The sequence below is a fragment of the Variovorax sp. V93 genome (assembly GCF_041154485.1).
Classification (GTDB): Bacteria; Pseudomonadota; Gammaproteobacteria; order Burkholderiales; family Burkholderiaceae_C; genus Variovorax; species Variovorax beijingensis_A.
On the sequence record NZ_AP028669.1, the window covers coordinates 445189 to 557952 of the forward strand.

At 68.4% G+C, this 112764-nt stretch carries 99 protein-coding genes (2 of these 99 cut by a window edge); 53 read left to right on the forward strand and 46 right to left on the reverse strand.

The annotated features are described in order from the left end of the window. The 11 genes from ACAM54_RS02010 to ACAM54_RS02060 form a co-directional block, all read left to right on the forward strand. Positions 1 to 998, forward strand: the 3' portion of a protein-coding gene (locus tag ACAM54_RS02010) for an ABC transporter substrate-binding protein (RefSeq protein WP_145742734.1). The gene continues 217 nt to the left of window position 1, outside the view; the window shows 998 of its 1215 coding nt (coding positions 218–1215); its start codon lies beyond the left edge, outside the window; its stop codon occupies positions 996 to 998. Between the two features lie 16 nt (positions 999 to 1014). Next, positions 1015 to 1917, forward strand: a complete 903-nt coding sequence (locus tag ACAM54_RS02015) for a branched-chain amino acid ABC transporter permease (RefSeq protein ID WP_192323442.1) — start codon at positions 1015 to 1017, stop codon at positions 1915 to 1917. Continuing rightward, positions 1914 to 2897: a branched-chain amino acid ABC transporter permease gene (locus ACAM54_RS02020; RefSeq protein ID WP_369649661.1), complete on the forward strand. Its 984-nt coding sequence runs from the start codon at positions 1914 to 1916 to the stop codon at positions 2895 to 2897. The genes ACAM54_RS02015 and ACAM54_RS02020 overlap by 4 nt, the downstream gene beginning before the upstream one ends. Further along, on the forward strand, positions 2894 to 3670 hold the full coding sequence (locus tag ACAM54_RS02025) for an ABC transporter ATP-binding protein (protein WP_192323444.1): 777 nt from the start codon (positions 2894 to 2896) through the stop codon (positions 3668 to 3670). Before ACAM54_RS02020 ends, ACAM54_RS02025 begins: the two co-directional genes overlap by 4 nt. Beyond that, on the forward strand, positions 3663 to 4382 hold the full coding sequence (locus ACAM54_RS02030) for an ABC transporter ATP-binding protein (protein ID WP_369649662.1): 720 nt from the start codon (positions 3663 to 3665) through the stop codon (positions 4380 to 4382). The genes ACAM54_RS02025 and ACAM54_RS02030 overlap by 8 nt, the downstream gene beginning before the upstream one ends. A 26-nt stretch (positions 4383 to 4408) precedes the next feature. Further along, positions 4409 to 5158: an SDR family NAD(P)-dependent oxidoreductase gene (locus tag ACAM54_RS02035; RefSeq protein WP_369649663.1), complete on the forward strand. Its 750-nt coding sequence runs from the start codon at positions 4409 to 4411 to the stop codon at positions 5156 to 5158. Between the two features lie 24 nt (positions 5159 to 5182). Then, entirely contained in the window at positions 5183 to 5926 is a 744-nt protein-coding gene (locus tag ACAM54_RS02040; protein ID WP_369649664.1) for an SDR family NAD(P)-dependent oxidoreductase, read from the forward strand. Further along, positions 5926 to 7644, forward strand: a complete 1719-nt coding sequence (locus tag ACAM54_RS02045) for an FAD-dependent oxidoreductase (RefSeq protein ID WP_369649665.1) — start codon at positions 5926 to 5928, stop codon at positions 7642 to 7644. The genes ACAM54_RS02040 and ACAM54_RS02045 overlap by 1 nt, the downstream gene beginning before the upstream one ends. A gap of 27 nt (positions 7645 to 7671) precedes the next feature. After that, complete coding sequence (locus ACAM54_RS02050; protein WP_369649666.1) at positions 7672 to 8280, forward strand: glutathione S-transferase; 609 nt, start codon at positions 7672 to 7674, stop codon at positions 8278 to 8280. Positions 8281 to 8427: 147 nt separating this feature from the next. Beyond that, entirely contained in the window at positions 8428 to 9141 is a 714-nt protein-coding gene (locus ACAM54_RS02055; RefSeq protein WP_369649667.1) for an SDR family oxidoreductase, read from the forward strand. Positions 9142 to 9272: 131 nt separating this feature from the next. Then, positions 9273 to 9881 (forward strand): methyltransferase, encoded by a 609-nt coding sequence (locus ACAM54_RS02060; protein ID WP_369649668.1) that lies wholly within the window; start codon positions 9273 to 9275, stop codon positions 9879 to 9881. Positions 9882 to 9893: 12 nt separating this feature from the next. Here the strand turns inward: ACAM54_RS02060 and ACAM54_RS02065 are convergent, their stop codons facing one another. The 12 genes from ACAM54_RS02065 to ACAM54_RS02120 form a co-directional block, all read right to left on the reverse strand. Beyond that, positions 9894 to 10613, reverse strand: coding sequence for an ABC transporter ATP-binding protein (locus ACAM54_RS02065; protein ID WP_369649669.1), 720 nt, complete (start codon positions 10611 to 10613; stop codon positions 9894 to 9896). Further along, the gene (locus ACAM54_RS02070) at positions 10610 to 11365 is read right to left on the reverse strand and encodes an ABC transporter ATP-binding protein (protein ID WP_369649670.1); all 756 of its coding nucleotides are present in this window, start codon (positions 11363 to 11365) and stop codon (positions 10610 to 10612) included. Before ACAM54_RS02070 ends, ACAM54_RS02065 begins: the two co-directional genes overlap by 4 nt. Further along, positions 11362 to 12342, reverse strand: coding sequence for a branched-chain amino acid ABC transporter permease (locus ACAM54_RS02075; protein ID WP_369649671.1), 981 nt, complete (start codon positions 12340 to 12342; stop codon positions 11362 to 11364). The genes ACAM54_RS02070 and ACAM54_RS02075 overlap by 4 nt, the downstream gene beginning before the upstream one ends. Beyond that, a complete protein-coding gene (locus ACAM54_RS02080; RefSeq protein WP_145742707.1) occupies positions 12339 to 13259 on the reverse strand; it encodes a branched-chain amino acid ABC transporter permease in 921 nt (306 codons plus the stop codon). The genes ACAM54_RS02075 and ACAM54_RS02080 overlap by 4 nt, the downstream gene beginning before the upstream one ends. Before the next feature lie 127 nt (positions 13260 to 13386). Next, a complete protein-coding gene (locus tag ACAM54_RS02085; RefSeq protein WP_145742705.1) occupies positions 13387 to 14595 on the reverse strand; it encodes an ABC transporter substrate-binding protein in 1209 nt (402 codons plus the stop codon). Between the two features lie 193 nt (positions 14596 to 14788). Further along, the gene (gene atpE / locus ACAM54_RS02090; RefSeq protein ID WP_012745530.1) at positions 14789 to 15028 is read right to left on the reverse strand and encodes a F0F1 ATP synthase subunit C; all 240 of its coding nucleotides are present in this window, start codon (positions 15026 to 15028) and stop codon (positions 14789 to 14791) included. A 139-nt stretch (positions 15029 to 15167) separates the two neighbouring features. Then, positions 15168 to 19877, reverse strand: a complete 4710-nt coding sequence (locus tag ACAM54_RS02095; RefSeq protein WP_369649672.1) for an RICIN domain-containing protein — start codon at positions 19875 to 19877, stop codon at positions 15168 to 15170. A gap of 150 nt (positions 19878 to 20027) precedes the next feature. Continuing rightward, positions 20028 to 20879, reverse strand: a complete 852-nt coding sequence (locus ACAM54_RS02100) for a class I fructose-bisphosphate aldolase (RefSeq protein WP_369649673.1) — start codon at positions 20877 to 20879, stop codon at positions 20028 to 20030. A 44-nt stretch (positions 20880 to 20923) separates the two neighbouring features. Further along, entirely contained in the window at positions 20924 to 21916 is a 993-nt protein-coding gene (locus ACAM54_RS02105) for an aldo/keto reductase (RefSeq protein WP_369649674.1), read from the reverse strand. Further along, positions 21913 to 22929, reverse strand: a complete 1017-nt coding sequence (locus ACAM54_RS02110; RefSeq protein ID WP_369649675.1) for an ABC transporter permease — start codon at positions 22927 to 22929, stop codon at positions 21913 to 21915. Before ACAM54_RS02110 ends, ACAM54_RS02105 begins: the two co-directional genes overlap by 4 nt. Then, positions 22926 to 24437 (reverse strand): sugar ABC transporter ATP-binding protein, encoded by a 1512-nt coding sequence (locus tag ACAM54_RS02115; RefSeq protein WP_369649676.1) that lies wholly within the window; start codon positions 24435 to 24437, stop codon positions 22926 to 22928. The genes ACAM54_RS02110 and ACAM54_RS02115 overlap by 4 nt, the downstream gene beginning before the upstream one ends. Further along, a complete protein-coding gene (locus ACAM54_RS02120) occupies positions 24434 to 25474 on the reverse strand; it encodes a substrate-binding domain-containing protein (protein WP_047784193.1) in 1041 nt (346 codons plus the stop codon). The genes ACAM54_RS02115 and ACAM54_RS02120 overlap by 4 nt, the downstream gene beginning before the upstream one ends. Before the next feature lie 180 nt (positions 25475 to 25654). On the opposite strand from ACAM54_RS02120, the gene ACAM54_RS02125 reads away from it, so the two are divergent. The 3 genes from ACAM54_RS02125 to ACAM54_RS02135 are packed head-to-tail and all read left to right on the forward strand — an operon-like array spanning position 25655 to position 29660. Continuing rightward, on the forward strand, positions 25655 to 27142 hold the full coding sequence (locus ACAM54_RS02125; protein WP_369649677.1) for an FGGY family carbohydrate kinase: 1488 nt from the start codon (positions 25655 to 25657) through the stop codon (positions 27140 to 27142). Beyond that, entirely contained in the window at positions 27139 to 28902 is a 1764-nt protein-coding gene (locus ACAM54_RS02130) for a glycerol-3-phosphate dehydrogenase/oxidase (protein WP_369649678.1), read from the forward strand. The genes ACAM54_RS02125 and ACAM54_RS02130 overlap by 4 nt, the downstream gene beginning before the upstream one ends. A gap of 2 nt (positions 28903 to 28904) precedes the next feature. Continuing rightward, complete coding sequence (locus ACAM54_RS02135) at positions 28905 to 29660, forward strand: GntR family transcriptional regulator (protein ID WP_369649679.1); 756 nt, start codon at positions 28905 to 28907, stop codon at positions 29658 to 29660. A gap of 6 nt (positions 29661 to 29666) precedes the next feature. Here the strand turns inward: ACAM54_RS02135 and ACAM54_RS02140 are convergent, their stop codons facing one another. The 3 genes from ACAM54_RS02140 to ACAM54_RS02150 are packed head-to-tail and all read right to left on the reverse strand — an operon-like array spanning position 29667 to position 35135. Next, the gene (locus ACAM54_RS02140; protein WP_369649680.1) at positions 29667 to 30560 is read right to left on the reverse strand and encodes a DMT family transporter; all 894 of its coding nucleotides are present in this window, start codon (positions 30558 to 30560) and stop codon (positions 29667 to 29669) included. Between the two features lie 48 nt (positions 30561 to 30608). Then, a complete protein-coding gene (uvrA, locus tag ACAM54_RS02145; RefSeq protein ID WP_369649681.1) occupies positions 30609 to 33725 on the reverse strand; it encodes an excinuclease ABC subunit UvrA in 3117 nt (1038 codons plus the stop codon). A gap of 18 nt (positions 33726 to 33743) precedes the next feature. After that, entirely contained in the window at positions 33744 to 35135 is a 1392-nt protein-coding gene (locus tag ACAM54_RS02150; protein ID WP_369649682.1) for a chloride channel protein, read from the reverse strand. A 108-nt stretch (positions 35136 to 35243) separates the two neighbouring features. On the opposite strand from ACAM54_RS02150, the gene ssb reads away from it, so the two are divergent. Then, on the forward strand, positions 35244 to 35786 hold the full coding sequence (ssb, locus tag ACAM54_RS02155; RefSeq protein ID WP_145742684.1) for a single-stranded DNA-binding protein: 543 nt from the start codon (positions 35244 to 35246) through the stop codon (positions 35784 to 35786). 119 nt (positions 35787 to 35905) lie between these two features. After that, entirely contained in the window at positions 35906 to 37882 is a 1977-nt protein-coding gene (locus ACAM54_RS02160) for a sensor histidine kinase (protein ID WP_369649683.1), read from the forward strand. A 12-nt stretch (positions 37883 to 37894) separates the two neighbouring features. Here ACAM54_RS02160 and ACAM54_RS02165 read toward each other — a convergent pair whose 3' ends face one another. Together ACAM54_RS02165 and ACAM54_RS02170 are read right to left on the reverse strand one after the other, a co-directional pair. Then, on the reverse strand, positions 37895 to 38335 hold the full coding sequence (locus ACAM54_RS02165; protein ID WP_369649684.1) for a GFA family protein: 441 nt from the start codon (positions 38333 to 38335) through the stop codon (positions 37895 to 37897). A gap of 18 nt (positions 38336 to 38353) precedes the next feature. Then, positions 38354 to 39067, reverse strand: coding sequence for a YebC/PmpR family DNA-binding transcriptional regulator (locus tag ACAM54_RS02170; protein WP_369649685.1), 714 nt, complete (start codon positions 39065 to 39067; stop codon positions 38354 to 38356). A 358-nt stretch (positions 39068 to 39425) separates the two neighbouring features. Between ACAM54_RS02170 and ACAM54_RS02175 the strand changes: the two genes are divergently transcribed. The 4 genes from ACAM54_RS02175 to mnmA all read left to right on the forward strand — a co-directional run bounded on the left by ACAM54_RS02175 (position 39426) and on the right by mnmA (position 42994). After that, positions 39426 to 39806 (forward strand): helicase SNF2, encoded by a 381-nt coding sequence (locus ACAM54_RS02175; protein WP_369649686.1) that lies wholly within the window; start codon positions 39426 to 39428, stop codon positions 39804 to 39806. Positions 39807 to 40168: 362 nt separating this feature from the next. Beyond that, on the forward strand, positions 40169 to 40768 hold the full coding sequence (locus tag ACAM54_RS02180; protein ID WP_369649687.1) for a hypothetical protein: 600 nt from the start codon (positions 40169 to 40171) through the stop codon (positions 40766 to 40768). A gap of 79 nt (positions 40769 to 40847) precedes the next feature. Beyond that, positions 40848 to 41834 carry an LLM class flavin-dependent oxidoreductase gene (locus tag ACAM54_RS02185; protein WP_369649688.1) on the forward strand — a complete coding sequence of 329 codons (987 nt, stop codon included), beginning with the start codon at positions 40848 to 40850 and terminating at the stop codon, positions 41832 to 41834. A 50-nt stretch (positions 41835 to 41884) separates the two neighbouring features. Further along, entirely contained in the window at positions 41885 to 42994 is a 1110-nt protein-coding gene (gene mnmA, locus ACAM54_RS02190; RefSeq protein WP_369649689.1) for a tRNA 2-thiouridine(34) synthase MnmA, read from the forward strand. Between the two features lie 27 nt (positions 42995 to 43021). Here mnmA and ACAM54_RS02195 read toward each other — a convergent pair whose 3' ends face one another. The 3 genes from ACAM54_RS02195 to ACAM54_RS02205 form a co-directional block, all read right to left on the reverse strand. Next, on the reverse strand, positions 43022 to 43501 hold the full coding sequence (locus ACAM54_RS02195) for an NUDIX hydrolase (RefSeq protein WP_145742672.1): 480 nt from the start codon (positions 43499 to 43501) through the stop codon (positions 43022 to 43024). A gap of 17 nt (positions 43502 to 43518) precedes the next feature. Then, positions 43519 to 43953, reverse strand: a complete 435-nt coding sequence (locus ACAM54_RS02200; protein ID WP_369649690.1) for a DUF4019 domain-containing protein — start codon at positions 43951 to 43953, stop codon at positions 43519 to 43521. 83 nt (positions 43954 to 44036) lie between these two features. Then, positions 44037 to 44750, reverse strand: coding sequence for a response regulator transcription factor (locus ACAM54_RS02205; protein ID WP_145742668.1), 714 nt, complete (start codon positions 44748 to 44750; stop codon positions 44037 to 44039). A 417-nt stretch (positions 44751 to 45167) separates the two neighbouring features. Here ACAM54_RS02205 and ACAM54_RS02210 point away from each other — a divergent pair, with 417 nt between their 5' ends. The 10 genes from ACAM54_RS02210 (at position 45168) to ACAM54_RS02255 (ending at position 56469) form a co-directional block, all read left to right on the forward strand. Continuing rightward, entirely contained in the window at positions 45168 to 46298 is a 1131-nt protein-coding gene (locus ACAM54_RS02210) for a Re/Si-specific NAD(P)(+) transhydrogenase subunit alpha (RefSeq protein WP_369649691.1), read from the forward strand. A 24-nt stretch (positions 46299 to 46322) separates the two neighbouring features. Beyond that, on the forward strand, positions 46323 to 46652 hold the full coding sequence (locus tag ACAM54_RS02215; RefSeq protein WP_145742664.1) for an NAD(P) transhydrogenase subunit alpha: 330 nt from the start codon (positions 46323 to 46325) through the stop codon (positions 46650 to 46652). Then, a complete protein-coding gene (locus tag ACAM54_RS02220) occupies positions 46649 to 48076 on the forward strand; it encodes an NAD(P)(+) transhydrogenase (Re/Si-specific) subunit beta (RefSeq protein ID WP_145742662.1) in 1428 nt (475 codons plus the stop codon). Before ACAM54_RS02215 ends, ACAM54_RS02220 begins: the two co-directional genes overlap by 4 nt. Before the next feature lie 100 nt (positions 48077 to 48176). Beyond that, positions 48177 to 49856 carry a long-chain-fatty-acid--CoA ligase gene (locus ACAM54_RS02225; RefSeq protein ID WP_209500604.1) on the forward strand — a complete coding sequence of 560 codons (1680 nt, stop codon included), beginning with the start codon at positions 48177 to 48179 and terminating at the stop codon, positions 49854 to 49856. Positions 49857 to 49906: 50 nt separating this feature from the next. Continuing rightward, complete coding sequence (locus tag ACAM54_RS02230; RefSeq protein ID WP_369649692.1) at positions 49907 to 50911, forward strand: ABC transporter permease subunit; 1005 nt, start codon at positions 49907 to 49909, stop codon at positions 50909 to 50911. 2 nt (positions 50912 to 50913) lie between these two features. Further along, positions 50914 to 51819 carry an ABC transporter permease subunit gene (locus ACAM54_RS02235; protein ID WP_369649693.1) on the forward strand — a complete coding sequence of 302 codons (906 nt, stop codon included), beginning with the start codon at positions 50914 to 50916 and terminating at the stop codon, positions 51817 to 51819. Next, the gene (locus ACAM54_RS02240; RefSeq protein ID WP_369649694.1) at positions 51816 to 52853 is read left to right on the forward strand and encodes an ABC transporter ATP-binding protein; all 1038 of its coding nucleotides are present in this window, start codon (positions 51816 to 51818) and stop codon (positions 52851 to 52853) included. The genes ACAM54_RS02235 and ACAM54_RS02240 overlap by 4 nt, the downstream gene beginning before the upstream one ends. Beyond that, entirely contained in the window at positions 52850 to 53896 is a 1047-nt protein-coding gene (locus ACAM54_RS02245; RefSeq protein WP_369649695.1) for a peptide ABC transporter ATP-binding protein, read from the forward strand. The genes ACAM54_RS02240 and ACAM54_RS02245 overlap by 4 nt, the downstream gene beginning before the upstream one ends. 29 nt (positions 53897 to 53925) lie before the next feature. After that, positions 53926 to 55566: an ABC transporter substrate-binding protein gene (locus ACAM54_RS02250; RefSeq protein WP_369649696.1), complete on the forward strand. Its 1641-nt coding sequence runs from the start codon at positions 53926 to 53928 to the stop codon at positions 55564 to 55566. A 105-nt stretch (positions 55567 to 55671) separates the two neighbouring features. Next, entirely contained in the window at positions 55672 to 56469 is a 798-nt protein-coding gene (locus tag ACAM54_RS02255) for a 5'-methylthioadenosine/adenosylhomocysteine nucleosidase (RefSeq protein ID WP_369649697.1), read from the forward strand. On the opposite strand, the gene corA is transcribed toward ACAM54_RS02255, so the two are convergent. Next, positions 56462 to 57448 (reverse strand): magnesium/cobalt transporter CorA, encoded by a 987-nt coding sequence (gene corA / locus ACAM54_RS02260; RefSeq protein WP_012745564.1) that lies wholly within the window; start codon positions 57446 to 57448, stop codon positions 56462 to 56464. The genes ACAM54_RS02255 and corA overlap by 8 nt on opposite strands. Before the next feature lie 229 nt (positions 57449 to 57677). Here corA and ACAM54_RS02265 point away from each other — a divergent pair, with 229 nt between their 5' ends. The 4 genes from ACAM54_RS02265 to hprK all read left to right on the forward strand — a co-directional run bounded on the left by ACAM54_RS02265 (position 57678) and on the right by hprK (position 62144). Further along, positions 57678 to 59795 carry an ATP-dependent helicase gene (locus ACAM54_RS02265; RefSeq protein ID WP_369649698.1) on the forward strand — a complete coding sequence of 706 codons (2118 nt, stop codon included), beginning with the start codon at positions 57678 to 57680 and terminating at the stop codon, positions 59793 to 59795. 313 nt (positions 59796 to 60108) lie between these two features. After that, a complete protein-coding gene (gene raiA, locus ACAM54_RS02270) occupies positions 60109 to 60438 on the forward strand; it encodes a ribosome-associated translation inhibitor RaiA (RefSeq protein ID WP_012745566.1) in 330 nt (109 codons plus the stop codon). Positions 60439 to 60622: 184 nt separating this feature from the next. Then, on the forward strand, positions 60623 to 61090 hold the full coding sequence (locus ACAM54_RS02275) for a PTS sugar transporter subunit IIA (RefSeq protein ID WP_012745567.1): 468 nt from the start codon (positions 60623 to 60625) through the stop codon (positions 61088 to 61090). A gap of 94 nt (positions 61091 to 61184) precedes the next feature. Beyond that, the gene (gene hprK, locus ACAM54_RS02280; protein WP_012745568.1) at positions 61185 to 62144 is read left to right on the forward strand and encodes an HPr(Ser) kinase/phosphatase; all 960 of its coding nucleotides are present in this window, start codon (positions 61185 to 61187) and stop codon (positions 62142 to 62144) included. A 119-nt stretch (positions 62145 to 62263) separates the two neighbouring features. Here the strand turns inward: hprK and fur are convergent, their stop codons facing one another. Continuing rightward, positions 62264 to 62683 (reverse strand): ferric iron uptake transcriptional regulator, encoded by a 420-nt coding sequence (gene fur, locus ACAM54_RS02285; RefSeq protein ID WP_055800769.1) that lies wholly within the window; start codon positions 62681 to 62683, stop codon positions 62264 to 62266. A gap of 92 nt (positions 62684 to 62775) precedes the next feature. Here fur and ACAM54_RS02290 point away from each other — a divergent pair, with 92 nt between their 5' ends. From ACAM54_RS02290 to ACAM54_RS02305, 4 genes are all read left to right on the forward strand, one after another. Then, positions 62776 to 63336, forward strand: a complete 561-nt coding sequence (locus ACAM54_RS02290; RefSeq protein WP_145742647.1) for an outer membrane protein assembly factor BamE — start codon at positions 62776 to 62778, stop codon at positions 63334 to 63336. A 181-nt stretch (positions 63337 to 63517) separates the two neighbouring features. Next, positions 63518 to 64282 (forward strand): 4-hydroxy-tetrahydrodipicolinate reductase, encoded by a 765-nt coding sequence (gene dapB / locus ACAM54_RS02295; RefSeq protein WP_369650936.1) that lies wholly within the window; start codon positions 63518 to 63520, stop codon positions 64280 to 64282. Positions 64283 to 64289: 7 nt separating this feature from the next. Next, complete coding sequence (locus ACAM54_RS02300) at positions 64290 to 64997, forward strand: MotA/TolQ/ExbB proton channel family protein (protein WP_369649699.1); 708 nt, start codon at positions 64290 to 64292, stop codon at positions 64995 to 64997. A gap of 20 nt (positions 64998 to 65017) precedes the next feature. After that, a complete protein-coding gene (locus ACAM54_RS02305; RefSeq protein WP_369649700.1) occupies positions 65018 to 65497 on the forward strand; it encodes an ExbD/TolR family protein in 480 nt (159 codons plus the stop codon). A 34-nt stretch (positions 65498 to 65531) separates the two neighbouring features. Here ACAM54_RS02305 and ACAM54_RS02310 read toward each other — a convergent pair whose 3' ends face one another. Continuing rightward, positions 65532 to 66434, reverse strand: coding sequence for a DMT family transporter (locus tag ACAM54_RS02310; RefSeq protein WP_145742640.1), 903 nt, complete (start codon positions 66432 to 66434; stop codon positions 65532 to 65534). Positions 66435 to 66565: 131 nt separating this feature from the next. On the opposite strand from ACAM54_RS02310, the gene ACAM54_RS02315 reads away from it, so the two are divergent. Next, positions 66566 to 67009, forward strand: a complete 444-nt coding sequence (locus ACAM54_RS02315; RefSeq protein ID WP_145742638.1) for an Lrp/AsnC family transcriptional regulator — start codon at positions 66566 to 66568, stop codon at positions 67007 to 67009. 18 nt (positions 67010 to 67027) lie between these two features. On the opposite strand, the gene ACAM54_RS02320 is transcribed toward ACAM54_RS02315, so the two are convergent. The 6 genes from ACAM54_RS02320 to ACAM54_RS02345 all read right to left on the reverse strand — a co-directional run bounded on the left by ACAM54_RS02320 (position 67028) and on the right by ACAM54_RS02345 (position 78473). Further along, positions 67028 to 69511 carry a glycogen/starch/alpha-glucan phosphorylase gene (locus ACAM54_RS02320; protein ID WP_369649701.1) on the reverse strand — a complete coding sequence of 828 codons (2484 nt, stop codon included), beginning with the start codon at positions 69509 to 69511 and terminating at the stop codon, positions 67028 to 67030. 45 nt (positions 69512 to 69556) lie between these two features. Beyond that, entirely contained in the window at positions 69557 to 71044 is a 1488-nt protein-coding gene (gene glgA, locus ACAM54_RS02325) for a glycogen synthase GlgA (RefSeq protein ID WP_369649702.1), read from the reverse strand. An 18-nt stretch (positions 71045 to 71062) separates the two neighbouring features. Further along, complete coding sequence (glgC, locus tag ACAM54_RS02330; protein ID WP_369649703.1) at positions 71063 to 72376, reverse strand: glucose-1-phosphate adenylyltransferase; 1314 nt, start codon at positions 72374 to 72376, stop codon at positions 71063 to 71065. A gap of 85 nt (positions 72377 to 72461) precedes the next feature. Then, positions 72462 to 74543 carry a glycogen debranching protein GlgX gene (glgX, locus tag ACAM54_RS02335; RefSeq protein WP_369649704.1) on the reverse strand — a complete coding sequence of 694 codons (2082 nt, stop codon included), beginning with the start codon at positions 74541 to 74543 and terminating at the stop codon, positions 72462 to 72464. A gap of 79 nt (positions 74544 to 74622) precedes the next feature. After that, positions 74623 to 76794: a 1,4-alpha-glucan branching protein GlgB gene (gene glgB / locus ACAM54_RS02340; RefSeq protein ID WP_369649705.1), complete on the reverse strand. Its 2172-nt coding sequence runs from the start codon at positions 76792 to 76794 to the stop codon at positions 74623 to 74625. Positions 76795 to 76802: 8 nt separating this feature from the next. After that, positions 76803 to 78473, reverse strand: coding sequence for an alpha-amylase family glycosyl hydrolase (locus ACAM54_RS02345; protein ID WP_369649706.1), 1671 nt, complete (start codon positions 78471 to 78473; stop codon positions 76803 to 76805). Positions 78474 to 78614: 141 nt separating this feature from the next. Here ACAM54_RS02345 and ACAM54_RS02350 point away from each other — a divergent pair, with 141 nt between their 5' ends. The 3 genes from ACAM54_RS02350 to ACAM54_RS02360 are packed head-to-tail and all read left to right on the forward strand — an operon-like array spanning position 78615 to position 81242. Continuing rightward, positions 78615 to 80090, forward strand: coding sequence for an FAD-dependent oxidoreductase (locus ACAM54_RS02350; protein ID WP_369649707.1), 1476 nt, complete (start codon positions 78615 to 78617; stop codon positions 80088 to 80090). 25 nt (positions 80091 to 80115) lie between these two features. Next, positions 80116 to 80637: a CMD domain protein gene (locus ACAM54_RS02355; RefSeq protein WP_209503098.1), complete on the forward strand. Its 522-nt coding sequence runs from the start codon at positions 80116 to 80118 to the stop codon at positions 80635 to 80637. Continuing rightward, the gene (locus ACAM54_RS02360; protein WP_369649708.1) at positions 80634 to 81242 is read left to right on the forward strand and encodes a peroxidase-related enzyme; all 609 of its coding nucleotides are present in this window, start codon (positions 80634 to 80636) and stop codon (positions 81240 to 81242) included. The genes ACAM54_RS02355 and ACAM54_RS02360 overlap by 4 nt, the downstream gene beginning before the upstream one ends. Here the strand turns inward: ACAM54_RS02360 and ACAM54_RS02365 are convergent. After that, the gene (locus ACAM54_RS02365; protein WP_369649709.1) at positions 81237 to 82316 is read right to left on the reverse strand and encodes an NAD/NADP octopine/nopaline dehydrogenase family protein; all 1080 of its coding nucleotides are present in this window, start codon (positions 82314 to 82316) and stop codon (positions 81237 to 81239) included. The genes ACAM54_RS02360 and ACAM54_RS02365 overlap by 6 nt on opposite strands. Beyond that, positions 82309 to 83286: a Bug family tripartite tricarboxylate transporter substrate binding protein gene (locus tag ACAM54_RS02370; RefSeq protein WP_369649710.1), complete on the reverse strand. Its 978-nt coding sequence runs from the start codon at positions 83284 to 83286 to the stop codon at positions 82309 to 82311. Before ACAM54_RS02370 ends, ACAM54_RS02365 begins: the two co-directional genes overlap by 8 nt. A 160-nt stretch (positions 83287 to 83446) precedes the next feature. Here ACAM54_RS02370 and leuS point away from each other — a divergent pair, with 160 nt between their 5' ends. The 6 genes from leuS to ACAM54_RS02400 all read left to right on the forward strand — a co-directional run bounded on the left by leuS (position 83447) and on the right by ACAM54_RS02400 (position 92543). Then, entirely contained in the window at positions 83447 to 86077 is a 2631-nt protein-coding gene (gene leuS / locus ACAM54_RS02375; RefSeq protein ID WP_369649711.1) for a leucine--tRNA ligase, read from the forward strand. Positions 86078 to 86097: 20 nt separating this feature from the next. Then, a complete protein-coding gene (lptE, locus tag ACAM54_RS02380; RefSeq protein WP_145742613.1) occupies positions 86098 to 86619 on the forward strand; it encodes an LPS assembly lipoprotein LptE in 522 nt (173 codons plus the stop codon). Positions 86620 to 86625: 6 nt separating this feature from the next. Further along, a complete protein-coding gene (holA, locus tag ACAM54_RS02385; RefSeq protein ID WP_369649712.1) occupies positions 86626 to 87699 on the forward strand; it encodes a DNA polymerase III subunit delta in 1074 nt (357 codons plus the stop codon). Between the two features lie 67 nt (positions 87700 to 87766). Then, a complete protein-coding gene (locus ACAM54_RS02390; protein ID WP_369649713.1) occupies positions 87767 to 89062 on the forward strand; it encodes a glutamate-5-semialdehyde dehydrogenase in 1296 nt (431 codons plus the stop codon). Between the two features lie 121 nt (positions 89063 to 89183). Beyond that, entirely contained in the window at positions 89184 to 90497 is a 1314-nt protein-coding gene (gshA, locus tag ACAM54_RS02395) for a glutamate--cysteine ligase (protein WP_369649714.1), read from the forward strand. Between the two features lie 174 nt (positions 90498 to 90671). Continuing rightward, the gene (locus ACAM54_RS02400; RefSeq protein ID WP_209503100.1) at positions 90672 to 92543 is read left to right on the forward strand and encodes a potassium transporter Kup; all 1872 of its coding nucleotides are present in this window, start codon (positions 90672 to 90674) and stop codon (positions 92541 to 92543) included. Positions 92544 to 92582: 39 nt separating this feature from the next. Here ACAM54_RS02400 and ACAM54_RS02405 read toward each other — a convergent pair whose 3' ends face one another. From ACAM54_RS02405 to ACAM54_RS02415, 3 genes are all read right to left on the reverse strand, one after another. Next, on the reverse strand, positions 92583 to 93353 hold the full coding sequence (locus tag ACAM54_RS02405) for a GntR family transcriptional regulator (protein ID WP_369649715.1): 771 nt from the start codon (positions 93351 to 93353) through the stop codon (positions 92583 to 92585). A 62-nt stretch (positions 93354 to 93415) separates the two neighbouring features. After that, positions 93416 to 94339: a polysaccharide deacetylase family protein gene (locus ACAM54_RS02410; RefSeq protein ID WP_369649716.1), complete on the reverse strand. Its 924-nt coding sequence runs from the start codon at positions 94337 to 94339 to the stop codon at positions 93416 to 93418. 10 nt (positions 94340 to 94349) lie between these two features. After that, positions 94350 to 94790 carry a nuclear transport factor 2 family protein gene (locus tag ACAM54_RS02415; protein ID WP_192323481.1) on the reverse strand — a complete coding sequence of 147 codons (441 nt, stop codon included), beginning with the start codon at positions 94788 to 94790 and terminating at the stop codon, positions 94350 to 94352. 172 nt (positions 94791 to 94962) lie between these two features. On the opposite strand from ACAM54_RS02415, the gene ACAM54_RS02420 reads away from it, so the two are divergent. Then, entirely contained in the window at positions 94963 to 96228 is a 1266-nt protein-coding gene (locus ACAM54_RS02420) for a benzoate/H(+) symporter BenE family transporter (RefSeq protein WP_369649717.1), read from the forward strand. Continuing rightward, positions 96225 to 97181 carry a glutathione synthase gene (gene gshB / locus ACAM54_RS02425; protein ID WP_145742595.1) on the forward strand — a complete coding sequence of 319 codons (957 nt, stop codon included), beginning with the start codon at positions 96225 to 96227 and terminating at the stop codon, positions 97179 to 97181. Before ACAM54_RS02420 ends, gshB begins: the two co-directional genes overlap by 4 nt. Here the strand turns inward: gshB and ACAM54_RS02430 are convergent. The 5 genes from ACAM54_RS02430 to ACAM54_RS02450 all read right to left on the reverse strand — a co-directional run bounded on the left by ACAM54_RS02430 (position 97141) and on the right by ACAM54_RS02450 (position 104355). Next, on the reverse strand, positions 97141 to 98439 hold the full coding sequence (locus ACAM54_RS02430; protein WP_145742593.1) for a PepSY domain-containing protein: 1299 nt from the start codon (positions 98437 to 98439) through the stop codon (positions 97141 to 97143). The genes gshB and ACAM54_RS02430 overlap by 41 nt on opposite strands. Next, positions 98439 to 100706, reverse strand: a complete 2268-nt coding sequence (locus tag ACAM54_RS02435; protein WP_369649718.1) for a TonB-dependent receptor — start codon at positions 100704 to 100706, stop codon at positions 98439 to 98441. The genes ACAM54_RS02430 and ACAM54_RS02435 overlap by 1 nt, the downstream gene beginning before the upstream one ends. Positions 100707 to 100840: 134 nt before the next feature. Beyond that, positions 100841 to 101608 carry a class II glutamine amidotransferase gene (locus tag ACAM54_RS02440; protein WP_319428989.1) on the reverse strand — a complete coding sequence of 256 codons (768 nt, stop codon included), beginning with the start codon at positions 101606 to 101608 and terminating at the stop codon, positions 100841 to 100843. A gap of 50 nt (positions 101609 to 101658) precedes the next feature. After that, on the reverse strand, positions 101659 to 102798 hold the full coding sequence (locus tag ACAM54_RS02445) for an ABC transporter substrate-binding protein (RefSeq protein ID WP_369649719.1): 1140 nt from the start codon (positions 102796 to 102798) through the stop codon (positions 101659 to 101661). 72 nt (positions 102799 to 102870) lie between these two features. Next, on the reverse strand, positions 102871 to 104355 hold the full coding sequence (locus ACAM54_RS02450; protein ID WP_369649720.1) for a DHA2 family efflux MFS transporter permease subunit: 1485 nt from the start codon (positions 104353 to 104355) through the stop codon (positions 102871 to 102873). A gap of 131 nt (positions 104356 to 104486) precedes the next feature. On the opposite strand from ACAM54_RS02450, the gene ACAM54_RS02455 reads away from it, so the two are divergent. Continuing rightward, the gene (locus ACAM54_RS02455; protein WP_369649721.1) at positions 104487 to 105827 is read left to right on the forward strand and encodes a putative zinc-binding metallopeptidase; all 1341 of its coding nucleotides are present in this window, start codon (positions 104487 to 104489) and stop codon (positions 105825 to 105827) included. Here the strand turns inward: ACAM54_RS02455 and ACAM54_RS02460 are convergent. From ACAM54_RS02460 to ACAM54_RS02485, 6 genes are all read right to left on the reverse strand, one after another. Continuing rightward, a complete protein-coding gene (locus ACAM54_RS02460; protein ID WP_145742581.1) occupies positions 105818 to 106048 on the reverse strand; it encodes a cysteine-rich CWC family protein in 231 nt (76 codons plus the stop codon). The genes ACAM54_RS02455 and ACAM54_RS02460 overlap by 10 nt on opposite strands. Before the next feature lie 4 nt (positions 106049 to 106052). After that, a complete protein-coding gene (locus tag ACAM54_RS02465) occupies positions 106053 to 107309 on the reverse strand; it encodes a 6-phosphofructokinase (protein ID WP_369649722.1) in 1257 nt (418 codons plus the stop codon). 46 nt (positions 107310 to 107355) lie between these two features. Continuing rightward, the gene (locus tag ACAM54_RS02470) at positions 107356 to 108519 is read right to left on the reverse strand and encodes an acyl-CoA dehydrogenase family protein (RefSeq protein ID WP_369649723.1); all 1164 of its coding nucleotides are present in this window, start codon (positions 108517 to 108519) and stop codon (positions 107356 to 107358) included. Positions 108520 to 108523: 4 nt separating this feature from the next. Beyond that, the gene (locus tag ACAM54_RS02475; RefSeq protein WP_369649724.1) at positions 108524 to 109330 is read right to left on the reverse strand and encodes an enoyl-CoA hydratase-related protein; all 807 of its coding nucleotides are present in this window, start codon (positions 109328 to 109330) and stop codon (positions 108524 to 108526) included. Continuing rightward, on the reverse strand, positions 109330 to 110508 hold the full coding sequence (locus tag ACAM54_RS02480) for an acetyl-CoA C-acetyltransferase (protein ID WP_369649725.1): 1179 nt from the start codon (positions 110506 to 110508) through the stop codon (positions 109330 to 109332). Before ACAM54_RS02480 ends, ACAM54_RS02475 begins: the two co-directional genes overlap by 1 nt. 133 nt (positions 110509 to 110641) lie before the next feature. Continuing rightward, positions 110642 to 110962 (reverse strand): DUF2917 domain-containing protein, encoded by a 321-nt coding sequence (locus ACAM54_RS02485; RefSeq protein ID WP_145742571.1) that lies wholly within the window; start codon positions 110960 to 110962, stop codon positions 110642 to 110644. Positions 110963 to 111044: 82 nt separating this feature from the next. Here ACAM54_RS02485 and ACAM54_RS02490 point away from each other — a divergent pair, with 82 nt between their 5' ends. Both ACAM54_RS02490 and ACAM54_RS02495 read left to right on the forward strand, forming a co-directional pair. After that, entirely contained in the window at positions 111045 to 111971 is a 927-nt protein-coding gene (locus ACAM54_RS02490) for a LysR substrate-binding domain-containing protein (RefSeq protein WP_369649726.1), read from the forward strand. Then, the gene (locus ACAM54_RS02495) at positions 111932 to 112486 is read left to right on the forward strand and encodes a hypothetical protein (protein ID WP_369649727.1); all 555 of its coding nucleotides are present in this window, start codon (positions 111932 to 111934) and stop codon (positions 112484 to 112486) included. Before ACAM54_RS02490 ends, ACAM54_RS02495 begins: the two co-directional genes overlap by 40 nt. A gap of 18 nt (positions 112487 to 112504) precedes the next feature. Here the strand turns inward: ACAM54_RS02495 and ACAM54_RS02500 are convergent, their stop codons facing one another. After that, a protein-coding gene (locus ACAM54_RS02500) for a nitrate/nitrite transporter (RefSeq protein WP_369649728.1) crosses the window boundary here: on the reverse strand, positions 112505 to 112764 show its final stretch. Its footprint extends 979 nt past the window's final position; only the last 260 of its 1239 coding nucleotides appear in the window; its start codon lies beyond the right edge, outside the window; the stop codon is at positions 112505 to 112507.

A 112764-nucleotide genomic window follows, 5' to 3' on the forward strand; every position in this document is an offset into this window, starting at 1 on the left:
GCCGCAAGATCGAGCTTGTGGTGGAGGACGACCGCTGCAATGCCAACGACCTGCTGGCCGCGGTGAAGAAGCTCACCGAGCAGGACCAGGTGTTCCTGCTCAACGGCGGGTCCTGCTCGGCCGCCGTGGTGGGCGCGCGCGAGTATGTGGAGCGCGCAAAGATCCCGCTCGTGATGCTCAACGCCTCGGGCGACGGGGCGCTGTATCCGCCGTCGAAATACATCTACGGCGCGTTCTCCATCTCGCAGCATGCGGTGGGCGGCTCGATGGTGCAGTTCGCGAGCGAGCAGCTCAAGGCGAAGAAGATCGGCTACATCAACCACGACGACGCCTACGGCGGCTGGAACCTCGAGTCGGCCCAGGCGCAGGCGAAGGCGCTCGGCGGCGTCGACCTGCAGGTGCAGTCGGTCAACCCCAACATCACCGACGTCACGGCGCCCATGCTGAAGATCAAGGCCGCCAACCCCGACGTGCTGCTGCTCACCACCTACGCGCGGCCCGTGAGCCTGATCGTCAAGCGCGCCTTCGAGCTGGGCTTCAACAAGCCCATCGTGCTGGCCGTGAATTCCACCGCCGACCTGAAGCAGCTGGTGGAGAACGTGGGCAACAAGGACGCCTTCAAGAACGTCTACATCCAGGAAGTGCTGGCCGATCTTCCCGGGGGGCCCAAGCTCAAGTGGGTGTACGACATGTACAGGGCCGCCTACCCCGACCTGGCCTCGAAACCCGGCTATCCGCAGACCTACATGCCCTATGGCATTCCCTCGGCGATGGCGGTGGTCAACGCGCTGAAGGCCGCGGGCCCGAACCCCACGCGCGAGAAGGTGCTGGCGGCGCTCTCGACGATGAAGTTCGACTCCGGCGTGATGGCCGGCCCCATCGAGTTCGGCCCGGACGACCGCGCGGCGCAGGAGGCGGCGATCTACATCAAGTTCGACGGCAGCAGCATGGCGCTGGTGCCGGGCAGCTACAAGAGCGTATGGAAGTACAAGCCCTGAGGGCGGCGGGCATGACATGAGCCTTTCGGACATCTGGCTTTTCGTGCAGCAGGGCGTGCTGTCCGGCGTCGTCACGGGCAGCGTCTATGCGCTGCTCGCGGTGGCGATCGTGATGGTCTTCAAGACCACCGACGTGCCGAACTTCTCGCAGGGCGAGATCTTCATGGCCGGCGGCTACGCGGCGCTCTTTCCCATGGTGGTGTGGGGCTGGCCCTATTGGGGCGCAGTGCTTGCGAGCATCGCCGTCACCGCGCTGCTGGCCGCACTGTTCCAGCGCGTCGTGATGCAGCGCGTGACCGCCTCGCGCGGGGTGGGCGTGCAGTTGGTCATCGCCACGCTGGGCTTCGCCTACCTGCTCAAGGGCTTGGTGCGCAAGACGGGGCTGGGCGACACGCCGCGCTCGCTGCCTTCGCTGGTGCCGCAGGACCCGGTCATGATCGGGCAGGCCTCGCTCACGCTGCTCGACCTGGCCATCCTCGGTTCGGCCGTGGTCGTGATGGTGCTGCTCTACCTGATGTTCACGCGTACCCGCACCGGGCAGGCCATGCGCGCGGTGGGCATGAACCCGCGCGGCGCACAGATCGTGGGCGTGAAGCTCGGCACCATCCGCATGAAGATCTGGGCGCTCACGGGCGTCATCTCGGCCATCTCGGCGCTGCTCATCACCCCCAAGATCCTCATCACGCCCGACATCGGGCACATCGCGATCCTGGCCTATGCGGCCGCCATCGTCGGCGGCTTCACCAGCCTGCCGGGCGCGGTGGTCGGTGGCTTCATCATCGGTATCGTCGAGAACCTGGTGGGGCTGTTCATCTCGTCCAACGCCATCGTGGTCGCGCCCTTCGTGGCGATCATGGTGGTGCTGCTGGTGCGTCCGCAGGGGCTGCTCGGCGGCAAGCCGCAGGTGAAGAAGGTATGAGTACCTCTTCGATTTCTTCGCCCTGGTGGGATCGCACGGTGCTGCTCGCCATGGCGGTGGTGCTCGCGGTGCTGCCCTTCGCCACCAGCGGCTATGTGCTGTACGTGGTCAACCTGCTGATGGTGTTCACCGTGCTCGCGCTCGGCATGCATCTGGTCATCGGCGAGACGGGGCAGTTCGCGCTGTCCCATGCGGCCTTCTTCGGCATCGGCATCTACACGGCCGGGCTCATCAACAACCAGTGGCAGCCGCCGTTCTTCGTGTCGATCCTCGCGGGTGCCGTGCTTTCGGCCGCACTGGGCTGGGTCATCGGCCTGCTGGCCCTGCGCATGCGCGACATCTACCTGGCGCTCGCGACCTTCGCCTTCGGCGAGGCGATGCAGTGGGTGTTCCTGAACTGGGAGCAGGTGACCAACGGTTCCAACGGCCTGCAGATGAAGCCGGCCTCCCTTGGCGGCTACCAGCTGATGAACGACCTGCAGGCCTACCCCTTCGTGGTGGCCATCGCGGCGCTGATGCTGTGGCTCACGGTGGCGCTGTCGCGCTCGCGGCTGGGCTCGTCGTTTCGCGCGGTGCGCGAGAGTGACGTGGCGGCCATTGCCATGGGTGTGAACACGCGCGCGGTCAAGGTCACGGCTTTCGTGCTGTCGGCGGCCTTCGCGGGCGTGGCGGGCGGCATGTATACGCTGTTCACCTCGTTCATCCATCCCGAGAGCCTGGGCTTTCAGACCACCATCCTGATCCTCACGATGGTGGTGGTGGGCGGCCTCGGATCGGTGCGCGGCGCGGTGGCCGGCGCCATGGTGTTCGGCCTGGTGTCTGAGCTGCTGCGGCAGGCCCCTTCGTACCAGGAAATCATCTACGGCGGCATCCTCATGCTCTTCATGATGTTCCTGCCCAAGGGCATGGCATCGCTCTTCGCGGTGCGCCGCAGTGAGCAGCGCACCGCATCGGTGGCCGTGATGGAGAAGCAGGCATGAGCGCGACCGCATTCCTCGACGTGCGCGACGTCAGCGTGGTGTTCGGCGGCCTCAAGGCGGTGAACGGGCTGTCGTTCCAGGTGGAGCAGGGGCGCATCCATGCGCTGATCGGGCCGAACGGCGCGGGCAAGTCGACCACCTTCAACTGCATCTCGCGCTTCTACACGCCCAGCAGCGGCAGCGTGGTCTTCGAAGGCCAGGAGCTCACGCGCGTGTCGCCGCACCGCATGGCGTCGCTCGGCATCGCGCGCACCTTCCAGAACCTGGAGCTGTTCGCCGAACTATCGGTTCTGGAGAACGTGCTGCTCGGTACCCACGCGCGCGGGGCGAACACGCTCGGGCGGCTGCTGCGCCGCCCCGACCGCGAGACCGAGGACTTCGCGCTGCACCTGCTGGAGCGCGTAGGCCTGGCCGGCGAGCGGCATCAGCCGGCGCGCGATCTGGACTTCGGCCGCCAGAAGCTGCTCGAACTCGCACGCGCGCTCGCCATCAGGCCCAAGCTGCTGCTGCTCGACGAGCCCGCGGCCGGCCTGCGCAACCGCGAGATCGAAAGCCTCGACCGCCTGCTGAAGGAGCTTGTCGCGCGCGACGGCATCACCGTACTGCTGGTCGAGCACGTGATGCAGCTCGTGATGTCGATCTCGGACCGCATCACCGTGATGGCTTTCGGAGAAAAGATCGCGGAAGGCACGCCTGCGGAGATCGGCCGCAACGCCCGCGTCATCGAAGCCTACCTGGGAAAAGGAAATGGGAAAGGGGCCGCACATGGCTGAAGCCCTGTTGTCGCTGCGTTCGATCTCGGCCGCGTATGGCCGCATCCAGGCGCTGTGCAACGTGTCGGTCGACGTGCCCGAAGGCGAGATCGTCGCGCTGCTCGGCAGCAACGGCGCGGGCAAGACGACCACGCTCAACTGCATCTCGAACATCGTCGAGTGCACGCATGGCGAGGTGCGACTGGCCGGCGAGCGCATCGACCGCCTCGGCTCCGGCGCGCTCGTGAAGCGCGGCATCGTGCAGGTGCCCGAGGGTCGGCAGGTGTTCCGCGACATGAGCGTGCGCGAAAACCTCGACCTCGGTGCCTACCTGCGGCGCGACCGCGCGGGCATTCGAAGCGACCTCGACGCGGTGTACGAAATGTTCCCGCGCCTCAAGGAGAGACAGGGCCAGATGGCTGCCACGCTCTCGGGCGGCGAGCAGCAGATGCTGGCCATCGGCCGTGCCGTGATGGCACGTCCGCGCGTGATGCTGTTCGACGAGCCGTCGATGGGCCTGTCGCCGCTGCTGGTGGAGCAGATGTTCGGGATCATCGAGCAGCTGCACCGCGAACAGAAGATCACCATCCTGCTGGTCGAACAGAACGTGCAGCTCGCGCTGGCGGTGTCGAGCTACGGCTACATCCTGGAGAACGGCGAAATCTCGCTGCACGGGCCGGCCGACCGGCTTGCCAACGACGAGGCCGTGCGCCGCGCCTACCTCGGCGTCTGACGGCGCCTGCGCAAAAGGAAATCTCGATGCTTCTCGAAGACAAACTCGCACTCGTGACTGGCGCCGCGCGCGGCCTGGGCGAGGCCATCGCGCGCCGCATGGCTGCCGAAGGCGCGCATGTGCTGGTGGTGGACCGCGATCTCGAAATCGCGCAACGGGTGGCCGAATCGATCCGCGCGGCGGGCGGCCGCGCCGATGCCGACAGCGTCGACGTGAGCGACGCGGCGGCGGTCGATGCGCTGGCCGCGCGCATTGCGGCCTCTCGCGGGGACATCGACATCCTCGTGAACAACGCCGGCATCTCGGCGCGCTCGAAGTTCGACGAGCCCGGCGCGCGCGAGGCCTGGGACCGCGTGATGTCGGTCAACCTGCAGGGCGTCTTCAATGTCACCCAATCGTTCGTGCCGGCGCTCAAGCGTACACAGGGCAGCATCGTGAACCTCTCGTCCATCGTGGCCTTCGGCGCGGGCATCTCCTCTGCCGGCTACGTGGTGGCCAAGGGCGGTGTGCGATCGCTCACGCAGGTGCTGGCGCGCGACCTCGCGCCCTATGGCGTGCGCGTGAACGCGGTGGCACCGGGCCTGATGGTCACCGACATGACAGCCGGCCAGCGCGAGACCGAGCACGGCACCGACTGGTACCTGAGCCGCGTGCCCGTCAAGCGCCACGGCGAGGCCGACGAAATCGCCGGGCCGGTTGTCTTTCTGGCTTCCTCGATGGCGAGCTACGTCAATGGCGTGGTGCTGCCGGTCGACGGGGGCTACCTGGCGGTCTGAAGGCTGCATTCCAACGGAACAAGCATGAACAACAGCAGTGAAGACAAGCCGCTCATCCTCGTGACCGGCGGCGCCAGCGGCATGGGCCGCGCCATTGTCGAGCGCATGGCGCGCGACGGCTGGCGCGTGGTGATGGCCGACCACAACGGCGAGCTCGCCGAGCGCGAGACGCAGGCGCTGCGCGCTGCGGGACTCGACGTGGAATGCCGCGCCATCGACCTCACCGACGAACCGGCGGTGCGCGCGATGGTGCAGGCGCTGTCGCCGCTCACCGCGCTGGTCAACAATGCGGGCATCTTCGACGAGCGCAAGTTCATGGACGTGAGCTCGGCCGACTTCCGCCGCATGTACGAAGTCAACCTGCTGGCCGTGGCCACGCTCACGCAGGAGGCCGCGCGCAAGATGGCGGACGGCGCGCGCATCGTCAACATCGCGTCGCGCGCCTACCTGGGTGCGAAGAATCACCCGCACTACGTGGCCTCGAAGGCCGCGCTGGTGGGTTACACGCGCGCCAGCGCGATGGAGCTGGCGCCGCGCGGCATCATGGTCAACGCCATCGCGCCGGGGCTCATCGACACGCCGCTGCTGCGCGCGCTCACGCCCGAGCGGCTGGCCGCGCAGCTCGCGCTGCAGCCCACGGGTGCCGCCGGCCGGCCCGAGGACATCGCCAACGCCGTGGCCTTCTTCGCATCGCCATCGACCGGCTTCGTGACGGGGCAGGTGCTTTTCGTCGATGGCGGCAAGTCGCTCGGCGGCTCGGGGGCCTGATGGCGCGGCAGCAGGATGAGAAGACCACGTGCGACGTCGTGGTGATCGGCAGCGGCGCGGGCGGACTCTCGGCCGCGCTCACCGCGAAGCTCGAAGGGCTCGACGTGCTTGTGGTCGAGAAGACCGACCGCATCGGCGGCTCGACCGCGATCTCCGGCGGTGCGGTGTGGGTGCCGCTCAATGACCAGGCGGAGGCGGCCGGCCACCCGGACACGCGCGAGAAGGCCCTGTCCTATCTGCAGAACACCGTCGGCAGCGCCGGCGACGAGGCGCTGCGCCATGCTTTCCTCGATGCCGGTCCGCGCGCGCTGCGCTACCTGCGCGAGCGCACCGACGTGCAGCTGGCCGCGCGCACCTACTCGCCCGACTACTACCCCGACCGCGAAGGCGCGGCCATGGGCGGGCGTTCGCTCGATCCCATCGAGTTCGACGGCCGGCTGCTGGGCCCGCACTTCAAGACCCTGCGCGACCCGCTGCCGGAGTTCTGCGTGCTCGGCGGGATGATGGTCAACATGACGGACGTGAAGCACCTGCTCGGCGTCTGGCGTTCGTTCACCTCATGGAAGCACGGCGTGAAGCTGGTGCTGCGGTACTTCGGCGACAGGTTGCGCGGCCATCACCGGGGCACGCGCGTGCTGCTGGGCAACGCGCTGGCGGCGCGGCTCTTCCACAGCGCCCTGAAGCAGGGCATTCCGTTCTGGACCGGCACGCCGGCGCTGGGCCTGGAGCAGGACGCTGGCGGCAAGGTCACCGGCGTGAAGCTGCGCCGCAATGGCAAGGAGATCACGGTGCATGCGCGTCGCGGCGTCGTCGTCGCCACCGGCGGCTTTCCGTGGAATGCCGCGATGCGCGGCAAGCACTATCCGGCGCCCACGGGGCCGTATTCGATGTCCCCGCAGGAAAACGCGGGCGAGGGCATCGCGATGGCGCGCGAGGCCGGCGGCACGCTGGGTACTGGCCACGCGGGGCCGGCGCTGTGGGCGCCGGTGTCGCTGCTGACGCGGTCCGACGGCAGCGTGCTGCGCTATCCGCATCTGGTGTGGGACCGCGCCAAGCCCGGCCTCATCGCGGTCGATGCGCGCGGCGAGCGCTTCGTCAACGAATCCACCTCGTACCACGAGTTCGTGCGCGGCATGTACCGCGCGAACGATAAGGCACCCGCCATTCCCGCGCTGCTGGTGTGCGACAGCGACTTCATCGAGAAATGGGGCCTGGGCCTCGCCCTGCCCGGCGGGCGCCCGCGCGAGCACCTCGTGCGCGCGGGATATCTCTTTCGCGCCGACACGCTGGAAGCGCTGGCGAAGCTGGCGGGCGTGGACCCCGCCGGCCTCGCGCGCACGGTTGCCGCCTACAACCCGCCCGCCGCGCAGGGACAGGACCCGGCCTTCGGCAAGGGCGGCGACGCCTACAACCGCTATCTTGGCGACCCGGATCACCAGCCCAATGCCTGCCTCGCTCCGCTGCGGAAGGCGCCGTTCTACGCGGTGAAGGTGTACCCAGGCGACATCGGCACCGCGCTTGGCATCCGTGCTGACGGCAACGCCCGCGTGCTCGACGCGCAGGGCGCGCCCATCGCCGGCCTCTACGTCGCCGGCAACGACATGCACTCGGTGATGGGCGGCGAGTACCCCGCGCCCGGCATCACCCTCGGCCCCGCGCTAACCTTCGGCTGGGTCGCCGGCATGCATCTGGCCCACGGTTCCGAGGCATGCGCCTGAACGAACACAACCCGCTTCCACCCCATCATGAAAATCTTCTTCTCCCCCGCTTCCCCCTTTGTGCGCAAGTGCATGGTCGTGGCGCACGAACTCGGCGTTGCCGACCGCATCGAGAAGCTGCCCAGCGCGGCCGGCCCGGTGAAGCGCGACGCCACCATCATCCCGAAGAACCCGCTCGGCCAGGTGCCCACCTTCATCACCGACGATGGCCAGGTGCTGTTCGACAGCCGCGTGATCTGCGAATACCTGGACGCCACGCAGTCGGGCAGGCTCTTCCCCGCCGACGGCAAGGAGCGCTGGGCCCGCCTCACCGAACTGGCACTCGCCGATGGCATGACCGGCGCCGCGCTGCTCGCGCGCTACGAGACCGTGCTGCGCCCCGAGGAACTGCGCTGGTCCGACTGGACCGACGGCCAGCTCGCCAAGGTGCACACCGGCCTCGAATGGCTGGAGACCGCCGCGCCTTCCTTCGGCGACCGCGTCGACATCGGCACCATCGCCTTCGGCTGCGCGCTGGGCTACATGGACTTCCGCTTCCCCTCGGTGGACTGGCGTGCCGAGGCGCCGAACAGCGCGAAGTGGTTCGAGGTGTTCAATCGACGGGCTTCAATGCAGGCGACCCTGCCTGCTGCCTGATTTGCGTTCGATTCCGTGCGGGGCGCGATCACGCCGGCAGGGCACCATTCGCACACTCCCGAACGCAGGTGCAAATCCTCGCCTGGCAGGGGAAACAATTCCTTGGCTAAATGCGGGGTTCCGCATGAACGAACCAAGGAACCAAGCATGTCTTCCGAAGAAAACAAGAAAGTAGCCATCGTCACCGCCGGCGGCAGCGGCATGGGTGCCGCCGCGGCGCGCAAGCTTGCGGACGACGGTTTTCGCGTCGCCATCCTCTCGTCGTCGGGCAAGGGCGAGGCGCTCGCCGCCGAGCTCGGCGGTATCGGCGTGACCGGCTCCAACCAGTCGAACGACGACCTCAAGCGGCTCGTCGACAAGGTGGCCGAGACATGGGGCCGCGTCGACGTGCTGGTCAACAGCGCCGGCCATGGTCCGCGCGCGCCGATCCTCGACATCAGCGACGAAGACTGGCACCGCGGCATGGACGTCTACCTGCTGAGCGCGGTGCGCCCTGCGCGGCTGGTCGCGCCGCTCATGGTCAAGCAGGGCGGCGGCGCGATCATCAACATCTCGACCTTCGCCGCCTTCGAGCCCGACCCGGTGTTCCCGACCTCGGGCGTGTTCCGCGCTGGCCTCGCGGCGTTCACCAAGCTGTTCGCCGACAAGTACGCGGCGCACAACGTGCGCATGAACAACGTGCTGCCCGGCTTCATCGACAGCCTGCCCGAGAAGGCCGAGTTCCGTGGCCGCATCCCGATGGGCCGCTACGGCAAGACGAGCGAGATCGCGGCCGTCATCGGCTTCCTCGCATCGGAAGGCGCGGGCTACATCACCGGCCAGAACCTGCGCGTGGACGGCGGCATCACGCGGTCTGTGTGAGGCTGCGGCCCGCGCATCGCGTGCCCGGTGTCATGCATGGGTCATAGGTAATTTTCCCCATGAACCGGATGGTGCCTTGGACATAGCCTTTGCGGTTCCCGTCGGATGTCCGATGGACCGGAAAGGCTTCCATGGAAATTCCCGCCTCGGTGCTGAAGAACATGCGCCGCACCATCCAGTCCTACGAAGGGTCCGCCCGCGACTACAACGCGATCGTGGCGGGCCACCGGCCGCCCGAGATCGAGGAGGCGCTGCGCCGGATGATGCAGCCCGTGCCCCCCGGCGGCAGCGTGCTCGAGATCGGTTCCGGATCGGGGCAGGACGCGGACTTCGTCGAGGCCCTGGGCGCGGCCGTGAGGCGCACCGATGCGGTCCAGGCCTTTATCGACCTGCAGGCGGAGCGCGGCAAGAAGGGCGAGCTGCTCAACGTTGTCACGGATGCGCTGGGCGGGCCCTACAACGCGGTCCTCGCGATGTGCGTGCTGATCCATGTCGATCGCGCGCAGATCGCCCCGGTCCTGCGCAAGGTGTTCGATGCGCTCGAGCCCGGCGGGGTCTTCCTGGCGGCCATGCGCATCGGCGAAGGCGAGACGACCGGCGACTACCAGACCGTCTACTGGGCGAAGGACCGCTTCGCCGAGCAGCTCGAGGCGGCGGGCCTGCGCATGCACTGGAGCAGCCAGTGGATCGGCCGCGACAACGTGACGTGGGCCAACTTCCTCGCAGTCCGTCCGCTGTAGCGAACCGCAGGTCTACACGCCCAGGTAGCGCGTCCACAGCGACCGGTCGGCGTCGAGCGCGGCCGAATCGCCCTGCCACACCACGCGCCCGCGCTCGAGGATCACATGGCGGTCGGCCAGCGGCAGCAGGCGCTGCACGTACTTGTCGACCACCAGGATCGCTTCGCCCTCGGCCTTGAGCGTGGCGATGCAGTGCCAGATCTCCTCGCGGATCACGGGGGCCAGGCCCTCGGTGGCCTCGTCGAGGATCAGGAGGCGCGGATGCGTCGACAGCGCGCGCGCGATCGCCAGCATCTGCTGCTCACCGCCCGAGAGCTGGTTGCCCGCATTGGCCTTGCGCTCCGCGAGGCGCGGGAACAGGCCGTACAGCGCCTCGACCGTCCAGCGCGGCGCGCTGCCGGGGCGGGGCCGCGCGAAGGCGCGCAGGTGCTCGTCGACGCTGAGGTTCGGAAACACGTGCCGCCCCTCGGGCACGATGGCCACGCCGCGCCGCGCGATGGCATCGGGCTTGTGGCCGCCGATGGCGGCGCCGCCAAAATGCACGCTGCCGCGCATCGGCGACAGCGTGCCGGTCAGCACCTTCAGCAGCGTGCTCTTGCCCATGCCGTTGCGGCCCAGCAGCGCGAGCACCTCGCCCGCGCCGATCTTCAGGTCGATGCCGAACAGCACCTGGCTGGCGCCGTAGCCGGCCTCGACGGATTTCGCGTCGAGCAATGTGGTGGCCGTGTTCATGCGTGTCCCTCCGCTTCCGTACCGAGGTACACCGCCTGCACGTCGGGATGCCCGCGCACTTCGTCGGCCGTGCCGCTCATCAGCACGCGCCCCTGCACCAGCACCGTGAGCCGGTCGGCCAGGCGGAACACCGCGTCCATGTCGTGCTCGATCAAGAGGATGGCCATCGACTCGCGCAGCGATTCGATCAGCTCCACCATGCGCGCCGACTCATCCGGGCCCATGCCGGCCATCGGCTCGTCCAGCAGCAGCAGCTTGGGTTCGGCCGCGAGCGCCAGCGCCACGTCGAGCGCGCGCTGCGCGCCGTGCGGCAAGGTGCCTGCGATGCGCTGGCGTTCGCTGCCGAGGCCCACGCGGTCGGCCAGCGCCACGGCGCGTTCCACCAGGCCGCGTTCCGCCGCGCGCGGCGCCATGAAGCGCAGGCTGCTGCCCGCATGGGCCTGCGCCGCGAGCATGAGGTTGTCGTGCACCGTTTCCTTGGCGAACACGCGCGTCACCTGGAAGCAGCGCGACATGCCGGCCGCCACGCGCTGGTGGTCCTTGTAGCCGGTGATGTCCTTCTCGTCGAGCAGGATGCGCCCGGCATCGGCCTTGAGCAGCCCGGTGATCAGGTTCACGAGCGTGGTCTTGCCCGCGCCGTTCGGCCCGATCAGCGCATGCACTTTGCCGCGCTCCACCGTGAGGTTCACATGGTCGGTTGCGAGCAAGCCGCCGAAGCGCTTGACCAACCCTTCGATTCTGAAAAGGCTCATGCTTTGCTCCCTCGCCCCTCTGGGGAGAGGGTTGGGGTGAGGGGCAAGCGGCGCTTGTACAAAGCTGCGAGTCCTTTGGGCGCCCACAGTGCAACAGCAATCAACAACAACCCGAGCGGCATGTGCCAATGCTCGGTGTGCTGCTTCAAGGCCTCTTCGAGCACCAGCCAGACCACGGCGCCGACAGGCCCGCCCCAGCTGCGCCCGAGCCCGCCGATGACGACCATCACCAGCAGCGTGGCCGACTGCGTCCAGTGCATCGTCGCCGGGCTCACGAAGCCATTGCCGCCCGCGAGCAGCGCGCCCGCCAGTCCCGCGATGCCGCCGGCGATCGCAAAGGCCACGAGCTGCAGCTTGAACACCGGATAGCCCAGGGCCCGCATGCGCGTCTCGTTGTCGCGGATGCCCATCAGCGCATGGCCGAAGCGCGATTGCGTTGCGCGCTGCAGCCACCAGAGCGCGAGCGCCACGATGGCCAGCACGACCCAGTAGAAGTTCGATTCGTTGCCGAGGTCGAGCCCCGGCAGCAGCGCGGGCCGGCTCATCAGCGTGTAGCCGTCGTCGCCGCCATAGCGCCGCAGCGACACCACCGCGAAGTACAGCATCTGCGCAAAGGCCAGCGTGGTCATGATGAAGTACACGCCGCGCGTGCGCAGCGCCACCGTGCCGATCAGCGCCGCGACGAGGCCGGCGACGAGCACGGCCGCAGGCCACACCACCCAGGCCGACACCACGCCCGCATCGCTGAGCGCCACCACCGTGTAGGCGCCCATGCCGATGAAGCCCGCATGCCCGAGCGCCACCATGCCGCCGAAGCCCAGGATGAAGTTGAGGCTGGCCGCAGCCAGCGCCACCACGAGCACGCGCCGCACGAAGCCGATGTAGAACTCGAGCCCGAACAGCGGCGCGACCAGTGGAAAAGCCGCGAGCAGCAAGAGGAGCAGCCCGAGGCCGAGAGAGCGTGGGGAAGGCTTCATGATCGGGCCGAGAAGAGACCCGAAGGCCGGAAGATCAGGACAACCACCATCAGCGCGTACATCGCGACTTCGGCGAACAGCGGTCCCAGGTCGGCCGCGGTGGCGGGCGGCAGCGTGGCGCGCAGCAGCATCGGCACGAAGGCGCGCCCGACCGTGTCGACCACGCCCACCATCAGTGCGGCCACGAAGGCGCCGCGCACCGAACCGATGCCACCGATCACCAGCACCACCAGTGCCGGGATCAGGATGGCCTCGCCCATGCCCACCTGCACCGCGACGATCGGCCCCATCAGCGCGCCGGCCAGCGCGGCCAGCGCCGCGCCGAGCAGGAACACGCCGTTGAAGATGCGCCCCACGCGCACGCCCATCAGTTCGGCCATCGGCCGGTCGGATGCGCCCGCCCGCACCCGCATGCCGATGCGCGTGTGGTTGACCAGGAGGTAGAGCGCGAGCGCCACCAGCAGGCCGCCGGCGAGGATCACGAGGCGGTAGGAGGGGTAGGGCAGGCCGTCCACCAGCTCGATCGGTCCCGACAGTGCGGCCGGCGTCGGTGCCATCACCGGCGACGGGCCCCAGGCCATCTTGACGATGTCGTCGGCCACCAGGATCACGCCGAAGGTGGCCAGCACCTGCGCGAGGTGGTCGCGCGTGTAGAGGCGGCGCATCAGCAGCACTTCGAGCAGCAGCGCCACCACCACCGTGACCGCCACCGCGATGACGATGGCCGCCGTGAACGAGCCGGTGCGCGTGTGCGCCTCGGCCGCCAGGTACGCGCCCGACATGAAGAGCGAGCCATGCGCGAGGTTCAGCACGTCCATGATGCCGAACACCAGCGTGAGCCCCGCTGCCAGCAGGAACAGCATCAGCCCGTAGCCGAGGCCGTTGAGCAGCTGCTCGAGAACAAGAATTCCACTCATAGGATCCAATGAATTGCCCGCATCTCATTCGGGAAACACCGAGGAACCGGCTCCGCCGGGCCTCTGGTGTTGCCCCCGGTAGGGGGAGGGAGGAGCGACACGAAGTGCGCGCAGCCTGGGGGCGAGCCTATTTCAGCGGGCACTTGTCTGCGTAGCTGTCGCCGTAGTTGGTCAGTACGGTATTGATCAGCTTGTTCGTGACCTTGCCCTGCGCATCCTTGCCGATCACGCGCAGGTAGAAGTTCTCGACCGGATAGTGGTTGTTCGCGTACTTGAAGCTGCCGCGCGTCGAGGCGTAGTTGGCCTTCTTGAGCGCGGCGACCACGGCCTCGCGGTTCTGCGCGTTGCCACCGGCCTGCTTCACGGCCGCGTCCATCGCGAGGATCGCGTCATAGGCCTGCGCCGCATACACCGACGGATAGCGGCCGTTGTATTCCTTGCGGAACGCGGCCACGAAGGCCTTGTTGGCGGCGTTGTCGAGGTCGTGCGCCCAGTGCGAGGTGTTGAACAGGCCGAGCATCGGCTCGCCCACCGCGCCGATCACGTCCTCGTCGGCCGAGAAGCCGCTGGTCACGAGCGTGATGTCCTTCGACAGGCCCGCGCCCACGAACTGCTTGATGAAGTTGATGCCCATCGCGCCGGGCAGGAAGAAGTAGATCGAGTCGGGCTTGGCAGCGCGCAGCTGCGCGAGTTCGGCCGCGTAGTCGATCTGGCCGAGCTTGGTGTAGAGCTCGTCGGCCACCTGGCCCTTGAACTGGCGCTTGAAGCCGCCCAGCGCGTCCTTGCCGGCCGGATAGTTGGGCGCGATCAGCACGGTCTTCTTGAAGCCGCGGTCCTGCGCGAACTTGCCGGCGGCCTCGTGGAACTGGTCGTTCTGGTAGGCCGTGCCGAAGAAGTAGGCATTGCACTGGGCACCCGCGAACTGGCTCGGGCCGGCATTGGCCGAGAGGTACGGCACCTTGGCGTTGAACAGCGTCGGGCCCACGGCCAGCGCCACATTGGAGCCGATCGGGCCGCTGAAGAGGTCGATCTTGTCGCGCTGGATCATGCGGTCGACCAGCTGCTTGGCCTGGTCGGGGCTGCCTGCCATGTCGGCCTGCACGAACTCCACGTCCTGTCCGCCGAGCTTGCCGCCCAGCTGCTTGATGCCGAGCGCGAAACCGTCGCGCGCCTCGGCGCCCAAGGCCGCGAACGGGCCCGAGATGTCGAGCGCGAGGCCCACCTTCACGGGTGCGGCCATGGCCGATGCCGCGCCGCCAAGGGCTGCACCGCAGAGCAGCAGCGAAAGCAGGGTGCGCGGCAGCAGCGCGGGCGACTTCGGGGACGGGTGGCTCATGGATTCTCCGGCAGAGGAAGGGTGAAACGACGCCCCGGCGCTGCGCCATGCAGCACCGAAGACACCGAACCGTTGATAGCTAAATACTTTAACCATAAACAATTCGCTGTCAACGGTGCTAGCACGAATGGTGCCAATGGTCCGTGCCGCTTCCTGGTGCGCGGGCTCCGTTTTCCGGGGCCTTTCGCCGGCTTCAGCCGAAGGGATTGGCCGTTGCGAACCACAGGCCGATACCGGTGGCGATGATGAACGCGCCGTCGGTTACGCCCGCCACCAGGAAGAACTTGGTCTGCAACGTGTCGACCAGTTCGGGCTGGCGCGCGGTGCTTTCGAGAAACTTCTGGCCGACCAGCCCGATGCCCAGGCAGGAGCCGAGCGCGGCCACGCCGATGAGCAGGGCGACTGCGAGAGGAAGGATGTTGAAGCCGGTCATGGTGTTTTTCTCCTGTGGTTGATCGATGGAGGTACTTTCCCAGAGCGGGTGCGTGCGGTCCATGACGTGGGAGGTCATGGGTGGGACGAAAAAAAGCCGGCCGCGGGAGGCGGCCGGCTTTCAGCGGAGCGCCGTTGCGTCAGGGCAATTGCGTCCAGTTCTGGTTGTTGCCGCCGTTGCAGGTCCACGTGATCAGCGCCGTGTCCTGTGCCGTCGAGCCGTTGGGCACGTCGAGACACGAACCCGAGGCGCGGTTGCGCAGCGTGCCGCCGACCAGGCTCCACTGCGCCGTGTTGCCCACCGTGCACGCCAGCTGCACCACCGGCGCATTGGTCGTCGCGGTGCCGTTCTGCGCCAGGCACAGGCCGCTGTGCTCGGCCACCAGCTGCACGTAGCCGCCCGTGATCGAAGTCACCGTGAACCTCTCGTTGCTCGCAGTGCCGCAGGGCCACTGCACCGCCACCGTGCCGCTCGCGGTCGACCCGCCCTTGATGTTCACGCACATGGTCGGGTTGAGGTCCGAGCGCAGGCGCGTGACCACCGCCGGGGACGTGTCCAGCGAGCGCACGTACTCGCGCAGCGCTACCACGTCCGTTGGCGGCAAACTCGATGCGTTGCCATGGCCGCTGTTCAGCACGTCCTGCAAGGTGGCCGCCTGCCCGTTGTGGAAGAAGGCCGTCGTGTTCCAGGTGCCCGAGAGCGTCGGCGTGTCGAAGCCCAAGCCCGCCAGCGGCTGGTTCATGCCCTTGCCCGACGAGAGCTGGATCGTGCCCACGTCGTGCCGCAGCCCGTCGCGGAAGGTGCCGCCGGTGTGGCAGGTGGCGCACTGCGCGGTGTTGAACACCGTCTGGCCGCGCGCCGCCTCCACGCTCAGGCTGCCGTCGCTGGCACGCGCCGGGCTGCGCATGTACTTGTTCAGCGAACTCAGGTAGGCCGCGAGATCGTCGAGTTGCGCACTCTTGCCGGCCTTGGGCGCACCCAGGGGGTCGGCCGTGGCGGCGAAGTCGGCATTGGTGAGGAAGCCGGTGCCGCCGAACTCGTTGCGGATGTCGTTCTCGAAGTCCTGCACCTCGTCGAAGTTGGCGGTCCAGTGCATCTTGCCGTGGCCCGCGCCGCGCCGGCCCTGCAGGCTGATGGTGCGCCGCAGCCCCTCGCCGCGCTGCGTGAAGTCCCACACCATGCCGTCGTCGCCGCCGTCCGCATGGCAGCTCGCGCAGGAGATGTAGTTGTCCTTGCTCATGCGCCGGTCGGAGGCGTTGTAGAACACCTGCTTGCCGCGCAGGGCCGCGGCCGCCATCGGCTCCTGCGCCACCGTCGCCACGTTCTGCAGGAAGGTCGCCGCCGCCGATTCCGACGACAGCACCAGGGCGACGTCGTGCACCGACACCGAGCGCGCCAGGAAGTTGTTGACGAACAGCCGCTTGCGCGCCGCGTCCAGGTACAGGCCGTGGGGCGCACTGCTCGCGTTGATCTCGCCGCGCACCGTTCGGCTGTACGGGTCGACGATGGCGACGCGGTTGCCTTCCATCTGCGCCACGAAGAGGTAGTCACCGGGCGGAGAGAACAGCGCCGCGCGCGCCGGTGCGCGGTCGTCGAAGTCGATCTGCTCGTCGAACACTTCCGCGGCCGCCTGCAGGTCGACCTGCGAGAGGATGGAGCGCACGCTCTGGTCGTGCGTCAGGTCCACGCCGTCGCGGAAGCGGCCGCGCACGATGTTGTCCTTCTTCGAAGGCAGCACCGCGCGCCTGCCGTCGGGCGAGATCACCACCTGGCTCAGGTAGTTGGCCACGCCGCGCGCGCGGCTCTCGGTGTCCACCGTGGTGGTGTCCACTGGCAGCGCGATCGCGGGCATCGCGCTCATGCTCTGGAGGTTCACCTTGTGCAGCTGGCCGCCCGTCATCTTCGACTTGAAGCGCGTGACGTAGGCCACCTGCGCATCGGAGCTCACGGCGATGCCGCGCAGGTTGCCTTCGAGGGCGACCGCGCCGGTGGTGGCGCCGTTGCTCGGGTCGAAACTCATCAGCACCGACTTGCTCTCCAGCGTCAAGAGGCCCTTCGCGCCGTCAGGCGTGAAGGCCACGCCGTAGGGGCCGCTGCCGTAGGCCAGCGGCACGGTGGCCGAGAGGCTGCCATCGGCCGCGCTGAGCGCCACCAGCTTGTCCTCGCCCTGCACAGTGACCCAGATGCGCCCGTCGGGGCCCACGGCCAGCGTCTTCGGCTCGTCGCCCACGCGCACTTCCCAGCGCTTGGCCAGGGTCTGCGCGTCGATGGCGGCGACCGTGCCGCTGTCGGGGTTGAGTGAATAGACCGAATTCGCATCGCCCGCGATGTTGGTGGTGTGCGTGGGCGCCCGCGCGGTGACCGGCATGATCACCGTGAGGTTGTAGGTGTAGAAGGTCTCGCGGCCGCTCGCGTCCTTTACCGTCAGCGTCACCGTGTAGTGGCCGGGGCGGGTATAGGTGTATGTGTAGTTCGGCTGGGTCGAATAGGCAGTCTGCGTGCCGTCGCCGAAGTTCCAGCGGAACTGCGCGCCGCTGCTGCCGAGCGTGGCCGGGTTGAACACCAGCTGGCCGTTGACGATCTTCGGTCCGCCGCCGATGCCCGGGTCACCGATGATGGCCTGGCCGCGCAGCGTGTTCACCTCGGTGTCGCTCAGCACGCGGCTGTACACGCGCACTTCCGCCAGCGTGCCCTTGAACAGGTCGGCGTTGCCCTGGATCTGGCCCAGCACCTGGAACTTGTTCGCGAGGCCCTTGGTACCCGTGAGCCCGGTGGAGGTGGTCTTCACGCCGTCGACGTAGACCGCCTGCGCGCCGGAGGCCGCGTCGCGCGTCAACACCACGTGGTGCCAGTTGCCGTCGTTCACCGCCGCGCCGGAGGCGGTGCCGGCGTCATTGCCGACCGACAGCTTGATGCGCCCGTTGCCGTCGAGCCAGCCCCAGAACACGTCGTCGGCGCCGCCGGCCTGGTCGCGCCCGAAGATGCCGGGTGCGGTCCATGAGTTCGCGCCGCCCGCCTGCGTGGTCTTCATGTAGAAGCTCAGCGAGGCGGTGCCGCCGAGCACGGTGGCCACGGAGTCGTTCTTCAGCGGCACGCCGGCGGTGCGGTTCGCGAAGTTCATGCCGATGCTCTCGAACGCGTCGCCCGACACCGGCGTGCCGTTGTTGCTGCCGATCTGGTCCGAGAGGTTGCCCGCCAGCGTCCAGTAGTGCTGCAGGTTGATGTCGGTCGCATTGCCGGTGTTGAAGGTCGACTTGTAGTCCGCGCCGATGGCGTTGCCCGCATAGTCCTTGACGCCGTTGGCCGGCAGGAACACTTCATAGCTCGTGCCCGGCGACAGCGGCTGCTCGGGATGGAAGTTGATGATGCCCAGCTGCACGCTGTAGGTGCCCGCGAGCGTGTTGCCGCCCACCGGGCGCACGATGAAGGTGTTGGCGTTGACGCTCTCGGGCCGGATGTTGTCGGTCATGCCCAGGCCGATGCGCGAGGTCAGGGCCTGCTGCTTCGCGCCGTTGGCCGGCGAGACCTGTTTCACTTCGGGCCGGGTGGTGTCGGGGTCCACCGCATGCACGACGAAGCCGCTGCCCGAGCCGTGGTCGTTGCCCACGAAGACGAGGTTGCCGAACATCGCGACCTGGCCGTTGTCCGAATGCGAGAAGTTCGGATCGTCCTCGCGCAGGATGCTGCCGCGGCCCACCTCCACGTGGTTGAGCGGATTGCTCACGTCGACCTTGTGGATGCGCGTTTGCGCGCCCTGGATCACGTAGTTGTCCTGCGTGGCGCAGTACAGCTGCTCGTCGATGACCAGCCGGTTGTCCTCGGCCACGAAGCGCGAGCGGTCGCCCAGGTCATAGCTGTACATTTTGGCGCCGCTGCCGCGCGTCGAGACGTGCAGGTTCCTGCCGTCGAAGCAGGTGGCGTAGTAGAACGGCGTGGTGCCCACGATGGAATCGAGCACCTTGGGGTTGAGCGGGTCGGAGATGTCCAGGCTCGCGAATCCGCCGTTGCTTTCCATCGCGGTCAGCACCATGTGGTTGCCCATGGTGAAGATCGGACCGATCCGGAAGTTGCCGAGTTCGCCCGTGGGCACCGGGTTGGGCTTGCCGGCGCCGCGGTTCGCAACCACGGCGTTCGCGGGGTCCCTGGCATCGACGATGAAGATGCCGCGGCCCGCCGAGGCCACGTACAGGTAGGGTGCCTGCCACCAGAGCTGCCAGGCCACGTTCTCGTAGTCGCCGGCGTTGACGCCGGGCAGCGCCAGCTTCTTCACCTGCTGGATGTCGTTGATGTCGGTGAAGTCCCAGAATTCGACGCCGTTGATGCTGGGCAGAACCACGTAGGTCTTGCCGCCGATCTTCGCGGTGCCGAAGGAGTGCGTCTCGCGGAACTCCTTGGTGCGGCCCTCGGGTTCGTAGATCTTCTTGACCAGCTGGATCTGGCGCGGGTTCGACACGTCGTACAGCAGGAAGCCGCCCGGGCCCAGGCCGCTGTCCGGCGCGAAGGAGGTCAGGAAGTAGCCGTTGATCATGATGCCCGCGTTCATGCCGTAGTCCTTGCGGCCCGGGTAGGTGGCGGGCACCTCGCGCGACTCGTAGGCGTCGCTGTGCGCCGGGTCGAGCGGATGCGCCGCGCTCGTGATCATCGACACCGGCTTGAACAGCTCCGCCGATGTGTATGTGAGGTTGCCCAGGCCCGGCCCCTGCAGCGGGAGCGGGTCGGCGACGGCTTCGGAAACCGCTGCCGCCATGTTGCCAAGGGTGGTCATCGGGCTGACCCCGGTGATGGCCGCATGCGTCAGCAATGTGACGAGCGGGGCCAGGAACGCCATCAGGAAATACCGGATCTTCATCGTCGCCTCCAGGTTGTTGGAAATTCGCAGGGCAACCCATTTGCTCGATCCCTCTCCAGTGCGCGCGCAGGACGCACCCCGGCTGGCGACGGGTGCATCGCCTGCCGTGCTGATTTCTTCTTGGTTCTGCGCCGGCGCTCGTTCTTTGTCTTACGTCGCGCCGCCCGATTCGTAGAGCGCCCAGGCCGCCTCGGCGCTCGCGCCGCGGTGGATCATGGCCATCAGCGCACTCACCACCGCGGAAGGGTTGGCATGCTGGTAGACATTGCGTCCGTACACCATGCCGACGGCACCCTGGTCCAGCAGCACGCGAGAGCGCGCGAACACCTGCTGCAGGTCCTCGCGCCCGCCGCCGCGCACGAGCACGGGGCAGCGCGCGGCCTGCACCACTCGGTGGAAGTCCTTCGGGTCGCCGGTCGGGTCGGCCTTGACGATGTCGGCGCCCATTTCGCGCGCCAGGCGCACCAGCGTGACGATCTTCTCTGCGTCGCCGTCGACCTGGTAGCGGCTGCCGGGCGTGGGCGACTGCATCACCAGCGGCTCGATCATCAGCGGCATGCCATAGCGGTCGCAGTCGGCGCGCACGCGCGCGATGTTCTGTACGCACTGGCGGAACAGGTCGGGCTCGTTGGGCAGCATGAAGAGGTTGACCACCACGCAGGCCGCGTCGCGCTGTACGGCGGGCAGCACCGGGTCGTGCTCGTTCTGGAGCTGGGCCCACATCACGCGATGCAGTGTGGCGTTGTAGGGATTGCCCATGTCGATGCGCATCACCAGCGCGGGCTTGTTGCGGCCCGGGCGGTCCTGCAGCAGGTCGGACTGGCCGTAGTTGAGCTGGATCGCATCGGGGCCGGCGGCCAGGAGCTTGTCCATGACCTGGGGCATGTCTTCCAGGCCATCGAGGAAGGAAGGTTCGTTGCACACGCCGTGGTCCAGCGCGATGTCCAGGCAGCGGCCGTTGGTGAGCAAGCGGTTGAGCCGCGCTGTCTTGTCTTTCGACATGGGAAAGAACTCCTTGTTGGGGATGGAAAAAAGGGGAAGTGAGCTCAGGCGAGCGCGCCCAGGTGGCGCTTGGCCGCGCCGTCGATCAGCCGCAGCGCGTCGTCGCCCAGTTCGACCGCGCCGGCGCCCGCGTTCTCGATGGCCTGCTGGCGCACGCGTGCGCCGCACAGCGCGACAGCCACGGTGCCGCGCGCGATGGTCCACGCGATCATCATCTGGCCGAACGAACAGCCCAGCTGTTCGCGCAGTGGATCGAGCGCCTCGAAGAAGGCCTTGAGCTTCGCGCGGTTGGCTTCGCTGAAGCGCGGGTTGCTCGCGCGCTGGTCGTCGCCCTTGAACTCGCGTGCCGGATCAATGGGCCCCGCGAGCAGCCCGAGCGCCAGCGACGAATAGCCCAGCACCGCGACGTTGTGCTCGCTGCACAGGGGCGCGAGCGTCTGCTCGATCTCGCGGTCGATCAGGCTGTAGCGCTCCTGCGCCGCATCGACCGGGCCGTGGCGCAGGTATTCGGCCAGCGTCTCGGGGCTCACGTTGCTCACGCCGATGGCGCGGATCTTTCCCTGCTTCTTGAGCGCCAGCAGCGCGTCCATGGTCTCGGCCACGGGCGTGGTGCCGTCCTGCCAGTGCGTGATGTAGAGGTCGATGTAGTCGGTCTGCAGGCGCTTCAGGCTCTCTTCGCATTCATGGAAGATCGACTCGCGGCCGAGGTAGCGGTACACCGGATGCCCGTCTTCCTCGAAGAAGTGCGTGCCCTTTTGCGTGTGCCACACCAGTCCGCACTTGGTCGCGATCACGGCCTCTTGGCGGCGGCCCTTGAGGGCGGTGCCCACGATGCTTTCGGAACGCCCCAGGCCGTAGGCCGGCGCGGTGTCGATCAGGTTCACGCCCGCATCCAGCGAGGCCTGGATCGCCACCACGGCCGCCGCGTTGTCGCCGCCGCCCCACATCCATCCGCCCATCGCCCAGGTGCCCAGGCCGATGGCCGAGCATTCGATGCCCGACGGGCCCAGCGTCGTCTTCTTCATCATCGTCTTCATCGCGTCGTCTTTCTCGTGTTCAGCAGGTGGTCGATGGTCACGGCCGCGAGCAGGATCAGGCCCTTGATCACGTCCTGCCAGTAGGGCGAGACGTCGAGCAGGATCAGCGAGCTGGTCACCACCGACAGCAGCGCGAGGCCCAGCACCGCGCCCAGCACGGTGCCGGAGCCGCCCTTGAGGCTCGCGCCGCCGATCACCGCGGCGGCAATCACGTTGAGCTCCATGCCCACGCCGAAGGTGGGCGTGGCGGCGCCGAAGCGGGCCGTGTAGATCACGCCGGCCAGGCCCGCCGATGCGGAGCACAGCACCGTGACCCAGAACTTCACCCGGCCCACGCGGATGCCCGAGTAGAGCGCGGCCTTCTCGTTGCTGCCGGTGTAGAACACGCGCCGCAGCAGGGTCGAGCGGCGCAGCACGAAGTCGCTCACGACCACGATCGCCACGAAGATCAGGATCACGGCCGGAATGCCGAACAGCGTGCCCTGCCCGATGAACTTGAACTCGGCCGGCAGCGAGAACAGCGACTGCGGCGTGCCCTGCGTGAGCGCCAGGCACAGCCCGCGCACGATCACCATGAAGGCCAGCGAGGCGATGAAATGGTTCAGCCCGATGCGCGTGACGCAGCCGCCGATCATGGCGCCGACGAGCCCGCTCGCGCCGATGGCCACCAGGCTCGCGATCCAGGGGTCCACGCCCATCAGGAACAGCTTGCCCGTGACCACCATCGCAAAGCACACCACCGAGCCCACCGACAGGTCGATGCCGCCGACGATCAAAAGGATCGTCATGCCCACCACCACGATGCCTTCGATCGAGAAGGACAGGAGCATGGCGCGCACGTTGTCCCAGGTGAGGAAGTAGGGCGACGCGAAGCTCATCGCCACGCACATCACCGCAATGATCAGCAGCAGGCCCATCTCGCGCATGCTCGTGAACTTGTTGGCGGGCTTCACGGGGCCGCCTCCCGATGGGCGCGGTGCCAGGCCCGCATCGAGTTGTGCCGGGTAGTTCATGCCATCTCCTGTTCGCTGAGTCCGGAGGCCAGCCGCAGCAGGGCTTCCTCCGTCATTTCGTTGGAATTCAATTCGCCGGCCAGCCGGCCGTCGCGGATCACCAGTGCCCGGTCGCACAGGCCGATGATCTCGGGCAGCTCCGAAGAAATCACGATCACGCCCACACCCTGGTTCGCGAGCTCGCGCAGGATGTGGTGGATCTCCGACTTGGCGCCCACGTCCACACCGCGCGTGGGCTCGTCCATCAGCAGCACCGACGGATTGGTGGCCAGCAGCTTGGCAATGGCCACCTTCTGCTGGTTGCCGCCCGACAGGCTGGACACCTCGATGGCCACGCCGTCCGACTTGAGCTTGAGCCTGGCGCCCAGTTCCCGGGCCAGGCGGTGTTCGGCCGAGCGCTGCAAGAGGCCCCAGCCGGAGCTCACGCGCCGCAGCGCCATCGACGAGATGTTCTGCGCGATCGGCAGGTCGAGAAAAACACCCGCCGCCTTGCGGTCTTCGCTGAGGTAGGCAATGCCTTCGCGCAGCGCATCGCTGTACTTGCGGATGGAAAGCGTCTTGCCGTTCAGGCGCACCGTGCCTTGCGTGGCGGCGCGCAGGCCGCACAGCGTTTCGGCCAGTTCGCTGCGTCCGGCACCCATGAGGCCGGCAATGCCGAGGATCTCGCCGCGCTGGAGCGCGAACGAGATGCCGTGCACGCGCTCGCCGTCGGCGATGTCCACCGCCTCGAGCACAGGCTCGGACGATCCGGTGGTCTCTTGCTTGGGCGGGTAGTAGTTGCCGAGGTCGCGCCCCACCATGCGGCGCACCAGCTCGTCCGCGCTCAGGCCGGACAGCGGCCCGCAATGCACGTTGCGCCCGTCGCGCAGCACGGTGACGCGGTCGCAGTGCGTGAATATTTCCGCCATGCGGTGGCTGATGTAGATGATGCCGATGCCCTGGGTCTTCAGGTCGTGCAGCACGCGAAAGAGGGCGGCCGACTCGTTGTCGGTGAGCGCGGCGGTGGGCTCGTCGAGGATCAGCACCTTGCAGTCCAGCGTGAGCGCCTTGGCGATCTCCACCAGCTGCTGGCTGGAAATGCTCAGTTCGCTCACGAGGGCGGCGGGGTCGATCTCCTGCCCGAGCCGCGCCAGCACCCGGGCGGCGCGCGCGTTCAGGCTGGCGTAGTTCATCCAGGCCTGCCGGCCGGCGTTGATCTCCGGCATGAAGATGTTCTCGGCCACCGTGGCGTCGGCGCACAGCGCGATCTCCTGGTGCACCAGGCCGATGCCCAGGCGCATTGCATGCGCCGGGCCGTCGATCACCACCTTCTCGCCATTGAGCAGGATGTCGCCTTCGTCGGGACGGTGGATGCCGTCGATGATGTTCATCAGCGTCGACTTGCCCGCGCCGTTCTCGCCGCACAGGGCGTGGATCTCGCCCGCCTGCAGCGAGAAGTCCACGCCCGAAAGCGCGCGCGAAGCGCCGAAGCGCTTGCTGATGCCGCGCAGTTCGAGCAACGTGCTCACTCGCCGATTCCCTTGGTGCCGCGGCGCGCGAGGTACTTGTCCCAGTAGAAGTCGTCGGCGTTGGCCTTGCTGACCACCGACAGGCCGTTGTCCAGGAACGGCACCGACATGGGGTTGGTGCCGTTGCGCTTGGCGTCGTTCATCGGATCGATGAGCTGCGGGTTCCTGGCCAGGAACAGCATCATCATGCCCATGTAGCCCTGCATGCCCTGGTTGGGGTTGATGGCGCCGAACACGTCGCCGGCCTTGATCATGTCCAGGATCTTGGCGTTCACGTCGCAGCACATCACGCGGATGTTCTTCTTCGATTCGATCTTGGCCTGCGCGGCGCCCAGGGCCGAGTTGGCCTCGGGCATGAACAGCGCACCCAGGTTCGGGTTGGCCTGCGCCAGGCTCAGCACCGCCTGGTAGGCCTTGCTCGGGTCCTGGTTGCTGGCGGCGCGGCCGACCAGCTTCATGCCCGCATGCTTGGTCTTCATGCGGTTGACGAAGGCCGCGATGCGGCGGTCGTGGTTGTCCTGGCCGGGGTTCTCGAGCACCGCGTATTCGCCCTTGCCGCCCAGCGCCGCGGCAATCGCGTCGGCTGCCTGCGTGCCCTCGCGGTCGTTGTCCGAAGTGACGAAGGAGGCGCGCTTGGAGTTGGGCGAATCGGCCGCAAAGGTCACGACCGGGATGCCCATGGCCACCGCGCGGTTGATCGGCTCGATGAACGGATCGGGGTTCATCGGGTGCAGCAGGATGCCTGCGGGCTTGCGCGCCAGCTCCTGCTCGAACGAGGCCAGCTGCTTGTTCACGTCGTACTCCGGCGTGCCGGTGTAGCGCGTGCGCACGCCCAGCGTGCGGCCGAGCTGCTTCATCATTTCGTACACCGGAAACCAGTATTCGACGCCCGACACCATCACGTTCATCACGTAGACGTCGCTCGCGTTGCCGCGCAATCCGGTGGCCGCGGCCGTGGGGGTGGACTGCGCAAATGCGCTGGTGCCGGCCAGGCCGATACCGGCGGCCGCAGCGGACTTCAGGAAATTTCGCCTCATTCTTTGTCTCCTCGCGTTGACTGGCAGAGCTTGCGACCTGCCTTGGGGGAGCAGATCTTCGGGACCTCATTGTCACGACAGTTGTTATGACAGGTAGAATGTAATCGCGGGTCGTTCGCCGCGATAACTAGGGGAAACGCTACTGGCAAGTGGCATTCAACTCGCCGAAGCTGTTATGACATGAAGCCAAATATACTGATCGGCGTCGACATGGGCTCGAGCAGCCTGAAGGCGCTGGCCCTCGAAGCCGCGAGCGGCCGCACCGTCGCCTTGTCCCGCATGTCCCTGCCGCACGACCGGCTGCCCGGCGGAGGCTGCGAGGTGGGCGCGCCCGCGATCCGCGCCGCGCTGACCCACGTGCTGCGCGATGTCGCCCTCCAGCTCGGTCCGCGCGCGGCCGAGGTCCGTGCCCTGGCCTGCACCGGCCACGGCGCCGGCCTCTACGCGCTCGATGCCGGCAACCAGCTCGTGGGTGGACGCGCCGTCGCCTCCACCGACCAGCGCGCCGATGCCCGGGCGCGCGCCCTGGCCGCAAGCCGCGGCGCGCAGTTGTTCGAGGACGTGGGCTGCAGCCCCTGGCCCGGGCAGCCCACGGTGATCGCGGCCGAGCTGCTGGGCGCGGATGCGGTGCAGCGCGGCGAACTGCACCGCCTGCTGTTCGCCAAGGACTACCTCGGCTTTCTGCTGACCGGCCAGATCGCCACCGACGCCAGCGATGCGAGCACCGCCGGCCTGGTGTCGCTTGCCACCGGCAGCTGGTCGCGCGCGGCTTTCGAGGCCTCGGGCATCGCGGAGCTCGGTGCGCGCGCCTTCGGCCCGATCGTGCCGAGCGGCACCATGATCGGAAAGCTCCTGCCCGCCGAAGCCGCGCTGTGCGGCCTGCCCGCGGGCATTCCGGTGGCGATGGGCGCCATCGACCTGCTCGCCTCGATGACCGCGATCCGTGCGGAAGGGCGCGGCCGCGCCGTATCGGTGCTCGGCACCTGGTGCGTGAATGCGGTCGTCGGGCCGGTGATGGCGCCCAAGCCCGCCGTTGCCGCCATCGTGAACTTCGGCCGCGGCAATGCGCGGCTCTACATGGAGAACAGCCCGTCTTCGATGGCCAACATCGCCTGGCTGGCCGGCGTGCTCGCGCTGCCCGATGCGCGCGCGGTGGTCGACCTGGCCATGACGGTGCCGCTGGGCGCCAGCGGCCTGCGCTTCCTGCCCTTCGTCAATGGCGGCGCCAGCCTGACGGCCGGCTTCGTGGGACTCAAGAGCCATCACACGCGCGCCGACATGGCGCGCGCCGTGGTCGATGCCGTGGCGGCGCTGCATGCGCGGCACACGGCGCGCCTGGCCGCGGCCGGCCTCGCGGTGAGCCAGACGACGGTGCTCGGCGGCGGCGCGGGCGATGCCCGCCTCGTGCGGCTGCTGGCGGCCTTCCTGGGGCGCCCGGTCGAACGTTGCGCCGACGACGAGACCGGCGCACGCGGCGCCGCGATCTACGCCGCCATGTCGCAGGGCCTGGACGACGCGTCGCAGGGCAGCCCACTGCTCGCGCCCTGCGAGCTCATCGAGCCCGATGCGCGCGAGGCCCGCGCCCATGCGGATTTCAACGCCGGTTTCAACGAACTGATCGACAGCATGTCACCTGTATTCACCCACCTCGCGGGCGGTGCCGAATGAGCGCCTGGCAACTTCCCTTCGTGCGCTCGGCCTCGCTGGCAGGCCGCCATTTCTCCACCGTGATCGTGGGCGCCGGCATCAACGGCGTGGGCGTGTTCCGCGACCTTTCGCTGCAGCGCGTCGACTGCCTGATCGTCGACAAGGGCGACTTCGGCGCCGGCGCCAGCAGTGCGCCTTCGCGCATGATCCACGGCGGCCTGCGCTACCTGGAGAACGGCAGCTTCTCGCTGGTGGCCGAAGCCACGCGCGAGCGCAACCTGCTGCTGCGCAATGCGCCGCACCTGGTGCGGCCGCTCAAGACGGTGGTGCCGCTCGCGAGCTTCTTCGGCGGGCTGATGAGCAGCGCGCTCAAGTTCTTCGGCCGCACGCCGCCGCAGCGCACGCGCGGCCTGCTGGCCGTGGCGCTGGGCCTGCGGCTCTACGACCTTTTGGGACGCCGCCAGCGCGTGATGCCGGGGCATCGCATCAGCCGCGTGCCGCCGGCCGACCGCGGCCTGTTCCGCGCGGCCATCCGCTGGACCGCGACCTTCTTCGATGCCTGGATCAGCCATCCCGAATGGCTCATCCTCGAACTCATAGCCGATGCCTGCCGCGACCAGCCGCGCTCCGCGGCCGCCAACTACTGCCGCGTGATGGGCTGCGCGGGCAACATCCTCACCTTGCGCGACGAGATCACCGGCGCACTCGTGCGCGTGACCGCCGACACGGTGGTGAACGCCACCGGCGCCTGGCTCGACCGCAGCGCGGCCGTGCTCGGCGGTGCCGGCCCGCGCGTGATGGGCACCAAGGGCTCGCACCTCGTGCTCGACCATCCCGCGCTGCGCGACGCGCTCGACGGCCGCATGGCCTACTTCGAGGCGGTCGACGGGCGCGTGTGCATCGTCTATCCCTTCCTCGACCGGGTGCTGGTGGGCTCCACCGACATCCCGGTCGAGGACCCGGACCAGATCGTCACCGAGCCGGCCGAGGTCGACTACCTGATCGAGGTGCTGCGCGAGGTCTTCCCGAACATGGCCTTCGGGCGCGGCGACGTGGTCTACACCTATGTCGGCGTGCGGCCGCTCGCGCGCTCCGAGGCCGACAAGCCGGGGCAGATCTCGCGCGACCATTCGGTGGTGGTGGATCCGCCGAACGCGACGCGCGACATCGCCATCGTCGGCCTGGTCGGCGGCAAGTGGACCACCTTCCGCTCGCTGGCCGAGGAGGCCACCGACGAAGTGCTGCAGCTGCTCGGCCGCTCGCGCACCGCGTCGACCGAGCTGCTGCCCATCGGCGGTGGTGCGGACCTGCCGGCCGATGCGCCGGCGGCCGAGCGCTTCGTCGAGAAGATGGTGGCCGCCTGCGGCATGGACCGCATGCGTGCACTGACCCTGCTCGGCCGCTATGGCTCGAAGGCGCTGCCGCTCGCGCAGCGCCTGGCGGCCTCGGGCGACCTGCCGCTGCAGCATGCACCGGACTACTCGGCCGCGGAGCTCTCCTACCTGTGCCTGGAGACTGGTGTGGTGCATCTCGACGACCTCGTCATTCGCCGCACGCTGCTGGCCATTCGCGGCCTCGTCACCGATGCCGCGCTCGCCGAGATCGCGGGCGTGGCGGCCGAGGCGCTGGGCTGGGACCCCACCCACGCCCACAACGAGCTGTGCGCCTGCGCCACCGCGCTGCGCGAGCGGCACAACGTGCGCCTGCATGCCGAGGCCGTCGGCGAGGCGCCTTCTTTCGATGCATCATTGATGGCCAGCTCAGTCCTCGGCCCAGCCTAAAAGTGAACAGTCCCAACGACATGTCGACCGTGCTCGACCGCAATTCCGAATCGCCGCTGTGGGCGCAGTTCCGCGACGCCATCCGCTTGCAGATCCTGCAGGGCGTGCTGCCCATCGGCGCCAAGCTGCCTTCGGAGGCGGAGCTCGGCGACCAGTTCGGCATCTCGCGCATCGTGGTGCGCGAGGCCTTGGCCGACCTCGTGCGCAACAACCTCATCTACAAGATCAAGGGCCGCGGCGCCTTCGTGTCGGCGCGCGAGCGCGACGAGGATTTCGTCTCCACCGTGCTCGGCTTCTCCGACGAGATGGAGCGCAAGGGCCGCTCGGTGCGCACGCAGATCCTCGCGCAGGAATTGCGCGCACCCACCGAGCACGAGGCTGCATCGCTGGGCCTGGCCGACGACACCCAGGTGGTGGCCCTCAAGCGCCTGCGCAGCGTGGACGGCGAGCTGCGCCTCCTGGTCGAGACCGCGGTGCCGGCGGACCTGGCGCCCGGCCTGCACCGCGCGCGGCTGGAAGACCGCTCGCTCTACGACGTGCTGCGCCGGCAGTACGGGCTGCGCCTGGTGCGCGCCGAGCGCTGGATCGATGCGGTGCTGCCCGACGCCGAAACCTGCAGGCTGCTCGACCTGCCGCAGCCCGAGCCGCTGCTGCGCATCGAGTCGATCGCCTACGGCGCCAACGGCCGGCCGCTGGAGCACTACCGTGCGCTGCACCGCTGCAAGACGAGCCGCCTGCACGTGCAGACGACGACCTGAATTTTTTCAGGCCTTGGCGGTGCTGCTGCGCGAGGGCCAGAGCACCGAGGCGATGGCCACCATCATCAGCGCTACCGCCACCCAGTCCTGCCAGTGCACGACCTCGCCGAGCCACACCGCGCCGCTGAACACGCCCAGCACCGGAATGAACATCACGCTCAAGGTCGAGGCCACTGGCGGCAGGCCGCGTGCCAGGTAGAACCAGGCCGCGTGCGCGAAGCCGAAGATCAGCACCGCGTTGTAGGCGATCGAGCCCCAGGTCACGGGGCCGGGCCAGCGCCATGGGCCGCGCTCGAACAGCAGCGACAGCACCGTCATCACCACGGCCGTCATGGCCGTCATCCAGAACGACAGCGTGAGCGTCGCCAGCCCGATGCGCGAGTGGCGCAGCAGCTGCGTGCCCAGCGCCCAGGTCGCGGCCGCCACCAGTGCGAGCGCAACGTAGCCGGGCCGGCCCGCGAGGTCGGTGAGCTCGTGCCACAGCAGGAGCCCCACGCCGATCGCGCAGGCGCCCACGCCGAGCCATGAGCGCCGCGTGAGCACGGCCGAGAACAGCAGCGCGCCGATCACCGCGGAGAACACCGGCATCGTGTAGCCCAGGATGGCAGCGCGCCCGCCCGACAGCGCCTTCACCGCCAGGATGATGCAGGCGTGCCAGATGAACATGTTGGTGGCGCCCAGCCACAACAGCTCGGGCCAGGCGCTGCGCGGCACGCGGAACGGCACCTTCATCCACACCAGCGCGAGCCCCAGCACCGGTACGCCGAGCCAGATCGATATCGCGCGGAAGGCCAGCGGCGGATAGTCCGCCACGCCGAGCTTCATCACGGGCCAGTTGAGGCCCCACGCAAGCGTGAGGAGAACGAGCAGGACGAACTGGCGCGGCGTGAAGGAAGGCATGGGCCGCGATTGTGGCGCGGCCCGCGCATCCGTGCCGGGGCAGGGCCGCTACAGCAGCCGCTTGAGGTAGCGCCCCGTGTGGCTCGCCTCGTTGGCCGCGATGTCTTCGGGCGTGCCCTCGCCCACCACCGTGCCGCCGCCGGCGCCGCCCTCGGGGCCCATGTCGATCAGCCAGTCGGCCGTCTTGATGACGTCCAGGTTGTGCTCGATCACCACGATGGTGTTGCCCGCGTCGCGCAGCTGGTGCAGCACCTTGAGCAGCAGCTCGATGTCGGCGAAGTGCAGGCCGGTGGTCGGCTCGTCGAGGATGTAGAGCGTGCGGCCGGTGTCGCGCTTGCTGAGCTCCAGCGCGAGCTTCACGCGCTGCGCCTCGCCGCCCGACAGCGTGGTGGCCGACTGGCCGAGCTGGATGTAGGACAGGCCCACGTCCAGCAGCGTGCGCAGCTTGCGCTCGATGGTGGGCACGGCCTTCAGGAACTCGTGCGCGGTCTCCACCGTCATCTCGAGGATCTGCGCGATGTTCTTGCCCTTGTAGAGCACCTCGAGCGTCTCGCGGTTGTAGCGCTGGCCGTGGCAGACCTCGCAGGGCACGTACACGTCGGGCAGGAAGTGCATCTCGACCTTCACCACGCCGTCGCCCTGGCAGGCCTCGCAGCGCCCGCCCGCCACGTTGAAGCTGAAGCGGCCCGGGCCGTAGCCGCGTTCGCGCGCGGTGTTGGTCTCGGCCATCAGCTCGCGGATCGGCGTGAACAGGCCCGTGTAGGTGGCCGGGTTGCTGCGCGGCGTGCGGCCGATGGGACTCTGGTCGACGTTGATGACCTTGTCGAAATACTCGATGCCCTCGACCGACTCGTGCGCGGCCGGCTCTTCGTGCGCGCGGTAGAGCGTGCGCGCCACGGCGGTGTAGAGCGTGTCGTTCACGAGCGTGGACTTGCCCGAGCCCGAGACGCCCGTCACGCAGGTCAGGAGGCCGACCGGGAAGGCGACGCTCACGTTCTTCAGGTTGTTGCCGGTGGCGCCGACCACGCGGATTTCCTGCAGGTCGGTCTGCGAGGCCAGGTGCGCCGCTTCGCGCGCGGCGCGCCGCTCGGCCGCAGGGCTGGGCGGAAAGCGCGAGGCCTTCCTGCCTTCGTTGAAGGCCGGCTTCTTCACGACCGGCAGCCAGGCGGTGCGGCGCTTGGGCACCTCGATCTTCTTCGTGCCCGAAAGGTACTGGCCGGTCAGCGAATCGGGGTTGGCCGCCACCTGGGCGTAACTGCCCTGCGCCATCACGCGTCCGCCATGCACGCCCGCGCCCGGGCCCATGTCGATCACGTGGTCGGCCGCGTGGATCATGTCCTCGTCATGCTCGACCACGATCACGCTGTTGCCGATGTCGCGCAGGTGCTTCAGCGTGCCGATGAGCCGGTCGTTGTCGCGCTGGTGCAGGCCGATGCTGGGCTCGTCGAGCACGTACATCACGCCCGTCAGGCCCGAACCGATCTGCGAGGCCAGCCGGATGCGCTGCGCCTCGCCGCCCGAAAGCGTCTCGGCGCTGCGGTCCAGGCTCAGGTAGTTGAGGCCCACGTCGTTCAGGAACTTCAGCCGCAGGCCGATCTCGCGCACCACCTTGTCGGCGATGTCGGCCTTGGCGCCGCGCAGCTTGAGCTTCTGGAACCAGGCGAGCGAATCGCGCAGCGTGAGGTGGCTCAGTTCGAAGATCGCCATGCGCGGAGGCTCGCCGCCATCGGCCGGACGCGCCGACTCATCGACCAGGAACACGTTGCGCGCCTCGGGCCGCAGCCGCGAGCCGCCGCAGTCGGGACACGGCTGCAGGTTGCGAAAGCGCGCGAGGTCTTCGCGCACCATCACCGAATCGGTCTCGCGGTAGCGCCGCGACATGTTCGGGATGATCCCCTCGAAGGGATGCTTCTTCGTGAGCTTCTTGCCCGCGAAGTTGCCCGACTCCATGGTGTAGTTGAACTTGATCTCCTCGGCCGCCGAGCCGTGCAGCAGCACCTGCTGCACCGAGGCCGGCAAGGATTCGAAGGGCGCGTCGACGTCGAACTTGTAGTGCTTCGCGACGCTCTCGATCATGCTGAAGTAGTAGCCGTTGCGGCGGTCCCAGCCCTTGATGGCGCCGCTTGCGAGCGAGAGCGAGGGAAAGGCCACCACGCGCGCCGGGTCGAACACCTCGCGGTGGCCGAGGCCGTCGCAGCTCGGGCAGGCACCCACCGGCGAGTTGAACGAAAAGAGGCGCGGCTCCAGCTCCGACAGCGAGTAGTGGCAGATCGGGCAGGCGAACTTGGCGTTGAACAGGTGCTCCTTGTCGGGCGCCCCCTCGGTGCCCAGCTCCAGCGCGATGGCGCGGCCTTCGGCCAGCCGCAGCGCGGCTTCGAAACTCTCGGCCAGGCGCTGCTGCATGTCGGGGCGCGCGCGCAGCCGGTCGATCACCACGTCGATGTCGTGCTTCTCGGTCTTCTTGAGCTTGGGCAGGTCGTTGTATTCGCAGGTTTGCCCGTCGACGCGGAAGCGCACGTAGCCCGCGGCCTGCATCTCGGCGAAGAGTTCGAGGAATTCGCCTTTCTTCTCTCTTGCCACCGGTGCGAGGATCATCAGCCGCGGCTCGTCGGGAATGGCCAGCGTGGCATCGACCATCTGCGAGACGGTCTGCGCCTGCAGCGGCAGGTGGTGGTCGGGGCAGTAGGGCGTGCCGGCGCGCGCATAGAGCAGGCGCAGGTAGTCGTGGATCTCGGTCACCGTGCCCACGGTGGAGCGCGGGTTGTGGCTGGTGGCCTTCTGCTCGATGCTGATGGCGGGCGACAGGCCCTCGATCACGTCGACGTCGGGCTTGTCCATGAGCTGCAGGAACTGCCGCGCATAGGCCGAGAGGCTTTCCACGTAGCGCCGCTGGCCTTCGGCATACAGCGTGTCGAAGGCCAGGCTCGACTTGCCCGAGCCCGACAGGCCGGTGATCACCACCAGCTTGTTGCGCGGGATGTCGAGGTCGACGTTCTTCAGGTTGTGGGTGCGCGCACCGCGGATGCTGATGCGCTGCTGCGCGAGCACCGCGCCGAGGTAGGTGTCGCGTTCGAGTTCCGCGTCGCGTGCGCGCTGCGCGTCGTCGTCGGCGTATTCAATGGCTTTGGAATTCAAGGGGGCGATCGTCCGAGGGCAACCGGACATGATAGACCGCCGACGATTTCATGGCGAGGGAGAGGGAACCGGCGGTTCGGACTTCGGGGTCTCTGCCGGCGCCGGGTGCACCGCTTCGGTGCCGCCTCCGCTGCTGATCGCGCGGCCCACCATGTACTCGGCCAGCGTGTCGTACAGCGGACGGCTGATCATCCGGGAGACCAGGCTGGCCAGCATCGCGGCGGCCATCAGGCTCAGCACCATCGAATGGCCGTCGACCATTTCCATCACGATGATGAAGGCGGTGAGCGGCGCCTGTGTCACTGCGGCCAGGAAGCCCGCCATGCCCATGGCGATGAGCGCCGGGCCCAGGTCGCTGCTGGCGAGGCGGGCCACCGCGTCGCCGATGCCCGCACCGATCGACAGCGACGGCGCGAAGATGCCGCCCGGCACGCCGCACCAGGCCGTGAGCCAGGTGGCGACGAACTTGAGCACCGTGTAGAGCGGCGTCAGTTCGTCATGGCCCTGCAGCATCTGCTTGACCGCCTCCGAGCCCGCGCCGAAGGTGACGCCACCCGTCGCCAGCCCGATGAGCGCCACGGCCAATCCGCCGGCGGCCGCGAAGCGCACCGGAAAACGTGCGCGCCAGCGGTTCAGGCGCCCGGGCGCGCCGGTCAGCGAAGCGGTCAGCAGCCGCGCGAACAGCCCGCCGGCCGCGCCGCTCAGCAAGGTGGCCAGCAGGCCCGGGCCGAGGGCATCCCAGCCGAGCCGGGGCACGCGGATCACGCCGAAATAGCTGGTATTGCCGAAGGCCGACACCGCCACCAGGCCCGCCAGCACGATGGCCGTGATGATGAGTCCGCTCGAGCGTGCCTCCAGCCGGCCCGAGAGTTCCTCGATGGCGAAAACCACGCCTGCCAGCGGCGCATTGAAGGCCGCCGCGATGCCGGCCGCCCCGCCGGCCACCAGCAGCGCGCGCCCGTCGATGGCGGTGTTGGGCGAGAGCCAGCGCCGCGCGTGCTGCATCACGCCGGCCGCGACCTGCACCGAGGGCCCTTCGCGGCCGATCGACAGGCCGGCCGCGAAGCCCGCGGCGCCCAACCCGATCTTCGCCACCGTCAGCCGCAGCGACGCGAAGGCGGAGCGCCGCTCCTCGGGAAGCGCAGGATGCAGCGCCGCCTTGATCTGCGGAATGCCCGAGCCGCCCGCGCCGGGGAAGAAGCGCAGCGTGAACCACACGATGCCCGCCGTGACGAGCGGGGTCGCCAGCAGCACCGCCCAGGGGTGGGCCGCATAGAGGCGATGGAAGCGGCCGAAGGCCCAGTCGCTCGCGTATGTGAAACCCACGACGAAGAGCCCTGCCGCAATCGCATAGCCGAGCACGATCGCCCGGTCGAGCCAGACACGGCCGCCCCGCAGCTCGGTGCGCAGATGCTCGAAGAAGTCTGGTTCTCTGTTCATGCCGAAGACGCATTCTGGCATCGGCCGGGGCTGCGGCCGGCCGCCTTGGGGCACAATCGAGGGTTCCTTTCAACCTTCTCCTTCATCCACTTATCAGGGGCAGTGCATATGGCATCGGTCAACAAAGTCATCGTCGTCGGCAACCTGGGGCGCGACCCCGAAATGCGTACCTTCCCGAGCGGCGACCAGGTCGCAAATGTCACCGTGGCCACCACCGATCGCTGGAAAGACAAGCAAAGCGGCGAAATGCGCGAAGCCACTGAATGGCACCGCATCGTCTTCAACGGCCGCCTGGCCGAAATTGCCGGCCAGTACCTGCGCAAGGGCTCGCAGGTGTACGTCGAAGGCAGCCTGCGCACGCGCAAGTGGACCGACAAGGACGGCATCGAAAAATACACCACCGAAATCCGCGCCGACCAGATGCAGATGCTCGGCAGCCGCCAGGGCCAGGGCGGCCCCTCGGGCGGTCCCGAGGACGACGGCGGCTATTCGCAGGGCGGCGGCTACTCGCAAGGCGGCGGTGGTGGTGGCGGCGGCTACGCCCCCCGTGCACCGGCCGCGGCACCGCGCGCTCCGGCGCCGGCACCGCGCCAGGCTCCGGCCAAGTCGTCGTCGGGCTTCGACGACATGGACGACGACATTCCGTTCTGAGCTGAATCGCAGCACCGTGGCTGAAGCCGTTCCATCGCTGCTTCAGCCGCGCGGCTTGCCGGGAACGCATCTGTTCCCGGCTGTTTTTTCCTGAACCGGAGCGGCCAGGCCGCACGCCGATGAGCCTCGGATCTGCGCGGCGGCTGCTCGAACACTTCTCCAGATACCGTCTTGCCTCGTTCTGGGCGAACGGGGTGCTCGTGGTTTCCATCGCACTGCTGGTCGCCATGGCCGCCTTTTTCGGCACCACCGGCGCCGCGCAGCCCAACGCGGCGCTGCATCTGACGCAGGCCGACTGGCAGGTGGAAGACGCACCGGGCTTCCGCGCATTGCCGCTTGCCGCGGACAGCAAGGCCCTGCCTCCCGCCTGGCAGCCGGTCGAGCTGCCGCTGGCGCTGCCCATCGCCTTGCTGCGCCAGGCCGATGGCAGCGCGTCGACGGATGCAACCCGCATCACCTGGCTGCGGCTTTCGACGCGCAATCTGCCCCTCACGACGGCGCCGCTCGCGCTCTATGGCGCGCGCATCAAGACCGACGGCACCATTGCGGTGTATGCCAATGGACGGCTGGTCCACAGCGCGCAGGTGCAGGGCCCGCTGTGGAACAGCACGCGCACGCCGCTGTGGGTGCTGCTGGGCAAGACGATCGACGGCGCGCCGTTGAACGAGATCCTGGTGCGGATGGAGCACACGCGCGGCGCGCAGGTGGCGGTTTCGTCGCTGTGGCTCGGGCCCGCCGAAGCGCTGGAGCCCCGCTACCGCATGCGGCAGTGGCTGCAGCAGGAGCTGCCGGCCATGCTCAGCGCGGCCTTCATGGCCGTGGGCGTGTTCGCGCTGTTCGTGTGGTTCAGGCGCAGCCACGAGACCGGCTACCTGCTCTTCTTCAACCTCGCGACCACCTCCTTCCTGCGCAGCCTGCATTTCTATGTCGGCGTCCCGGTCGCCAACGACTGGTTCGCCTGGCTCACGGTCAACTCGCTGTTCTGGCTGGTGGCGGTGGTGCACTTCGCGCTGCGCCAGCTGCACGGCCGTCCGCTCCGGTGGTTCACCGGCGCGGTGGTGGCGTGGACGGTGCTGACCGGCGTGCTGACGCTGCCGGGCCTGGCGATCCTGAGGAACACGCCGCAGGTCACGCCGCTGATCTACCTGGGCGCGGCGCTGATGGGGGTCGCCGTGGCGCTGGTGGGCGGCATCAGCGCCTGGCGCCGCTCCGGCGAGGGGCGGCTGGTGGCCGTGGGCATCGGCGTGTGCGTGCTGCTGGGCGTGTCCGACTGGCTGCTGCAGAACAATTTCGTGAGTCCCGAGGGCTGGTACCTGGGCGCCTACACCAATGCCGTCACGTTCAGCGTGTTCGGGGTGCTGCTGTACCGGCGCTACGTCAATGCCATTGCCGAGGTCGAGCGGGTCAACGCCAGCCTGGCCCAGCGCCTTGCGGCGCGCGAAGCCGAGCTCGAGCTCAGCCACCGGCGGCTGCGCGAGGTCGAGAAGAAGCAGACCATCAGCGACGAGCGCCAGCGCCTCATGCAGGACATGCACGACGGACTGGGCTCCTCGCTGATCAGCGCCATCCGCTCCGTGGAGGGCGGCAGCATGAGCGATGACAAGGTCTCGCAGGTGCTCCAGAGCTGCCTGGACGACCTCAAGCTCACCATCGATTCGATGGAGCCGCTCGAGGACGACCTGCTGCTGCTGCTCGCCACGCTGCGCTACCGGCTCGGGCCGCGGCTCGAGAGTTCGGGCGTGGCCCTGCAATGGCAGGTGCAGGAGCTTCCGGCGCTGGACTGGCTCGACCCGACCAGCGCGCTGCACATTCTGCGCATCGTGCAGGAGAGCATTGCCAACGTGCTGCGCCATACCCGCGCCACCGAGATCCGGGTGGCCACCGAACCCGAAGCGTCGGGCGTGCGGGTGAGCATCGAGGACAACGGGCAGGGCTTCGACGTCGAGAAGGCCCTGGCCGGCGCCGGCGGCCGCGGCATGCAGAACCAGCAGCGGCGGGCGCAGGCGGTCGGCGGCGAGGTGTCGTGGCGCTCCGGGCCCGGGGGCACGCTGTTCACGCTCTGGCTGCCGCTCCAGCGCGGCGCACGGGCGGCGTAGCAGGGCCGAGGCTCAATCGGCGTCGGCGTGGCCCGCGTATTGGGGCAGGTCGTCGGTGATCGTGAACCAGGGCGCCTTCGAGCCCACGAAGATGTGCGCGCGCGGGCGGATCGACGGCTCGTCGGCCAGCGTGCCCAGGGTCACATGCACGAACAGGCCGTCGCGCACCACCGAGTAGAGCAGCGAGCCGCAATGGCGGCAGTGCACGTCACCCGCGTCTTCCTTGCCGAAGACCAGGAGCTCGTCCTGGCCTTGTGCAATGGCCAGCTTGTGCCGCTCGATGCCGGCGAAGGGCTTGAAGGCCGATCCGGTCGCGCGCCGGCAGTCGGCGCAGTGGCAGTTCAGCGCATAGGCGAACGCGTCGGCCACGGTGTAGCGCACCGCGCCGCAGAGGCACTGGCCGGCGAGCGTGCGGGGGGCCGCATTCTCGGGGCGGGTCACCGGACTCTCCATCGGATGAGAGGCAGCGGCTCAGCCCGCCAGGCCCACGAACACGTTCTGCACGTCGTCGTTCGCGTCGATGGCCGCGAGGAACACTTCGACCTCTTCGAGGTGCTCCGCGCTGAGGCTGGCCGGATCGACCGGGTTCTTTGGCTTGTAGCCCAGCTTGGCCGACAGCACGGTGAAGCCCTGGGCCGGCAGCGCGCGGCTCACGAGGTCGAGATCGGTCGGGTCGGTCAGGAACACCGTGGCGCCGCCTTCGCCGGCCGCCTCGAAGTCCTGCGCGCCCGCTTCGATGGCGGCCACTTCGGCATCGGCATCGGCACGCGAGGGCTCGGCCTCGATCATGCCCACGTGGTCGAAGTCCCACGACACCGAGCCCGAGGTGCCGAGCTGGCCCTTGCGGAACAGCACGCGCATTTCAGGCGCGGTGCGGTTCACGTTGTCGGTCAGGCATTCGACCATCACAGGGACCTGGTGCGGCGCAAAGCCTTCGTAGATCACATGCTCGAAATGCACCGCCTCGCCGGTGAGCCCCGCGCCTTTCTTGATGGCGCGGTCCAGCGTGTCCTTGGGCATCGAGACCTTGCGGGCCTGCTCCACCACCAGCCGCAGGCGCGCATTCGAGGCCGGATCGGCGCCGCTGCGCGCGGCCACCATGATTTCCTTGGCCAGTTTTCCGAACAGGCGGCCCTTGGCATTGGCCGCCAGGTCCTTGTGCTTTGCTTTCCACTGTGCGCCCATGGCTGATGTTCCTTGTGTTGTGTGTGTGGCTGGATGGGCCGTTTGGGGCGACTACTTTAGCCGCAGCGCTGGAGGGCGGCAGTTTTTTCCAATCTGCGAAGGCCGGTGTCTCCATGGCCCCGGTCTTTCGCTTTGGCGATGCGATTGTTTCCTTTCCGTGAACGCCGTGGTTCTTTTTGCTAAGGGTTTTTACGTAGAAGACGGCGCACAATTCATCTCACAGACCGGCCCCCAAGCCGATCTGGGTGAACAGGGCCCCGAGCGAGGTGGCCGCCCCCCAGAAGAGGGACGGTGACCCACCCAAGACCGGTTCGAAATCATCCAAAGCCAAAACTGAACTGAATTGAAGGAAATCAAAATGACCGCCTCGAAGATCCTCTCCGCCGTTGCTGTTGCCCTCATGGCCGTCGCTGGCGCCGCCCACGCCGAAACCTACGAAGGCGTGCATCCGCTGACCTCGGCCGCCAGCCGCGCCGACGTCGCCGGCCAGGCCGTGGTTGCCGCGCACAGCGCCAACCCGTACGCCACCGGCGCCAATGCAGGCCCGGCCCAGGTGTTCGTTTCGTCGACCAGCCGCGATGCGGTCCGTGCCGAAGCCGTGGCTGCCGCCCGCAGTGCCGATCCGTACGCCGAAGGCGCCTCGTCGGGCGTGGCCCCGATCGTCGCCAGCACGGTGGACCGCGCCACGGTGCGCGCCGCAGCCCGCGCTGCTGCCCGCGGCGACGCACTGCCGCTGTAAAAAACGGCCTCGGCGCTCGGCGAGCGCCAGTCCTCCCAAAAGCCGGCCATGCGAAAGCATGGGCCGGCTTTTTGCCGTGCTGGCCGCCCCGGACGCGAAGGCGCGGCCCGGGCGTGGTTGATTTGCCACGCAGGCAAATGCTTTCGCCTTACAAAACGGCCGCCGCCTTCGCGGGCGGACATCGAGCTTTGGCCGCAGCCCGGTACGATGGTGCCCGCCGCGGCGGGGCTGGCCGGCGCGGCTTCGATGGCCTCCCATCCGCGAGATTCCCACAACGTGAGCTGCACCCTGGTTCTGAAAGACGCCGCCGGCCGCTTCGAAGCCGATGCCTTCGCGTGCCTGGCAGGTTGAGCCGAGCACGCATGGCCCTCACGCTCGACCCCGAAGACACGCGCGCACGCATTCACGGCCTGGCGTGGTGCGGCTTCCATCCCGACGGCGACATCGAATGGATGATCACCGACGAGTACCTCGATCCCGACGAGCTCACGGCCGAAGACCGTGCCTGGGTCAGGGCCGAGGCGGCGCGCGCCTGCGCCGCCAAGCGCGCCGCCGAGGCTTCGTGGCCCGCGCAGACCGAATACGACCGGCTCGACGCGGTGTTCGCCCAGCTGCGCAGCGAGAAGATCATTGCGCTGCACCGCGCCGGCAACACGCTGGCCGACGGCCACGACGACGTGCGCGAGCAGTGGCGCGCCGCAGGCCGGCTCGCTTCGGGCATTCGCGGCTGCTGCTTCTATCACGCGCAGGATCTCGACACTGCGGTGCGCACCGGCCGCCTCTACCTGGCGTTCAGCGGCGGCATGATTCCCGAGATCGACCAGCGCGAGGCCAACACCGTCGCGGTCGGCCGGCGCATCGTCGAGCTGCTGCGCGCGGCCGGCTTCGGCGCCCAGTGGAGCGGCAACATCAACGAACGCATCGAGGCCGACCTGGGCCAGTGGCGCAAGCGAAGCCCGTAGCCGGGCCGCGGCCAGCCCTAGCAGAGCGGGCAATGGCTTGCACGAGCAGGGATCGCCGGATCGCGCCATCATCCGGCCCATGATCCCGTTCTCGATCCTCGACCTTTCCCCCATCACCGAAGGCAGCGACGCCGCGCAGTCGTTCCGCAACTCGCTTTCGCTCGCACAGCACGGCGAAAAGCTGGGCTACACGCGCTACTGGCTGGCGGAGCACCACGGCATGCCGGGTATCGCGAGCGCGGCCACGGCGGTGCTGCTGGCCTACATCGGCGCCGGCACCTCGGCCATCCGCATCGGCGCCGGCGGCGTGATGCTGCCCAACCATTCGCCGCTGGTGATCGCCGAGCAGTTCGGCACGCTGGAGTCGCTGTATCCGGGGCGCATCGACCTGGGCCTGGGCCGCGCGCCCGGCTCCGACCAGCGCACGGCGCGCGCGCTGCGCCGCAACCTCGAATCCGATGCCGACCAGTTCCCGCAGGACGTGGTCGAGCTCATGGACTTCATGTCCAAGGCGCCGCAGCAGCCCGTGCGCGCAGTGCCGGGCGCGGGACTCGAGGTGCCGGTGTGGATCCTCGGCTCGAGCACCTTCGGCGCCCAGCTGGCCGCGCACCTCGGGTTGCCCTACGCCTTTGCCTCGCACTTCGCGCCGCAGCAGCTGATGCAGGCGATCCAGATCTACCGCGAGACCTTCAAGCCCTCGGCGCAGCTGCAGAAGCCTTATGTGATGCTGGGCTTCAACGTGTTCGTGGCCGACACCGACGAAGAGGCCGAATTCCGCGCCACCTCGTGGCAGCAGGCCTTCGTGAACCTGCGCAGCGGCCGGCCGGGGCGCCTGCCGCCGCCGGTCGAGGGCTACCGGCAGAAGGTCGGCCCGGCCGAGAACGCGCTGCTCGACTCGGTGCTGTCGTGTTCGGCCGTGGGCTCGCCCGCCCGGGTGCGCGAAGGCGTGCAGGCCTTCATCGACCGCACGGGCGCCGACGAGCTGATGATCACCTCGCAGGTGTTCGACCACGCGGCGCGGCTGCGCTCCTACGAGCTCTTGGCCGGCTTGCGCAGCCAGGCCTGATTTCCCCCACGCCGGCCGCCCGCGCGCCGGGCTGGGACAATGGCGGGCTTATGGCAAAGCAACGGATCGTGGTGGGACTGAGCGGCGGGGTCGATTCCGCGGTCACGGCGCACCTGCTCAGGCAGCAGGGGCACGAGGTGGTCGGCATCTTCATGAAGAACTGGGAAGACGACGACGACAGCGAATACTGCTCGTCGAACATCGACTTCGTGGACGCCGCCAGCGTGGCCGACGTGCTGGGCATCGAGATCGAGCACGTCAACTTCGCGGCCGACTACAAGGACCGCGTGTTCGCCGAGTTCCTGCGCGAATACAAGGCCGGCCGCACGCCCAACCCCGACGTGCTGTGCAATGCCGAGATCAAGTTCAAGGCCTTCCTCGACCATGCGATGCGCCTGGGCGCCGAGAAGATCGCGACCGGCCACTACGCGCGTGTGCGGCTGAACGAGGCCACGGGCCGGCACGAACTGCTCAAGGGGCTCGATCCCTCCAAGGACCAGAGCTACTTCCTGCACCGGCTGAACCAGGCGCAGCTGTCGAAGACGCTGTTCCCCGTGGGCGAGCTGCACAAGACCGAGGTGCGCCGCATTGCCGAAGAGATCGGCCTGCCCAACGCGAAGAAGAAGGATTCGACCGGCATCTGCTTCATCGGCGAGCGGCCGTTCCGCGAATTCCTCAACCGCTACATCTCCAAGGAATCAGGCCCCATCAGGGACGACCGCGGCCGCAGGCTCGGCGAGCACCAGGGCCTGAGCTTCTACACGCTGGGCCAGCGGCAGGGGCTGGGCATCGGCGGCGTCAAGGAAAAGGGCGCGCAGCGCGGCTCGGGCGACCACTCGCCGTGGTTCGTGGCGCGCAAGGACGTCGAGAAGAACACGCTCTGGGTGGTGCAGGGCCATGACCATCCCTGGCTGCTGTCCTCGGCGCTGGCGGCCGGCGATGCGAGCTGGGTCTCGGGCGAGGCGCCCGCACCGGGCCGCTACGGGTCGAAGGCGCGCTACCGCCAGGCCGACGCCGCCTGCGAGCTGGAGGAAGGCGGCGGCGACGCCGCGGCAAGCTTCAGCCTGCGCTTCGGCGAGCCGCAATGGGCCGTCACGCCGGGGCAGTCGGTCGTGCTCTACGACGGCGAGCGCTGCCTTGGCGGCGGGGTCATCGTCTGAGCGCCTGAGGCCGGCGCGCGGCAGCCTTCAGCGCACTGATTCGTGGACGTGGATCAGGTCGAGCGGATACCGCTTGCCGGCCAGATGGTCCTCGACGCACTGCAGCAGCAGCGGGCTGCGGTGGCGCGGCACGCTGGCGCGGATTTCGTCGGCGCTCATCCAGACCGTGCGCACGATGCCTTCGTCGAGGGCGCGGCCCGCTTCCTGCGCGCCGAGCGTACCGGCAAAGGCAAAGCGCAGGTAGGTCACGTCTTCCTTGCTGCCCGTGCGGTGGCTCGAGCGCGCCATGTAGATGCCGACCAGCGCCGTGGGCGTGAAGGCATGGGCGGTCTCCTCGAGGGTTTCGCGGGCGCAGCCTTCGATCGGCGATTCGCCCGGATCGAGGTGCCCCGCCGGGGTATTGAGCCTGAGCCCCTGGGCGGTGTGCTCTTCCACCAGCAGGAATCGGCCGTCCTGCTCGATCACGGCGGCCACGGTGACATTGGGTTTCCAGCGCGGGGTCGTCATGGTCTTGGGCTCTTGGTTCAACGCAGCACGTAGCTGCTGAAGCGCCAGATGCGGTCGCGATCGAGATGGAAGCTCACGAGTTCGCGCAGGGTGCCATCCGGCTTGTTGCTGAAACGGGTCTCATACTCGATGCTGACATACTGGCCGGCCGTTTCGGCATCAGGGTCGGCCACGGCCCGGCGGTTGACCGCCACCCAGGTGCGCTGCAGCGGCGCCCCCAGCGGCGAGCGGCTGCTGGAAACCTTGGCGGCGAACTCGGTGCGCGCGATGCGCTTGCGGGTGGCGGCCGTGGCGCCGTCCCAGAGCTCGCCGATCCTGCCCTGGTCGATCATCCGGATGGCCTGCATGCCGCCTTGCACCATCTCGCTGGCTTCCACATCCTGAGCGGCGGCCGTGCCGAAGGCGCCCCAGCACAGTACGGCGACCAGCAGCAGCCTCGTGAGAACTTTCATCGGCTTCATTCCTTGGGGCGGCCCACGGCAAGGGCCCGAAGCCGTTTGGAGCCCGTATCGGGGCGGAGATTCCCGGGCGGGCCTCAGCGCGCGAGGCTGTCCGGGTGTGTGCTGGCGTCGACCACTTCGAGCCGGTAGCCCAGCCCGTAGATGGCCAGCAGCAGGAAGCCGCTCGAGGGCCCGAGGCCCAGCTTGGTCCGCAGGCGGGAAACGTGGGTGTCGAGCGACCGCGACAGCGCCGCCGTGCCGGCGCCCCACACCGCCTCGTGCAGATGCTCGCGCGACAGCAGCCGGCCGAGGTTCTGGAACAGGAACAGCGCGAGCGCGTATTCGCGGTTCTTCAGCTCGACGGTCGCGCCATTCACCTTGAGGACCCGCGCGGGCGGGTAGAAGTGATAAGGGCCGAACACCAGCTCCGTCTCGTGCTGCGCGGGATAGGACCGGCGCAGCAGCGCATTGACCCGGGCCTCGAGCTCGGTGGCGCGAACCGGCGCGATCATGAAATCGTCGGCGCCCGCATTGAGCCCTTCGACCACGGCGGCCTCGTCGCGCGTCGTGGTCACGAACAGAATGGGCGCGCGGCTTCGCAGCTCGTTGCGGGCGGTCTTCACGAGCTCGATGCCGTGCACGTCCGGCGGGTTCCATTCGAGGATCAGAAGATCGAAGGTTTGCCGGCGCAGCGCCTGGAGCAAAGGGCGCCCTTCGGTGTACGAGTGACATTCGTGGCCGAGCCCCGACATCGCCTGGGCGATCAGCTGAAGCTGATCGGGCTCGTGATCAAGTACTGCAATACGCATTCCATCCCCTTCTTCCTGCCAAATTTGCCTCTGCGGGCTTTCGAGTGAAAGAAGTGTATCTATCTGCGTCTTCGGAAAAAAGCCTTGGTGCAACTTATGCACGAAATGAAGGTATCTTTCTTGGAGTTGATAGCAATTGCAAACAAATGCGTGCCAATTGACGACAAGGGTTGCCGGCTGCCGCTGCCTGGCAGCCGGGCGCGTCCGCGTGCGGGAGCGCGGTGTTGGGGAAACAACCGATGTACGGGCGTGCCGGCTTCGAGGTCGCCTGCTTCGCTACCATTTATATAGCTACACATGCAATGACTACGGTCATCAAGCGGCGAACAGGCGGTGGATTTTGGCGACAGCGCGGCCGTAATCTTGCTGTAAGCTCTGCCCGCGTTCCCGTATTGCCCTTGCCCTGAGGAGATCTCTATGCTGATAGGCGTGCCTGCCGAGACAATGGCCGGCGAAACCCGCGTGGCCGTAACGCCCGAGACGGTGAAGAAACTGGCCGCTTCCGGGCACACCGTGCGCGTGCAGTCCGGGGCCGGCATTGCGGCCAGCGTCACCGATGCCGCCTACGAGGCTGCCGGTGCCGAGATCGTCAACATGAACGCCGCCTTCGGGGCCGACATGGTGCTCAAGGTGCGCACGCCCAGCGATGCCGAAACCGCGCTCATGAAGCCCGGCACCGTGGTCATCGGCATGCTCAACCCCTTCGATGCGGCCGGCCTGCAGCGCCTGGCCACGGCCGGCCTCACGGCCTTCGCGCTCGAAGCCGCGCCGCGCACCACCCGCGCCCAGAGCATGGACGTGCTCTCGTCGCAGGCCAACATCGCGGGCTACAAGGCCGTGATGATCGCGGCCGACAAGTACCAGCGCTTCTTCCCGATGCTCATGACCGCCGCCGGCACCGTGAAGGCCGCGCGCGTGGTCATCCTGGGCGTGGGTGTGGCCGGCCTGCAGGCCATTGCCACCGCCAAGCGCCTGGGCGCCGTGATCGAGGCCTCCGACGTGCGTCCGAGCGTGAAGGAGCAGATCGAATCGCTCGGCGGCAAGTTCATCGAGGTGTCCTACGACACCGACGAAGAGAAGGAAGCCGCGGTCGGCGTCGGCGGCTACGCCAGGCCCATGCCCGCGAGCTGGCTCGCGCGCCAGCAGGTCGAGGTGGCCAAGCGCGTGGCGCTGGCCGACATCGTCATCAGCACCGCGCTCATCCCGGGGCGCGCCGCGCCCACGCTCATCACCGAGGACATGGTCAAGGCCATGAAGCCCGGCTCGGTGATCGTCGACATCGCGGCCGGCAAGGGCGCGGACGGCGTCGGCGGCAACTGCCCCTTGTCGGAGGCCGACAAGACGGTGGTCAAGCACGGCGTGACCATCGTCGGCGAAACCAACCTGCCGGCGCTGGTGGCGGCCGACGCGTCGGCGCTCTATGCGCGCAACGTGCTCGACTTCCTCAAGCTCATCGTCACCAAGGAGGGCGCCCTCAAGATCGACCTCGAGGACGACATCGTCGCCGCCTGCCGCGTCGCGCAGGACGGCCAGGTCACGAAGCAATAAGCGGTCACGCGAGGAGAAGAAATCATGGATCCCGTTTCCCATACCGTCATCAACCTGATCATCTTCGTGCTGGCCATCTACGTGGGCTACCACGTGGTGTGGACCGTCACGCCCGCGCTGCACACGCCGCTGATGGCCGTGACCAACGCGATCTCGGCCATCGTGGTCGTGGGCGCCATGCTGGCGGCCGCGCTCACCGAAACCCCGCTGGGCAAGACCATGGGCGTGCTCGCGGTGGCCCTTGCGGCGGTGAACATCTTCGGCGGCTTCCTGGTCACGCGGCGCATGCTCGAGATGTTCAAGAAGAAGGACAAGAAGGCCGCACCCAAGGCCGAAGCGGGAGCCTCGCAATGAGCATGAACGTCGTCACGCTGCTGTACCTGGTTGCCAGCGTCTGCTTCATCCAGGCCTTGAAGGGCCTGTCCCATCCCACCACCTCGATTCGAGGCAACATCTTCGGCATGGCCGGCATGGCCATCGCGGTGGTCACCACCGGTGCGCTGATCTACAAGATCGCCGGCGGCCAGCTGACGGGCCTGGCCTGGGTGCTGCTCGGGCTGGTGGCCGGCGGCGGCTACGGCGCCTACCGCGCCAAGACGGTCGAGATGACCAAGATGCCCGAGCTGGTGGCCTTCTTCCACAGCATGATCGGCCTGGCGGCGGTGTTCATCGCGGTCGCGGCCGTGGTCGAACCCGCGGCCATGCTCGAAGGCATCGCCAAGGGCGCGCCCATTCCCGCGGGCAACCGGCTCGAGCTGTTCCTGGGGGCGGCCATCGGCGCCATCACCTTCAGCGGCTCGGTCATCGCCTTCGGCAAGCTCTCGGGCACCTACAAGTTCCGCCTGTTCCAGGGCGCGCCGGTGCAGTTCGCGGGCCAGCACATGCTGAACCTCGTGCTCGGCCTGGCCATGATCGGGCTGGGTCTGGTGTTCATGTTCACAGAGAGCTGGCCGGCCTTCTTCGCGATGCTGGCGCTGGCCTTCGTGATGGGCGTGCTCATCATCATCCCGATCGGCGGGGCCGACATGCCGGTGGTGGTGTCCATGCTCAACAGCTACTCGGGCTGGGCGGCCGCGGGCATCGGCTTCAGCCTGAACAACGCGATGCTGATCGTGGCGGGCAGCCTCGTGGGCAGCTCGGGCGCGATCCTGAGCTACATCATGTGCAAGGCCATGAACCGCTCGTTCTTCAACGTGATCCTGGGCGGCTTCGGCGGCGAGGCGGTCAGCGCGGCCGGCGGCGCCAAGGAGCAGCGCCCGGTCAAGAGCGGCAGCGCCGACGATGCGGCCTTCGTGCTGGGCAATGCCGAGACGGTGGTGATCGTGCCGGGCTACGGCCTGGCGGTGGCGCGCGCGCAGCATGCGGTGAAGGAACTTGCCGAGAAGCTCACGCACAAGGGCATCACCGTCAAGTACGCGATCCACCCGGTGGCCGGGCGCATGCCGGGCCACATGAACGTGCTCCTGGCCGAGGCCGAGGTGCCCTACGACCAGGTGTTCGAGATGGAGGACATCAACGGCGAGTTCGGCCAGGCCGACGTGGCGATCATCCTGGGCGCCAACGACGTGGTGAATCCGGCGGCGCTGCAGAAGGGCAGCCCGATCTACGGCATGCCCATCCTGGAGGCCTACAAGGCCAAGACGGTGATCGTGAACAAGCGCTCCATGGCGGCGGGCTATGCGGGCCTGGACAATGAGCTCTTCTACATGGACAAGACCATGATGGTCTTTGGGGATGCGAAGAAAGTAGTGGAAGATATGGGCAAGGCCATCGAATAGGCCCAAGGTCCGCGCCCGCGCAGTGCGGGCAGATCATCACCGCGGCGCCACTTGTGCGCCGCTGTCGTTTCAAAACACGCGATTCCGAGGAGACACACCCATGACCGACCGCCCCTGGCTCAGCAGCTATCCGCAAGGCGTGCCCGCCGACATCGACGCTTCGCAGTATTCCTCGCTGGTCGGTCTCATGGAGGAGAGCTTTGCCAAGTACGCCGACCGCACGGCCTACAGCTTCATGGGCAAGGACGTGAGCTATGCGGAGACCGACAAGCTCAGCAAGGCCTTCGGCGCCTACCTGCAGGGGCTCGGCCTCGCCAAGGGAGACCGCGTCGCGGTCATGATGCCCAACTGCCCGCAGTACCCGATTGCGGTCGCGGCCATCCTGCGCGCCGGCCTGATCCTGGTGAACGTGAATCCGCTGTACACGCCGCGCGAGCTCGAGCACCAGCTCAAGGACTCGGGCGCCAAGGCGATCGTCATCATGGAGAACTTCGGCACCACGCTGCAGCAGTGCATCGCGGCCACGCCCATCAAGCACATCGTGCTCGCCGCCATGGGCGACCGGCTCGGCTTCCTCAAGGGCGCGCTCGTCAACTACGTGGTGCGCAACGTGAAGAAGCTGGTGCCGCACTACAGCCTGCCGGGCGCGGTGCGCTTCAACGATGCGCTCGACCAGGGCGCGAGCCGCACGCTGAAGGCGCCGGCCATCGGCCCCGACGACGTGGCCGTGCTGCAGTACACCGGCGGCACCACCGGCGTCTCCAAGGGCGCGGTGCTGCTGCACCGCAACGTCATTGCGAACGTGCTGCAGTCCGAAGCCTGGAACGAACCCGTGATGGCGCAGGTGCCGGCGGGCGAGCAGCCCACGAGCGTCTGCGCGCTGCCGCTCTATCACATCTTCGCCTTCACCGTGGGCATGATGCTGAACATGCGCACGGGCGGCAAGCTGATCCTGATTCCGAATCCGCGCGACCTCGCGGGCGTGCTGAAGGAACTCTCCAAGCACACGATCCACAGCTTTCCCGCGGTCAACACGCTGTTCAACGGGCTGGCCAACCACCCCGACTTCAACACCGTCAACTGGAAGAACCTCAAGGTCTCGGTGGGCGGCGGCATGGCCGTGCAGGCGGCGGTCGCGAAGCTCTGGCTCGAGAAGACCGGCTGCCCGATCTGCGAGGGCTACGGCCTGTCCGAGACCTCGCCCTCGGCCACCTGCAACCCGACCAACAGCAAGGCCTACACCGGCACCATCGGCCTGCCGCTGCCGAGCACCTGGCTCAAGCTGCTCGACGACGAGGGCCGCGAAGTGGCGCCGGGCCAGCCCGGCGAAATCGCGATCAAGGGCCCGCAGGTGATGGCCGGCTACTGGCAGCGCCCCGACGAGACCGCCAAGGTCATGACGCCCGACGGCTACTTCAAGAGCGGCGACATCGGCGTGGTCGACGAGCGTGGCTACTTCAAGGTGGTCGACCGCAAGAAGGACATGATCCTGGTGTCGGGCTTCAACGTGTACCCCAACGAGATCGAGGACGTGGTGGCGCAGATTCCGGGCGTGCTCGAATGCGCGGCGGTCGGCGTGGCCGACGAGAAGACCGGCGAGGCGGTCAAGCTGGTGATCGTCAAGAAGGACGAGTCGCTGACCGAAGCCCAGGTGCGCGAATACTGCAGAGCAAACCTTACGGGTTACAAGCAGCCGCGAATCGTGGAGTTTCGTACCGAGTTGCCGAAGACGCCGGTCGGAAAGATCCTGCGGCGCGAACTGCGCGACGTCAAGAAGTAAGGGTTCGGCCCGGGTAGGGCCACGGCATCGATCTTGCATATTGCGGGTCGATGCTTCGCTTCCTCCTCACGCGCGTGAGCCTGCTGGTGCCGACCTTCATCGGCATGACGCTGCTTGCCTTTTTCCTGATCCGGCTGGTGCCGGGCGATCCCATCGAAACGATGGCCGGCGAGCGCGGGATCGACCCCGCGCGCCATGCCCAGCTGCGCGCGGCCTACGGTTTCGACAAGCCGGTGATCGTGCAGTACGGCATCTACATCGGCCGCGTGCTGCATGGCGATCTCGGTAAGTCGCTCATCACGCAGGAGTCGGTGGCCAGCGAATTCCTCGCGCTGTTCCCCGCGACGGTCGAGCTTGCCGCGTGCGCGATTGCCTTTGCGCTGCTGCTGGGCCTGCCGGCGGGCATCCTGGCGGCGGTGCGGCGCAATTCCATCTTCGACCACGGCGTGATGGCCACCTCGCTCACCGGCTATTCGATGCCGATCTTCTGGTGGGGGCTGCTGCTGATCCTGTTCTTCTCGGTGCAATTGGGCTGGACGCCCGTGTCGGGCCGCATCGCGGTGCAGTATTTCGTCGAGCCCGAGACCGGCTTCCTGCTGATCGATGCATTGCGCGCCGGCGAGTCCGATGCCTTCTGGTCGGCACTGCATCACCTGATCCTGCCGGCCATCGTGCTCGGCACCGTGCCGCTGGCTGTCATTGCGCGCATGACGCGCTCGGCCATGCTCGAAGTGCTGGGCGAAGACTACATTCGCACCGCGCGCGCCAAGGGTCTCTCGCGCTTTCGCGTGGTCGGTCTGCATGCGCTGCGCAATGCGCTGATCCCGGTGGTCACGGTGATCGGCCTGCAGGTGGGTGTGCTCTTCACGGGCGCGATCCTCACCGAGACCATCTTCTCGTGGCCCGGCGTGGGCAAATGGCTCATCGAGGCCATCGGCCGGCGCGACTATCCGGTGCTGCAGGGCGGCATGCTGCTGCTGGGCGGCATCGTGATGCTGGTCAACCTGCTGGTCGACGTGACCTATGGCGTTATCAACCCCAGGATCCGGCGCTGAGCATGGCCTCGACCGACATCATTTCCCCGCCCGGTGCGGGCAAGGCGCCGCCCGGCCCGTGGCGCGAGTTCTGGACCTCTTTCTCCGCGAACCGCGGTGCGGTCATCGGACTTGCCACCATCGCGTTGCTGCTGCTCGTGGCGCTGTTCGCGCCGTGGATTGCGCCGCATGCGCCGAACGAAACCAACAGCGCCGTCTTCCTGCTGCCGCCGGCATGGCACCAGGGCGGCTCCGCCAGCTACCTGCTGGGCACCGATGCCATCGGGCGCGACATTCTTTCGCGCCTCATGTTCGGCGCGCGGCTCTCGCTGTCGATTGGCGTGGCCGTGGTGGCGCTGTCGGTGGTGGCGGGCGTCGTGCTCGGCCTGGTTGCGGGATTCTTCCGCGGCGTGCTCGAGATCGCGATCATGCGGCTGATGGACATCGTGCTGACGCTGCCGAGCCTGCTGCTCGCCATCGTGATCGTCGCGATCCTCGGGCCGGGGCTGGTCAACGCCATGCTCGCGGTGGCGATCGTGGTGCTGCCGCATTACGTGCGCATCACCCGCGCGGCCGTCATTGCCGAAGTGTCGCGCGACTACGTCACGGCGGCACGCGTGAGCGGCGCCGGCACGCTGCGCCTGATGTTCAGCGAGGTGCTGCCCAATTGCGCGGCACCGCTCATCGTGCAGGCCTCGCTCGGCATCTCGACCGCCATCCTCGACGCGGCCGCGCTCGGCTTCCTCGGCCTCGGCGCCCAGCCGCCGTCGCCCGAGTGGGGAACGATGCTGGCCGATGCGCGCGAGTTCGTGCTGCGCGCCTGGTGGGTCGTGACCTTCCCGGGGCTCGCGATCCTCGCGGCCGTGCTGGCTTTCAATCTGTTGGGCGACGGGCTGCGCGATGCCCTCGATCCGAAGCTCAAGCGATGAACATGCTTCTGGACATCAAGGACCTGCACGTCGAATTTCCGGCGCAGGGCGGCGTGCTGCACGCCGTCGACGGCGTGAGCCTCACGCTCGAGGAAGGCGAGGTGCTCGGCATCGTCGGCGAGTCGGGCTCGGGCAAGAGCGTGACGATGATGGCGCTGATGGGCCTCGTGGGTTTTCCGGGCCGCGTGCGCGCGCAGCACATGCGCTTTGCGGGCAAGGAGCTGCTCGGCATCTCCGACAAGGCCCGCCGCGCGCTGGTCGGCAAGGAGGTGGCCATGATCTTCCAGGAGCCGACCACCAGCCTCAACCCCTGCTTCACCATCGGCTTCCAGCTGATGGAGACGCTGCGGCTGCACCTGCATCTGGACCGGCGCACGGCGAAGAAGCGCGCGACCGAACTGCTCGAACAGGTCGGCATACCCGCCGCATCGTCGCGCCTGGGCAGCTATCCGCACCAGCTCTCGGGCGGCATGAACCAGCGCGTGATGATCGCGATGGCCATTGCCTGCAACCCGCGCCTGTTGATCGCCGACGAGCCGACCACCGCGCTCGACGTGACGATCCAGGCCCAGATCCTCGACCTGCTGCGCGAACTGCAGAAAGAGCGCGGCATGGCGCTGGTGCTCATCACGCACAACATGGGTGTGGTCAGCGAAATGGCGCAGCGCATCGCCGTGATGTATGCGGGCCAGGTGATGGAGCAGCAGCGCGTCGACCGGCTCTTCGCGGACCCGCAGCATCCCTACACCGAGGCCCTGCTGGCCGCGCTGCCCGAGCGCGCCGCGCCCGAGGGGCGGCTGGCCACCATCGCGGGCGTGGTGCCGGGCGTGCACGACCGGCCGGTCGGCTGCCTGTTCGCGCCGCGCTGCAGCTATGTGACCACGAAGGCCTGCAACGTGCGGCCGGCGCTGCGCGCGGTCGCCTCGCCGCCGGGTGCCGAGGTGCGCTGCCATTTCCCGCTCGGCGAGCCCGGGCGGATGGCGGCCATCGAGGCCGACCGGCCGCGGCCGCAGGCCCTGGAGGCGCTGCCATGAGTGGCGATCCCGTCGGCGATGTCGTCGTGGAGGCGCACAACCTGCAGCGCACCTATGCCGTGCGGCGCGGCATGTTCCGCGCGCCTGCGCAGTTGCGCGCGGTGGGCGACATTTCGTTTCGCATCGAGCGCGGCCGCACGCTCGCGGTGGTCGGCGAATCGGGCTGCGGCAAGTCCACGCTCGCGCGCATGGTCGCGCTGATCGAGAAGCCCACGGCCGGGCAGCTCACGCTGGTCGGCCACGATGCGGTGGAGCCGCCGCCCACGTACCGGCGCGAGCTGCGCCAGGCGGTGCAGCTGGTGTTCCAGAACCCCTATGGTTCGCTCAATCCGCGCAAGAAGATCAGCGCCGTGCTCGAGGATCCGCTGGCCATCAACACCGCACTCGGCAAGCCCGAGCGGGCCGCCAAGGCGCGCGAGATGCTCGCGCGCGTGGGCCTGCGGCCCGAGCATGCGAACCGCTATCCGCACATGTTCTCCGGCGGCCAGCGCCAGCGCATTGCCATTGCGCGCGCGCTCATGCTGGAGCCGCGCCTGCTGGTGGCCGATGAGCCGGTGTCGGCGCTCGACGTGTCGATCCAGGCGCAGGTGCTGAACCTGCTGGCCGACCTGCAGGCCGAACTCGGCCTGGCCTATCTCTTCATCTCGCACGACCTGGGCGTGGTGCGGCACATCGCGCACGACGTGCTCGTGATGTACCTCGGCCATGCGGTGGAGCAGGGGCCCAAGGCACGCATCTTCGCGCGGCCGCTGCATCCCTACACGCAGGCGCTGCTCGCCTCCACGCCCGGGCTCAGCAGCCAGCGCATCGTGCTCAAGGGCGAGCTGCCGTCGCCGCTCGATCCGCCCGCGGGCTGCGTCTTCAACACGCGCTGCCCGCATGCGACGCAGCGCTGCCGCGAGGAGCGGCCGCTGCTGCGCGCGCTCGACGAGCGGCTGGTGGCCTGCCACTACGCAGAGAAATTCCTCGATGGCACGCCGCCGGTCAGCGCCGATGTGCCCTTGTCCCCGCCGTTCGCCGCGCCCCTGGCGGCGAACCCCTAGTTCACTTCAACCGTGCCCAAGGAGTTGCCATGAAGAAGACCACTCAGCCTCTCGTTTCGCGCCGCTCGCCCAGGCTTGTTGCGCTGCTCGCGCCAACGGCACTCGCCATACTCGCACTGGCCGCGGGCGCCGCGTCCGCCAAGACGCTGGTCTATTGCTCGGAGGGCAGTCCCGAGAACTTCTATCCGGGCGTGAACACCACCGGCACCTCGTTCGACGTGACCACGCAGGTCTACAACACCATTGTCGAGTTCGAGCGCGGCGGCACCAAGGTCGTGCCGGGCCTCGCCGAAAAATGGGACATCTCGGCCGACGGCACGGTCTACACCTTCCACCTGCGCAAGGGCGTGAAGTGGCACGGCACCAGCAAGAGCTTCAAGCCCACGCGCGACTTCAATGCCGACGACTTCATCTTCATGCTAGAGCGCCAATGGAAGGAAAGCGATCCCTTCTTCAAGGTCACGAGCCAGAACCATTCCTACTTCAACGACATGGGCATGCCCAAGCTGCTGAAGTCGGTGGACCGCATCGACGACCTGACCGTGAAGATCACGCTCAACCAGGCCGAGGCGCCGTTCCTTGCCAACCTTGCCATGCAGTATGCGGGCATCCAGTCGAAGGAATATGCCATTGCGATGCTGAAGGCCGGCACGCCCGAGAAGGTCGACCAGGACCCGATCGGCACCGGCCCGTTCTACCTCGTGCAATACCAGAAGGACGCCGTCATCCGCTTCAAGGCCTTCCCGCAGTACTGGGCTGGCAAGGCGAAGATCGACGACCTGGTGTTCGCGATCACGCCCGACGCCTCGGTGCGCTGGGCCAAGCTGCAGAAGGGCGAATGCCACGTCATGCCGTATCCGAACCCGGCCGATCTCGACGCGATCCGCAAGGACCCGAACGTGCAGGTGCTCGAGCAGCCCGGACTCAACGTCGGCTACCTTTCGTACAACACCACCAAGAAGCCCTTCGACGACGTGCGCGTGCGCAAGGCCCTCAACATGGCGATCAACAAGAAGGCGATCATCGACGGTGTGTACCTTTCGACCGGCGTGGCCGCGAAGAACCCGATTCCGCCGACCATGTGGTCCTACAACGACGCGGTCAAGGACGATCCGTACGACCCCGAAGCCGCGAAGAAGCTGCTGGCGCAGGCCGGATTCCCTGATGGCTTCGCTACCGACCTGTGGGCCATGCCGGTTCAGCGGCCCTACAACCCGAACGCCAAGCGGATCGCCGAGCTGATGCAGGCCGACCTTGCCAAGATCAACGTCAAGGCCGAGATCAAGAGCTTCGAGTGGGGCGAGTACCGCAAGCGCCTGCAGGCCGGCGAGCACCAGATGGGCATGCTGGGCTGGACCGGCGACAACGGCGACCCCGACAACTTCCTCTACACGCTGCTGGGCTGCGCCTCGGCCAAGTCGGCCAGCGGCAGCAACATCTCGAAGTTCTGCTACCAGCCCTACGAAGACCTCGTGCTGAAGGCCAAGAGCGCGACCAAGCAGGCCGACCGCGATGCGCTCTACAAGAAGGCGCAGCTCATCTTCAAGGAGCAGGCGCCGTGGTTCACCATCGCGCATGCGGTGCAGCTGAAGCCGGTGCGCAAGGAGGTGGTCGACTTCAAATTGAGTCCCTTCGGCCGCCACACTTTCTACGGCGTGGATATTAAGTAAACCCCCAGGCTTCTCGCACTTCGTGTCGCTACTCCCACCCCCTTGCAGGGGGCAACACCAGCGGCCCGGCAAAGCCGGTTCCGCGGTGTTCCTGGAAAGAGAATGATGAGTTCCTCGGTACATGCGCCCGTTGCCGTCGTCGCTGCAATGCACGAGGAGCTGAGTGCGCTCCTCGCGCAGATGCCGGACGAGCAGCGCGTGCGCGCTGCGGGGCGTGACTTCTGGGTCGGCCATCTGCACGGCCAGCCGGTGGTGGCCGTGCTGTCGCGCATCGGCAAGGTCGCGGCGGCGGTGACGGCCACGGTGCTGCTCGAACGCTTCGGCGTGCGCGCGATCGTGTTCACGGGCGTCGCGGGCGGGCTCGCGCCGGGCGTGGAAGTCGGCGATGTGGTGGTCGCGACGCAGCTGCTGCAGCACGACCTCGATGCCTCGCCGATCTTTCCGAAGTACGAGGTGCCGCTGATGGGCCTTTCGCGCTTTGCGGCCGATGCCTCGATGGGCGATGCGCTGGCGGCCGTGGCCGAAGCCGCGCTGCGCGATCCGGTGGCGCTGGTGGGGCAGGCGGCCGTCGATGAATTCGGCCTCCGGTCGCCGAAGGTGCATCGAGGCTTGCTGGTGAGCGGCGACCGCTTCGTCTCGACCGCGGCCGAAAGCGATGCCTTGCGGCGCAGCCTCCCCGATGCGCTCGCAGTCGAGATGGAAGGCGCGGCGGTGGCGCAGGCATGCCACGACTACGGCGTGCCGTTTGCGGCCGTGCGGACCATCTCGGACCGGGCCGACGACGCCGCGCATGGCGACTTCGCGCGCTTCGTCGCCGAGGTGGCGAGCCGCTACAGCCTCGCGCTGGCGAGCGCGTGGCTGGCCACGCTGCCTTCTTGCCGCGAAACGCCCGCGGCTACTTGAGCCAGCCGCGCCGGCGGAAGTACCACATCGGCACCAGCGCGCTCGCCGCCATCAGCGCCAGCGCATACGGATAGCCCAGCGACCAGTCGAGCTCGGGCATGAGCTTGAAGTTCATGCCGTAGATGCTCGCGATCAGCGTGGGCGGCAGCAGCGCCACGCTGGCCACCGAGAAGATCTTGATGGTCTTGTTCTGGTTGATGTTGATGAAACCGACGGTCGCATCCATCAGGAAGTTGATCTTGTCGAACAGGAAGGCCGTGTGGTTGTCCAGCGATTCGATGTCGCGCAGGATCTGCCGCGCTTCCTCGAACTGCTCGGCGTTGAGCATGCGGCTGCGCATCATGAAGCTGACCGCGCGGCGCGTGTCCATCACGTTGCGGCGGATGCGGCCGTTCAGGTCTTCCTGGCGCGCGATGGCGCCCAGCACCTCGCCGGCCAGCTCGTCGCTCACGTTGCCCTCGAGCACCTTCTTGCCTGCGATCTCGAGCTCGTCGTAGATGTTCTCGAGCGTGTCGGCCGAGTATTCGGCGTCGGCATCGAACAGCTTGAGCAGCACTTCCTTCGCGTCTTCGATGAGGCCCGGTGCGCGGCGCGCACGCATGCGCAGCAGCCGGAACACGGGCACGTCCTCGTCGTGGATCGAGAACAGCACGCCGCGGCTGCGAAGCTCGGTGTTGTGCTGGTTCAGGATGAAGGCCACGCGCACAGAGCGCGGGTCTTCGTCGTCGTCGATCAGGAAGTCGGAGCGGATGTGCAGCTCGCCGTTGTCTTCTTCATAGAAGCGGGCCGATTCCTCGATGTCCTCGTCCATCGCGTCTTCGGGAATCGAGAGGCCGTAGTACTGCTTGATCCAGCGCTTTTCCTCGAGCGTGGGCGATTCGAGGTCGACCCAGATCGGCTGGAACTTGGAAAGCTCCTCGAGCGCCTCGATCTCTTCCTGGACAAGGCGGCCGTTGGCAAGCGTAAAGATATTGAGCATGGGCTCACTCCCGTGAAATGGCTGAGGCGATGGGGCGAGGGGAGGGGTGCTTTCAATCCCCGGGCCCTGATGTCAGCGATCGAGGCGCGTCAGGACGCGGGAGTTGAAAGCTGCCGAGACGGTGCGGTTTCCATGATGCGGTCTCCAGTTGCAGCGAGCGGCAATTATGTCATCGGCCATGTGACGGCAGGTCCATCGATCTGGATGGACATACAGTAAAGTTGCGGCCATGCAGACTGCTGCGTTCCCCGTTTCCCACGCCCCCGGCGCCACCCAGGCCGAGCGCCTGGCCGCGGCGCTTTCCGCCCTCAACGACGAGCAGCGCGCTGCCGTCGAGCACGGCGTCGGCACGCTGACCGGGCGCGACGAGCGGCCGCTGCTGGTGATTGCCGGCGCGGGCTCGGGCAAGACCAGCACGCTGGCGCACCGCGTTGCGCACCTCATCGCCGGCGGCGTTGATCCGCAGCGCCTGCTGCTTTTGACCTTCTCGCGCCGCGCGGCGCAGGAAATGGAGCGCCGCGCCGGCCAAGTGCTGGCGCGCGTGCTCGGGCTCAAATCCGACAAGCCGCCCGCGCTGCCCTGGGCCGGCACGTTCCACGGCATCGGCGCGCGCCTGCTGCGCGAATACGCCGCGCACATTGGCCTGAACGACCACTTCACGATCCACGACCGTGGCGACGCCGAGGACCTGATGGGCCTCGTGCGGCACGAACTCGGCCTGTCGTCGAGCGTGAACCGCTTTCCGCGCAAGGGCACCTGCCTGTCGATCTATTCGCGCTGCGTCAACACGCGCGCGCCGCTGGCCGATGTGCTGGCCGAGGCCTTTCCGTGGTGCGCCGAGTGGGAAGCCGAACTCAAGCGCCTGTTCGGCGCCTACGTGGAGGCCAAACAGCAGCAGAACGTGCTCGACTACGACGACCTGCTGCTTTACTGGGCCGGCATGGTGGCCGAGCCCGCGCTGGCGGCGCTGGTCGGCGCGCGTTTCGACCACGTCCTGGTCGACGAGTACCAGGACACCAACCTGCTGCAAGCCTCGATCCTGCTCGCGCTCAAGCCCGACGGCCGCGGCGTGACGGTGGTGGGCGACGACGCGCAGTCGATCTACTCGTTTCGCGGTGCAACCGTGCGTAACATCCTCGACTTTCCGTCGCAGTTCTCGCAGGCTGCGCGCGTGGTCACGCTGGAGCGCAACTACCGCTCGACCCAGCCCATTCTCGACGTGTCGAACCGGGTCATCGCGCAGGCGGCCGAGCGGCACGCCAAGACGCTCTGGACCGACAAGCCCTCCGCGGGCCGGCCGCAACTGGTGCTGGTGCCGGACGAGGCGCAGCAGGCCGTCTGGGTGGCCGACAAGGTGCTGGCGCACCGCGAGGGCGGCCTGGCGCTCAAGTCGCAGGCGGTGCTGTTCCGCGCTGCCACGCACAGCGCGCCGCTCGAACTCGAACTGGCGCGCCGCAACATCCCGTTCGTGAAGTACGGCGGCCTCAAGTTTCTCGAGGCCTCGCATGTGAAGGACCTGCTCGCGGTGCTGCGCTTCGCCGAGAACCCGCGCGGGCGCATGGCGGGATTCCGCGTCACGCAGCTCATTCCGGGCATCGGGCCGGCGACCGGTGCGCGGCTGCTCGATGCCATGGACCAGGCCGCCGATCCGGTGGCGGCGATGCGGGAGTTCGTGCCGCCATCCGCCGCCCGCGCGGAATGGGCGGTGTTCGCCGAAGCCTATGCCGCGCTGTGCGCGCCATCGCTGCCGTGGCCGGCCGACGTGGAACTGGCGGTGCGCTGGTATTTGCCGCACCTCGACCGGCTCTACGACGACCCCTCCGGCGTGCGCCGCGGCGACGTGGAGCAACTGGCGCGGCTGGCCTCGGGCTATGGCTCGCGCGAGCGCTTCCTGACCGAACTCACGCTCGATCCGCCCGAAGCCACCAGCGACAAGCCGGGGCCGCCCTCGCTCGACGAGGACTACCTGATTCTTTCGACCATCCACTCGGCCAAGGGGCAGGAGTGGAATTCGGTGCACGTGCTCAACGTGGTCGACGGCTGCCTGCCGGCCGACGTGGCGCAGAGCGCGCATGAACTCGAAGAAGAGCGGCGGCTGCTCTACGTGGCAATGACGCGGGCGCGCGACCACCTGCATCTTCTGGTGCCGCAGCGCTTCTACGTGACGCAGCAGGCCGTGCGCGGCGACCGGCACCTGTATGCCAACCGCACGCGCTTCATTTCCGAACGCGATCTTGCCGGCTTCGAGCAGCAGACCTGGCCACCGCCGCCCGAGCGTCCGCCCGCAGTGCCGCCGCCGGCCGCGGTGATCGACCTGCGCAACCGCATGCGCGCGGCCTGGAACTGAGCCGGCAGGCCCTTCGCGTCGCAGGGTCACCACTGGTGACGCACTGAAACACTTGCTGCCAAAGAGCCGCACCGGCGGGCCAGCATGCGCCGGCAGCTATGGAATCGCTAGCGTGAGTGGCGCATGGCCCATTGGCGTCCGCCACCCGGAGAAGTCAGCTATTGCAATACCGTGACAGCTTGGGCATAGTGAATCGACAGCTTCTTCTTTTCTCTTCTCCCTCTTCCCTCCCCAACCCACACCTGTTTCGCCGGCCACGCCCCATCCCGGAGCGGGGCCATTTTCCCAACCGTCAATTCTCAGGAGGTCATTCATGAATTTGACGATCAGCGGTCATCACCTCGACGTCACACCTGCCTTGCGCACCTACGTCACGAGCAAGCTGGACCGGATCACACGGCACTTCGACCAGGTGGTCGATGTGAAGGTGCTCCTTACGGTGGAAAAGCAGAAGGAAAAGGAACGCCGCCAAAGGGCGGAGTGCAACATTCACGTCAAGGGTAACGACATGTTCGCGGAGTCGAGCCACGCTGATCTCTATGCTGCGGTCGATGAACTGGTCGACAAGCTCGACCGCCAGGTGGTGCGCCACAAGGACCGCCTGCAAGACCACCATCACGCCGCCCCCAAGCGCGTGATGTAGGCCACGGGCAAAGGGCTGCGGCCCCTGCCGATAAGCCGCCTCCGGGCGGCTTTTTGCTGCCTGCTCCTGTTACCGGCGCTGACAGGGACGCGAGGCCTCCGGGCAACATGTAGCCAAAAAGTAAGTAACGGGAGTGGGGGTTTTTACCAAGCGGGTGCATAATCGCCCCCGCCCTTCCCCCACCATGAATCGCCTCGCGTCCATCCTGCCGCCCGCTCAAGTGCTTGTGAGCGTTGACGCCACCAGCAAGAAGCGTGCTTTCGAAGAAGCCGGCTTGCTGTTCGAGAGCCTCCACGGCCTCGGCCGCGCGCTCATCACCGACAGCCTGTTCGCACGCGAACGCCTCGGCTCCACCGGGCTCGGGCACGGGGTGGCCATCCCGCATGGCCGCATCAAGGGCCTCAAGGCTCCCATGGCCGCGGTCTTCCAGCTGGCAAACCCGATCGGCTTCGACGCGCCGGACGAGCAGCCCGTCGGGCTGCTGATCTTCCTTCTGGTGCCTGAGGCGGCCACCCAGAAGCACCTTGAAATCCTCTCCGAAATTGCCGAGCTGCTGAGCGACGCCAACCTGCGCGAGCAGATCAAGTCGAGCACCGACGCCGCCGAACTGCACGGACTCATTGCCGGCTGGCAGTCGACGCAAGTCGCCTGAAGCGCCCGCGCGCAGGCTCCCGCGGCCCCGCCGGGCCGGTTCCGCGGTATTCTGGCCGGCCTCCAACTAGGCGCGCAGCGCCATCTCCCTACGCATGAAGCCGACCGTCATCAGTGCCGACGCCATGTTCGAGGAATTCCGCGGGTCGCTCCGCTGGGAATGGCTCGCCGGGCTCGGGGCGTCAGAGCGCCAGTTCGACCCTGAGGTCATCAGCCGCGCCCAGTCGGCGGCCGATCTGGTCGGTTACCTCAATTACATCCATCCGTACCGCGTGCAGATCCTGGGCGCGCGCGAAGTGGCCTACCTGACGCGCGGCAGCCAGGAAGACTGCGCCCGGCGCATCGCCCGCATCGTCACGCTGGAGCCGCCCATGCTGGTGCTGGCCGACGGCCAGGCCGCGCCCGACGAACTGCTATCGATTTGCGAGCGCGCGCAGCTGCCGCTGTTTGCCACCCGCGAGTCGTCGGCCTTCGTGATCGACCTGCTGCGCGCCTACCTGTCCAAGCATTTCGCGGAACGCACCTCGATGCACGGGGTGTTCATGGACATCCTGGGCATGGGCGTCATGATCACCGGCGAATCGGGGCTCGGCAAGAGCGAGCTCGGGCTGGAGCTGATCTCGCGCGGCAACGGCCTGGTGGCCGACGACGCGGTCGACCTGTTCCGCATCAACCAGAACACCATCGAGGGCCGCTGCCCCGACCTGCTGCTCAACCTGCTGGAGGTGCGCGGCATCGGCCTGCTGGACATCCGCGCGATCTTCGGCGAGACGGCGGTGCGGCGGAAGATGCGGCTCAAGCTCATCGTGCACCTGGTGCGGCGCGACAGCTTCGAGCGCGACTACGAGCGCATGCCCTCGGCGCCGCTCACGCAGGACGTGCTGGGCATTCCGGTGCGCAAGGTCATCATCCAGGTGGTGGCCGGGCGCAACATCGCCGTGCTGGTGGAAGCTGCCGTGCGCAACTCGATCCTGCAGCTGCGCGGCATCGACACCTATGCCGATTTCGTGGCGCGCCACCACAAGGCGATGGAAAGCGGGCGCGACGGCGACTGAACGGGCGCGCGGCGCTGCGGGACCGTGCGGCCGCCGCCGGGCCGCCCCAAGGCGGGCCGCGCCTCCCCCTCGGGGGGTGGAGTTACACGCAGCGAAGCGAAGTGAAAAGCCGGGGGGCCTTACCTCTTGCTGGCGCAGTCGCCGCACAGGCCGTAGAGCGACATCGCGTGGTCCTGCAGGATCCAGCCCTTGTCCTTGGAGATCATCTGCTGGCGGCGCTCGATCTCGGCGTCGTAGAACTCCTCGACCTTGCCGCACGAGGTGCAGATCAGGTGGTCGTGGTGCGTGCCCTCGTTCAGCTCGTAGACCGCCTTGCCGCTTTCGAAATGGCTGCGCTCGAGGATGCCGGCCTGCTCGAACTGCGTCAGCACGCGATAGACGGTGGCCAGGCCGATGTCGGAGTGCTCGTTCAGCAGCACGCGGAAAACGTCTTCGGCCGTCATGTGGCGCTGGCTGCCGGTCTGGAAGATCTCGAGGATCTTCAGGCGTGGCAGAGTGGCCTTGAGGCCGGTGTTCTTGAGTTCGTCGATGTTGGCCATGATGGTTCCTGCGCCCTGGGCTGCGGACGGGCCCCAAAAAGGGCCAGCCGCTACAATGGCCGATCATATCGCTACCCCCTTTTTTTCCTCCCATGCCTGCCATTCTCCAACGCCGTCCCTGGCTGCTGGCCGCGGCCGTCGCCGCGACGTTCAGCCTCGGTGCCTGCAGCGGCTTCAGCGATCGCACGCGTGGTGCGCTGACGGCCATCACGCCCTACAAGGTCGAAGTGGTCCAGGGCAATTTCGTGTCGAAGGAACAGGTCGAGGCGCTCAAGCCCGGCATGTCGCGCCAGCAGGTGCGTGAAATCCTCGGCACCTCGCTTTTGACCGACGTCTTCCACAAGGATCGCTGGGACTACGTCTTCACGATCAGGCGCCAGGGCGTCGATCCCCAGGAACGCCGACTGACGGTCTTCTTCAACGGCGAACTGCTCGAGCGCTTCGAGGGCGACCCGATGCCCAGCGAGGAAGAATTCGTCGCCGCGCTCGACACCCGCAAGAAGAGCGGCAAGGTGCCGCCGCTCGAGGCTTCGGAAGAAGAGCTCAAGAAATTCGCCCCGAAGGACGACGGCAAGAAGGCCGATGCCACCGCCACGGCAACCAGCCTGCCGCCGCTTCCCGCCGCATATCCCCCGCTCGAAGCCGCGCGCTGAGCACGCGCCAAACACAGGGCGAGGGCGGGCGCACCCGCCGGGTCAGGCGGGGCGTGCCGGTTTCCATGCCAATTTCGAAGGCTGAATCCGCGTGACTGAATCCATTTCCACTTCTTCGCACCTTTCCGAGTCTTCCACGCCCCCGCTGCGGCGCATCGCGATCGCGGGCGCCTCGGGCCGCATGGGCCGCATGCTGGTCGAGGCGGTGCGCGAGGCGCCCGATTGCCGGCTGGCCGGCGCGCTCGACATGGCGGGCAGCAACGCCATCGGCGCCGATGCGGCCGCGTTCCTCGGCTTCACGAGCGGCGTGCCGATCGTGGCCGACCTGCGCACCGGCCTCAAGGACGCGCAGGTGCTCATCGACTTCACCCGCCCCGAAGGTACGCTCGCACACCTGGCAGCCTGCCGCGAGCTCGGCGTGCAGGCCGTGATCGGCACCACCGGCTTCAGCGATGCGCAGAAGGCCGAGATCGCCGAGATCGCCAAGGACATCGCGATCATGGTCTCGCCCAACATGAGCGTGGGCGTCAACGTCACCTTCAAGCTGCTCGAAATGGCGGCCAAGGCGCTCTCGACGGGCTACGACATCGAGATCATCGAGGCGCACCACCGCCACAAGGTCGATGCGCCCTCGGGCACCGCGCTCAAGATGGGCGAGGTGATCGCCGGGGCGCTGGGCCGCGACCTGAAGGAGTGCGCCGTGTACGCGCGCGAAGGCATCACCGGCGAGCGCGACCCGTCCACCATCGGCTTCTCCGCGATCCGCGGCGGCGACATCGTGGGCGACCACACCGTGCTGTTTGCGGGCACCGGCGAGCGCATCGAGATCACCCACAAGTCGGCGAGCCGCGTGACCTACGCGCAGGGCGCGCTGCGCGCCGTGCGCTTCCTGGCCGGCCAGAAGGCGGGCCTGTTCGACATGTTCGACGTACTGGGTTTGCGCTGAAAGAACGATGAGCGTCCTCGAACTGCTCACCCACGGAGACGGTGTCAGCCGCTCGGTGGCGGCGCTGCTGCTCGCGATGTCGATAGCAAGCTGGGTGGTGATTCTCTGGAAGGGCTGGCTGCTGCGCGGCGGCACGCGCGATGTGTTGCGCAGCATCGCGGCATTCTGGCAGTCGGCCACGCTCGCCGATGCGCAGCAGCGGCTCCAGGCCTTCGACCGCGCCACGCTGGTGGGGCCGGCCGTGAGCGCCATCAGGAATGCGGCGGCAGCGGCTGCAGGCGATTCCACGCTCGGCGCCACCACCGGCGACCGCAACCAGCGGCTCACGCGGGCGCTGCGCGGCGCGCTGCATGGCGCGCTGCGGCGCCTGCAGTCCGGCCAGATCCTGCTGGCCACCGTCGGCGCCACGGCGCCCTTCGTGGGCCTGCTCGGCACCGTGTGGGGCATCTACGGCGCGCTGTCGGGCATTGCCGGCCAGACCGGCGGCTTCACCATCGACAAGGTGGCCGGGCCGGTGGGCGAGGCGCTGGTGATGACGGCCTTCGGCCTGGCCGTGGCCATTCCGGCCGTGCTGGCCTACAACGTGTTCGGCCGCGTCATCGGCCGCATCGAAGCCGAGCTCGAGGGCTTTGCGCACGACCTGCTCGGCAGCTTCGGCAGTCCGCCGCCGCCGCCCGCGCCGCCGCCCGCGCGGCCCATGCCGGTGTCGGCCTAGCCGAACGGAGCACGCGCACCATGGCCTTCGGTCGCACCTCCCTGGGCAGCAGTGCCGCCGGCGGCGGGCGCGCGACCGGGGCGGGCGGTCAGCGGCCGCTGTCCGACATCAACGTCACGCCGCTGGTCGACGTGATGCTGGTGCTGCTGGTGATCTTCATCATCACAGCGCCGCTGATGGCGAGCTCGATCAAGCTCGACCTGCCGCAGACCGATGCCGGCCAGCCCAGCGACACGCCCAAGTTCGTGAGCGTGTCGGTCGATGCCGCGGGCAAGACCTTCCTCAACGACCTGCCCGTGACCGACGAGGAGCTGGCCGCCCGGCTGCAGAAGGCCGCCGCCGACAGCAAGGACACCGAAGTGCAGCTGCGCGCCGACCAGACCGTGCCTTACGGCAAGCTGGTGGCGCTGATGGGCATTGCGAACAAGGCGGGCCTGAACCGCATCGGCTTCGTGACCGAGGCGCCCGCGCCAGGCCAGCCGCCGCCCGCCCCGCGTTGACGCCCGGGACTCCCGGACGACCTGTCCGATCAGCTCAATCGGGTGCCGATGGCGCGCGCTTCTTCAGGCCCGGCAGCGCCCAGCCGAGTGTCATGCCCGCGGCCGCCAGCAGGATCGCGGCGGCGCCCAGAAGCTGCGCGGGATGCAGCCGCTGGCCGAAAGCCAGGTAGTCCACGCCGATCGCCACCACCGGATAGATGAAGGACAGCGCGCCCGCCGTGTGCGTCGGCAGCTTCTGGATCGCGCCGTAGAGCAGCGTGAAGACCAGCCCGGTGTAGACCACGCCCATGGCCAGGTGCGTGCCCCAGACGCCGGCGTCCTTCGGAAGCCCCGCCAGGTTGGCAAACGGCGCCAGCAGCACGCTGCCCACGCAGACCTGGACCAGCGCGATCAGATGGGGCGGCGTGCCGTCCAGCTGCTTCGCGACGATGGCTGCAATGGCGTAGAAGAACGCAGCTCCCAGTGCCATCAGAATGCCCAGCACATACGAGGCGCCATGGCTGCCGCCGCCCGGCTTGGCCTCGGCAATCAGCAGGACGCCCGCGAACGCGATGCCCAGCCAGGCCAGCTTGGCGGCCGTCAGCCGCTCCGAGAAGAACAGGGCGCCAAGGCCCACCAGCATGAACGGCTGGGTGTTGTAGACCGCCGTGGCGATGGAGATCGACGCATGCGAGAACGACGCGAAGATCAGCAGCCAGTTGAGCACCAGCGCGGCGCCACCCAGCGCCGCCAGCGCAACGACGCGCAGGGTCAGCAGCCGCCTGCGAAGCAGCCCGAGCGCGGCGCACACCGCAACGAGGGTGAGGGCGCCGAAGGCGCAGCGCCAGAACAGCAGGTCGGCCAGCGGCTGGCCGGAGCGGATGACGAACCAGCCGATGGTTCCCGAAATGACCATGGCCGCACTCATCTCGAGCGCGCCCCGCACTTGTCTTTGCATGATCCGGATTCTTGTGAAGCAAGCCTCAGGTTGCCATCGAAGCGCCGCCGGGCCTATGATTTTCCGAAGGGAAAAATCCATTCGAGGCTAAGAAAACAAGGCAAGGCCCCGTTGTCTCCAAAGGATCTGAAATGCTGGACGAGGTCGAACAAAAGATTCTCGAGGTGATGCTGCAGGACGCACGCATCTCGCTGAAAGACCTGGCTGCCCGCGTCGGCATGTCTTCGCCGAGCGTCTCGGAGCGCCTGCGGCGGCTCGAGGAGCGCCGCGTGATCCGCGGCTACACGGTCGAGATCGATCCCAAGGCGCTGGGTTACCAGCTGCAGGCGATCGTGCGCATCCGCCCGTTGCCCGGCCAGTTGCAGGTGGTGCAGAAGCTGATCGAGAACACGCCCGAGTTCGGCGAGTGCGACAAGGTCACGGGCGAAGACTGCTACATCGCGCGCCTGTTCGTGCGCTCCATCGAGCAGCTCGACCAGGTGCTGGACCGCATCGTCGACAAGGCCGAGACGCACACGGCCATCGTCAAGATGCAGCCGATACGCCGGCGCGCGCCGCCCTTGCGCATCGGCTAGCGCCGCATTGCAGCCGACTCAGCCCAGCACCACCGGCTTCGTGTGCCAGATCTCGTGCGCGTACTGCGCAATGGTGCGGTCCGACGAGAACGCCCCCATGCCCGCCACGTTGAGGATGGCCATGCGCGTCCAGGCGTCCGGGTCGCGGTAGAGCGCATCGACCTCGGCCTGCTTCGCGACGTAGCTCGCATAGTCGGCCAGCAGCAGGTAGTGGTCGCCCCAGTTCACCAGTGCGTCGTAGATGCCCTGGTAGCGCGAGGGCTCGCCGGCCGAGAAGGCGCCGTCGCGGATCGCATCGAGCACGCGCTTGAGCTCGGCGTTCTCTTCGTAGATGTCGCGCGGCTGGTAGCCGTGGGCGCGGATGTCGGCCACCTGCGGCGTGGTGTTGCCGAAGATGAAGATGTTCTCCGCGCCCACGTTGTCGCGCATCTCCACGTTGGCGCCGTCGAGCGTGCCGATGGTGAGCGCGCCGTTGAGCGCGAACTTCATGTTGCCTGTGCCCGAGGCCTCGGTGCCCGCGGTCGAGATCTGCTCCGACAGGTCGGCCGCGGGCATGATCACCTCGGCCAGGCTCACGCTGTAGTTGGGCAGGAACACCACCTTCAGCAGCTTGCCCACGCGGCTGTCGTTGTTGATGGTGTGGGCCACGTCGTTGACCAGCCGGATCACGAGCTTGGCCATCTGGTAGGCCGAGGCCGCCTTGCCGGCGAACACCACCACGCGCGGCACGATGTCGACCGGGCCGCCCGCGGCCTGCGCATCGAGGATGCGGTGGTAGCGCGTGACCACGTGCAGCACGTTGAGCAGCTGCCGCTTGTATTCGTGGATGCGCTTGACCTGCACGTCGAACATCGCGTCGGTGTCGAGCACGATGTCCATGTGCTGCTCGATCCAGTTGGCCAGCCGCAGCTTGTTCTCGCGCTTGGCATGGCGGAAGGCGCGCACGAAGGCCGGCTGCGCGGCCATGGGCCTGAGCGCCTCCAGCTGCGAGAGGTCGCGCCGCCAGCCCTTGCCGATGCGCTGGTCGAGCAGCGCCGCCAGCGGCGGATTGGCCTGCGCGAGCCAGCGCCGCGGCGTGACGCCGTTGGTCTTGTTGTTGAAGCGCTCGGGGAAGATCTTCGCGAAGTCGGCAAAGATCGATTGCTTCATGAGCTCCGAGTGCAGGCCCGACACGCCGTTGATCGAGTGGCTCGCGAGCACTGCCACGTAGGCCATGCGCACGCGGCGCTCGCCCGCCTCGTCGACCAGCGAGAGCCGGCGCAGCAGCTCGACGTCGTTGCCGGCCTTCTGCGTCACGGCCGCGAGGAACTTCGCGTTCATGTCGTAGATGATCTGCAGGTGCCGCGGCAGGATGCGCCCGAGCATCTCGACCGGCCAGGTCTCCAGCGCCTCGTGCATCAGCGTGTGGTTGGTGTAGCTGAACACCTTCTGCGTGTGGGCCCAGGCCGCGTCCCAGGCCAGGCCGTGCTCGTCGAGCAGGAGGCGCATGAGCTCGGGCACCGCGAGCACCGGGTGCGTGTCGTTCAGGTGGATGCTGACCTTGTCGGCCAGCTGGTCGAAGCTCTTGTGGTTGCGCAGGTAGCGCCGCAGCAGGTCCTGCACGCTCGCGCTGCAGAAGAAATATTCCTGGTGCAGCCGCAGTTCGCGGCCCGAGGGCGTGGAGTCGTCGGGGTAGAGCACGCGCGAGACGTTCTCGGAGTGGTTCTTGCTCTCCACCGCCGCCATGTAGTTGCCGCGGTTGAAGGCCGAGAGGTCGATCTCCTCGGTGGCGCGCGCCGACCACAGGCGCAGCGTGTTGGTGGCCTGCGTGCCGTAGCCCGGAATGATGGTGTCGTAGGCCACGGCCAGCACGTCGTGGGTGTCGACCCAGTCGGCCGCGCCATAGGGCGCGTTCTTTCCCTCGCGCTTTTGCACGCGGCCGCCGAAGCGCACGCGGTAGTTGACCTCGGGCCGCTGGAACTCCCAGGGGTTGCCGCGGGTGAGCCAGTAGTCGGGTGTCTCGACCTGCTGGCCGTCGACGATGCGCTGGCGGAACATGCCGTATTCGTAGCGGATGCCGTAGCCCATGCCCGGCACGCCGAGCGTGGCCATCGAGTCGAGGAAGCAGGCCGCGAGCCGGCCGAGGCCGCCGTTGCCAAGGGCCGCGTCGGGCTCGCGCTCGGCGAGCGCCGCCATGTCGACGCCGAAGTCGGCCAGCGCTTCGCGCACCGTGTCGTAGAGGTCGACCGCCAGCAGCGCATTGGTGAAGGTGCGCCCGATCAGGAACTCCATCGAGAGGTAGTAGACGCGCTTCAGGTCCTGCGCATAGTTGGCGCGCGTGGTCGCCATCCAGCGCTCGACCAGCTGGTCGCGCACGGCCAGCGCGGTGGCGTGCAGCCAGTCGTCCTGGCTGGCCGCGACGGGGTCCTTGCCGACCGCATAGATCAGCTTGTTGGCGACGGCGCGCTTGAACGCGGCCACGTCGCGGTCGGGATGGTCGTAGGCGAAGTCTTTGATGGTCATGGGCTTCGGTGAAGAGTGGTGGGGTGGTGCGCCGTGGCGCTTCATTCAGGTGCCGGCGGACTCGAGCGCCTGCCGGTAGACCTCGATGTACTGGCCGGCCGCAGTGGCCCAGTCGGCCGGGCGCCGCATGGCATTGCCGCGCACGCGGCGCCAGTCGGGCGCGCGCTGGTAGAGCGCAAAGGCCCGCCGCAGCGCGCGATGGTAGTCCGCGGCGTCGAAGCGGTCGAACACGAAGCCGGTGGCGTCGCCGCTGGCCATGTCCTCGAGCGTGCAGTCGACCACGGTGTCGGCCAGGCCGCCGACGCGGCGCACCAGCGGCAGGCTGCCGTACCTGAGGCCGTACATCTGCGTGAGTCCGCAGGGTTCGAACAGCGAGGGCACCAGCGTCACGTCGCCGCCGCCGAAGAGCTGGTGCGCCAGCGTTTCGTTGTAGCCGATGGTGACGCTGACCGAGCGCGGCGCGGCCGCCGCGCGCTCGCGGAAGGCGTCCTCGAGCCAGGCCTCGCCGCTGCCCAGCAGCGCGAGCTGGCCGCCTTCGGCCAGCAGGGTGTCGAGGCCGCCGAGCACGAGGTGCAGCCCCTTCTGCTCGGTGAGCCGGCTGACCACGATGAACAGCGGCGCGTCGGGGCGCTCGGCCAGGCCGAGCTGGTGCTGCAGCACCGTCTTGCAGCGCGCCTTGCCCGCCATGTGGCGGCCTTCGGGCGTGTGGTAGCCCTGCACCAGCGCGCTGTCGGCGGCCGGATTCCAGACCTGGTCGTCGACCGCGTTGAGGATGCCCGTGAGCACGCCGCCGCGCAGGCGCAGCAGGCCGTCGAGCCCGAAACCCTGCTCGGGCGTCTGGATCTCGCGGGCGTAGGTCGGGCTCACGGTGGTCAGGCGGTCGGCGAAGTAGAGGCCGCCTTTCATGAACGACACCTGCCCGTGGTATTCGAGCCCGTCCATGTGGAACGCCGGCCCGGGCAGGCCGAGGTCGGCAAAGTTCCACGGCGCCGAGATGCCCTGGTAGGCCAGGTTGTGCACCGTGAACACGCTGCCCGCGCGGGTGGCGCCGACCTCCCGCGCGAAGTGCAGGTAGGCCGGCGCCAGCCCCGCATGCCAGTCGTGCGCATGCACGACCTCGGGCTGCCAGGTGGGATCGAGCCCCTGGGCCAGCTGCGCCGCGGCCCAGCCCAGCAGCGCGAAGCGCCGGTGGTTGTCGCCATAGGGCTGGCGCGTGGCGTCTTCATAGGGGTTGCCGGGCCGGTCGTAGAGCGCCGGCGCATCGATCACGTAGGCCGGGATCGGCGCGGCCGCGCCGTCGATCGCGATGCGGCCCGCGCGCAGGCCGAAGCGTTCCGGGCCCCAGGGCGCCGTGAACTCGGCCACCGGCGCGAGATCGCGCACGCCGGCCAGGATGGCCGGGAAGCCGGGCAGCAGCACCCGCGCGTCCTGCCCGGCAGCCATGAGTGCGAGCGGCAGCGCGCCGGCCACGTCGGCGAGGCCACCGGTCTTGAGCAGGGGAAAGAGTTCGGCGCTGACCTGGAGGATTCGCATCGGGAAAGCGGTGCGGCTTCAGGCAGCCAGCAGGCGCTTGAGCATTTCGCGGGTGACCAGCACCACGCCGTTGTCGGTGCGCTCGAAGCGCGCGGCATCGGCCGCGGCGTCTTCGCCGATCACCATCTCGTCCGGAATGACGCAGCCGCGGTCGATCACCACGCGGTTGAGCCGGGCGCCGCGGCCCACTTCGACGTCGGGCAGCAGCACGGCCTCGTTGATGTCGCAGAACGAATGGATGCGCACGCCCGAGAACAGCACCGAGCTGCTGACCTTGGAGCCCGAGACGATGCAGCCGCCCGAGACGATGGTGTTGACCGTCATGCCGTGCCGGCCCTCGCGGTCGAGCACGAACTTGGCCGGCGGCAGCTGCCGCTGGTAGGTCCAGATGGGCCAGTCCGTGTCATAAATGTCGAGTTCGGGCGTGATGGAGGCCAGGTCGAGGTTGGCTGCCCAGAATGCATCAATCGTGCCCACGTCGCGCCAGTAGGCCTTGGCACCGGGCCCGCGCGAGGCGCGCGTGACGCAGGACATGCCGAAGGGATGCGCGAGCGCGCGGCCCTGCGCCACGGCGCGCGGGATGATGTCCTTGCCGAAATCGTGGCTCGAATCGGGGTTGGCGGCGTCTTCCTCGAGCAGCTGGTAGAGGTATTCGGAGTCGAACACGTAGATGCCCATGCTGGCCAGGGCCGTGTCGGGCCGCCCGGGCATGGCGGGTGGGTCGGCCGGCTTCTCGAGGAAGGCCGTGATCTGTCGGCCGTCGTCGATGGCCATCACGCCGAAGGCGGTGGCTTCCATGCGCGGCACCTCGATGCAGCCGACCGTGCAGCCCAGGCCGCGCTCGGCATGGTCCTTGACCATGATCGAGTAGTCCATCTTGTAGATGTGGTCGCCGGCCAGCACCACCACGTAGTCGTGCCTGGTGGAGCGGGTCTGGATGATGTCCAGGTTCTGGAACACCGCGTCGGCCGTGCCGCGGTACCAGTGCTCGTCGCCCGTGCGCTGCTGCGCGGGCAGCACGTCGACCATCTCGTTGAGCTCGGCGCGCAGGAAGCTCCAGCCGCGCTGCAGGTGGCGCATCAGCGAATGCGACTTGTACTGCGTGACCACCGCCATGCGCCGGATGCCCGAGTTCAGGCAGTTCGACAGCGCGAAATCGATGATGCGGAACTTGCCGCCGAAGTACACCGCCGGCTTGGCGCGCCGGTCGGTCAGCTGCTTGAGGCGCGAGCCGCGGCCGCCGGCCAGCACCAGGGCGATGGTGCGGCGGACCAGTTGATGCGCCTGCAGAGGGGCCTGCGGCGCGCTGTTGCTGATGCTGTGGTTGTCCATCCTGTGTCTCCGTTCGTTCGTCGGTTTGTCGTCTTATCGTCAGCGTTTCTGCAGCCAGCCTAGCACCGTGCGGCGCGGCTGGCTTCTACCTTCTTGCAATCCGGATGCTCGAATGAGGGACCTCCACCGTGCCGGCATGGGGCTGCTGCAGCGCGGCGCCGGCATCGGGCGCCGGATCGTCCGTTGCGAGCCGCCACCGCCACGAGCCCGCCGGCAGCCTGAACGGCACGGCCGCCGGCCCCGCATTCACCAGCACCAGCCAGGCGCCCGCCTCCGCCGCCATGGCTTCGAAAAGGATTGCAAGGGCCGTGCCGCCATGCCAGTCGGCCTCTTGCATCGGCTCGCCGTCGGGCCGCAGCCAGCGGATGCCCGGCGCACCCTCCGCCGGCAGCGCCGGCCACCAGCGCGTGCTGCGCAGCGCGGGCGCTTCGCGGCGCAGGGCAACGAGCCGGGCGACGAAGGCGCTCAGGCGCGCTGCTTCGCTCGCGGGATCGTGGGCGCCGATCCAGGCGAGCCAGGTGGTTTCGTTGTCCTGGCAGTAGGCGTTGTTGTTGCCTTGCTGGCTGTGGCCGAGCTCGTCGCCGGCCAGCAGCATGGGCGTGCCCTGCGACAGCAGCAGCGCGGCGAGCAGCGCGCGCTGCAGGCGGCCGCGTTCGGCCTGCACGGCGGGGTCGTCGCTCGGGCCTTCAACGCCGCAGTTGTTGCTCAGGTTGTGCGCATGGCCGTCGCGGTTGTTCTCGCCGTTGGCCAGGTTGTGCCGCTCTTCGTAGCAGAGCAGGTCGCGCAGCGTGAAGCCGTCGTGCGCGGTGATGAAGTTGACGCTCGCGGTGGGCGCGCGGCCGTGGTGGGCGAACTGCGCGCTCGAGGCGGTGAAGCGGTGCGCGAAATCGCCGAGGCCCGCCGCGCCCTCGCGCCCCTGCCGCAGCCAGAAGCCGCGCTGCGTGTCGCGGTAGCGGTCGTTCCATTCGAGCCAGCCCGGTGGGAATTCGCCCAGGCGGTAGCCGCCCGGACCGATGTCCCAGGGCTCCGCGATCAGCAGCGTGCGCGAGAGCACCGGGTCTTGCGTGATGGCCGCGAAGAAGGGCGCGCGCGGGTCGAAATTGCCATCGGCGCCGCGCCCCAGCACCGGTGCGAGATCGAAGCGGAAGCCGTCGACGCCGAGCTCGCAGGCCCAGTGGCGCAGGCTGTCCATGACCAGCTGCAGCACGCGCGGCTCGGCCAGGTTGAGGCAATTGCCGCAGCCGGTCCAGTTGGCGTAGCGCGCGCGGTCGTCGGGGCGCAGGTGGTAGTACAGCGCGTTGTCGATGCCGCGCAGCGAGAGCGTGGGGCCGAACTCGTCGGTTTCGGCGCTGTGGTTGTAGACCACGTCGATCACCAGCTCCATGCCGCGCGCATGCACCGCGTCGGCCATGGCGCGGAATTCGCTGGCCGGCGTGGTGCCGGCGCGGCCGCTCCAGTAGCGCGCCTCGGGCACGAACCAGCCGATGGTGTTGTAGCCCCAGTAGTTGCTCAGGCCCATGGCGAGCAGCCGCTGCTCGTCGGCGCGGTGCTGCACCGGCATCAGGCTCAGCGTGGTGACGCCGAGGCCCTGGAGGTGGTCGAGCACCACGGGCTCGGCCAGGCCGGCATAGGTGCCGCGCAAGGCAGCGGGCACGCCCGGGTGCAGCCGGGTCTGTCCGCGCACATGCAGTTCGTAGAGCACGCGCTCGCCGGCCGGGATGCGGGCATGGCCCGGCGCGGCCGGGCTGCTGCCGGCCGGCGCCACGCGGGCCTTGAGTGCGACGGCGCCGTTGTCGCGCGTGTTGCGCTGGTCCGGATTCGAGGGATCATGTCCGAGGAACAGGTCGCTGCCGTCGTATTTACCGACGATCTCGCGCGCATACGGGTCGAGCAGCAGCCTCGCGGGATTGAAGCGTTTTCCCTCGTGCGGCGCCCACGGGCCGTGAACGCGAAAGCCGTAGACCAGGCCGGCACGCCCGCTCGGCAGCAGGCCGTGCCAGACGCCGTCGGTGAAGGCGGGTAGCCGCAGGCGCTGCTGCTCGTGCTGGCCTGTGCTGTCGAAGAGGCAGAGCTCGACCGATTCGGCGTTCGGGGCGGCGAGGGCGAAGTTCACGCCGTTCGGCGACAGCGTCGCGCCCAAGGGGGAGGGGTTGCCTGGGCTCAGCATGTTGCTGGCCTCTTTGAGGATTTGCTTTCGGGGGCCGGGGCGAGACCCGGTCCCGGGAAAAAAACCAAAGCCAAGAACCTCAAACCAGCACCCACATCACGGTAGCCAGCGGCGGCACGCTGATGACGATCGAATCGGCCCTCCCATGCCACGGAACCGGCGAACTCTCGACCACGCCATTGCCGACGCCGCTGCCGCCATACACCGCGCCGTCGGTGTTGATGGCCTCGCGGTACGCGCCCGCCGCCGGCACGCCGAGCCGGTAGCCGTGGCGCGGCAGCGGCGTGAAGTTGCACACCGCCACCACGAAGGAGCCGTCGCGGGCCCGGCGCACGAAGGCGAACACCGACTGCTCCCAGTCGTCGTGCACCAGCCACTCGAAGCCGGCCCTTTCGGTGTCGAGCTCGTGCAGCGCGGGGAAGTGCCGGTACACGTTGTTCAGGTCGCGCACCAGCCGCCGCATGCCCTGGTGCGGCGCCTGCTCGAGCAGGTGCCAGTCGAGGCTGCGGTCGGCGTTCCATTCCGCCGCCTGGGCGAATTCATTGCCCATGAACAGCAGCTTCTTGCCCGGATAGGCCCAGAGGTACCCATAAAGATTGCGCAGCCCCGCGAACTTCTGCCACTCGTCGCCGGGCATGCGCCCGAACATCGACCCCTTGCCGTGCACCACCTCGTCGTGCGAGAGCGGCAGCACGAAGTTCTCGCTGTGCGCATACATCAAGCCGAAGGTGATCTGCTGGTGGTGGTGCTTGCGGTGGACCGGGTCGATGCCCGCATAGGCGAGCGTGTCGTTCATCCAGCCCATGTTCCATTTGTAGTGGAAGCCGAGGCCGCCGTCCTCGGGCGGCCGCGTCACGCCCGGAAAACTCGTCGACTCCTCGGCCAGCGTGATGGCGCCCGGGCGCTCGACGCCCACCACCCGGTTCATGCGCCGCAGGAAGTCGATGGCCTCGAGGTTCTCGCGCCCGCCATGGACGTTGGGCACCCATTCGCCGGACTTGCGGCTGTAGTCGCGGTAGAGCATGGACGCCACCGCATCGACGCGCAGCCCGTCCACGCCGTAGCGCTCGAGCCAGTACAACGCATTGCCGACCAGGTAGTTGCGCACCTCGGTGCGGCCGTAGTTGAAGATGAAGGTCTTCCAGTCGTTGTGGAAGCCTTCGCGCGGATCGGCGTATTCGTAGAGTGCGGTGCCGTCGAAGCGGCCGAGGCCGTGCGTGTCGGTGGGAAAGTGCGCGGGCACCCAGTCGAGGATCACGCCCAGCCCCGCGGCATGCGCGGCTTCGACGAGATGGCGGAAGTCGCCGGGCGTGCCGAAGCGCGAGGTGGGCGCATACAGGCCGATCGGCTGGTAGCCCCAGGAGCCGTCGAACGGATGCTCGCTGACCGGCAGCAGCTCGATGTGCGTGAAGCCCATGTCGCGCGCGTACGGCACCAGCGTGTCGGCCAGTTCGCGGTAGTCCAGCCATTCATGGCCGTTCTTGCGGCGCCAGGAGCCCAGGTGCACCTCGTAGATGCTCATCGGCGCATGGCGGCCGTTGGCCGCGGCGCGCTCGGGCGGCATCGCCACCGGCGCGGGCAGCGGCGCGACCACGCAGGCGGTCTCGGGCCGCAGGCGCGAGGAGAAGGCGAAGGGGTCGGCCTTGCGCAGCACCTCGCCCTGGGCCGAGAGGATCTCGAATTCGTAGCTGTCGCCCGTGGCCACCTGCGGCGCGAAGATCTCCCACACGCCGCACTCGCGGCGCAGCCGCATCATGTGGCGCCGGCCGTCCCAGTTGTTGAAGTCGCCGACCACCGAGACGCGCCGCGCGTTGGGCGCCCAGACTGCGAAGGCCACGCCCTTGACGCCATCCATCTCGCACAGGTGCGCGCCCAGCCGCTCCCAGGGCCGCAGGTGCGTGCCTTCGGCCAGCAGCCACACGTCGGTGGCGCCCAATACGAACGCAAAGCGGTACGGGTCTTCGAGCCGCGAGCTGTGCGTGCCCCAGTCGACCTGGAACGAATAGCCCAGCAGCGCCTCCGCCGCGGGCACCAGGCCCGCGAAGAGATCGGAGCCTTCCTGCCGCGACAGCATGGCCAGCGGCCAGCCCGTGCGCGTGTGCACCACGGCCACGCTCTGCGCGCCCGGCAGCAGCGCGCGCACCAGCAGGCCGTCGCGCGTCTCGTGCGGGCCGAGCACCGCGAACGGATCGCCGTGCTCGGCGCGCATCAGCGCATGGACTTCGCGTTCGGGCAGCAGCAGGGAAGGCATGTTGTTCTTCACATCGGTTCTTCTTCGCCGGCGGGTCGGCCGAAAAAGACGCCGTACGGCGCCAGCTTCAGCATGCGCCTTTCGGCGCCGGCCTGCAGGGACGACGACGATGACAGCGGATGCCCCGCGAGCGGCTCGAGCGCCTCGCGCAGCGCGATGGACACCGACTCGCCTCCCAGGTTGAAGATGGCCTGCAGCGATTGGTTCCCCTCGCGCCGCTCGAACCACAGCACCGGCTCCGGCGCATCGATGAAGGCGATGCTGCCGGTGCGCAGCAGCGGCTGGGTGCGGCGCCAGCGCAGCAGCGCGCGGCTGAATGCGAGCATCGAGTCGGGATCGGTGGACTGGCGGTCGACCGCCAGCGGCAGGTGGCGGCCGTAGACCGGCAGCCAGGGCCCGCCGGTGGTGAAGCCGGCGTGCAGTTCGTCGGCCTTCCAGGGCATGGGCGTGCGGCAGCCGTCGCGGCCCTTGAACTCGGGCCAGAAGGCGCGGCCGTACGGGTCTTGCAGCAGCTCGAACGGCACCTCGGCTTCGGGCAGGCCGAGCTCCTCGCCCTGGTAGATGCTGGCGCTGCCGCGCAGCGCGAGCAGCAGCGCGAGCCAGAGCCGGTCGCGCCGCGTGTCTTCCGGGCCGCCGCCGCTCCAGCGCGTGGCCACGCGCGGCACGTCATGGTTGGACACGGCCCAGCAGCCCCAGCCGCCCGTCGGCGCGAGTGCGTGGTCCAGCGTCTCGACCTGGTGGCGCAGGTGCCTGGCGCTGTGCTCGGCCGTCAGCAGGCTGAAGCTGTAGGCCAGGTGCAGGCGCTTGCCCAGCTCGGTGTACTGCGCCATGACGGGCGGTGCGTTCTCGTCGCCGACCTCGCCGAGCGCGACCGCGCCGTAATCGTCGAGCAGCCCGCGCAGGCTTTCGAGGAAGCGCAGGTTCTCCATCTGGCTCTTGTCGTAGAGGTGCTGCTGCATGGCATAGGGGTTGTCGGCCCGCACCGTGCTCACCTCGTCCAGCGAGGCGGCGCTGGCCGGCGGGTTGTCGCGCAGCAGCGCGTCGTGGAACTGATGGTTGCAGGCGTCGAAGCGGAAGCCGTCCACGCCGCGCTCGCACCAGAAGCGCACTTCGCCGAGCAGCGCCTGCTGCACCTCGGCGCAATGGAAGTTCAGGTCGGGCTGCTCCTTGAGGAAGCTGTGCAGGTAGTACTGGCGGCGACGCGAATCCCATTGCCAGGCCGGCCCGCCGAACACCGACAGCCAGTTGGTGGGCGGCGTGCCATCGGGCCGCGGGTCGGCCCACACGTACCAGTCGGCCTTGGGGTTGTCGCGGCTCGCGCGGCTTTCGGCGAACCAGGCGTGCTGGTCGGAGGTGTGCGAGAGCACCTGGTCGATGATGATCTTCAGGCCCAGCGCATGGGCGCGCGCCAGCATCTCGTCGAAATCGGCCAGCGTGCCGAAGATCGGATCGACCGCGCGGTAGTCGGCCACGTCGTAGCCGAAGTCCTTCATTGGCGAGCGGAAGAAGGGCGACACCCAGATCGCGTCGACCCCCAGGCTCGCCACGTGTTCGAGCCGCGAGGTGATGCCGGGCAGGTCGCCGATGCCATCGCCGTTGCTGTCCATGAAGCTGCGCGGGTAGATCTGGTAGATCACCGCGCCGCGCCACCATTCGCCATTGCTGTTGTTGCTGCGCATGCTGCCCCTGTGGTCTGAAAATCATTGTGGCATGCGAGATCCGGGCCCGGTCCGTGCATGAGCCTGTCCCGGTCCCGCCTGAAAAGCTTTCTACACTGGGCGGGGTTCCATGCGAGCCCGCCTCCCGTTTCGTTTTGCAAGATGACCATCGACGCCGCTTCCCCCGCCCCATCCTCCCACCCGCAAGGCCTTGCCACGCTCGAGCAGCGGCTCGCCAGGGATCTCGAATGCCTCGGCTGGCCCGCGCGTGCGTGGATGCCGGTTCGCACGCACGGCGGCGAACCCGTGCTGGACGTGGCCATCATCGGTGCCGGCCAGGCCGGGCTGGCGGCCGCGGCCGCGCTGGCCCAGCAGGGCATCCGGGCCGTGGTGTTCGACCGCTCGCCCGCGGGCAGCGAAGGGCCGTGGGCCACCACGGCGCGCATGGAAACCCTGCGCTCGCCCAAGGAGCTGACCGGGCCCGCGCTGGGGCTGCCCGCGCTGACCTTCCGAGCCTGGTTCGAGGCCCAGTTCGGCACCGAAGCCTGGGGCACGATGGACAAGATCCCGCGCCTGCAGTGGATGGACTACCTGCGCTGGTACCGCCGCGTGATGAACGTCGATGTACGCAACGACACGGCCGTCACCGGCATCCAGCCGCTCGCCGATGCGGCGGCGGTGCGGCTCGCGCTGCGCACGCCGGCGGGTGCGCAGCAGGTGCTGGCGCGCCGCGTGGTGCTGGCCACGGGGCGCGACGGGCTCGGCGGCCCCGCGGTTCCGGCCTTCGTCAACGCACTGCCGCGCTCGCAATGGGCCCACTCGTCCGACGAGATGGACTACGGCAAGCTGGCCGGACTGCGCGTGGGCGTGGTCGGCGCGGGCTCGTCGGCCATGGACAGCGCGGCCACCGCGCTGGAGGCCGGCGCGCACAGCGTCGAGCTGCTGATCCGCCGGCCCGACCTGCCGCGCGTCAACAAGGGCAAGGGCGCCGGCGTGCCGGGCCTGACGCAGGGCCACTACGACCTGCCCGATGCATTCAAGTGGCGCATCCGCCACTACATCAATGTGGCCAACGTGCCGCCGCCGCATGGCAGCACGCTGCGCGTGTCGCGCCACCCGAACGCGTTCTTCAATTTCGGCTGTCCGGTGCTTGCGGTCGAGCCGCAGGGCGCGGCAATGCGCGTGGCCACGCCCAGGGGCGACTTCGTGTTCGACTTCCTCGTTGTTTCCACCGGTTTCAAGATCGACTGGCGCTGCCGCCCCGAGTTCGACACCATTGCATCGCATGTGCGAACGTGGAAGGATCGTTTCGTGCCCGCGCCCGGCGACGAAGACCAGGAGCTGGCCGATTCGCCCGATCTCGGGCCGGTGTTCGAATTCCGCGAGCGCGCAGCGGGCCGGTGCCCGGGCCTGGACCGCATCCATTGCTTCTGCTATCCGGCGGCCCTGTCGCACGGCACGGTGTCGGGCGACATTCCCGCGATCAGCGATGGCGCCAGGCGGCTTGCGAGCGGCATGGCCAGCCTGTTCTATCGCGAAGACTTCGAGCAGCACTTCGCCAACCTCGAGGCCTACAGCGAGCCCGAACTGTTCGGCGACGAATGGGTGCCCGCGCCGCCGCCGTCCGAACGCGGCTGAACTCCAGACTTCTTCATCGAAACGCATGACCACTCTTTCCGAATCTTCTCTTGCCCTCGACGTGATCGACGCCACGGTGCCGCTGGTGCCCGGCCACGCCACCCGCCTGCTGCGCCAGCAGCGCGACAAGGTCGTGGCGGCCACGCAGGGCAGCTACGACGCGATGTTCTCGTCCTCGGTCGAAGGCCTGTCGGTGGCCGAGCGCCTGCTGGTCGCGCTGCACGCCTGCAGCGTCTCCAAGGCCGCGACGCTCGCCGCGCACTACCGCGAGCGGCTGCTGGCCGAGGGCGTGGACCGCGAGCTGATCGCGGCCGTGGGCAGCGGCGCGCCGGTGGCCGATGCGCGGCTGCGCACGGTGCTGGCGTTCACCGCCAGCCTGATCGAGCGCCCCATCGAGGGCGACAGGGCCGCGGTGCAGTCGCTGGCCGACGCAGGGCTCTCGACGCCCGCCATCGTCGCGCTGGGCCAGCTGATCGCCTTTCTCTCCTACCAGGTCCGTCTGGTCGCGGGGCTGCAGGCGCTGGCCGCCGTGGAGGTCGCAGCATGAGCAGTACGAACGCGCCGATCCGCATCAAGGGCTTCACCAACGAGGTGCTGAGCTGGAAGCCCTGGCTCGACCCGGTCGACGTTGCCTCGGCCACGCCGGCCCAGCTGGCCGCGCTCGACGAGATGAGCCCGCAGGCGCGCAGCTCGCCGTATTTCCTGGTGCTCGCGCACCAGCCCGAGATGCTGCTGCAGCGCTCCATCGCCTTCAACGCGATCATGTTCGCGCCGGGCGGCATGCCGCGCGCGGAGCGCGAGCTGGGCGCCACGGTGGAGTCGCGCGTCAACGGCTGCGTGTACTGCGCCTCGGTGCATGCGCAGCGCTTCGAGCAGCTGGCCAAGCGCAGCGACGTGATCTCGCAGGTGTTCGAGGAGCCGGCCTCCGCGGGCACCACGGCGCGCGAGAAGGCCATCGTCGAATTCTCGATCCGGCTCGGCGCCGAGCCCGGCAAGGTGTCGGCCGACGATGTGCGAATGCTCAAGTCGGTGGGGCTCAGCGAACTCGAGATCCTCGACCTCGTCCACTCCGTGGCGCTCTTCGCCTGGGCCAACCGGCTGATGCTCAACCTCGGCGAGCCGGTCTTTCCGGGCGCTGCCGCCTCGTCATAGGCGGGCGAGCAGGCCGGCCACGGTTTCGCGGGCCAGGCCCAGCGGCGCCAGCAGGTCGTTGCGCTGCCGGAAGTCGATGCCGCTGACCAGCGAGGCAGCGTCCACGATGGTGCGCGTCGCGGGTGTCGCCACGCCGGCGATGGCGCCGAGCGCTTCGACGAAGGCCAGGCCGTAGGGCATGTCTTCGCTCAGGTAGCGCGTGTCGGTGCGCACGGGGCCGGGCGGTCCGCCGCGCTTGGCATGCAGCTCGGCCGCGATGTCCTCGAGCCGCGCCGATGCCGTGCCGAAGGAGCGCGCGAAATGCTCCTCGATCGGCCCGAGCGCGATGCCGAAGGCGCCGGCCACGGCGCGCCGCTCCCGGTCCAGCGCCTCGATCGCGCGGGCCACGCCGGGCGTCATGCAGTGGTACTGCGGCCAGTTCTCCGCGTGCTCGATGCGGGTCCAGTTGAAGACGGCCAGCGGTCCGTGCGACTGCGGGTTGACGTTCGCGAGCGCGCTGGCGAGCGTGTTGTCCTGCGCGAAGAAGCCGCCGCCGAACAGCGCGGTGCACAGTTCGATGGCGCGCTCGATTTCCGAGCTCGGCAGCGCGGAGACGCCGACCGCCTGGCGCCGCGTCATCACCCTGACCTGCGTGGCGGATTCGCGGCGGGCGGTCAGCACCGTGGTGCCGAAGCTGGCGACCGTCACCCGCTTGCCCGCGCGCCCTGCGCTTTCGTGCAGATAGAGCGACGACAGCGAGGCCATCGAGCTGACGATCACGGTCTGCCCGTCGCGCAGGAAGGGCAGCAGCGCATCCATGACGCGCTTGTGGCCGTTGACCGGCAGGGCGATCAGCAGCACATCCGATGCGCCGCAAAGCTGCGCCGCATCGCCGGCCACTTCGACCGCCACGCGGCAGGGCTGCACGCCGACGGCTTCGAGCGGCTGCGTGCGCAGGGCCTCGGCACCCTGGCCGCCCGGCGACCAGAGCATGGCGCCGTGGCCCGCCTGACGCAGCCACGCCGCGCTGGCCAGGGCGATCGCCCCGGCCCCCGCGATGCCGACGCGCAGGCGCCCTGTCGCAGGCTCAGTCAACCTTGATCCCGCCTTGCTTGATGACCTTCGCCCAGCGCTGGCTGTCCTCCGCGATCACCTTGCCCAACGCCGCGCCGCCGCCGCAGGTGTTCACCGCGCCCAGCTGGGCGAAGCGCTGCCTGGTTTCGGGCAGGTTGCACACCTCGACCAGCGCCGCCGAGAGCTTCTCGATGCTGGCGGCCGGCATGCGCGCGGGCGCCATCACGCCCACCCACACCGGCACGTCCATGCCGGCGAGGCCCGCCGCCTCGGCGACCGTCGGCGGCGTGCCGAGGCTGGGCAGCGCCGCGCGCGAAAAGGTGCCGAGCACGCGGGCCTTGCCGCTCGCGACCATCGGCTCGATGGAAGCGGCGCTGGTCACGATCAGCGCCACCTGGCCGCCCAGCAGGTCGGTCAGCGCCGGCGCCGCGCCGCGGTAGGGCACATGCAGCAGGTTCACGCCGCTCGCCTGGGCCAACAGCGCGCCCGTGAGGTGCGACACCGTGCCGTTGCCGGTGGAGGCATAGGTCAGCTGCCCCGGCTTCGCCTTGGCGTCGCGCAGCACGTCGGCCAGGGTCTTGTAGGGGCTTTCGGCGCGCACGGCCAGGGTCATGGGCGTGTCGCCGACCAGGGCCACGGGCGCGAGGTCTGCCATGGGGTCGTAGGGCAGCTTGGCCTGCAGGTGGGGCGCGATGGTGATGGCGCCGCCGGTGGCCAGCAGCACGGTGGCGTCGTCGGTCGCCTTGGCCACCGCGTCGGCCGCCACGATGCCGCCCGCGCCCGCCTTGTTGTCGACGATCACGCTGCCGCCGAGCTTGTCCGAGAGCTTGGCGCCCAGGTAGCGGGCGATCACGTCCTGCGCCCCGCCGGCGGCGAAGGGCACCACGATGCGCAGCGGCTTGTCGCCGGCCGGCTGCGCATGCAGCGGCATCACGGCCAGGCTGGCGGCGGCCGCGAGGCCCAGGGCGAGGTGTTTCAGGAACAATTTCATGGCATTCCAGGCGGTGCGAAAAATCTGCCGAAGGGTAGGCGTAACCCGCGCAACACGCAGGTTACGTGCCTCAAGTCTAGAGTCTGGCGGCCGGGCGGCCGGCCGGGCGCGATAATCCGCCTTCCCCGGCCGCTCCGAGCCGGGCTCCTGCCGAACCGTCATGAACCCCAGCTACAAACCCAGCGACGTCGAGTCCGCTGCCCAGGCGCAATGGAGCGCCGCCGATGCCTACCGCGTCACCGAGGACGCGAGCCGTAAAAAGTATTACGCCTGCTCGATGCTGCCGTACCCCAGCGGCAAGCTGCACATGGGCCACGTGCGCAACTACACCATCAACGACATGCTCACGCGCTACCTGCGCATGAGCGGCTACAACGTGCTGATGCCCATGGGCTGGGACGCCTTCGGCCTGCCGGCCGAGAACGCCGCACTCAAGAACGGCGTGCCGCCGGCCAAGTGGACCTACGAGAACATCGATTACATGCGCGGCCAGCTCCAGGCCATGGGCCTGGCGATCGACTGGAGCCGCGAGATCGCCACCTGCGATCCCAGCTATTACAAGTGGAACCAGTGGCTGTTCCTGAAGATGCTCGAGAAGGGCATCGCCTACCGCAAGACGCAGGTCGTCAACTGGGACCCGGTCGACCAGACCGTGTTGGCCAACGAGCAGGTGATCGACGGCAAGGGCTGGCGCACCGGCGCTACGGTCGAGCGCCGCGAGATTCCGGGCTACTACCTGAAGATCAGCGACTACGCCGAGGAATTGCTCGAGCACACCCAGCACAAGCTGCCGGGCTGGCCCGAGCGCGTCAAGCTGATGCAGGAGAACTGGATCGGCAAGAGCGAGGGCGTGCGCTTCGCCTTCACGCACGACATCAAGGACGCGGGCGGCCGGCTGATCCAGGACGGCCGCATGTACGTGTTCACCACCCGCGCCGACACCATCATGGGCGTGACCTTCTGCGCCGTGGCGCCCGAGCACCCGCTGGCCGTGCACGGCGCCACGCTTGATCCCAAGGTCGCGGCCTTCATCGAGGAATGCAAGAGCGGCGGCACCACCGAGGCCGAGCTCGCCACGCAGGAAAAGAAGGGCGTGCCCACGGGCCTGACCGTCAAGCACCCGATCACCGAGGAGCAGGTGCCGGTGTGGGTCGGCAACTACGTGCTCATCAACTACGGCGACGGCGCCGTGATGGGCGTGCCGGCGCACGACGAGCGCGATTTCGCCTTCGCCAACAAGTACGGCATCGAGATCATCCAGGTGGTGCTGGTCGACGACGAGCCGCACTTCGACTATCACAAGTGGCAGGACTGGTACGCCGACAAGCAGCGCGGCGTGACCATCAACTCCGACAACTTCAGCGGCATGACCTACAAGGAGGCCGTGGCCGCCGTGGCGCATGCGCTCGCCCAGAAGGGCCTGGGCGAGATGCAGACCACCTGGCGCCTGCGCGACTGGGGCGTGAGCCGCCAGCGCTACTGGGGCACGCCGATCCCGATCATCCACTGCGACGAGCACGGCGCGGTGCCGGTCCCCGAGAAGGACCTGCCCGTGGTGCTGCCCACCGACTGCGTGCCCGACGGCTCGGGCAACCCGCTCGCCAGGCATGAAGGCTTCCACGCCGGCGTGGTCTGCCCCGTCTGCGGCAAGCCCGCGCGGCGCGAGACCGACACCATGGACACCTTCGTCGACAGCTCGTGGTACTTCATGCGCTACTGCGACCCGAAGAACGACCAGGCGATGGTCGCCGAGGGCGCCGACTACTGGATGCCGATGGACCAGTACATCGGCGGCATCGAGCATGCGATCCTTCACCTGCTGTACGCGCGCTTCTGGACCAAGGTGATGCGCGACCTGGGCCTGGTGAAGGTCGACGAGCCCTTCAGCAAGCTGCTCACGCAGGGCATGGTGCTCAACCACATCTACTACCACCGCGACGAGAAGGGCGGCAAGAACTACCACCCGCCGCTGGAAGTCACGCCCACGCTCGATGCGCAGGGCCGCATCGTCGGCGGCGTCGCCGCGGACGGCACCAAGGTCGAATACGGCGGCGTCGGCAAGATGGGCAAGAGCGAACGCAACGGCGTCGACCCGCAGGACCTGATCGAGAAGTACGGCGCCGACACCGCGCGCCTCTACACCATGTTCACCGCGCCGCCCGAGGCCACGCTCGAGTGGAACGACGCGGCCGTCGAGGGCAGCTACCGCTTCCTGCGCCGGGTCTGGAACTTCGGCGTGGCGCAGGCCGACGTGGCCCCGGTGGCGTTCGGCGGCCAGGCCTTCGGCAAGGCCGCGCAGGCGCTGCGCCGCGAGGTGCACACCGTGCTGCGCCAGGTCGACTACGACTACCAGCGCATGCAATACAACACGGTGGTGTCGGGCGCGATGAAGCTGCTCAATGCGCTCGAGGGCTTCAAGCCCGATGGCAGCGCCGGCGATGCCGCCGCGCTGCGCGAAGGCCTGGGCATCCTGCTGCGCTGCCTGTATCCGGCCACGCCGCACATCGCCTGCCAGCTCTGGCAGCAGCTTGGCTATGACAAGGAGCTGGGCGGCCTGCTCGACGCGCCCTGGCCCGTGGTGGACGTGGGCGCGCTGGAGCAGGACGAGATCGAGCTCATGCTGCAGGTCAACGGCAAGCTGCGCGGCGCGCTGCGCGTGCCGGCCGGCGCCTCCAAGGCCGAGATCGAAGCGCTCGCGCTCTCGTGCGACGACTTCGTCAAGTTCGCCGAAGGCGCGCCGGCCAAGCGCGTCATCGTGGTTCCCGGCCGGCTGGTCAACGTGGTCATCTGAACGAAACGATCGATAGAAGCATGAACAATCGCAACGCCCCGCTGCCGCGCCGCGGCTTTCTCCTGGGCCTGGCCACGGCGGGCGCCAGCCTCGCGCTGGCCGGCTGCGGGTTCGAACTGCGCAAGGCGCCGGTGTTCGCGTTCAAGACGCTGTCGGTGTCGGGCAATTCGGAGCTGATCAACCGGCTGCGGCGCGAAATGCGCGCCGCCGGCACCGTGACGCTGGTGCCACCCGAGCAGGCCCAGAGCGCCGACGCGATCCTCGAGATCCTGGGCGAGAACCGCGACCGCATCGTGATCTCGACCAATTCGGCCGGCCTGCTGCGCGAGCTGCAGCTGCAATTGCGCGTTCGCTTCAGCCTGCGCACGCCGGGCGGCAAGATGCTGCTCGCGCCCACCGAGGTGTCGCAGTCGCGCGACCTGAGCTTCAACGAAACCAACGCGCTCGCCAAGGAAGGTGAGGCCGAGCTGCTGTACCGCGACATGCAGGCCGACATCGCACAGCAGATGATGCGGCGCCTCGCGGCCGTCAAGGAACTCTAGGATTCCATGCAACTTGCCAGCGCCCAGCTGGGCTCCCATCTGCAGAAGGGTCTGAAGCCTCTCTACACGATCCATGGCGACGAGCCGCTGCTCGCGCAGGAAGCGGCCGATGCCATCCGCGCCGCGGCGCGCGTGGCGGGCTATACGGAGCGCAGTTCGTACACCGTGGCCGGCGCGCACTTCGACTGGAGCGCGGTGCTCGCGGCGGGCGGCTCGCTCTCGCTGTTTGCCGACAAGCAGATCGTCGAGATCCGCATTCCCTCGGGCAAGCCCGGCAAGGACGGCAGCACGGCGCTGCAGCAGCTGGCCGAGGCGGCGCAAGGCAACGACAGCACGCTCACGCTGGTGATGCTGCCGCGGCTGGACAAGGCCACGCGCACGGGCGCCTGGTTCTCGGCGCTCGAGAACAATGGCGTGAGCCTGCAGGTCGACCCGATCGAGCGCAGCGCGCTGCCGCAGTGGATCGCGCAGCGCCTGGGCCTGCAGGGCCAGCGCGTGATGCCCGGCGACGAAGGCCAGCGCACGCTGCAGTTCTTTGCCGACCGCGTCGAGGGCAACCTGCTCGCCGCACACCAGGAAATCCAGAAGCTCGCCCTGCTGCATCCGGCGGGCGAACTGAGCTGGGAGCAGGTCGAAGGCGCGGTCAACAACGTGGCGCGCTACGACGTCTTCAAGCTCTCTGAGGCCGTGCTGGCCGGCAATCCGCAGCGCGTGGCGCGCATGCTCGACGGCCTGCAGGCCGAAGGCGAGGCCGAGGTGCTGGTGCACTACACGATCGCCGAGGACATCCGCGCCCTGAAGCGCGTGAAGGACGCCATGGCCGCGGGCCGGCCGCTGCCCATGGCGCTGCGCGAGAACCGCATCTGGGGCCCGCGCGAGCGCGCCTTCGAGCGCGTGCTGCCCCGGCTCGACGACCGCATGCTGGCGCGGCTGCTGCGCGCAGCCCATGTGGTGGACGGCATCTGCAAGGGGCTGAAGCAGCCCGACTGGCCGGCCAGCGGCTGGCAGGCGCTGCAGCGGCTGGCGCTGATGCTGTGCCGCGCCTGCAGCAGCGCGCTGGCTGCCGCGCGCCGCGCCTGATCCCTGACGAGCGCAGCCAAAAGGCCTGCGTCAGCCGTGCAGCAGGCCCGCGTGGGAAAATAGCTGCATGAACGCGTTCAACGTCAGCGAGCACATGCAGACCCTCGGCCTGCAGGCAAAAACCGCTGCATTCCTCATGGCCCGTGCGGATGCAGCTACCAAAAACAGAGCATTGAAGGCCCTGGCCAAGCGCCTGCGCGAAGCCGGCCCGGACCTCGCCGAGGCCAACCAGAAGGATCTGGCGCGCGCCACCGCCGCCGGCCTGTCGGCGCCGATGGTCGACCGCCTCAAGCTCACGCCCAAGGTCATCGAGACCGTGGCGCTGGGCTGCGAGCAGCTCGCCGGCATGGCCGACGTGATCGGCGAGATCATCGGCATGAAGCAGCAGCCCAGCGGCATCCGCGTGGGCCAGATGCGCGTGCCGATCGGCGTCTTCGGCATGATCTACGAGAGCCGGCCCAACGTGACCATCGAGGCCGCGAGCCTGGCCATCAAGAGCGGCAATGCCGCCATCCTGCGCGGCGGCTCGGAGGCGATCGAGTCGAACAAGGCGCTGGCGCTGCTGGTGTCCGGGGCGCTGGCCGAGGCCGGCCTGCCGGTGGATGCGGTGCAGCTGGTGCAGACCACCGACCGCGAAGCCGTGGGCCAGCTCATCGCGATGCCCGAGTTCGTCGACGTGATCATCCCGCGCGGCGGCAAGGGCCTGATCGAGCGCATCAGCCGCGATGCCAAGGTGCCGGTCATCAAGCACCTGGACGGCAACTGCCACGTCTACGTGGACGACACGGCCGAGTTCGAGATGGCGCTGCGCATCGTCGACAACGCCAAGACGCAGAAATACAGCCCCTGCAATGCGGCCGAAGGCCTGCTGGTGTCGGCGGCGGTGGCGGAAGACTTCCTGCCCCGGATCGCCGCCATCTTCGCGGCCAAGGGCGTTGAAATGCGCTGCGACCCGGCGGCGGCCCGGATCCTGCGCGCCGACGAGGCGCTGGCCGGCTCGGGCGCAAGGATCGTCGATGCGGTCCCGTCCGACTGGTCCGAGGAATACCTTGCCGCGGTGATCAGCATCAAGGTGGTCGAAGGGGTCGACGAGGCCATTGCGCACATCAACCGCTACTCGAGCCACCACACCGACGCCATCGTCACGCGCGACCACGTGCATGCACAGCGTTTCCTGCGCGAGGTCGATTCGGCCAGCGTCATGGTCAATGCGAGCACACGCTTCGCGGACGGTTTCGAGTTTGGCCTGGGGGCGGAAATCGGCATCAGCACCGACAAGTTCCACGCGCGCGGACCGGTCGGCATCGAAGGGCTGACCTCGCTCAAGTACGTGGTGCTCGGGCAGGGCGAAGTGCGCAGCTGATGCGCCGGAGGCGGGCGGACTGAACCAAGTCCGCTCTACGTAGTCTTGTCATTGGGGCGGCCATCCCCAAATCCTACAATTCCGCTCTACCTTTCAAGTACAAATCCAACAAGGCCGCCGCATGGTTCCGCATCTCGTCACCGCCCTGACCGGCCCGATCAACGAACTGGAACAGCGGGTACTCGATTCCACGCCCGCCATCGAGCGCTGGTTCCGGCTCGAATGGATGGAGCACACGCCGCCGTTCTACAGCGCGGTCGACATCCGCAACGCGGGCTTCAAGCTGGCGCCGGTCGACACCAATCTCTTTCCCGGCGGCTGGAACAATCTCACCAAGGAGATGCTGCCGCTGGCGGTGCAGGCCGCGCAGGCGGCCATCGAGAAGATCTGCCCGGAAGCGCGCAACCTGCTCGTCATTCCCGAGAACCACTCCAAGAACACCTTCTACCTCGCCAACGTCGCCCAGCTGGTGCGCATCTTCCACATGGCGGGACTCAACGTGCGCGTGGGTTCGATCGATCCGGCCATCAAGTCGCCCAAGAAGATCGAGCTGCCCAATGGCGAATCGGTGTGCCTGGAGCCCGTGGTGCGCAGCAAGCGCCGCCTCGGGCTCAAGAACTTCGATCCCTGCACCATCCTGCTCAACAACGAGCTGTCGGCCGGCACCCCGGGCATCCTGGAAGACCTGCACGAGCAGTACCTGCTGCCGCCGCTGCACGCGGGGTGGTCGGTGCGGCGCAAGAGCAATCACCTGCACAGCTACGAAGAGCTGTCCAAGCGCTTCGGCAAGCTGCTTGGCATCGATCCCTGGCTCATCAACCCGATCTATGCGCGCGCCGACGGCGTCGACTTTGCCGAAGGCCGCGGCATCGATGTGCTGACCAGCCACGTGGACGCGGTGCTGACCAAGGTGCGCCGCAAGTACAAGGAATACGGCATCAACGAGAAGCCCTTCGTCGTCGTCAAGGGCCAGGTCTGCGGCGACGGCCCGGGCGTGATCACGGTGCGCGATGCGAAGGAGGTCGAGGGCCTTGTCGGCAAGTCGCGCGGCGCCTCCGCGGGCAGCAAGGCGGCCGCGGCCGCCAGGGAACTGCGCGAGCCCCGCGAGGTGATCGTCCAGGAAGGCGTGCTGACCAATGAGCGCGTGCACAACGGCGTGGCCGAGCCGGTGGTCTACATGATGGACCGCTACGTGGTGGGCGGCTTCTACCGCGTGCATGCCGAGCGCGCCCCCGACGAGAACCTCAAGCTGCCGGGCGCGAGCTTCGTGCCGCTGGCTTTCTCCGAAAGCGCGCATCTGCCGCAACCCGGCGCCAAGCCCGGCGCGAGCGCCCCCAACCGCTTCTACATGTATGGCGTGGTGGGCCGCCTGGCCATGGTGGCTGCGAGCTACGAAATGGAAGCCACCGATCCGGACGCCGAAATCTACGAATGATTTTCCCGGGCGGCTTGCGCGGGCCTCGGTCGGCGGCAAAATAGCGGCCCCACAGCAAAGGAAACAAGAGGGCGGAGGGGTGCGCGCGGCGGCTGGAAATTCCATCGCGGCAGCATCTCGGTGCGTGTGACGTCTGGTTACGCGCGAGCAACCTCCCTTTTTCCCATCGACTTCGTGTCACCTCCCAAATCCACTTCCGCCGCCGCCTTGATCATCGGCGCCATCGGTGTCGTCTATGGCGACATCGGCACCAGCGTGCTGTATGCAGTCAAGGAAGTGTTCGGCCACGGCCACCTGCCGTTCACTGTCGAAAACGTCTACGGCATCCTTTCGATGTTCTTCTGGACGCTCACCGTCATCGTGTCGATCAAGTACGTGGTGCTGGTGCTGCGCGCCGACAACGAAGGCGAGGGCGGCCTGGTCGCCATGCTGGCGCTCGCCTCGCGCGCGGTGGCCGACAAGCCCAAGCTGCGCCACGTGCTGCTGCTGGTGGGCATCTTCGGCACCTCGCTCTTCTATGGCGACGGCGTCATCACGCCGGCCATCTCGGTGCTTTCGGCGGTCGAAGGCCTCGAAGTGGTGTCGCCCCACTTCAAGCACTATGTGCTGCCGGTCACGCTGGTGGTGCTGTTCGGCCTCTTCGTGGTGCAAAAGCGCGGCACGGCGGGCATTGGCAAGTTCTTCGGGCCCATCACGCTCGCGTGGTTCCTGGCGATTGCGGTGCTCGGGGTGTCGCAGATCCTGCACCACCCTGAAATCCTCAAGTCGCTGAATCCCTGGTTCGCGCTGAAGTTCATGTGGGACAACCCGGGCACCAGCTTCATCCTGCTGGGCGCCACGGTGCTGTGCGTGACGGGCGCCGAGGCGCTTTACGCCGACCTGGGCCACTTCGGCAAGCGTCCGATCCGCGTGGCCTGGTTCACGGTCGTGATGCCGGCGCTCACGCTCAACTACTTCGGCCAGGGCGCGCTGCTGCTGGAGAACCCCGAGGCCGTGAAGAACCCGTTCTTCATGATGGCGCCCGAATGGGCGCTCGTTCCGCTGGTGCTGCTGGCCACGGCAGCCACGGTCATCGCGTCGCAGGCGCTCATCACGGGCGCCTTCAGCGTCACGCGCCAGGTCATCCAGCTGGGCTACCTGCCGCGCCTGAACATCGAGCACACGAGCGTGCGCACGGCGGGGCAGATCTACATTCCGCTGGTCAACTGGGGGCTGTTCGTGGCCATCGTGCTCGCGGTGGTCATGTTCCGCTCGTCGAGCAGCCTGGCCGCGGCCTACGGCATTGCCGTGACCACCGACATGCTGATCACCACGATCCTGACCTTCTTCGTGATCCGCTACGCCTGGAAGCTGCCGCTGGCGCTGTGCATTGCGTCGACCGCGGTGTTCTTCGTGGTCGACTTCCTGTTCTTCGCGTCGAATCTGCTCAAGCTGTTCGAGGGCGGCTGGTTCCCGCTGGTGATCGGCGGCGCCGTGTTCACCCTGATGATCACCTGGAAGGAAGGCCGCCGCCTGATGGGCGAGGTGCAGCGCGCTGATGCGATCGAACTGAAGGCCTTTCTCGATTCGGTGTTCGAGAGCCCGCCCGCGCGCGTGGACGGCACCGCGGTGTTCCTCACCGCGGAACCCGGCGTGGTGCCCAATGCGCTGCTGCACAACCTCAAGCACAACAAGGTGCTGCACGAGCAGAACATGTTCGTGACCGTGCGCAACCACGAAGTGCCCTGGATCCCGATGGACAAGCGCATCGAGATCGAGGCGCTCGGCCACCATTGCTGGCAGGTCATCGTGCACTATGGCTTCAAGAACGATGTCGACCTGCCGCGGGCGCTCGACAACGCGCGCATGCGCGGCTGCCAGCTCGAGCCGATGACGACGAGCTACTTCCTCTCGCGCGACGTCGTCATTCCCACGCTGGGCAGCGGCATGGCGCCATGGCGCGAGAAGCTGTTCGCGCAGATGCACCACAACGCAAGCGGTGCTGCCGCGTTCCTGGGGTTGCCGAACAATGCGGTGGTGGAGCTGGGCTCCAAGATCGAGATCTGAACGGCGGCGGCCCGCGCAGCCGCCGGCCCCTGCTCCGCCTCAGCCCAGTCCCAGCATCTGCCCCAGGCTGCGCTGCGAAGCGGGCCTGTCGAGGGCGATGTTCTTCTCGAGCACCAGCAGGTGCTCTTCCGTCAGGCGCACGGCCTCGTCCGCATTGCCGCGCGCAATGGCATCGACCACGTCCGCATGCTCGCCGTGTTCGCACGATGCATTGCCGGGCGGTTCGTAGAGCGCCACGATCAGCGAGCAGCGCGACATGAGTTCGGTCAGGTAGCGTTCCAGGATCGGATTGCGCGCGAGTTTCGCCACGCGCAAATGAAAGGTGCTGGCCAGGCGCGCCCACTCGGGCTGCGCGTAGCGGTGCATCGCCGCATGCTCTTGCTTCAGGTGGCGCCGCAGTTCGGCGATTTCGGCGCGCGTAGCGTTGCGCACGGCCATGCGCACCAGCGCGGCCTCGAGCGCGCGGCGCGCCTCGAAGATCTGCCGCGTTTCCTCGGGCGAGGGCATGGCCACGATGGCACCGCGGTTCGGACGCAGTTCCACGATGTGGTCGTGTGCGAGCCGCTGGAGCACCTTGCGCACCAGCGCGCGGCTGACGCCGAACAGCTCGCACAGCGACGCCTCCGGCAGCTTGGTGCCGGGCGCGAGGCGCTGGTTGGTCACGCCTTCGAAGACCGAGCGGTAGATGCGTTCCTCGATGTCGCCGTGGTGGTCGTCGTTCTTCGCCGCGGCACCGTTGGTGGGCGGCAGCTTGTGCCGGGCGGGGCGCGGCGCGATGGCGGGCTTGGATGGCGAGGATGAGCGGGGCATGGAGCAGGCGATGGGGGAACCCGCCCATTATCGAACGCGTGCAGCGTGCATCCGGCTGCTCATCAGATGAACTCCGCGGGCCGTTGCGCTGCAAGCTGCTGCATGTGCGATGCGATCCTGCCCGGCGTGGTGAGCCAGATGTCGCCGCGGTCGCGCGCGCGTGCCAGGTGCGTCAGCGCCGTGCGCAGGTGGCGCAGCCGATAGGGCTGCCCGACGATGTAGGGATGCAGCGCGAGGCCCATCACCAGCGGCTGCGCGCGCGACTGTTCGAGCATCTCGTCGAAGTTGTCGACCACCATCGCGCTGAAGTCCCTGGCGTCCATGAGGCGCCCCACGATCATCGGAATGTCGTTGAGCTCCTGCGGATACGGCACCGACCAGATCGAGCCGCCGCCGCGCGTGCGCATGCGCACCGGCTGGTCGTCGTGGCACCAATTGAGCGTATAGCCGTAGCCGGTCTCGGCCAGCAGGTCGGGCGTCACGGCGCTTTCCGAGATCCACGGCGACAGCCATCCGGCCGGCGCCTGGCCGCTCTCGCGCCGCATGCGTTCGCGGCAGCCTGAGAGCAATGCGCGTTCGTGCGCCTCGTCCCATGCGCCCTGGCGCTCCGCGTTGCTGTGGCCGTGGCCGATCAACTCGTCGCCGCGCGCCACGCAGGCCTGCACCAGTTCCGGGCAATGGTCATAGAGCGCCGTATTGACGAGCGCGCCCGCCGGCAGCGCCAGCGCATCGAACAGTTCGAGGCAGCGCCAGGCGCCCACGCGGTTGCCGTATTCGCGCCAGCCGTGGTTCAGCACGTCGGGCTGCGGCGAGGCCGGGCCGATGCAGGCGCCCAGACCGTCGCCGAAGGCGAAATGCTCGATGTTGAAGCCGATGTACACGGCCAGCCGTGCGCCGTTCGGCCATGCGTAGTCGGGCCGGCGTGTGATGGGGCTGTAGTCGAAGCGGCCGTGCGTGGGCAGCCGCTCGGGCCAGCGTGCAGTCATGCGCCCGCCCTCACAGCACCGCCAGCCCGGCGCGCACCAGCAGCCATTCGGCGCTGTCGTTCCACACGTCCATCCGGCTGATGAGGCCGTGGCGCACCACGTAGCGGTCGACGTAGCGATTGCCCTCGAAGGCGGTTCCGTCGGGCCAGGCGCCGTACAGCGTGCCCAGGCTGTAGACCACCGTTTCATCGGGCGTGCCGCCGGCCACCACTTCGGTGCGTTCGATCTTCTTCTTCACCCAGGCGTAGCGCTTCGCATTGAAGGCCGAGGTGTCGCCGGGCGCCCGCATCTCGCGGTTGCCGGTGAAGCGGATGCGGATGTCGGGCGCGGTGAAGCGCGACGCCGATTGCGGGTCGGGAATCATCACGAGACGAAGGAATTCGTCGACCACTTCGGCGGGCGTGGAAGGGCCCGGCAATGGTGGCGCATCGGAGGAGGCAGGCGTGTTCATGGGTTCTCCAGCATGTGGGCCATGGCGGTGCATGGCGGGAAGCACGACGGTGCTGCAGCAATTCTCGTGCCGATTGTCGACGTTAATTTATGAAAATTGTCGACAATCAATGGGCGCGCCGGCGGACCCTGGAGGCTGGGCGGGCCCACGGCGTCCCCGGCACAATCGCCCGATGCGTTTTTTCAAGGATCTGAGCCTCTCGGCCTTCACCGCGGGCTTCGTTGCCGTGCTCGTGGGCTTCACGAGTTCGGTGGCCATCGTGTTCCAGGCCGCGCAGGCCTTCGGCGCCACGCCCGAGCTTGCGGCCTCGTGGATGTGGGCGCTGGGCGTCGGCATGGGCCTGCCGTCCATCGTGCTGTCGCTGTGGTGGCGCAAGCCGGTGATGATCGCCTGGAGCACGCCGGGCGCCGCGGTGCTCGCCGTGGCGGCCGGCAGCTATGGCATGGGCGAGGCGGTCGGTGCCTTCATCGCCTGCGCCGCGCTGGTCGTGCTGGCGGGCGCGACGGGATGGTTCGAGCGCGTGATGAACCGGATCCCGATGGCCATCGCCGCCGCGCTGCTGGCCGGGGTGCTCGCGCGCTTCGGCCTCGACGCGTTCATCGCCGCGAGAACCGCGCTGCCGCTGGTGCTGCTGATGCTCGGCACCTACCTGGTGGCCAAGCGCCTGCTGCCGCGCTATGCAGTGCCGCTCACGCTGCTGGCCGCCATCGCCTTCGCGGCGGCGCGCGGCGAGATGAGCGTGTCCGCAGTGCAGTTCTCGCTCACCTGGCCGGTGTTCACCATGCCCGTCTTCAGCTGGCAGGCCATCGTGAGCCTGGCGCTGCCGCTCTTCATCGTCACCATGGCCTCGCAGAACCTGCCGGGCGTGGCCACCATCCGCGCCGCAGGCTACGGCGACCTGCCGATCAGCAAGCTCATCACGTTCACCGGGTTGACAACGCTGGTGCTCGCGCCCTTCGGCGCCTTTGCCTTGAACCTGGGCGCGATCACCGCCGCCATCTGCATGGGCCGCGAGGCGCACGAGGACCCGGCGCGCCGCTACACGGCCGCGGTGAGCTGCGGCGCCCTCTACGTGCTGATCGCCTTCTTCGGCGCGGCGGTCACCGGGCTGCTCACGGCCTTTCCGAAAGAACTGGTCGCCGCCATTGCCGGCCTGGCGCTGCTGGGCACCATCGGCAGCGGGCTGGCCGCCGCGGTGCGCGACGAGCCGCACCGCGAGGCCGCGGTCATCACCTTCCTGGTCACGCTCTCGGGCGTGGCCATCGCGGGCATCGGCTCGGCCTTCTGGGGCGTGGTGGCGGGCGCGCTCGCGCTCGCGGTGCAGCAGGCCGGGCGCGCAAAGGCCTGCGCCGGCAAGGGCATCGCCGCTTCCGGCAACATCGCGCCAGACAGCAGCAACATGGCGGCCATCTCTGGCGCCGGAAAGACTCCCAGATGAAAAACATCCTCTTCGTCGCCGATCCGCTCGATCATTTCAAGATCTACAAGGACACCACCTTCTCGATGATGCGCGAGGCCCAGCGCCGCGGGCACCGCATCGCGGCCTGTCTGCCGGAAGACCTGCAGTGGGTGTCCGGCGGGCTGGTCACGGCCAACGTGCAGCAGATCACGCTCACCGGGGACAGCAAGGCCTGGTACCGCGAGGACATCCGCGAGTCGAAGGCGCTGAAGGACTTCGACGCGGTGCTCATGCGCAAGGACCCGCCCTTCGACGCCGAGTACATCTACGCCACCCACCTGCTCGAGCAGGCCGAGCGCGAAGGCGCACGCGTGGTCAACAAGCCGCGCGCGCTGCGCGACCACCCCGAGAAGCTCGCGATCATGGAGTTTCCGCAGTTCACCACGCCCACGCTGGTCACGCGCAGCGCGCAGGCCGTGCGCGACTTCCATGCCGAGCACGGCGACATCATCCTCAAGCCGCTCGACGGCATGGGCGGCATGGGCATCTTCCGCGTCAGGCAGGACGCGCTGAACCTCGGTTCCATCGTCGAGACGCTCAACAAGAACGGTGCCGAGACCATCATGGTGCAGCGCTTCGTGCCCGACATCGTGCAGGGCGACAAGCGCATCCTGATCATCGCGGGGGAGCCGGCGCCCTTCGTGCTGGCGCGCATTCCGCAGGGCTCCGAAGTGCGCGGCAACCTGGCGGCCGGCGGCAAGGGCGTGGCGCAGCCGCTCACGCCGCGCAACCGCGAGATCGCCGAAACCGTGGGCCGCGCCCTCGCGCCGCGCGGGCTGCTCCTGATCGGGCTCGACGTGATCGGCGATTCGGTCACCGAAATCAACGTGACCAGCCCGACCTGCTTTCAGGAGATCACCGAGCAGACCGGCTTCGATGTGCCGAAGATGTTCATCGATGCGCTTGAAGCGCATCTGGCCGCACTGCGCTGAGCTCCTTCGGTGCCAGCTCGCGCTGGCGGCGCACCTGCACCAGCCGCGCGCGCCGCTTGCGCCACCAGATCACGATGCCCGTGATCGAAAGGCCCGCCACCGCGAGCCCCATGAGCGACATCAGGATGCGCCCCGGCAGCCCCAGGATGCGGCCGCCATGCAGCGGCAGCTGCAGCTGCGCGAACACGTCGGCCGCGGTGCCGTGCCAGGGCCGGTTGCTGCTGATGACGCGGCCGTCGCGGCCGTCCAGGTAGAGGTTCGACAGGCCCATGCCGTCGCTGCTGTCGTGCGTGGCATGGTCGAAGAACGACACGTTGTAGAAGCCGCCGCGCTGGTTGTAGAACACTCCGCCGAGCGGCGTGGTCCAGCCGCGCCGCCGCGCCTCGGCCTCGGCGTCGGCAACGATCTGGCGAAAGCCGATCGTGGGCTCGATGCGCGTGCCCAGCGGTGCGAGCGGCACCAGCGCCGAGGGGCCCGGCGTGGTCTTCGAGACCAGCGACAGCATCGGATGGAAGATCTCCTTGTAGAGATTCAGCGAGAACGAGGTGAAGGCGATGACGATGATCAGCGCCCACATCCACAGCCCGCCCGCGCGGTGCAGGTCGAAGTTGAGCCGGTAGCCGCCGGCCGCCCAGCGCACGGCCCAGGCCGGCTTCCAGCGTTTCCACCATTCGCGCGGGCCGCGGTGCTCGGGGTGCGCGGCACGGCGCTGGCGGCGTGGTGTCGTGAGATACAGCGCAACGCAGCTGTCGAGCAGCCACACCAGCGCCACGCCGCCCATGATCCAGTAGCCCAGCCGGTCGGTGCCCCAGACGGCCGGCACGTGCAGCATGTAGTGCAGCTTGCGCAGGAAGGGCATCAGCGTCTCGGGCTTGAGCGAGATGGCGCTCGCGTCGCGGCGGCCGCGCACCTCGGCCGTCACCGGATCGACGAACACCTGGTTGTAGCCGAGCCGGAAGGGCTTGCCGGTGGCGGGGTCGGTGCGCGGCTGCACGAAGTAGCGGGCGGTGTGGCCCTCTTCGAAACCCAGCGGCAGGTACGCGACCCGCGCGCGCGGGTCGTGGGCCTCGACCGCGGCCACCAGGTCGAAGGGATCGCGGAACGGCCCGCGCGAGGCGGTGTCGTAGAGCTTGCGGTTGAGCCAGCCGTCGATCTCGTGGTCCCACGAGATGACGGCGCCCGTCAGCCCCGAGACGACGAGGAACAGGGCCACCGCCAGTCCCGCCCAGCGGTGCACGGCGGTCGCGAAGGCGCGCATCAGAATTCGAGCGTGGCCGACAGGTTGAACGTGCGCGGGGCGCCGAGCACCAGGTAGCCGGAGCCGGGATAGCCGCCGACCGAGGACCAGTAGTTGCGGTCGGCCAGGTTCTCGATGCGCGCGCGCAGGGTGAGCAGCTTGCCGCTCACTTCGGTCACGTAGCGTGCGCCGATGTCCATGCGGGTCCAGCCCGGCACGCGCAGCGTGTTGGCGGCATTGGCGTAGCTCGATCCGCTCGCCACCACGCGGCCGTCGAGCGAGAGGCCGGGCACGCCCGGCACGTCCCACTCGACGCCGATGCTGCCCTGCGCCTTGGGCACGCCGATCACGCGCTTGCCGTCCGTGACGCTGCTGCCCGTGTCCTTCTGCCTGGCGTCCAGCCAGGTCACGCCGCCCAGCAGCCGCAGGCCCTTGCTGACCTGGCCGAAGACGCTGAGCTCGGCGCCCTGGTGGCGGTCCTTGCCGTTCGCGGAGAAGTAGTTGCCCTGCACGAAGGCGCGCGGCTTCTCGGTGGAGAAGAAGGCGAGCGTGCCGCCGACCTGGCCGGCGTCGTACTTGATGCCGACCTCCTTCTGCTTGGAGACGTAGGGGCGCAGCTGCTGGCCGGCATTGAGCACCGGCTGGCCGCCGGACTGCGCGGGCGCGGTTTCGCCCTGCGCCAGCCCTTCGATGTAGTTCGCATAGACCGACAGCCGGTCGTTGGCCTTGAACACGAGGCCCGCCAGCGGGCTGGTGCGGCTCTGGTCGTACGAGGTGACGGTGCCGCCGGCGGCGGTCTGGAGGCCGCTGCTCACGATGCGGTAGCTGATGTCGCTGGTCTCGATCGTCTGATGGCGCGCGCCGAGCGTCAGGCGCAGGCGGTCGTCCATGAAGGACAGCGTGTCGCCGATGGCCAGGCTCTTGAGCGTGGTGGTGCCGTTGAGCGCGGGGTTGGCGAGGTCGTTGCCCAGGTAGGTCAGCGCCGGCGGGAAATAGCTGCGCGGATAGTAGATGCCGGTGTTGAGCGTGCCGCCGGCGCCCAGGCCCATGCCGTAGGCGTTCTTCTTCTCGAGATCGAAATAGGAATAGCCCAGCACCCATTCGTGGCCCACGCTGCCGGTGCGCAGCTTGCCGCGCACGCCGATCTCCGCCGTCTTGACCTTGTCCTCGCGCGTGTTGTCGAAGCGGGTCATCGTGGCCGCTCCCGTGAGGCCGTTGGAGACCGTCGGGCCCGCGAGGGAATTGTTCTCGTAGCTGCTGCGCGCGCCGGCGGCGGCCCAGGCCGTGATGTCCGGCGTGATGTCGTACTCGCCGCGCACCGAGCCGAAGGTGTCGCGCTCGTAGGAATAGGTCCAGGGCTGCGCGAAGTTCGTGCTGTTGTCGGGCGCCCTGGGCACCACCGTGACGCCGCTGCCGAGCGTCACGTTGGGACGCGTGTTGCGCAGGCGGTGCTCCTGGTGGCCGATGTCGGCCGAGATGCGCGCGTCGCGGCTGCGCCAGTCCAGGCCCACCGAGAGCACGTCGAGCTTGACGCCCTCGCCGTCCACGCCGGTGCCGCCGTCGCGGTGCGCGGCGTTCAGGCGCACGCCCACGCTCTGGTCGGGGCCGAAGCGGCGCGCGATGTCGGTCGCGGCATAGGCCTGCGAGCCGCTGGCTGTGCCCAGCGTGATCTGCGTGAGCGCATCGTTCGGCGCGCGCTTGGGCAGCAGGTTGATGTTGCCGCCGATGCCGCCGCCCGAGGGCGTGGCGCCGTTCAGGAATGCGCTCGCACCGCGGAACACCTCCACGCGCTCGAACAGTTCGGACGAGATGTACTGCCGCGGCAGCAGGCCGTAGAGCCCGTTGTAGGCGATGTCGTCCGAATTGACGATGAAGCCGCGGATGAAATACGACTCCTGGAAGTTGCCGAAGCCGCGCGCCACGCGCACCGTCGGGTCGTTCTGCAGCACGTCGGCCACGCTCCTGGCCTGCTGGTTCTGGATCAGCTCGTGGGTGTAGCTGGTGCTGGAGAACGGCGTGCTCATCATGTCCTGGTTGCCCAGGATGCCGACGCGGCCGCCGCGCGCCACCTGGCCGCCCGCGTAGGGCTTGGTCAGGCCTTCGGCCGAGGCGTCGGCGCTGGCTTCGACGGTGACGGTGGCCAGGGTGCCGGTTGTCGACGGCGAGGCGGCAGGCGCTGCGGGCGCCGGCTGTGCCGGGGTGGTCTGGGCGAGGGCTGCCACGGCGTGAAGCGCGAGCAGCGAGGCGGCCACGGTCGGGCGAAGCCGGAGAAACGGAGCAGCGGACATGGAACGGTTCAATCTGTAATACAAATGAGAACCGTTATTATTCGATAACAAAACCCATGATTTCGAAACTTTCCCGCAATGTTGCGGAAAAGTGTCAGAGAAAAGTTGTCAATCGGGCGACTGAGCGGGGCGCTTCAGAACGCCGCCAGCTGGCCGTCCACGAACACGTGCAGCTCGCCCGGCGCAAAGGCCGTCCAGCTTTCGTTGGTGGTGAGCGGCGCGGTCACGACCACCGCCACGCGGTCGTTCGGCGTGGTGTGCTTTGCGAAGTCGATCTCCAGGTCTTCGTCCGACAGCTGCGCCGTGACGAAGGGATGGCGCCGCTCCACGTACCAGAGATGCGTGGAGGCATGGGCCCAGAGCGCCTGGCCGTTCGACAGCATGAAGTTGAAGGTGCCGTGGCCCGCAAGCTGCGGCGCCAGTTCGCGCAGCGTGAGCGTGAGTTCCTCGATGCTCGGCACACCCGCATGCGACTTGGCCAGCTCCTGCATGATCCAGCAGAAGGCGTGCTCGCTGTCGGTGTTGCCCACCGGGTGGAAGTTGCCGTGCAGCCGCGGACGAAAGTCTTTCAGGTCGCCGTTGTGGGCGAACACCCAGTAGCGGCCCCACAGCTCGCGCACGAAGGGGTGGCAGTTCTGCAGATTGACGGCGCCCTGCGTGGCCTTGCGGATGTGCGCAATGACGTTGCGGCTCTGGATCGGGTAGCGCCGGATCAGCTCGGCCACCGGCGACTCGCTCGCGGGCATGTGGTCGACGAAGTGGCGCAGCCCGCGGTCCTCGAAGAAGGCGATGCCCCAGCCGTCGGCGTGGTGGTCGGTGCGGCCGCCGCGCTGCGCGAAGCCCGTAAAGCTGAAGGTCACGTCCGTGGGCGTGTTGCAGTTCATTCCAAGCAGTTGGCACATGGCGCTATTAGAGCGCGAGCGCCGCCCGCCCGGCGAACCCGTGCGCCCGTTCAGCGCACGAAGCGGCCTTCGGGCGTGACGCGCACCATCTCGATGAAGCGCGAGCCGGCATTGGCGCCGGTCGAGAAGTCGATATCCATGCCGGCCAGCCGCAGCCTGAGGGCGCGCAGCGTTGCATGCAGGCGGGCGCGCGTCAGGTCGCGGCCGGTGCGCTTGAGCGCCTCGATCATCACCAGCGCGTTCAGGTAGCCCTCGAAGCTGCCGTAGCCCACCGGCACCTGCGCGCGCTCGGCCAGGCGGCGGTAGTCGCGCGTGACGGATTCCACCTCGCCCCAGGGATAGGGCGTGACCTGCGAGATGGCCAGGCCGCTGGCCTGCAGCTGCACCACCTTGGCCGTGACCTCGCCCGGCACGATCGACATGCCATAGAACATCGGCTTGCTGCCGGCCCCGTAGGTCGCCTTGATCACCTCGCCGGCCACGGTGCCGGCCAGGTACATCAGCACCGCCTGGGACTGGCTGTCGGCCAGAATCTTGCCAGCGGCGGCGGAGGTCGAGCCATCGCCCTTCACCGACACCACCAGCGCGGGCACCTGCTTGTGCGTGGCCATGGCCGCCTCGATCAGCTTCACCGCCTCGACGCCGCCGGGATTGTCCAGGTGGGCGATCGCGATCTTGTTCACGCCGATGGTCGACAGGTGCTCGACCAGCGCCTGCGCCTCGCGCGCATTGCTGGCGCGCACGAAGTAGGCCGAACCCGCCACGCGCTCGCGTGCGCTGTCGCCCACGCCGTAGCCGCCGACGCTGGGCGCGCCGCTTTGCTGCAGCAGCTTGGCCGCGGCGGCCGTGGTGCCCGAGCCCACGCAGCCGAAGAAGGCGAACACGCGGTGGTCGTTCAGCAGCTTGCCGTAATTCTCGACCGCCTTCTCGGGCTTGAGCTCGTCGTCCAGCGCCACCAGCTTGATCTTGCGTCCGCCTACGCCGCCCTGTTCGTTGACGGCGTCGAAGGCCAGCGCGGCGCCGTTGTGCACGACCTTGATCTGCGAGCCGAGCGGACCGCTCAGCACGGCCGAGCTGCCGAGCACGATTTCGGTGTCGGTCACCCCGGCCTCGGCCGCCTGCGCGGACGAGAGATGGGCCAGGCCCGCTGCGAAAACGGCCGTTCCGGCGACAAAACTTCTGCGTTGCATGAAACCCATCCCATCATTAGCTAACAAATGCTAACAATTAGAAACGATGGGTGCTTAAGTATTACTAAGTGCTTACCCTTGCGGGGCGGGCTGCCGAAGCTGCCAGGCCGCGCAGATGGCCAGCGCGCACAGCGCGGCCAGCATCAGGAAGACCTCGTCGAAGGCCGCCAGCCGCGCGGGGCTGCTGGCGGCATTGGCCAGCGAATCGCCATGCGCCGCCAGGCGCCACTCGAGCACGATGGCGCACAGGCTCACGCCGGCCGCGCCTCCCAGCATGCGCAGGAAGTTGATCGCGCTGGCGCCCTGCGGAATCAGCGGCTTGGCCAGCGGCCGCATCGAACCGAGGTTGAGCGAGGGCAGGATGAAACCCAGCCCGATGCGCCCGATGACGGCAAACGCCACCAGCAGCCAGAGCGCGCTGTCGAGCCGCAGCACCACCATCAGCGCGAACGAAGCCGCCAAGAGCGCCAGCCCGATGCTCACCAGCATCCAGGTCGGCTGCCGGTCCGCCAGCCGGCCCACGCCGGCAATGGTCAGGGCCAGCACGATGCCCGCCGGCAGCAGGATGGTGCCCACGTGCGATGCAGACAACTGCAGCCCGACCTGCATGTACACCGGCAGCAGGTAGGTGGAGCCGAACAGCGCCGTGCCGTAGATGAAAGCGACCACGCTGCCCATGGCGAACTGGCGGTACTGGAACAGCGCCAGGTTCATCAGCGGTTCGCCGCCGCCGGCCGCGCAGCGGCGCTGCCACCAGACGAAGGCGCCAAAGGCCAGCACCGCGGCCGCCAGCAGCAGGCCGGCCTGCACCGGCGAATCGCCGCGCAGCTCGACCAGGCCGTTCAGCAGGCAGAGCGTGCCCACCGTGCCCAGCGCGAGGCCGCGCCAGTCGAGCCCGCTGCCGCGCGCGGCCGCCACGCCGCCGGGCGCCGTGGTGGGCACGAACCTGTAGGCCAGCCAGAGCGAGGCCAGGCAGAACGGCACCACCATGAAGAAGATCGAGCGCCAGCCGAACAGGTCGACCAGCACGCCGCCGATGCTCGGGCCGATGGCCGGCGCCAGCACCACGCCCATGCCGAAGATGCCGCTCGCCCGCCCCTGCTCGTGCGGCTCGAAGGCCCGCAGGATGATGATGGCCGGTATGGGCTGCACCACGCCTGCCGCCAGCCCTTCGGCCACGCGCGCCAGCAGCACCAGCGAGAAGTTGTTGGCCAGCCCGCCCGCAATGCCGCCCGCGAGCAGAAGCACCATGGTGCCCACGTAGGTGCGGCGGTAGCCGTAGCGCGACAGGAGCCAGGGCGTGGTCAGCATCGAGACCGTCATGGCCACCATGAAGCCCGAGCTCACCCACTGCGCGCGCTCCTGGCCCAGCGAGAAATGATGGCTCATGCCCGGGATCGCGACGTTGACGATGGTCGAGGACATGATCGACGCCATCACCCCCACCATCACCGAGAGCAGCAGGTACCAGCGATAGCGCGGGCCGTAGCGTTCGCGCAGGGTGCCGATGGAAGGCGGGGCCGGCGAGGCGGCTTCTGGCTTGGGAGTGGTGGTCATGGGCGGTGGTCCCGGCTTTTCTTGTTGCGGGTCCGTCGTCCTACAAGCATATCGGGCTTTGCGTGGTGAGGCCGGCGCCCGCGCGTCTCACAATGCACCGCTGTCCCGCGCTGCCTTTCCAGAACAATGAAATGAATACGCCAACTGATCCCGCCGGCGCTCCCGAACCGGGCGCGGCCTCCCACCTTGCCTCCGAGCTCGCGGCACCGACGGTGAGCCGCGCCTACCGTTGCCAGTGCGGCCGGCCGGTGTTCCTGCGCAACAGCCAGTGCCTGGCCTGCCGCACGCCGCTCGGCTATGTGATCGAGCGCCTGGGCGTCGTGCCGCTGGCGCCCGTCGAGGCCGAGGACAAGGCCGGCGACAACGACGAGGCCGACGGCGCCGAGCCCGAGCTCTTCACCGTGTTCGGCAATCCGGACGGCAAGAGGTACCGCCGCTGCGCCAACCTCATGACCGCCGCCAGCTGCAACTGGATGGTGCCGGCCCCGCGCGAGGGGGACGAGCCCTCGTTCAACACCGACGGCCTCGCGCCCGGCTTCTGCCTGGCCTGCAGCGTCACCCGCACCATCCCCGATCTTTCGGTGGAGGGCAACGGCGAGCTCTGGCGCAAGCTCGAGCATGCGAAGCGCAGGCTCATCTCGCAGCTGCTGGCGCTCGGGCTGCCGGTGGTCAGCCGCCATGCCGATGCCGCGCACGGCCTGGCCTTCGACTTTCTGGGCAACATGCCAGGCGGCCCGCACGTGATGACCGGGCATGAACAGGGCGTGATCACCCTCAACGCCGAAGAGGCCGAGGACGCGGTGCGCGAGCGCATCCGCGCCGAGATGCGCGAGCCCTACCGGACGCTGCTCGGGCATTTCCGCCACGAGGTCGGCCACTACTACTGGGACCTGCTCGTGCAGCCCACGCCCTGGCTCGACGAGTTCCGTGCGCTCTTCGGCGACGAGCGCGCCGACTATGCCGCGGCGCTCCAGCGGCACTACGACCAGGGCCCGCCGCCCGACTGGGCCAACCGCTTCGTGAGCAGCTACGCAAGCATGCACCCCTGGGAAGACTGGGCCGAGACCTGGGCGCACTACCTGCACATGGCCGACACCACCGACACCGCCATGAGCTTTGGCGTGGACGCCACCAACGTCGAACTCGCCAGCGACCTGTTCACCACGGACGACCTGTGGCAGCCCGAGCATCCCGGCGCCGCCAGGTTCCTGGATTTCCTCAACGGCTGGGTGCTGCTCACCAACGTGCTCAACGAGCTTTCGCGCAGCATGGGGCAGCCCGACTACTACCCCTTCGTGCTGCCGCGCTTGGCTGTCGGCAAGCTGCAGTTCATCCATTGCGTGATCACGCAGCAGCGCGACCGCAGCGTGCCGCTGCCGCCGGAGGCACAAGCCCCCGCACCCGCTTCCGAAGCCGCGCCCGCACCCATGCCGCCGGCCCAGAGCCAGCAGCAGGGCGCCGCTCAGTCCTGAAGAGGCTCGGCGGGCACTCCCGCGGCGCAGCGGGCGCACATGCAGGCCTTGCCGCGCGATGCCGGGGGCAGGGCCGCAAACGGTGCCTTGCCGAAGTCGGCCGCCATGCACCAGCAGGGCGGTTGCGGCTGGCCGGTTGCGCGCGCGGTTTCCATCGCGCAGCGGTTCTGTTCGCCACACAGCGGACAGCGCGTGGTGTCGATGACGGTGGCTGTTTCCATCGCGTCAGGCGAGCTCGAAGACCGGCAGCTTCCTGGGCACGGCCACGTTGCGCAAGGTGGCGTACACCGGCAGGCCGTTGCGGTAGGCGGGATAGTCCTCGCCTTCGATCAGCGGCAGCAGGTAGCGCCGGCACTGGTCGGTGATGCCCCAGCCGTCGTCCGAGATGAAGTCGCGCGGCATCGGCTTTTCGACGTTCGCCACCGCATCCAGCGGCGCGCTGCCGATGCGGTAGGTGTAGGGCGCATCGGAAGTGCGCTCGATGGTCGGCATCACCGCGTTGCGGCCCTCGAGCGCGAGCTCGACCGCGCGCTGCCCCAGCTCGTAGGCCTGCTTCACGTCGGTGGCCGAGGCGATGTGCCGCGCCGCGCGCTGCAGGTAGTCGGCCACCGCCCAGTGGAACTTGTGGCCCAGCGCTTCCTTGACCATCTGCGCCACCACCGGCGCCGCGCCGCCGAGCTGCGCATGGCCGAAGGCGTCGCGCGTGCCATGCTCGGCCAGGAAGCTGCCGTCGGGATAGTGGCAGCCCTCGGACACCACCACCGAGCAGTAGCCGTGCTGCTTCACCAGTTCGTCCACGCGCGCGAGAAAGCGCGCCTTGTCGAACTCGATCTCGGGGAACAGCACCACCACCGGAATGCCATGGTCGGCCACCAGCCCGCCGGCCGCCGCGATCCAGCCCGCATGGCGGCCCATCACCTCGAGCACGAACACCTTGGTGGAAGTGGCCGCCATCGAGCGCACGTCGAACGAGGCTTCCAGCGTCGACACCGCCACGTACTTGGCCACCGAGCCGAAGCCCGGGCAGCAGTCGGTCAGCGGCAGGTCGTTGTCGATGGTCTTGGGCACGTGGATCGCCTGCAGCGGATAGCCCATCGACTGCGACAGCTGGCTCACCTTGAAGCAGGTGTCGGCCGAATCGCCGCCGCCGTTGTAGAAGAAGTAGCCGATGCCGTGCGCCTTGAACACCTCGATGAGGCGCTCGTACTCGCGCCGGTTCTTCTCGAGCGACTTGAGCTTGTAGCGGCACGAGCCGAACGCGCCCGAGGGCGTGCTGCGCAGCGCCGCGATGGCTTCGGCCGGCTCGGCGCCGGTGTCGATCAGCTCCTCGGTCAGCGCGCCGATGATGCCGTTGCGCCCGGCGTAGACGTTGCCGATGCGGTCCGGGTGTTTTCGTGCCGTCTCGATCACGCCGCAGGCCGACGCATTGATGACCGAGGTGACGCCGCCCGACTGGGCGTAGAAGGCGTTGAGGATGGGCATGCGGCCATTCTCCCGCAGCCTCAAGCCAGGCGCCAGGGGGCCCGATTCAGCGCCCGCCGAGGCCCATCGCGCGCGTGATCACCTCTTTCATGATCTCGTTCGTGCCGCCGTAGATGCGCTGCACCCGCGCATCGGCATAGGCGCGCGTGACCGGGTACTCCCACATGTAGCCATAGCCGCCATGCAGCTGCACGCAGGCGTCCATCACCTTGCACTGCAGGTCGGTGGTCCAGTACTTGGCCATGCTGGCGGTGGCGGTATCGAGCTTCTCGGCCATCAGCAGCTCGATGCACTTGTCGACGAACACCTGCGCCACCTGCACCTCGGTCTGCAGCTCGGCGAGCGTGTAGCGCGTGTTCTGGTAGCTGCCCACCGGCTGGCCGAACACCTTGCGCTCCTTCACGTAGGCCACGGTCTGGTCGATGGCGGCCTGCGATGCGGCCACCGCGCTGATCGCGATCTGCAGCCGCTCCCACGGCAGCTGCTCCATCAGGCAGACAAAACCGCGGTTCAGCTGCGCGGCATCGCCGAGCAATGCATCGGCCGGCAGCCGCACGTCGTCGAAGAACAGTTCGGAGGTGTCCTGCGCCTTCAGCCCGAGTTTCTTGAGCCGCTTGCCCTTCTCGAAGCCCGGCATGCCGCGCTCGACCAGGAACAGGCTGGTGCCCTTGGCGCCCGCGGCCGGGTCGGTCTTGGCCACCACGATCACGAGGTCGGCATGCCAGCCGTTGGTGATGAAGGTCTTGCTGCCGTTGAGCAGGTAGCTGCCGTCGGCCTGCTTCAGCGCGCTGGTCTTGACCGCCTGCAGGTCGCTGCCCGCGCCGGGCTCGCTCATCGCGATGGCGCCGACCATCTCGCCGCTCGCGAGCCTGGGGAGGTAGCGCTGCTTCTGCGCCTCGGTGCCGTAGCGCAGGATGTAGGGCGCCACGATCTCGCTGTGCAGCCCGAAGCCGATGCCCGTGAAGCCGCGCGCCCAGAGCTCCTCGAACTGGATCACCGAATAGAGCAGGTCGGCGCCCGCGCCGCCGTAGGCCTCGGGCAGCGCCATGCAGAGAAAGCCGTTCTCGCCGGCCTTGGACCAGACGGCGCGGTCCACGTAGCCCTGTTCTTCCCAAGCCTCATGGAAGGGCGCGATCTCCTTGTCCATGAAGCGGCGGAAGCTGTCGCGGAAGGCCTCGTGGTCGGCGCTGAAAAGCGTGCGTTCGATCATGGCCTCAGCGCCCGGGGAAGGTTGGAGGGCGCTTCTGCAGGAAGGCGCTCACGCCTTCGCGGAAGCTGGGGCGGTCGATCAGCTCGCGCTGGCGCTCGCTTTCGTAGTGCAGCTGTTCGGCCAGCGTGTGGCGCTCGGCGACCTCGAAGGCCTCGCGTGCCTCGACCACCGCATGCGCCGGCAGGCGGGCGAGCCGCTGCGCAATCGCGCGCGCTTCGTCGAGCAGTTGCTCGTCGTCGGCGCAGGCCCAGATCAGGCCCCATTGCACGGCGCGAGCGGCACTCAGGCGCTCGTCGAGCAGCGCCATGCCCATCGCACGCGCCCTGCCGGCGCGCCGCGGAATGGCCCAGGTGCAGCCCAGGTCCGGCACGATGCCGAGCTTGGGCAGGAAGGGCAAGTAGAAGTAGGCGCTGCGCGCCGCAATCGTCACGTCGGCCGCCAGTGCCAGGCCCACGCCGGCACCGGCTGCGGCGCCGTTGACGGCTGCCACCACCGGCACGGGCAGCGTGCGCAGCGTCTCGATCAGCGGGTTGCTGAGCGACTGCATCCACTCCGCGGTTTGCGCGCCGAGCGACTTGCCTTCTTCGCCGGGTGCCATGGCGCTGAGGTCCGCGCCCACGCAAAAGGCCTTGCCGGCGCCGGTCAGGATCACGGCGCGCACCGCGCGGTCGCCGCGGATGCGCTCCAGCGTGTCGCGCAGTTCGACCTGCAGTTCGCGCGCAATCGGGTTCAGCTTGGCCGGCAGGTTCAGCGTGAGCGTGGCAATGCCGCCCGCCAGCTCGTAAAGCACATAGGGCTGCTGTGCGGTCATCAGAGCCTCTCCACGATGGTGACGTTGGCCATGCCGCCGCCTTCGCACATCGTCTGCAGGCCGTAGCGCTTGCCGCGCCGGCCCAGCGCGTGGACCAGCGTGGCCATGAGCTTGGTGCCCGAGGCGCCCAGCGGATGGCCGAGCGCAATGGCGCCGCCGTTCACGTTGAGCCGCGCCGGGTCGGCGTCCAGCGCCTCCAGCCAGGCGATGGGCACGGGCGCGAAGGCTTCGTTCACTTCATAGAGGTCGATGTCCTGGATGCGCATGCCGGCCTTCTTGAGCGCGCTCAGCGTGGCGGGCAGCGGCGCTTCCAGCATGATCACCGGGTCGTGCCCCATCACGCTCATGTGGTGGATGCGCGCGAGCGGCTTCACGCCCAGCGCCTTGAGGCCGCGTTCGTTCACCACCAGCACGCCGCTCGCGCCGTCGCAGATCTGGCTCGCGGTGGCGGCGGTGCAGCGGCCGCCCTCGGCAATCAGCTTGACGCCCGCGATGCCTTCGAGCGTGGCATCGAAGCGGATGCCTTCGTCCACCGTGTGCTGCTCGCCCGTGCCGCGGCCGTCGGCCTGCAGGATCTCGATGGGCACGATCTCGTCGTCGAACGCGCACGCGCGCGTGGCGGCCATGGCTCGGCGGTGGCTTTCGAGCGCATAGCGGTCGAGCGCATCCTTGTCGATGCCGTAGTTGGCCGCGATCATCTCGGCGCCGGCGAACTGGCTGAACTCCACGCCGGGGTAGCGCCTCTTCATGGCCGGGCTCATGTAGGTGCCCAGGCCCGCCTTGGCCGGCAGCGCGTTGGGCGTGAACATCGGCACGCGCGTCATGCTCTCGACGCCGCCTGCAATCACCGCATCCATGGCGCCCGACATCACGGCCTGCGCCGCGAAATGCAGCGCCTGCTGCGACGAGCCGCACTGCCGGTCGACCGAGGTGCCCGGCACCGATTCGGGCAGCTTCGATGCCAGCACCGCATTGCGCGCGACGTTGGTCGCCTGCTCGCCCACCTGGCTCACGCAGCCGAGGATCACGTCCTCCACCGCGGCCGGGTCGATGCCGCTCTTCGCCACCAATGCGTCGATCACCTGCGCCGCCAGGTCGGCCGGATGCCAGCCCGCGAGCTTGCCGCCGCGCCGGCCGCCGGCCGTACGCGCGGCGGCGACGATGTATGCCTCTGCCATGGTCATGTCCCTCTTGAAAAGAAAACAGCGCGGACCATGCGGCACCCGACGCAAAAAAGCCGCCCGTCACGGCGGCGGCGTTCGGTGCTTGGGAGGTCCATGGCATCGAGGTTCGATGCCGGGGCCGCTCAGGTCAAGCCGGGGACAACCCGAGCGGCAGCAGTCGCCAAGGCGACCGGCGCCGCGCCGGCGCGGGCAGCGGCATGGCTGCGGGCTGCGCGTCCGAGACCGTGATGCACGAGGCCTCCAGCGCCGAGACCAGCACGCGCCGGTGTTCGGTGCTCTCGAAGCGTTCGCCCGGCGCAAGCACGATGTCGCGCGGGTCGCGGTCGAGCGTCACCCAGACCGAGCCGCTGCGGCATTCGATGCCCACGCCGGCGCCATCGGGCACGGCAAAGATGGAACGGGTCGGCAGGCTGACTTGAAAGCGGGAAGAAAGAGGCTGGGTGCTCATGGCAAGCTCCATTGCATTCGTGATACGAATGAATATAGTGAGTTGACTCCGCTCTTACACGCGGTCATTTGGAACTCGTTGCATGCATCCAGAGAATGCGAAAGCCTCCGTGGGCGAACTGCCGCCGCTCGAGCTGCTGCGCAGTTTCGAGGCCGCGGCGCGCCGGCTGAGCTTCACGCTCGCGGCCGGCGAACTGCACCTGACCCAGTCGGCCGTGAGCCGGCAGATCCAGCAGCTCGAAGCCAGCCTGGGCGTGCTGCTGTTCGAGCGCCGGCACCGCGCGCTGGCGCTCACCGAGGCGGGCGGCGTGATGCAGCGGGCCGTGACCGACAGCCTGGAGCGCTTGCGCGACGCCACGGCCCGGGTGCGTGCCAGCTCAGCGCCGCGCCAGGTGGCGATCACCACCACGCCGGGTTTCGCGTCGCTCTGGCTCATTCCGAAGCTGGCGCGCTTCACCGGCAGCCATCCCCAGGTCGACGTGCGCGTGTCGGCCACGCTCGACGTGCTGGACCTGGAGAGCAGCCGGCTCGACCTGGCGGTGCGCTTTGCGCCGATCGGCCGCGGCGTCGGCCCGGCGCTGTTCGAGGAATCGGTGATCCCGCTGTGCTCGCCGCAGCTCGCGGCCTCCCTGCGCACGCCCTCGGATTTCGCGAACCTCACGCTGCTGACGGTGGAGTACCCGGACCACAGCGAGGCCCCCACAGCCGATTGGGAACCCTGGCTCAAGGTGATGGGGCTCGATGACCTGCGCATGAAGAGCACGCTGCGCTTCACCCAGTACGCCGATGCGGTGGCCGCCGCGGTGGCGGGGCAGGGCGTGGTGATCGGCCGGCTGCCGCTGCTGCGCGAACTGGTGCGCGACGGCCGCCTCGTGGCCCCGCTCGGCGAGGGCGCGGCCTCGCATCGCGGCTATTTCATCGAGGCCTCGCGCCGTGCCGCCGGCAATCGCGACGCACAGGAATTCGCGCAATGGCTGCGCGACGAAGCCGAGGCGGCGCAGCGGAGCTGAAGGATTTGCGCGAAGCGAGGCGTGGGCTCTGCGCCACAGGCGCACGCGCCGCGCTTGCACACAGCGTGCGTGCTCGCAAGAATCCGCCCTTCGTTTTTCAGCAACAGTTTTTTATCCGCGCCTGGCGACGACCAACCTCCCGGGCGACACAACCACTCAATGAACCGTTTCCTGAACACCTGACCCGCACACCGACCGCCCCGGCCGGATGTGCATCCACGCATCCGCCGAGGCCCATCGACAAAGGCCCCGCGCAGCCATTCGCCGGGGCTTTTGCATTTTTGGAGTGTGCGCACATGAGTGCTCAACGAAAGGCCCGCGACGACGACAAGCGTCTGGGCCGGTTCTATTTTTCGGTGCCGAACGCGGCACCTCGCAATCCCGTGGTGGCCGCCATCGCGCGAGGCGAATCCAATCAGAAGGCGGGGCGCCATCTGCGCACGCACCGCGCGGAGCGGCGCGCGCAGAAGGTCGCGTTGCAGAAGGCCGCGCGCGGCTTGGCGCGGGAGGGCTGACGAGGCGCGAAGACATGCTCAGGGCCGCGCGGATGCGAGGCTCGTGCCTTCGTGTGCACGCGGCAGCAACAGGAACGCCAGCGTGCCCACCGCCAGCATGGCCGTGATCGTGAGGAACACCGCGCGGAACGGCTCCACGCCGTTCGACGCGGCCCACGATGCGGCCACGCCCGTGGTCCACTGCATCAGCGACACGCCGAGGAACATCGCCATGTTGAGCAGCGACAGCGCGCGTCCCGTCATGGCCGCCGGATAGGCGGCGCGCGTGTACGAATACT

Bases quoted from the DNA above. Each gene is read 5' to 3' on its own strand.
- ACAM54_RS02220 (WP_145742662.1), top strand. From the start codon at position 46,649: ATGAGCATGAACGTCGTCACGCTGCTGTACCTGGTTGCCAGCGTCTGC.
- ACAM54_RS02175 (WP_369649686.1), top strand. From the start codon at position 39,426: ATGACCGCCTCGAAGATCCTCTCCGCCGTTGCTGTTGCCCTCATGGCC.
- ssb (WP_145742684.1), top strand. From the start codon at position 35,244: ATGGCATCGGTCAACAAAGTCATCGTCGTCGGCAACCTGGGGCGCGAC.
- ACAM54_RS02025 (WP_192323444.1), top strand. From the start codon at position 2,894: ATGAGCGCGACCGCATTCCTCGACGTGCGCGACGTCAGCGTGGTGTTC.
- ACAM54_RS02200 (WP_369649690.1), bottom strand. From the start codon at position 43,953: ATGAAAGTTCTCACGAGGCTGCTGCTGGTCGCCGTACTGTGCTGGGGC.
- hprK (WP_012745568.1), top strand. From the start codon at position 61,185: ATGAAGCCGACCGTCATCAGTGCCGACGCCATGTTCGAGGAATTCCGC.
- ACAM54_RS02305 (WP_369649700.1), top strand. From the start codon at position 65,018: ATGGCCTTCGGTCGCACCTCCCTGGGCAGCAGTGCCGCCGGCGGCGGG.
- ACAM54_RS02055 (WP_369649667.1), top strand. From the start codon at position 8,428: ATGTCTTCCGAAGAAAACAAGAAAGTAGCCATCGTCACCGCCGGCGGC.
- ACAM54_RS02040 (WP_369649664.1), top strand. From the start codon at position 5,183: ATGAACAACAGCAGTGAAGACAAGCCGCTCATCCTCGTGACCGGCGGC.
- raiA (WP_012745566.1), top strand. From the start codon at position 60,109: ATGAATTTGACGATCAGCGGTCATCACCTCGACGTCACACCTGCCTTG.
- ACAM54_RS02065 (WP_369649669.1), bottom strand. From the start codon at position 10,613: ATGAACACGGCCACCACATTGCTCGACGCGAAATCCGTCGAGGCCGGC.
- ACAM54_RS02110 (WP_369649675.1), bottom strand. From the start codon at position 22,929: ATGAACTACCCGGCACAACTCGATGCGGGCCTGGCACCGCGCCCATCG.
- ACAM54_RS02035 (WP_369649663.1), top strand. From the start codon at position 4,409: ATGCTTCTCGAAGACAAACTCGCACTCGTGACTGGCGCCGCGCGCGGC.
- ACAM54_RS02160 (WP_369649683.1), top strand. From the start codon at position 35,906: ATGAGCCTCGGATCTGCGCGGCGGCTGCTCGAACACTTCTCCAGATAC.
- ACAM54_RS02355 (WP_209503098.1), top strand. From the start codon at position 80,116: ATGACCACTCTTTCCGAATCTTCTCTTGCCCTCGACGTGATCGACGCC.
- ACAM54_RS02105 (WP_369649674.1), bottom strand. From the start codon at position 21,916: ATGAAGACGATGATGAAGAAGACGACGCTGGGCCCGTCGGGCATCGAA.
- ACAM54_RS02195 (WP_145742672.1), bottom strand. From the start codon at position 43,501: ATGACGACCCCGCGCTGGAAACCCAATGTCACCGTGGCCGCCGTGATC.
- corA (WP_012745564.1), bottom strand. From the start codon at position 57,448: ATGCTCAATATCTTTACGCTTGCCAACGGCCGCCTTGTCCAGGAAGAG.
- ACAM54_RS02255 (WP_369649697.1), top strand. From the start codon at position 55,672: ATGAGTTCCTCGGTACATGCGCCCGTTGCCGTCGTCGCTGCAATGCAC.
- gshB (WP_145742595.1), top strand. From the start codon at position 96,225: ATGAAAAACATCCTCTTCGTCGCCGATCCGCTCGATCATTTCAAGATC.
- ACAM54_RS02230 (WP_369649692.1), top strand. From the start codon at position 49,907: ATGCTTCGCTTCCTCCTCACGCGCGTGAGCCTGCTGGTGCCGACCTTC.
- leuS (WP_369649711.1), top strand. From the start codon at position 83,447: ATGAACCCCAGCTACAAACCCAGCGACGTCGAGTCCGCTGCCCAGGCG.
- ACAM54_RS02015 (WP_192323442.1), top strand. From the start codon at position 1,015: ATGAGCCTTTCGGACATCTGGCTTTTCGTGCAGCAGGGCGTGCTGTCC.
- ACAM54_RS02050 (WP_369649666.1), top strand. From the start codon at position 7,672: ATGAAAATCTTCTTCTCCCCCGCTTCCCCCTTTGTGCGCAAGTGCATG.
- ACAM54_RS02290 (WP_145742647.1), top strand. From the start codon at position 62,776: ATGCCTGCCATTCTCCAACGCCGTCCCTGGCTGCTGGCCGCGGCCGTC.
- ACAM54_RS02470 (WP_369649723.1), bottom strand. From the start codon at position 108,519: ATGATCGAACGCACGCTTTTCAGCGCCGACCACGAGGCCTTCCGCGAC.
- ACAM54_RS02250 (WP_369649696.1), top strand. From the start codon at position 53,926: ATGAAGAAGACCACTCAGCCTCTCGTTTCGCGCCGCTCGCCCAGGCTT.
- ACAM54_RS02245 (WP_369649695.1), top strand. From the start codon at position 52,850: ATGAGTGGCGATCCCGTCGGCGATGTCGTCGTGGAGGCGCACAACCTG.
- ACAM54_RS02475 (WP_369649724.1), bottom strand. From the start codon at position 109,330: ATGACCGCACAGCAGCCCTATGTGCTTTACGAGCTGGCGGGCGGCATT.
- ACAM54_RS02480 (WP_369649725.1), bottom strand. From the start codon at position 110,508: ATGGCAGAGGCATACATCGTCGCCGCCGCGCGTACGGCCGGCGGCCGG.
- ACAM54_RS02315 (WP_145742638.1), top strand. From the start codon at position 66,566: ATGCTGGACGAGGTCGAACAAAAGATTCTCGAGGTGATGCTGCAGGAC.
- ACAM54_RS02185 (WP_369649688.1), top strand. From the start codon at position 40,848: ATGATCCCGTTCTCGATCCTCGACCTTTCCCCCATCACCGAAGGCAGC.
- ACAM54_RS02075 (WP_369649671.1), bottom strand. From the start codon at position 12,342: ATGAAGCCTTCCCCACGCTCTCTCGGCCTCGGGCTGCTCCTCTTGCTG.
- mnmA (WP_369649689.1), top strand. From the start codon at position 41,885: ATGGCAAAGCAACGGATCGTGGTGGGACTGAGCGGCGGGGTCGATTCC.
- ACAM54_RS02235 (WP_369649693.1), top strand. From the start codon at position 50,914: ATGGCCTCGACCGACATCATTTCCCCGCCCGGTGCGGGCAAGGCGCCG.
- ACAM54_RS02225 (WP_209500604.1), top strand. From the start codon at position 48,177: ATGACCGACCGCCCCTGGCTCAGCAGCTATCCGCAAGGCGTGCCCGCC.
- ACAM54_RS02490 (WP_369649726.1), top strand. From the start codon at position 111,045: ATGCATCCAGAGAATGCGAAAGCCTCCGTGGGCGAACTGCCGCCGCTC.
- ACAM54_RS02130 (WP_369649678.1), top strand. From the start codon at position 27,139: ATGAGCGCCTGGCAACTTCCCTTCGTGCGCTCGGCCTCGCTGGCAGGC.
- ACAM54_RS02350 (WP_369649707.1), top strand. From the start codon at position 78,615: ATGACCATCGACGCCGCTTCCCCCGCCCCATCCTCCCACCCGCAAGGC.
- ACAM54_RS02180 (WP_369649687.1), top strand. From the start codon at position 40,169: ATGGCCCTCACGCTCGACCCCGAAGACACGCGCGCACGCATTCACGGC.
- ACAM54_RS02320 (WP_369649701.1), bottom strand. From the start codon at position 69,511: ATGACCATCAAAGACTTCGCCTACGACCATCCCGACCGCGACGTGGCC.
- glgX (WP_369649704.1), bottom strand. From the start codon at position 74,543: ATGCTGAGCCCAGGCAACCCCTCCCCCTTGGGCGCGACGCTGTCGCCG.
- ACAM54_RS02125 (WP_369649677.1), top strand. From the start codon at position 25,655: ATGAAGCCAAATATACTGATCGGCGTCGACATGGGCTCGAGCAGCCTG.
- atpE (WP_012745530.1), bottom strand. From the start codon at position 15,028: ATGACCGGCTTCAACATCCTTCCTCTCGCAGTCGCCCTGCTCATCGGC.
- lptE (WP_145742613.1), top strand. From the start codon at position 86,098: ATGAACAATCGCAACGCCCCGCTGCCGCGCCGCGGCTTTCTCCTGGGC.
- ACAM54_RS02120 (WP_047784193.1), bottom strand. From the start codon at position 25,474: ATGAGGCGAAATTTCCTGAAGTCCGCTGCGGCCGCCGGTATCGGCCTG.
- ACAM54_RS02300 (WP_369649699.1), top strand. From the start codon at position 64,290: ATGAGCGTCCTCGAACTGCTCACCCACGGAGACGGTGTCAGCCGCTCG.
- ACAM54_RS02100 (WP_369649673.1), bottom strand. From the start codon at position 20,879: ATGTCGAAAGACAAGACAGCGCGGCTCAACCGCTTGCTCACCAACGGC.
- ACAM54_RS02045 (WP_369649665.1), top strand. From the start codon at position 5,926: ATGGCGCGGCAGCAGGATGAGAAGACCACGTGCGACGTCGTGGTGATC.
- ACAM54_RS02275 (WP_012745567.1), top strand. From the start codon at position 60,623: ATGAATCGCCTCGCGTCCATCCTGCCGCCCGCTCAAGTGCTTGTGAGC.
- ACAM54_RS02465 (WP_369649722.1), bottom strand. From the start codon at position 107,309: ATGCCCATCCTCAACGCCTTCTACGCCCAGTCGGGCGGCGTCACCTCG.
- ACAM54_RS02445 (WP_369649719.1), bottom strand. From the start codon at position 102,798: ATGCAACGCAGAAGTTTTGTCGCCGGAACGGCCGTTTTCGCAGCGGGC.
- ACAM54_RS02450 (WP_369649720.1), bottom strand. From the start codon at position 104,355: ATGACCACCACTCCCAAGCCAGAAGCCGCCTCGCCGGCCCCGCCTTCC.
- glgB (WP_369649705.1), bottom strand. From the start codon at position 76,794: ATGCCTTCCCTGCTGCTGCCCGAACGCGAAGTCCATGCGCTGATGCGC.
- fur (WP_055800769.1), bottom strand. From the start codon at position 62,683: ATGGCCAACATCGACGAACTCAAGAACACCGGCCTCAAGGCCACTCTG.
- ACAM54_RS02310 (WP_145742640.1), bottom strand. From the start codon at position 66,434: ATGCAAAGACAAGTGCGGGGCGCGCTCGAGATGAGTGCGGCCATGGTC.
- ACAM54_RS02360 (WP_369649708.1), top strand. From the start codon at position 80,634: ATGAGCAGTACGAACGCGCCGATCCGCATCAAGGGCTTCACCAACGAG.
- ACAM54_RS02265 (WP_369649698.1), top strand. From the start codon at position 57,678: ATGCAGACTGCTGCGTTCCCCGTTTCCCACGCCCCCGGCGCCACCCAG.
- gshA (WP_369649714.1), top strand. From the start codon at position 89,184: ATGGTTCCGCATCTCGTCACCGCCCTGACCGGCCCGATCAACGAACTG.
- ACAM54_RS02370 (WP_369649710.1), bottom strand. From the start codon at position 83,286: ATGAAATTGTTCCTGAAACACCTCGCCCTGGGCCTCGCGGCCGCCGCC.
- ACAM54_RS02080 (WP_145742707.1), bottom strand. From the start codon at position 13,259: ATGAGTGGAATTCTTGTTCTCGAGCAGCTGCTCAACGGCCTCGGCTAC.
- ACAM54_RS02415 (WP_192323481.1), bottom strand. From the start codon at position 94,790: ATGAACACGCCTGCCTCCTCCGATGCGCCACCATTGCCGGGCCCTTCC.
- ACAM54_RS02210 (WP_369649691.1), top strand. From the start codon at position 45,168: ATGCTGATAGGCGTGCCTGCCGAGACAATGGCCGGCGAAACCCGCGTG.
- ACAM54_RS02430 (WP_145742593.1), bottom strand. From the start codon at position 98,439: ATGCGCGCCTTCGCGACCGCCGTGCACCGCTGGGCGGGACTGGCGGTG.
- ACAM54_RS02455 (WP_369649721.1), top strand. From the start codon at position 104,487: ATGAATACGCCAACTGATCCCGCCGGCGCTCCCGAACCGGGCGCGGCC.
- holA (WP_369649712.1), top strand. From the start codon at position 86,626: ATGCAACTTGCCAGCGCCCAGCTGGGCTCCCATCTGCAGAAGGGTCTG.
- ACAM54_RS02085 (WP_145742705.1), bottom strand. From the start codon at position 14,595: ATGAGCCACCCGTCCCCGAAGTCGCCCGCGCTGCTGCCGCGCACCCTG.
- glgA (WP_369649702.1), bottom strand. From the start codon at position 71,044: ATGCGAATCCTCCAGGTCAGCGCCGAACTCTTTCCCCTGCTCAAGACC.
- ACAM54_RS02345 (WP_369649706.1), bottom strand. From the start codon at position 78,473: ATGCGCAGCAACAACAGCAATGGCGAATGGTGGCGCGGCGCGGTGATC.
- ACAM54_RS02440 (WP_319428989.1), bottom strand. From the start codon at position 101,608: ATGTGCCAACTGCTTGGAATGAACTGCAACACGCCCACGGACGTGACC.
- ACAM54_RS02060 (WP_369649668.1), top strand. From the start codon at position 9,273: ATGGAAATTCCCGCCTCGGTGCTGAAGAACATGCGCCGCACCATCCAG.
- ACAM54_RS02460 (WP_145742581.1), bottom strand. From the start codon at position 106,048: ATGGAAACAGCCACCGTCATCGACACCACGCGCTGTCCGCTGTGTGGC.
- ACAM54_RS02030 (WP_369649662.1), top strand. From the start codon at position 3,663: ATGGCTGAAGCCCTGTTGTCGCTGCGTTCGATCTCGGCCGCGTATGGC.
- ACAM54_RS02435 (WP_369649718.1), bottom strand. From the start codon at position 100,706: ATGTCCGCTGCTCCGTTTCTCCGGCTTCGCCCGACCGTGGCCGCCTCG.
- ACAM54_RS02420 (WP_369649717.1), top strand. From the start codon at position 94,963: ATGCGTTTTTTCAAGGATCTGAGCCTCTCGGCCTTCACCGCGGGCTTC.
- ACAM54_RS02240 (WP_369649694.1), top strand. From the start codon at position 51,816: ATGAACATGCTTCTGGACATCAAGGACCTGCACGTCGAATTTCCGGCG.
- ACAM54_RS02070 (WP_369649670.1), bottom strand. From the start codon at position 11,365: ATGAGCCTTTTCAGAATCGAAGGGTTGGTCAAGCGCTTCGGCGGCTTG.
- dapB (WP_369650936.1), top strand. From the start codon at position 63,518: ATGGGCCGCATGCTGGTCGAGGCGGTGCGCGAGGCGCCCGATTGCCGG.
- ACAM54_RS02485 (WP_145742571.1), bottom strand. From the start codon at position 110,962: ATGAGCACCCAGCCTCTTTCTTCCCGCTTTCAAGTCAGCCTGCCGACC.
- ACAM54_RS02165 (WP_369649684.1), bottom strand. From the start codon at position 38,335: ATGGAGAGTCCGGTGACCCGCCCCGAGAATGCGGCCCCCCGCACGCTC.
- ACAM54_RS02095 (WP_369649672.1), bottom strand. From the start codon at position 19,877: ATGAAGATCCGGTATTTCCTGATGGCGTTCCTGGCCCCGCTCGTCACA.
- uvrA (WP_369649681.1), bottom strand. From the start codon at position 33,725: ATGTCCGGTTGCCCTCGGACGATCGCCCCCTTGAATTCCAAAGCCATT.
- ACAM54_RS02205 (WP_145742668.1), bottom strand. From the start codon at position 44,750: ATGCGTATTGCAGTACTTGATCACGAGCCCGATCAGCTTCAGCTGATC.
- ACAM54_RS02140 (WP_369649680.1), bottom strand. From the start codon at position 30,560: ATGCCTTCCTTCACGCCGCGCCAGTTCGTCCTGCTCGTTCTCCTCACG.
- ACAM54_RS02410 (WP_369649716.1), bottom strand. From the start codon at position 94,339: ATGACTGCACGCTGGCCCGAGCGGCTGCCCACGCACGGCCGCTTCGAC.
- ACAM54_RS02390 (WP_369649713.1), top strand. From the start codon at position 87,767: ATGAACGCGTTCAACGTCAGCGAGCACATGCAGACCCTCGGCCTGCAG.
- glgC (WP_369649703.1), bottom strand. From the start codon at position 72,376: ATGGACAACCACAGCATCAGCAACAGCGCGCCGCAGGCCCCTCTGCAG.
- ACAM54_RS02495 (WP_369649727.1), top strand. From the start codon at position 111,932: ATGGCTGCGCGACGAAGCCGAGGCGGCGCAGCGGAGCTGAAGGATTTG.
- ACAM54_RS02020 (WP_369649661.1), top strand. From the start codon at position 1,914: ATGAGTACCTCTTCGATTTCTTCGCCCTGGTGGGATCGCACGGTGCTG.
- ACAM54_RS02150 (WP_369649682.1), bottom strand. From the start codon at position 35,135: ATGAACAGAGAACCAGACTTCTTCGAGCATCTGCGCACCGAGCTGCGG.
- ACAM54_RS02405 (WP_369649715.1), bottom strand. From the start codon at position 93,353: ATGCCCCGCTCATCCTCGCCATCCAAGCCCGCCATCGCGCCGCGCCCC.
- ACAM54_RS02170 (WP_369649685.1), bottom strand. From the start codon at position 39,067: ATGGGCGCACAGTGGAAAGCAAAGCACAAGGACCTGGCGGCCAATGCC.
- ACAM54_RS02215 (WP_145742664.1), top strand. From the start codon at position 46,323: ATGGATCCCGTTTCCCATACCGTCATCAACCTGATCATCTTCGTGCTG.